The organism is Campylobacter sp. US33a (assembly GCF_004378855.1).
In the GTDB taxonomy this organism is placed as follows: Bacteria; Campylobacterota; Campylobacteria; order Campylobacterales; family Campylobacteraceae; genus Campylobacter_D.
Genome location: NZ_RYYL01000007.1, coordinates 49,398 through 158,352, shown reverse-complemented (window position 1 = coordinate 158,352; position 108,955 = coordinate 49,398). Strand labels below are relative to the sequence as shown.

At 30.9% G+C, this 108,955-nt stretch carries 114 protein-coding genes, 1 other RNA gene and 5 pseudogenes (1 of these 120 running past the window's edge); 55 read left to right on the top strand and 65 right to left on the bottom strand.

The window, feature by feature from the left end:
- Window positions 1-190: 190 nt before the first annotated feature.
- The 26 genes from ELQ16_RS07070 to rpsJ all read right to left on the bottom strand — a co-directional run bounded on the left by ELQ16_RS07070 (window position 191) and on the right by rpsJ (window position 17,306).
- The gene (locus ELQ16_RS07070; protein ID WP_134238844.1) at window positions 191-1,831 is read right to left on the bottom strand and encodes a methyl-accepting chemotaxis protein; all 1,641 of its coding nucleotides are present in this window, start codon (window positions 1,829-1,831) and stop codon (window positions 191-193) included.
- An 80-nt stretch (window positions 1,832-1,911) separates the two neighbouring features.
- Window positions 1,912-3,006, bottom strand: coding sequence for a DUF3298 and DUF4163 domain-containing protein (locus ELQ16_RS07065; protein WP_134238843.1), 1,095 nt, complete (start codon window positions 3,004-3,006; stop codon window positions 1,912-1,914).
- A 116-nt stretch (window positions 3,007-3,122) separates the two neighbouring features.
- Window positions 3,123-5,615, bottom strand: coding sequence for a PEP/pyruvate-binding domain-containing protein (locus tag ELQ16_RS07060; RefSeq protein WP_134238842.1), 2,493 nt, complete (start codon window positions 5,613-5,615; stop codon window positions 3,123-3,125).
- A complete protein-coding gene (locus tag ELQ16_RS07055; RefSeq protein ID WP_166739671.1) occupies window positions 5,590-6,432 on the bottom strand; it encodes a phosphatase PAP2 family protein in 843 nt (280 codons plus the stop codon). Before ELQ16_RS07055 ends, ELQ16_RS07060 begins: the two co-directional genes overlap by 26 nt.
- Complete coding sequence (locus tag ELQ16_RS07050; protein ID WP_134238840.1) at window positions 6,398-7,582, bottom strand: 1-acyl-sn-glycerol-3-phosphate acyltransferase; 1,185 nt, start codon at window positions 7,580-7,582, stop codon at window positions 6,398-6,400. Before ELQ16_RS07050 ends, ELQ16_RS07055 begins: the two co-directional genes overlap by 35 nt.
- 14 nt (window positions 7,583-7,596) lie before the next feature.
- The gene (gene secY / locus ELQ16_RS07045) at window positions 7,597-8,862 is read right to left on the bottom strand and encodes a preprotein translocase subunit SecY (RefSeq protein WP_134238839.1); all 1,266 of its coding nucleotides are present in this window, start codon (window positions 8,860-8,862) and stop codon (window positions 7,597-7,599) included.
- Window positions 8,862-9,254, bottom strand: coding sequence for a 50S ribosomal protein L15 (rplO, locus tag ELQ16_RS07040; RefSeq protein WP_134238838.1), 393 nt, complete (start codon window positions 9,252-9,254; stop codon window positions 8,862-8,864). The genes secY and rplO overlap by 1 nt, the downstream gene beginning before the upstream one ends.
- 3 nt (window positions 9,255-9,257) lie before the next feature.
- Window positions 9,258-9,701, bottom strand: coding sequence for a 30S ribosomal protein S5 (gene rpsE / locus ELQ16_RS07035; protein ID WP_134238837.1), 444 nt, complete (start codon window positions 9,699-9,701; stop codon window positions 9,258-9,260).
- Between the two features lie 17 nt (window positions 9,702-9,718).
- Window positions 9,719-10,075 carry a 50S ribosomal protein L18 gene (gene rplR, locus ELQ16_RS07030; protein ID WP_134238836.1) on the bottom strand — a complete coding sequence of 119 codons (357 nt, stop codon included), beginning with the start codon at window positions 10,073-10,075 and terminating at the stop codon, window positions 9,719-9,721.
- A gap of 9 nt (window positions 10,076-10,084) precedes the next feature.
- Window positions 10,085-10,621, bottom strand: a complete 537-nt coding sequence (gene rplF / locus ELQ16_RS07025; protein ID WP_134238835.1) for a 50S ribosomal protein L6 — start codon at window positions 10,619-10,621, stop codon at window positions 10,085-10,087.
- A gap of 76 nt (window positions 10,622-10,697) precedes the next feature.
- Window positions 10,698-11,093, bottom strand: a complete 396-nt coding sequence (gene rpsH, locus ELQ16_RS07020; protein ID WP_134238834.1) for a 30S ribosomal protein S8 — start codon at window positions 11,091-11,093, stop codon at window positions 10,698-10,700.
- Between the two features lie 9 nt (window positions 11,094-11,102).
- Entirely contained in the window at window positions 11,103-11,288 is a 186-nt protein-coding gene (locus tag ELQ16_RS07015) for a type Z 30S ribosomal protein S14 (protein ID WP_012660824.1), read from the bottom strand.
- Window position 11,289: 1 nt separating this feature from the next.
- On the bottom strand, window positions 11,290-11,832 hold the full coding sequence (rplE, locus tag ELQ16_RS07010) for a 50S ribosomal protein L5 (RefSeq protein WP_134238833.1): 543 nt from the start codon (window positions 11,830-11,832) through the stop codon (window positions 11,290-11,292).
- Window positions 11,833-11,835: 3 nt separating this feature from the next.
- Entirely contained in the window at window positions 11,836-12,069 is a 234-nt protein-coding gene (gene rplX / locus ELQ16_RS07005; protein WP_134238832.1) for a 50S ribosomal protein L24, read from the bottom strand.
- Entirely contained in the window at window positions 12,069-12,437 is a 369-nt protein-coding gene (rplN, locus tag ELQ16_RS07000; protein ID WP_134238831.1) for a 50S ribosomal protein L14, read from the bottom strand. Before rplN ends, rplX begins: the two co-directional genes overlap by 1 nt.
- Window positions 12,437-12,688 carry a 30S ribosomal protein S17 gene (gene rpsQ, locus ELQ16_RS06995; protein WP_134238830.1) on the bottom strand — a complete coding sequence of 84 codons (252 nt, stop codon included), beginning with the start codon at window positions 12,686-12,688 and terminating at the stop codon, window positions 12,437-12,439. Before rpsQ ends, rplN begins: the two co-directional genes overlap by 1 nt.
- A gap of 9 nt (window positions 12,689-12,697) precedes the next feature.
- Window positions 12,698-12,883 (bottom strand): 50S ribosomal protein L29, encoded by a 186-nt coding sequence (gene rpmC / locus ELQ16_RS06990; protein WP_134238829.1) that lies wholly within the window; start codon window positions 12,881-12,883, stop codon window positions 12,698-12,700.
- The gene (rplP, locus tag ELQ16_RS06985; protein ID WP_134238828.1) at window positions 12,870-13,295 is read right to left on the bottom strand and encodes a 50S ribosomal protein L16; all 426 of its coding nucleotides are present in this window, start codon (window positions 13,293-13,295) and stop codon (window positions 12,870-12,872) included. The genes rpmC and rplP overlap by 14 nt, the downstream gene beginning before the upstream one ends.
- 2 nt (window positions 13,296-13,297) lie before the next feature.
- Window positions 13,298-13,999, bottom strand: a complete 702-nt coding sequence (gene rpsC / locus ELQ16_RS06980; protein ID WP_134238827.1) for a 30S ribosomal protein S3 — start codon at window positions 13,997-13,999, stop codon at window positions 13,298-13,300.
- The gene (gene rplV, locus ELQ16_RS06975) at window positions 14,000-14,389 is read right to left on the bottom strand and encodes a 50S ribosomal protein L22 (RefSeq protein WP_134238826.1); all 390 of its coding nucleotides are present in this window, start codon (window positions 14,387-14,389) and stop codon (window positions 14,000-14,002) included.
- A gap of 10 nt (window positions 14,390-14,399) precedes the next feature.
- On the bottom strand, window positions 14,400-14,681 hold the full coding sequence (gene rpsS, locus ELQ16_RS06970; protein WP_002779444.1) for a 30S ribosomal protein S19: 282 nt from the start codon (window positions 14,679-14,681) through the stop codon (window positions 14,400-14,402).
- Between the two features lies 1 nt (window position 14,682).
- Window positions 14,683-15,513: a 50S ribosomal protein L2 gene (rplB, locus tag ELQ16_RS06965; RefSeq protein WP_134238825.1), complete on the bottom strand. Its 831-nt coding sequence runs from the start codon at window positions 15,511-15,513 to the stop codon at window positions 14,683-14,685.
- Window position 15,514: 1 nt separating this feature from the next.
- Complete coding sequence (locus ELQ16_RS06960) at window positions 15,515-15,796, bottom strand: 50S ribosomal protein L23 (RefSeq protein WP_087725871.1); 282 nt, start codon at window positions 15,794-15,796, stop codon at window positions 15,515-15,517.
- 2 nt (window positions 15,797-15,798) lie between these two features.
- Complete coding sequence (gene rplD / locus ELQ16_RS06955; RefSeq protein ID WP_134238824.1) at window positions 15,799-16,413, bottom strand: 50S ribosomal protein L4; 615 nt, start codon at window positions 16,411-16,413, stop codon at window positions 15,799-15,801.
- Window positions 16,410-16,985, bottom strand: a complete 576-nt coding sequence (gene rplC, locus ELQ16_RS06950; protein WP_134238823.1) for a 50S ribosomal protein L3 — start codon at window positions 16,983-16,985, stop codon at window positions 16,410-16,412. The genes rplD and rplC overlap by 4 nt, the downstream gene beginning before the upstream one ends.
- 9 nt (window positions 16,986-16,994) lie before the next feature.
- Window positions 16,995-17,306 carry a 30S ribosomal protein S10 gene (rpsJ, locus tag ELQ16_RS06945; protein WP_134238822.1) on the bottom strand — a complete coding sequence of 104 codons (312 nt, stop codon included), beginning with the start codon at window positions 17,304-17,306 and terminating at the stop codon, window positions 16,995-16,997.
- Between the two features lie 232 nt (window positions 17,307-17,538).
- On the opposite strand from rpsJ, the gene ELQ16_RS06940 reads away from it, so the two are divergent.
- The gene (locus ELQ16_RS06940; RefSeq protein WP_134238821.1) at window positions 17,539-17,964 is read left to right on the top strand and encodes a MerR family transcriptional regulator; all 426 of its coding nucleotides are present in this window, start codon (window positions 17,539-17,541) and stop codon (window positions 17,962-17,964) included.
- Between the two features lie 36 nt (window positions 17,965-18,000).
- On the opposite strand, the gene ELQ16_RS06935 is transcribed toward ELQ16_RS06940, so the two are convergent.
- The 5 genes from ELQ16_RS06935 to ELQ16_RS06915 all read right to left on the bottom strand — a co-directional run bounded on the left by ELQ16_RS06935 (window position 18,001) and on the right by ELQ16_RS06915 (window position 21,344).
- A complete protein-coding gene (locus ELQ16_RS06935; protein ID WP_134238820.1) occupies window positions 18,001-18,516 on the bottom strand; it encodes a DUF2165 family protein in 516 nt (171 codons plus the stop codon).
- A gap of 117 nt (window positions 18,517-18,633) precedes the next feature.
- Entirely contained in the window at window positions 18,634-19,659 is a 1,026-nt protein-coding gene (gene arsB, locus ELQ16_RS06930) for an ACR3 family arsenite efflux transporter (protein WP_134238819.1), read from the bottom strand.
- Window positions 19,653-20,075, bottom strand: a complete 423-nt coding sequence (locus ELQ16_RS06925) for an arsenate reductase ArsC (protein WP_134238818.1) — start codon at window positions 20,073-20,075, stop codon at window positions 19,653-19,655. The genes arsB and ELQ16_RS06925 overlap by 7 nt, the downstream gene beginning before the upstream one ends.
- Window positions 20,072-20,392 carry a metalloregulator ArsR/SmtB family transcription factor gene (locus tag ELQ16_RS06920; protein ID WP_134238817.1) on the bottom strand — a complete coding sequence of 107 codons (321 nt, stop codon included), beginning with the start codon at window positions 20,390-20,392 and terminating at the stop codon, window positions 20,072-20,074. The genes ELQ16_RS06925 and ELQ16_RS06920 overlap by 4 nt, the downstream gene beginning before the upstream one ends.
- A 10-nt stretch (window positions 20,393-20,402) precedes the next feature.
- Window positions 20,403-21,344, bottom strand: coding sequence for a permease (locus tag ELQ16_RS06915; protein WP_134238816.1), 942 nt, complete (start codon window positions 21,342-21,344; stop codon window positions 20,403-20,405).
- 154 nt (window positions 21,345-21,498) lie between these two features.
- Here ELQ16_RS06915 and ELQ16_RS06910 point away from each other — a divergent pair, with 154 nt between their 5' ends.
- From ELQ16_RS06910 to ELQ16_RS06875, 9 genes are all read left to right on the top strand, one after another.
- A complete protein-coding gene (locus tag ELQ16_RS06910) occupies window positions 21,499-22,692 on the top strand; it encodes an MFS transporter (protein ID WP_134238815.1) in 1,194 nt (397 codons plus the stop codon).
- Window positions 22,693-22,818: 126 nt separating this feature from the next.
- On the top strand, window positions 22,819-23,763 hold the full coding sequence (gene waaC, locus ELQ16_RS06905; protein WP_243832606.1) for a lipopolysaccharide heptosyltransferase I: 945 nt from the start codon (window positions 22,819-22,821) through the stop codon (window positions 23,761-23,763).
- A gap of 49 nt (window positions 23,764-23,812) precedes the next feature.
- The gene (locus ELQ16_RS06900; RefSeq protein WP_134238814.1) at window positions 23,813-24,829 is read left to right on the top strand and encodes an alpha/beta hydrolase; all 1,017 of its coding nucleotides are present in this window, start codon (window positions 23,813-23,815) and stop codon (window positions 24,827-24,829) included.
- 75 nt (window positions 24,830-24,904) lie between these two features.
- Window positions 24,905-25,324 (top strand): cupin domain-containing protein, encoded by a 420-nt coding sequence (locus tag ELQ16_RS06895; protein ID WP_134238850.1) that lies wholly within the window; start codon window positions 24,905-24,907, stop codon window positions 25,322-25,324.
- A 12-nt stretch (window positions 25,325-25,336) separates the two neighbouring features.
- A complete protein-coding gene (locus tag ELQ16_RS10030) occupies window positions 25,337-25,492 on the top strand; it encodes a hypothetical protein (protein WP_166739670.1) in 156 nt (51 codons plus the stop codon).
- Entirely contained in the window at window positions 25,458-26,222 is a 765-nt protein-coding gene (locus tag ELQ16_RS06890) for a carboxymuconolactone decarboxylase family protein (protein ID WP_134238813.1), read from the top strand. Before ELQ16_RS10030 ends, ELQ16_RS06890 begins: the two co-directional genes overlap by 35 nt.
- Window positions 26,223-26,290: 68 nt before the next feature.
- The gene (locus ELQ16_RS06885; protein WP_134238812.1) at window positions 26,291-28,933 is read left to right on the top strand and encodes an AAA domain-containing protein; all 2,643 of its coding nucleotides are present in this window, start codon (window positions 26,291-26,293) and stop codon (window positions 28,931-28,933) included.
- A 31-nt stretch (window positions 28,934-28,964) separates the two neighbouring features.
- Complete coding sequence (locus ELQ16_RS10495) at window positions 28,965-29,138, top strand: MerR family transcriptional regulator (RefSeq protein WP_347876282.1); 174 nt, start codon at window positions 28,965-28,967, stop codon at window positions 29,136-29,138.
- Window positions 29,139-29,267: 129 nt separating this feature from the next.
- A complete protein-coding gene (locus tag ELQ16_RS06875; protein WP_134238811.1) occupies window positions 29,268-29,618 on the top strand; it encodes a cyclophilin-like fold protein in 351 nt (116 codons plus the stop codon).
- Window positions 29,619-29,621: 3 nt separating this feature from the next.
- Here ELQ16_RS06875 and ELQ16_RS06870 read toward each other — a convergent pair whose 3' ends face one another.
- The 6 genes and pseudogenes from ELQ16_RS06870 to hsdR form a co-directional block, all read right to left on the bottom strand.
- Window positions 29,622-30,500 (bottom strand): aminoglycoside 6-adenylyltransferase, encoded by an 879-nt coding sequence (locus ELQ16_RS06870; protein ID WP_134238810.1) that lies wholly within the window; start codon window positions 30,498-30,500, stop codon window positions 29,622-29,624.
- 27 nt (window positions 30,501-30,527) lie between these two features.
- Window positions 30,528-32,018: a class I SAM-dependent DNA methyltransferase gene (locus ELQ16_RS06865; RefSeq protein ID WP_134238809.1), complete on the bottom strand. Its 1,491-nt coding sequence runs from the start codon at window positions 32,016-32,018 to the stop codon at window positions 30,528-30,530.
- Window positions 32,019-33,089 (bottom strand): Fic family protein, encoded by a 1,071-nt coding sequence (locus tag ELQ16_RS06860; RefSeq protein WP_134238808.1) that lies wholly within the window; start codon window positions 33,087-33,089, stop codon window positions 32,019-32,021.
- A 119-nt stretch (window positions 33,090-33,208) separates the two neighbouring features.
- Complete coding sequence (locus ELQ16_RS06855; protein WP_134238849.1) at window positions 33,209-34,447, bottom strand: restriction endonuclease subunit S; 1,239 nt, start codon at window positions 34,445-34,447, stop codon at window positions 33,209-33,211.
- Between the two features lie 4 nt (window positions 34,448-34,451).
- On the bottom strand, window positions 34,452-36,782 hold the full coding sequence (locus ELQ16_RS06850; protein WP_134238807.1) for an AAA family ATPase: 2,331 nt from the start codon (window positions 36,780-36,782) through the stop codon (window positions 34,452-34,454).
- A 3-nt stretch (window positions 36,783-36,785) separates the two neighbouring features.
- A pseudogene (gene hsdR / locus ELQ16_RS06845) lies at window positions 36,786-39,102 on the bottom strand (EcoAI/FtnUII family type I restriction enzme subunit R).
- Between the two features lie 133 nt (window positions 39,103-39,235).
- On the opposite strand from hsdR, the gene ELQ16_RS06840 reads away from it, so the two are divergent.
- Window positions 39,236-40,315, top strand: coding sequence for an NAD(P)-dependent alcohol dehydrogenase (locus ELQ16_RS06840; protein WP_134238806.1), 1,080 nt, complete (start codon window positions 39,236-39,238; stop codon window positions 40,313-40,315).
- A gap of 167 nt (window positions 40,316-40,482) precedes the next feature.
- Complete coding sequence (locus ELQ16_RS06835) at window positions 40,483-41,115, top strand: CatA-like O-acetyltransferase (protein ID WP_166739669.1); 633 nt, start codon at window positions 40,483-40,485, stop codon at window positions 41,113-41,115.
- Window positions 41,116-41,215: 100 nt separating this feature from the next.
- Here ELQ16_RS06835 and rrpA read toward each other — a convergent pair whose 3' ends face one another.
- Window positions 41,216-41,566, bottom strand: a complete 351-nt coding sequence (gene rrpA / locus ELQ16_RS06830; protein WP_134238804.1) for a MarR family transcription factor RrpA — start codon at window positions 41,564-41,566, stop codon at window positions 41,216-41,218.
- A 139-nt stretch (window positions 41,567-41,705) separates the two neighbouring features.
- Between rrpA and ELQ16_RS06825 the strand changes: the two genes are divergently transcribed.
- The 6 genes and pseudogenes from ELQ16_RS06825 to ELQ16_RS06800 all read left to right on the top strand — a co-directional run bounded on the left by ELQ16_RS06825 (window position 41,706) and on the right by ELQ16_RS06800 (window position 46,438).
- Entirely contained in the window at window positions 41,706-42,896 is a 1,191-nt protein-coding gene (locus tag ELQ16_RS06825) for an MFS transporter (RefSeq protein ID WP_134238803.1), read from the top strand.
- A gap of 7 nt (window positions 42,897-42,903) precedes the next feature.
- A complete protein-coding gene (gene aac(6') / locus ELQ16_RS06820) occupies window positions 42,904-43,338 on the top strand; it encodes an aminoglycoside 6'-N-acetyltransferase (RefSeq protein ID WP_134238802.1) in 435 nt (144 codons plus the stop codon).
- An 8-nt stretch (window positions 43,339-43,346) separates the two neighbouring features.
- A complete protein-coding gene (locus tag ELQ16_RS06815; RefSeq protein ID WP_134238801.1) occupies window positions 43,347-43,931 on the top strand; it encodes an NAD(P)H-dependent oxidoreductase in 585 nt (194 codons plus the stop codon).
- A gap of 83 nt (window positions 43,932-44,014) precedes the next feature.
- Entirely contained in the window at window positions 44,015-45,121 is a 1,107-nt protein-coding gene (locus ELQ16_RS06810) for a hypothetical protein (RefSeq protein WP_134238800.1), read from the top strand.
- Window positions 45,097-45,279: pseudogene (locus ELQ16_RS06805) on the top strand (NADPH quinone reductase MdaB); the annotation flags it as partial. The gene ELQ16_RS06810 and the pseudogene ELQ16_RS06805, both read left to right, overlap by 25 nt.
- A gap of 862 nt (window positions 45,280-46,141) precedes the next feature.
- Window positions 46,142-46,438, top strand: coding sequence for a hypothetical protein (locus ELQ16_RS06800; RefSeq protein ID WP_134238799.1), 297 nt, complete (start codon window positions 46,142-46,144; stop codon window positions 46,436-46,438).
- Between the two features lie 15 nt (window positions 46,439-46,453).
- On the opposite strand, the gene ELQ16_RS06795 is transcribed toward ELQ16_RS06800, so the two are convergent.
- The 3 genes from ELQ16_RS06795 to rsmA are packed head-to-tail and all read right to left on the bottom strand — an operon-like array spanning window position 46,454 to window position 50,013.
- A complete protein-coding gene (locus ELQ16_RS06795) occupies window positions 46,454-47,215 on the bottom strand; it encodes a pseudouridine synthase (protein ID WP_134238798.1) in 762 nt (253 codons plus the stop codon).
- 40 nt (window positions 47,216-47,255) lie between these two features.
- A complete protein-coding gene (locus ELQ16_RS06790; RefSeq protein ID WP_134238797.1) occupies window positions 47,256-49,244 on the bottom strand; it encodes a ribonuclease J in 1,989 nt (662 codons plus the stop codon).
- Window positions 49,216-50,013 (bottom strand): 16S rRNA (adenine(1518)-N(6)/adenine(1519)-N(6))-dimethyltransferase RsmA, encoded by a 798-nt coding sequence (rsmA, locus tag ELQ16_RS06785; protein WP_134238796.1) that lies wholly within the window; start codon window positions 50,011-50,013, stop codon window positions 49,216-49,218. The genes ELQ16_RS06790 and rsmA overlap by 29 nt, the downstream gene beginning before the upstream one ends.
- A gap of 90 nt (window positions 50,014-50,103) precedes the next feature.
- Between rsmA and ELQ16_RS06780 the strand changes: the two genes are divergently transcribed.
- The 3 genes from ELQ16_RS06780 (at window position 50,104) to ELQ16_RS06770 (ending at window position 52,832) form a co-directional block, all read left to right on the top strand.
- The gene (locus ELQ16_RS06780) at window positions 50,104-50,640 is read left to right on the top strand and encodes a purine-nucleoside phosphorylase (protein WP_134238795.1); all 537 of its coding nucleotides are present in this window, start codon (window positions 50,104-50,106) and stop codon (window positions 50,638-50,640) included.
- A gap of 13 nt (window positions 50,641-50,653) precedes the next feature.
- Entirely contained in the window at window positions 50,654-51,718 is a 1,065-nt protein-coding gene (rlmN, locus tag ELQ16_RS06775) for a 23S rRNA (adenine(2503)-C(2))-methyltransferase RlmN (RefSeq protein ID WP_134238794.1), read from the top strand.
- Window positions 51,719-51,812: 94 nt separating this feature from the next.
- Window positions 51,813-52,832, top strand: coding sequence for a radical SAM protein (locus ELQ16_RS06770; protein WP_134238793.1), 1,020 nt, complete (start codon window positions 51,813-51,815; stop codon window positions 52,830-52,832).
- On the opposite strand, the gene ELQ16_RS06765 is transcribed toward ELQ16_RS06770, so the two are convergent.
- Window positions 52,829-53,782 carry a glycosyltransferase family 9 protein gene (locus ELQ16_RS06765; protein WP_134238792.1) on the bottom strand — a complete coding sequence of 318 codons (954 nt, stop codon included), beginning with the start codon at window positions 53,780-53,782 and terminating at the stop codon, window positions 52,829-52,831. The two genes, ELQ16_RS06770 and ELQ16_RS06765, sit on opposite strands and share 4 nt — an antisense overlap.
- Before the next feature lie 196 nt (window positions 53,783-53,978).
- Here ELQ16_RS06765 and ELQ16_RS06760 point away from each other — a divergent pair, with 196 nt between their 5' ends.
- Entirely contained in the window at window positions 53,979-55,241 is a 1,263-nt protein-coding gene (locus ELQ16_RS06760) for an MFS transporter (RefSeq protein WP_134238791.1), read from the top strand.
- Here the strand turns inward: ELQ16_RS06760 and ELQ16_RS06755 are convergent.
- Window positions 55,238-56,131: an RluA family pseudouridine synthase gene (locus tag ELQ16_RS06755; RefSeq protein ID WP_134238790.1), complete on the bottom strand. Its 894-nt coding sequence runs from the start codon at window positions 56,129-56,131 to the stop codon at window positions 55,238-55,240. The two genes, ELQ16_RS06760 and ELQ16_RS06755, sit on opposite strands and share 4 nt — an antisense overlap.
- A gap of 90 nt (window positions 56,132-56,221) precedes the next feature.
- Here ELQ16_RS06755 and purB point away from each other — a divergent pair, with 90 nt between their 5' ends.
- The 10 genes from purB (at window position 56,222) to ELQ16_RS06705 (ending at window position 68,841) form a co-directional block, all read left to right on the top strand.
- A complete protein-coding gene (gene purB / locus ELQ16_RS06750) occupies window positions 56,222-57,550 on the top strand; it encodes an adenylosuccinate lyase (protein WP_134238789.1) in 1,329 nt (442 codons plus the stop codon).
- 15 nt (window positions 57,551-57,565) lie between these two features.
- Complete coding sequence (locus ELQ16_RS06745) at window positions 57,566-59,935, top strand: ribonucleoside-diphosphate reductase subunit alpha (RefSeq protein WP_134238788.1); 2,370 nt, start codon at window positions 57,566-57,568, stop codon at window positions 59,933-59,935.
- Between the two features lie 165 nt (window positions 59,936-60,100).
- On the top strand, window positions 60,101-60,904 hold the full coding sequence (locus ELQ16_RS06740) for an undecaprenyl-diphosphate phosphatase (RefSeq protein ID WP_134238787.1): 804 nt from the start codon (window positions 60,101-60,103) through the stop codon (window positions 60,902-60,904).
- A 128-nt stretch (window positions 60,905-61,032) separates the two neighbouring features.
- Window positions 61,033-62,841, top strand: a complete 1,809-nt coding sequence (gene thrS / locus ELQ16_RS06735; RefSeq protein WP_134238786.1) for a threonine--tRNA ligase — start codon at window positions 61,033-61,035, stop codon at window positions 62,839-62,841.
- On the top strand, window positions 62,838-63,353 hold the full coding sequence (infC, locus tag ELQ16_RS06730; RefSeq protein ID WP_134238785.1) for a translation initiation factor IF-3: 516 nt from the start codon (window positions 62,838-62,840) through the stop codon (window positions 63,351-63,353). Before thrS ends, infC begins: the two co-directional genes overlap by 4 nt.
- Before the next feature lie 6 nt (window positions 63,354-63,359).
- On the top strand, window positions 63,360-64,061 hold the full coding sequence (locus tag ELQ16_RS06725) for a hemerythrin family protein (protein WP_134238784.1): 702 nt from the start codon (window positions 63,360-63,362) through the stop codon (window positions 64,059-64,061).
- Window positions 64,054-65,913 (top strand): flagellar assembly protein A, encoded by a 1,860-nt coding sequence (locus tag ELQ16_RS06720; RefSeq protein ID WP_134238783.1) that lies wholly within the window; start codon window positions 64,054-64,056, stop codon window positions 65,911-65,913. Before ELQ16_RS06725 ends, ELQ16_RS06720 begins: the two co-directional genes overlap by 8 nt.
- A 51-nt stretch (window positions 65,914-65,964) precedes the next feature.
- Window positions 65,965-67,059, top strand: a complete 1,095-nt coding sequence (locus ELQ16_RS06715) for a DNA adenine methylase (RefSeq protein ID WP_134238782.1) — start codon at window positions 65,965-65,967, stop codon at window positions 67,057-67,059.
- Window positions 67,060-67,149: 90 nt separating this feature from the next.
- The gene (locus ELQ16_RS06710; RefSeq protein ID WP_134238781.1) at window positions 67,150-67,698 is read left to right on the top strand and encodes a hypothetical protein; all 549 of its coding nucleotides are present in this window, start codon (window positions 67,150-67,152) and stop codon (window positions 67,696-67,698) included.
- Between the two features lie 108 nt (window positions 67,699-67,806).
- Window positions 67,807-68,841, top strand: a complete 1,035-nt coding sequence (locus ELQ16_RS06705) for a DUF4143 domain-containing protein (protein WP_134238780.1) — start codon at window positions 67,807-67,809, stop codon at window positions 68,839-68,841.
- Here the strand turns inward: ELQ16_RS06705 and ELQ16_RS06700 are convergent.
- Genes ELQ16_RS06700 through coaE form a run of 3 tightly spaced genes read right to left on the bottom strand, consistent with a single transcriptional unit; the run spans window position 68,838 to window position 70,880 of the window.
- Complete coding sequence (locus tag ELQ16_RS06700; RefSeq protein WP_134238779.1) at window positions 68,838-69,554, bottom strand: glucosaminidase domain-containing protein; 717 nt, start codon at window positions 69,552-69,554, stop codon at window positions 68,838-68,840. The two genes, ELQ16_RS06705 and ELQ16_RS06700, sit on opposite strands and share 4 nt — an antisense overlap.
- Entirely contained in the window at window positions 69,529-70,278 is a 750-nt protein-coding gene (gene dapF, locus ELQ16_RS06695; protein ID WP_134238778.1) for a diaminopimelate epimerase, read from the bottom strand. Before dapF ends, ELQ16_RS06700 begins: the two co-directional genes overlap by 26 nt.
- Window positions 70,275-70,880, bottom strand: a complete 606-nt coding sequence (coaE, locus tag ELQ16_RS06690; RefSeq protein ID WP_134238777.1) for a dephospho-CoA kinase — start codon at window positions 70,878-70,880, stop codon at window positions 70,275-70,277. Before coaE ends, dapF begins: the two co-directional genes overlap by 4 nt.
- A 57-nt stretch (window positions 70,881-70,937) precedes the next feature.
- Between coaE and purM the strand changes: the two genes are divergently transcribed.
- The 4 genes from purM to ELQ16_RS06670 all read left to right on the top strand — a co-directional run bounded on the left by purM (window position 70,938) and on the right by ELQ16_RS06670 (window position 74,968).
- Window positions 70,938-71,927, top strand: coding sequence for a phosphoribosylformylglycinamidine cyclo-ligase (gene purM, locus ELQ16_RS06685; RefSeq protein ID WP_134238776.1), 990 nt, complete (start codon window positions 70,938-70,940; stop codon window positions 71,925-71,927).
- Window positions 71,924-72,667: a bifunctional 2-polyprenyl-6-hydroxyphenol methylase/3-demethylubiquinol 3-O-methyltransferase UbiG gene (locus ELQ16_RS06680; protein ID WP_208335079.1), complete on the top strand. Its 744-nt coding sequence runs from the start codon at window positions 71,924-71,926 to the stop codon at window positions 72,665-72,667. The genes purM and ELQ16_RS06680 overlap by 4 nt, the downstream gene beginning before the upstream one ends.
- A 909-nt stretch (window positions 72,668-73,576) precedes the next feature.
- Window positions 73,577-73,882: an accessory regulator AgrC gene (locus ELQ16_RS10565; RefSeq protein WP_407919969.1), complete on the top strand. Its 306-nt coding sequence runs from the start codon at window positions 73,577-73,579 to the stop codon at window positions 73,880-73,882.
- A 120-nt stretch (window positions 73,883-74,002) separates the two neighbouring features.
- Window positions 74,003-74,968, top strand: a complete 966-nt coding sequence (locus tag ELQ16_RS06670; protein WP_134238774.1) for a glycosyltransferase family 9 protein — start codon at window positions 74,003-74,005, stop codon at window positions 74,966-74,968.
- Between the two features lie 175 nt (window positions 74,969-75,143).
- Here the strand turns inward: ELQ16_RS06670 and ELQ16_RS10560 are convergent, their stop codons facing one another.
- Both ELQ16_RS10560 and ELQ16_RS10555 read right to left on the bottom strand, forming a co-directional pair.
- Window positions 75,144-75,584, bottom strand: a complete 441-nt coding sequence (locus ELQ16_RS10560; protein ID WP_407919968.1) for a methyl-accepting chemotaxis protein — start codon at window positions 75,582-75,584, stop codon at window positions 75,144-75,146.
- 735 nt (window positions 75,585-76,319) lie between these two features.
- Window positions 76,320-76,904 (bottom strand): annotated as a pseudogene (locus ELQ16_RS10555) (cache domain-containing protein); the annotation flags it as partial.
- Between the two features lie 399 nt (window positions 76,905-77,303).
- On the opposite strand from ELQ16_RS10555, the gene ELQ16_RS10025 reads away from it, so the two are divergent.
- The 3 genes and pseudogenes from ELQ16_RS10025 to ELQ16_RS10020 all read left to right on the top strand — a co-directional run bounded on the left by ELQ16_RS10025 (window position 77,304) and on the right by ELQ16_RS10020 (window position 78,024).
- Entirely contained in the window at window positions 77,304-77,480 is a 177-nt protein-coding gene (locus ELQ16_RS10025) for a hypothetical protein (RefSeq protein WP_166739668.1), read from the top strand.
- 43 nt (window positions 77,481-77,523) lie between these two features.
- A pseudogene (locus ELQ16_RS10420) lies at window positions 77,524-77,865 on the top strand (methyltransferase domain-containing protein); the annotation flags it as partial.
- A 12-nt stretch (window positions 77,866-77,877) separates the two neighbouring features.
- Window positions 77,878-78,024: a hypothetical protein gene (locus tag ELQ16_RS10020; RefSeq protein ID WP_166739667.1), complete on the top strand. Its 147-nt coding sequence runs from the start codon at window positions 77,878-77,880 to the stop codon at window positions 78,022-78,024.
- 218 nt (window positions 78,025-78,242) lie between these two features.
- Here ELQ16_RS10020 and ELQ16_RS10415 read toward each other — a convergent pair whose 3' ends face one another.
- The 8 genes from ELQ16_RS10415 to ELQ16_RS06620 form a co-directional block, all read right to left on the bottom strand.
- Entirely contained in the window at window positions 78,243-80,363 is a 2,121-nt protein-coding gene (locus ELQ16_RS10415) for a methyl-accepting chemotaxis protein (protein ID WP_134238771.1), read from the bottom strand.
- A 172-nt stretch (window positions 80,364-80,535) separates the two neighbouring features.
- Window positions 80,536-81,873: an amidophosphoribosyltransferase gene (gene purF / locus ELQ16_RS06650; protein WP_134238770.1), complete on the bottom strand. Its 1,338-nt coding sequence runs from the start codon at window positions 81,871-81,873 to the stop codon at window positions 80,536-80,538.
- Window position 81,874: 1 nt separating this feature from the next.
- Window positions 81,875-82,603, bottom strand: a complete 729-nt coding sequence (gene dapB / locus ELQ16_RS06645; protein WP_134238769.1) for a 4-hydroxy-tetrahydrodipicolinate reductase — start codon at window positions 82,601-82,603, stop codon at window positions 81,875-81,877.
- Between the two features lie 143 nt (window positions 82,604-82,746).
- Window positions 82,747-84,264, bottom strand: coding sequence for a disulfide bond formation protein B (locus tag ELQ16_RS06640; protein WP_134238768.1), 1,518 nt, complete (start codon window positions 84,262-84,264; stop codon window positions 82,747-82,749).
- 9 nt (window positions 84,265-84,273) lie between these two features.
- Window positions 84,274-84,441 (bottom strand): dihydroneopterin aldolase, encoded by a 168-nt coding sequence (locus ELQ16_RS06635; protein WP_134238767.1) that lies wholly within the window; start codon window positions 84,439-84,441, stop codon window positions 84,274-84,276.
- Window positions 84,442-84,524: 83 nt separating this feature from the next.
- Window positions 84,525-85,160, bottom strand: a complete 636-nt coding sequence (locus tag ELQ16_RS06630; protein ID WP_134238766.1) for a hypothetical protein — start codon at window positions 85,158-85,160, stop codon at window positions 84,525-84,527.
- A gap of 74 nt (window positions 85,161-85,234) precedes the next feature.
- Window positions 85,235-86,107 (bottom strand): homoserine O-succinyltransferase, encoded by an 873-nt coding sequence (gene metA / locus ELQ16_RS06625; RefSeq protein ID WP_134238765.1) that lies wholly within the window; start codon window positions 86,105-86,107, stop codon window positions 85,235-85,237.
- A 35-nt stretch (window positions 86,108-86,142) separates the two neighbouring features.
- Complete coding sequence (locus ELQ16_RS06620) at window positions 86,143-87,429, bottom strand: O-acetylhomoserine aminocarboxypropyltransferase/cysteine synthase family protein (RefSeq protein WP_134238764.1); 1,287 nt, start codon at window positions 87,427-87,429, stop codon at window positions 86,143-86,145.
- Between the two features lie 406 nt (window positions 87,430-87,835).
- On the opposite strand from ELQ16_RS06620, the gene ELQ16_RS06615 reads away from it, so the two are divergent.
- Entirely contained in the window at window positions 87,836-89,215 is a 1,380-nt protein-coding gene (locus ELQ16_RS06615) for a cation:dicarboxylate symporter family transporter (protein WP_134238763.1), read from the top strand.
- A gap of 9 nt (window positions 89,216-89,224) precedes the next feature.
- On the opposite strand, the gene ELQ16_RS06610 is transcribed toward ELQ16_RS06615, so the two are convergent.
- On the bottom strand, window positions 89,225-90,532 hold the full coding sequence (locus ELQ16_RS06610) for an SLC13 family permease (protein ID WP_134238762.1): 1,308 nt from the start codon (window positions 90,530-90,532) through the stop codon (window positions 89,225-89,227).
- Window positions 90,533-90,850: 318 nt separating this feature from the next.
- Here ELQ16_RS06610 and ELQ16_RS06605 point away from each other — a divergent pair, with 318 nt between their 5' ends.
- The 6 genes from ELQ16_RS06605 to ELQ16_RS06580 all read left to right on the top strand — a co-directional run bounded on the left by ELQ16_RS06605 (window position 90,851) and on the right by ELQ16_RS06580 (window position 93,975).
- A complete protein-coding gene (locus ELQ16_RS06605) occupies window positions 90,851-91,060 on the top strand; it encodes a hypothetical protein (RefSeq protein ID WP_134238761.1) in 210 nt (69 codons plus the stop codon).
- A gap of 145 nt (window positions 91,061-91,205) precedes the next feature.
- On the top strand, window positions 91,206-91,724 hold the full coding sequence (locus ELQ16_RS06600; RefSeq protein ID WP_134238760.1) for a hypothetical protein: 519 nt from the start codon (window positions 91,206-91,208) through the stop codon (window positions 91,722-91,724).
- 278 nt (window positions 91,725-92,002) lie between these two features.
- Complete coding sequence (locus tag ELQ16_RS06595; RefSeq protein ID WP_134238759.1) at window positions 92,003-92,803, top strand: hypothetical protein; 801 nt, start codon at window positions 92,003-92,005, stop codon at window positions 92,801-92,803.
- Complete coding sequence (locus ELQ16_RS06590) at window positions 92,745-93,080, top strand: hypothetical protein (protein WP_134238758.1); 336 nt, start codon at window positions 92,745-92,747, stop codon at window positions 93,078-93,080. Before ELQ16_RS06595 ends, ELQ16_RS06590 begins: the two co-directional genes overlap by 59 nt.
- 14 nt (window positions 93,081-93,094) lie before the next feature.
- Window positions 93,095-93,745, top strand: a complete 651-nt coding sequence (locus tag ELQ16_RS06585) for an autotransporter outer membrane beta-barrel domain-containing protein (RefSeq protein ID WP_134238757.1) — start codon at window positions 93,095-93,097, stop codon at window positions 93,743-93,745.
- A gap of 47 nt (window positions 93,746-93,792) precedes the next feature.
- Window positions 93,793-93,975 (top strand): hypothetical protein, encoded by a 183-nt coding sequence (locus ELQ16_RS06580; RefSeq protein WP_208335078.1) that lies wholly within the window; start codon window positions 93,793-93,795, stop codon window positions 93,973-93,975.
- A 70-nt stretch (window positions 93,976-94,045) separates the two neighbouring features.
- On the opposite strand, the gene ELQ16_RS06575 is transcribed toward ELQ16_RS06580, so the two are convergent.
- The 4 genes from ELQ16_RS06575 to ELQ16_RS06560 all read right to left on the bottom strand — a co-directional run bounded on the left by ELQ16_RS06575 (window position 94,046) and on the right by ELQ16_RS06560 (window position 99,247).
- Window positions 94,046-95,068: a type II asparaginase gene (locus ELQ16_RS06575; RefSeq protein WP_208335082.1), complete on the bottom strand. Its 1,023-nt coding sequence runs from the start codon at window positions 95,066-95,068 to the stop codon at window positions 94,046-94,048.
- A 158-nt stretch (window positions 95,069-95,226) separates the two neighbouring features.
- Complete coding sequence (locus ELQ16_RS06570; protein WP_208335077.1) at window positions 95,227-96,030, bottom strand: radical SAM protein; 804 nt, start codon at window positions 96,028-96,030, stop codon at window positions 95,227-95,229.
- Window positions 96,031-96,048: 18 nt separating this feature from the next.
- The gene (recJ, locus tag ELQ16_RS06565; protein ID WP_134238753.1) at window positions 96,049-97,623 is read right to left on the bottom strand and encodes a single-stranded-DNA-specific exonuclease RecJ; all 1,575 of its coding nucleotides are present in this window, start codon (window positions 97,621-97,623) and stop codon (window positions 96,049-96,051) included.
- Window positions 97,607-99,247 (bottom strand): CTP synthase, encoded by a 1,641-nt coding sequence (locus ELQ16_RS06560; protein WP_134238752.1) that lies wholly within the window; start codon window positions 99,245-99,247, stop codon window positions 97,607-97,609. Before ELQ16_RS06560 ends, recJ begins: the two co-directional genes overlap by 17 nt.
- Before the next feature lie 100 nt (window positions 99,248-99,347).
- On the opposite strand from ELQ16_RS06560, the gene thyX reads away from it, so the two are divergent.
- Complete coding sequence (gene thyX / locus ELQ16_RS06555; RefSeq protein ID WP_134238751.1) at window positions 99,348-99,968, top strand: FAD-dependent thymidylate synthase; 621 nt, start codon at window positions 99,348-99,350, stop codon at window positions 99,966-99,968.
- A gap of 24 nt (window positions 99,969-99,992) precedes the next feature.
- On the opposite strand, the gene ELQ16_RS06550 is transcribed toward thyX, so the two are convergent.
- Window positions 99,993-100,592: an NAD(P)/FAD-dependent oxidoreductase gene (locus ELQ16_RS06550; protein WP_134238750.1), complete on the bottom strand. Its 600-nt coding sequence runs from the start codon at window positions 100,590-100,592 to the stop codon at window positions 99,993-99,995.
- A gap of 115 nt (window positions 100,593-100,707) precedes the next feature.
- Here ELQ16_RS06550 and queF point away from each other — a divergent pair, with 115 nt between their 5' ends.
- From queF to ELQ16_RS06535, 3 genes and pseudogenes are all read left to right on the top strand, one after another.
- Complete coding sequence (queF, locus tag ELQ16_RS06545; protein ID WP_002834281.1) at window positions 100,708-101,091, top strand: preQ(1) synthase; 384 nt, start codon at window positions 100,708-100,710, stop codon at window positions 101,089-101,091.
- 15 nt (window positions 101,092-101,106) lie between these two features.
- Window positions 101,107-102,288, top strand: coding sequence for a metallophosphoesterase (locus tag ELQ16_RS06540; protein ID WP_134238749.1), 1,182 nt, complete (start codon window positions 101,107-101,109; stop codon window positions 102,286-102,288).
- 51 nt (window positions 102,289-102,339) lie between these two features.
- A pseudogene (locus tag ELQ16_RS06535) lies at window positions 102,340-103,563 on the top strand (HD domain-containing protein); the annotation flags it as partial.
- A gap of 12 nt (window positions 103,564-103,575) precedes the next feature.
- On the opposite strand, the gene ffs reads toward ELQ16_RS06535, so the two are convergent.
- Window positions 103,576-103,673, bottom strand: an RNA gene (gene ffs, locus ELQ16_RS06530) — signal recognition particle sRNA small type.
- A 57-nt stretch (window positions 103,674-103,730) separates the two neighbouring features.
- On the opposite strand from ffs, the gene ELQ16_RS06525 reads away from it, so the two are divergent.
- The gene (locus tag ELQ16_RS06525) at window positions 103,731-105,515 is read left to right on the top strand and encodes a Na/Pi cotransporter family protein (RefSeq protein WP_134238748.1); all 1,785 of its coding nucleotides are present in this window, start codon (window positions 103,731-103,733) and stop codon (window positions 105,513-105,515) included.
- Window positions 105,516-105,544: 29 nt separating this feature from the next.
- Here ELQ16_RS06525 and ELQ16_RS06520 read toward each other — a convergent pair whose 3' ends face one another.
- Entirely contained in the window at window positions 105,545-105,964 is a 420-nt protein-coding gene (locus ELQ16_RS06520; protein ID WP_134238747.1) for a PepSY-like domain-containing protein, read from the bottom strand.
- Window positions 105,965-106,146: 182 nt separating this feature from the next.
- On the opposite strand from ELQ16_RS06520, the gene exbB reads away from it, so the two are divergent.
- Genes exbB through ELQ16_RS06500 form a run of 4 tightly spaced genes read left to right on the top strand, consistent with a single transcriptional unit; the run spans window position 106,147 to window position 108,674 of the window.
- Complete coding sequence (gene exbB, locus ELQ16_RS06515; RefSeq protein WP_134238746.1) at window positions 106,147-106,578, top strand: TonB-system energizer ExbB; 432 nt, start codon at window positions 106,147-106,149, stop codon at window positions 106,576-106,578.
- Window positions 106,572-106,961, top strand: coding sequence for a TonB system transport protein ExbD (gene exbD, locus ELQ16_RS06510; protein WP_134238745.1), 390 nt, complete (start codon window positions 106,572-106,574; stop codon window positions 106,959-106,961). The genes exbB and exbD overlap by 7 nt, the downstream gene beginning before the upstream one ends.
- Window positions 106,958-107,623 (top strand): energy transducer TonB, encoded by a 666-nt coding sequence (locus ELQ16_RS06505; protein ID WP_134238744.1) that lies wholly within the window; start codon window positions 106,958-106,960, stop codon window positions 107,621-107,623. The genes exbD and ELQ16_RS06505 overlap by 4 nt, the downstream gene beginning before the upstream one ends.
- Before the next feature lie 31 nt (window positions 107,624-107,654).
- Window positions 107,655-108,674: an NADH:flavin oxidoreductase/NADH oxidase gene (locus tag ELQ16_RS06500; protein ID WP_134238743.1), complete on the top strand. Its 1,020-nt coding sequence runs from the start codon at window positions 107,655-107,657 to the stop codon at window positions 108,672-108,674.
- Window positions 108,675-108,679: 5 nt separating this feature from the next.
- Here the strand turns inward: ELQ16_RS06500 and ELQ16_RS10550 are convergent, their stop codons facing one another.
- Window positions 108,680-108,955, bottom strand: partial view of a WG repeat-containing protein gene (locus ELQ16_RS10550; RefSeq protein ID WP_134238742.1) — the end only. It continues 915 nt past the right edge of the window; the window shows 276 of its 1,191 coding nt (coding positions 916-1,191); the start codon falls outside the window, past its right edge — the gene reads right to left on this strand; its stop codon occupies window positions 108,680-108,682.

The following is a 108,955-nucleotide window of genomic DNA, read 5'->3' as shown; positions in this document are numbered from 1 at the left end:
ATAAAGAAATGATTAAAGAAATAATCAAAGAAATGATTTGAATTTTTGGTTGGGACTGAAAGATGGAAATTGAAATGGTTTATATCTATATTAAATTGATTTGTTTAACTTGTATATAGAAATAATAAATCTAGAATTTTTATACTAGATTTATTACAATATCTATGAAAAACTTAAAATTACCAAGTTTTTATAGTCTAAAAATTTCAATCTCTTTTTTCAAAGTATTAGAAATTACTTTAAGCTCATTCATTGCATCTTTATTTTGACTTACTTCTTTTTGGGTTTTTTCTGATATATCGGATACCAAAATAATTTTTTCTTCAATTTCATTCATAAGTTCTACTTGCTCTGCAATTTCTTTATTCACATCACGTGCTTTCAAAAGGCTATCATTGGCTTGTTTATAAATAAGCTCAACACTATCAAGCATTCCTTCACTTAAATTTTTTCCTTGAGCAATGAGCGGAATGGATTCTTCAATCATCTTTACAGTAGCTATGGTTTCTTCTTGAATTTTTTTATTAATGATTGCAATTTGATCTGTAGCACCTCCTGTTTTTTCAGCAAGTTTACGAATTTCATCCGCAACGACAGCAAAGCCCCTTCCTATATCACCAGCCCTTGCTGCTTCAATAGCTGCATTTAAAGCTAACAAATTTGTCTGATCTGTTATTTCACTAATCAAATCTGTACTTGTATCAATATTTTTTGTATGTTCGCGCAATAAAGCAATTTGCTCTGAAACTTGCGAAGAATTATTAGCTATATATTCCATCTGTGATGCTGTATCTTCTGCTGATTTTTTATTATTTTGACAAACTTCAGTGGTGTTTTTTGAATTCTGCTCTGTTTCTGAAGCATTTTGCGAAATATTTTTTGTTTTTTGACTGATTTCTCTAATTTTAAAAACAGATTCTTTGGAAGTTTGTCCTTGAAATAAAACTGATTTTTCTGTTTCATTAATACGCTCGGCTACCAAATCAGCTTTAGAATTTAACTCTTCTACTATTAGCATTACCTTATAAACAATACCACGAAGCTGCTCCTGCATCTTTGAAACCGCATAAAGAATACTTTGATTGTAATTTGTATGAATTTTTTGAGTTAAATTTCCATTAGCCACTTCCGTAATAATATCATTTACAACTCTTGGCTCTCCACCTACGGATTGTTTGATATAGCGCACAATGAAATAAGCAATAATTATAGAAAAAATTAAAGCTATAGTTATTATAACAATCATTGTGAATTCAAATGATCTGGTTTCATTTAGAGCAGATTCAGTAAGACGCTGATTTGCCAACTCTTCATAATCAATTAATTTATTCGTTTGAGCCAACCATAAAATAAACTGGTCTCTAGCCGAAGTTAGCAATAACTCTCTAGCAGATTCAATATCTTTTTGATTTACTATATAATCAATAATCTTTGCATAAGTTTGAGTTGTCAACAACTTTATTTTAGCGATATCCTCAACCATTATTTTTACTTCTTTACTCACATTGCCTTGAGCTAAAATTTCTGCCAACTTTTCTTCTGCAACAAAATAATCTTGCTCCAATTTTTTAATTTGATTTAAAGTATGCTCCAAATCTTTAGGATCTTTTATTAATATTATATCTCTTATTAAAATAGAACGGTCATGAATGCTACCACGATAATTAATAGCTTGACGCGAAACTAATGCATTCTCTCCTGTAGCCGTAGTTAAGGTATTATCCAAAAATTTGATTTTTATAATACTGAAAAAAGCCACTATCAACATAGCAACCATCAACAAAAGAAAACCCAAATATAATCTAGTTGAAATTCCGAATTTTAAATGCATTTTAAGCTCCAAAAAATAAATTTTTTGGTATTGTACTCCAATATATATTAACTCACACTACAATCATTAGAAAAAATCAATTATTTTTCAAACAAATATCTATAAACCGAATTTTCTTTTACAAAGGGTTTCAAAGAATCAAAATCCAAAACAACGCTGATGAATCCTTCAGCATAAGATGCGATTTCGTATGGCTGCCAAATGAATTTAATTCCTTTCTCATTCAAGTAAAATTCTGACGGTAGAGAAATATTTTTTCTGCTTTCACCGCCCCATTCTAAAAATCTTGCTGCATCCTCGCCTTTGTCATACTTTACTAAAGCTTGTAAAATCAAATCCAGCAAAGTAGGATCGCTTACATCTTTAAACAAATCCTCGCTTTTGTTGGACAAAATACTGCCATCTTTTAAAGAAAAACTCAAGGGGCTTATATTGACATTTCCATGCGCGCCACCAAAATATTGATAATTTGTGATTTTAAAACTTAAAATTTTGTCATCTAAATAATCCACCCCAAAATATCTAGCATATTCTGTATTAAAAGAAAGCTTATCCCATTCTTTAGCTCTTTGTTCATTATGCTTTTCTTGAATTTTTTGTTTTAAATGTTTAAAATCTTTAGCTCCTAAGGCTATAATATCGTTGATTTTTTCCCTTGCTTGTGTGTTTATTAAAGATTTTGGAATAAAAAACATCTCATCTTCCAATTTATAAGTAATCTCTCTTTGCCCAAACCGATCTTCAATGTTTTTCTTTTCTTTAAATTCTATTCTTACAAATTTTAGAGTATTAAGTCTATGTGTTGAAGGCAAAAAATTAACTTTTTTTTCATCAATTTTTGTTTCTAAAATAGGGAAGTGATTTTTATCAAATTTCACACTACCTGTGATTTTTTTTATTTCATTCTCTTCATTTAAAACAAAGCTGAGATTTTGCTCCCAAATTTGCCCCATAAAATACGAATCAGAATCTGAAAATTTAGCATTTATAGTGTAGTAATCTTTAGCGGTTTTTTGCATTTCTAAATACAATAAAAGCTTATCCTGTCCAATTTTACCTTCTAATAAATAAAATTCACCCTCTGGATCACTTTGCTTTGCATTCATATTCGCACCCAAAAAACCTATACAAACAAAAGGTAATAAAATTTTTAAAAAATAGCTAGAAAATCTCATTTAATATCCTAAATTTCAATATTTAAGCATTGTATCTTAAACTTATAAATACTATACAAACTCGGAAAAACTTTGTATTGATTTTAAAAAATAAACCGTTTTCTACTCATTTTAATTCAATCTAAAATATACACTTTTCCCTTATTGCCATCTATTTTAACTTGCATACCGTTTTTAAGAATTTGCATTGCATTTCTTATGCTCATTACTGCAGGAAGTTTCATCTCTCTTGCGGTAACCGCTCCATGCGATAAAGCTCCTCCGCTTTCTGTAATCACGCCTTTTGCGGAGTAAAAAAGTGGCGTCCAAGCTGGATTGGTTGTGCATGCAACCAAAATCGCATCTTTTGGAAAAGTAGCGAAATCATCTTTAGAATGCACTAAATAAACTTCTCCTATAGCAACTCCCATACTTCCTGCTACACCTTCTAAAACCTCGCTGTCGCCTTCAAGAACCTCATCTTCTTCACCCAAATTCCAAGCTGGGATTTTTTTAGAATTTTCAAGATACTGTACTTTTTCTTTTTCTATCTCTAAACGCACCATTTGGCTTGTTATTTTACCTTCTTTATAATCTAAAATTGTCTGCATATGAGTAAAAAACACATCTAAAGGATCTTTTATAATGCCTAGTTTTACAAAATACTCGCCTATAGCCTTAGTAGCTTTTCTCACTAAAATACTCAAACGCGTTGTTTCATAGTGCTCCAAATCATCTAAAAGCGTATAGGTTTTTACCAAATTTAAAAGCTCATCAAAGCCAAAATGCCACTGCTTTGGTAACAATGCAAAAAGCTCATTTTTGGTATTAAAATATAATTTTTTCTTGTGAAGTTTTTCATTTGCAAGCTTTTCAAAATCGCTATTTAATAAAAGCTTAATATTATCAAGAACTACACTAGGTGCTTCGCTCCAAGTAGGATGATAAGGATCAAAATCTATTTCTCTGTGTCCGTGATGAGCCAAAAAGCTCCAAAATTTCTGCCTTAAAACTTTATAATTAAACATTTTTTCTTCAAGCTCTTGCGAATTATATTTTTCAAATTCACTCTTTAAAAATGGATCTTTGACTATAAATTCTGCTAAAGTAAGTAAATCTTCATTTACTTGCGCCGTTTTACTCTCATCAAAACGCGTTAAAATATCAAAATAAAAGCCCGATTTTTCCCCTACTAATTTTTCTAAAAATGTTTTTAAAATCCTATAAAGTAAGCTTTGAGTTATGGATATAGCAATATTTGGACGAAAATATATTGTGCCAAGATTTACAACTTCATCTAAAAAATCAAAAGCCTGTTCATCATTTAACAACATTTTATTTTCTAAACTCCCTATCCCTTTTAAATAATCATCCAAATCTCTCATCCATTGCTTTGGTAAATCATAAATATGAGGATATTTTTGTAAAATTTGCTCTAATGCTGTATCTAAATTTTTAAAATCTATACCTAAATTTCCGCTTTGCATATAAAGCCAAACTGCATTTTGATTGCCATAGATATAATTGTTAAAACTTGCAAACCATTTGCCTTTAAAGCTCGGTAAATTCATCATTTCAAAAGAATATTCCAAAGAGATGTGAAAAGCTTTATCTACATAATCCCAAGTAAAAGGCGTGATCACATTTGGATAACGCTCTGCTGACTCATCGCGCGTCCATCTCTCTGCTAAAGTCGTGATTGCTCTTGCTTGAAGCAAATAAAGCTCATCTTTTTCTATGGCCCATTCTATATCTTGTGCAAAAGCATAATATTTTTCCACATCGCAATTTAACTTTGCAATTTGTTTTAGCTTTTCCTCGCTAAGACAAGGAATGTTTTGCTTTTCTTTGCTTATTTTTTCTTCTTTTGTGCCAAATTTATCTTGAATAATACAAAATTCTTTCGTGGCTATATGACTAGAACGCAAAGAAAAATCACTCTTTGAAACACAATACTCATCCACCTCAAATTCGCCATTTACCACACTTTCACCTAAACCATAATTTGCATTGATTAAAATTTCATCATTGCGGTTTTTGACAGGATTGATAGAAAAGCTAACTCCTGCAAAATCCGCATTTACCATTTTTTGCACCACAACAGCCATACAAGCTTCGTTTTGAAAAAAGTTTTTTTCTTCGCGGTATAAAATGGCACGACTTTGCCATAAAGAAGCAAAACAATGCTTGATATGTTTTAAAATTTCATCTCTGCCATAAATATTTAAAAAAGTATCGTGAGCTCCTGCAAAAGCTGCAGAATTTAAATCTTCCATTGTAGAAGAAGAACGCACACTAAAAGCCGTATTTTCATCAAATTCTTTTAAATTTTCATCAAATTCTTTTAAAAATTCCGAGCCAAAATCAAGCTCTAAAAAAGCCTCTCTTAAAATTTTGCTTTGTTTTTCTAATTTGTCTAAATCTTGATAATCAAAAATATAACCAAAATTTTCAATTAAATTTTTGATATTTTCGTCATTTTCTATGAATTTCCTATAAGCTTTTACACTAATGATAAAACCTTGAGGCACTTTAAAACCTGCTCTTGTAAGCTTAGCTAAATTTGCCCCCTTGCCTCCACAAAGCTCTAAATTTGTAGCTTTTTCATCGCTGAATTTTAAAATTTGCATTAAAAGTCCTTTTTGCAAGTTGATAAAAAAAGTATGCCAAAACAAAACCAACAACACAATCAATCAAATAATGATAACGCAAATAAATTGTAGAAAACCAAAGTAAAATACAAGGAATGAGCCAAAAATAAAAATGTTTTTTATTAAAATATTGCAAAAAAAGCAAAATAAATAAAGAAATTCCGCAATGCAAACTTGGAAAAACATCACTAAAATTACTAAAAGTTGGATAAGCTTTATCTAAAAAATCTCTAAAGAAAAACCCACTCAGTGAATTTTTAAATTCACTCGCATAATAAAAATAAGGCCCTATGGCTGGAACAAAAATATATCCTAAAAACCCAATGGCATAAAAGCTTAAGATTCCATTATAAAAGGCTTTTGAAATTTTTTCATCTGCGCAAAGATAAAAGACGAAATAAAATGCAAGTTGTACCATAAAAAGTAAATAAGCAATACTTAAAAGCTCTGTCAAATAAATATTAGAAAAATTTTCTAAAAATAAAGATAGATTTTTAATATCTCCCAAAATAAAAGCATCAATTAAAGCAAGATAAGAATCTTTTTTATCCATATTTATTAAAGGCGATATTTCTCTTAGCAAAGTAAAAATGCTATTCATAAAAAGCACATAAATACCAAATTTTAAACGATAGTTTTTAAGAAAGAAAAGTACAAAACTAATTACCAAATAACCCATAATGACTAAAGTATAAATGCTAAAAAATGCGTTGGAAATAAGCCTTATAAACATAATACCAAAAAAACAAAACCACAAAAATTCAAAAAGCTGAATTTTGGTTTTTAAAATACTCATTAATCTCTTCTTGCAAATCATCATAATCTCGCTTTAATTTGTTAAAAAATAAGGCATTAAGCAAAAAAATTCCATGCTTTTTAAAAGCCCCATAAAGATGAAAACCCCACAAACTAAAAATGCAACACAAAAAAGCTATAAGCGGAAAAAATAAAGCTAAAGCCATATAAAAAATCACAAAAGCACTTGTCCCTGATAAAATTTTATAAAGGCTTATGGTATGCTTTTCTTTAGAAAATTTTGCTGCTATAAAAGAACTTAGAAAAATAGGCAAATTAAACAAAAAAGTAGGTATTACAATAATTGCTGTTATGAAAAATACCCAAAGGCTGAGCAAAAAAGACTTAGGAAAAATGGCACAATTTTTATACAAAAAAGCTTTAGAGCTTTTGATTTCATAGGACTTCAATTTTTCTTGTAATTTTGAAATTTTAGAATTTTTCAATACTTTTAAATATAGTTCATCTTTATACAAAGAAGAAAAAATAGCTATCTTCTCACAATTTTCTTGTTCTTTTTCATCTTTAAATTCTATCAGTATATTTTCTAAAGCGGCGCTAATTTGAGTATATAAAATTTCCTTATCTTGAATATGATCAAATTTTAAATTCCTTCCTTTAACAATAAAAACTTTAGAACCCATTTGAGTAGGATCATCATAAAAGATACTTAAAGGCGTGATTTCTAAAGCATTTTTTTGCAACATTAAATACGCTATTTTAGAAGCTCCATTGGCAAATTTTAAATGCTTGGGGTTTAAAGCACTTGTGCCTTCTGGGAATATCCCTAAAGTACCGCCTCTTTGCATCAAATTTAAGCATTGTTTTAAGGCGCTAAAATTGTCATTTTCTTTTACTTTTAAACCTTGTTGCAACGCCCTTTCTTTATCTTTTTCTCTTGTAATTTCAATACCTTGAAAGAAGATTTTTCCTAAAAAACTGCGTCTTAAATTTCTGGCTAGTAAAAATTGAATTTTGGGGAAAATAAAAGCGTATAAAAAACCATCAATGGCGCCATTTCTATGTGATAAAATAGCCATTTGACCTAAATCATTATTTTTAGACAAATCTAAAAAAATAATTTTTCTAAAATAAGCAAAAACAAGCAAGAAAAGAAAAAATTTTAAAATTCCTTGCTTAAATTTTTGCATTGAATTGAAAGGTTCTATAAACCTACCGCGCTTAAGGTTTGATATTTACTCATATAAATTTGGGCTTCAATTTTTCTCATAGTATCAAGTGCCACTTGCACTACAATCAACACTGAAGTTCCGCCAAAATAAAATGGCACACCCATAAATTTCACTAAAACCCAAGGCAAAGTCGCCACAAGTCCTAAATAAATCGATCCAGATAGAGTCAAGCGCGAAGCAATTTCATTAAGATAATTTGCTGTGCCTTCTCCTGGACGAATTCCAGGGATAAAACCGCCTTGTTTTTTAAGATTTTCAGAAATATCTTTAGCATTAAACACAATAGAAGCATAAAAATATGCAAAGAAAATCACAAACAAGAAAGTTAAAATATGAAATAAATAACCATTTGGACTAAGATAGTCGTTGATGATTTTTAAATATTGATTATTACTAGCTTGTAAAATAGTAGCTGGAAACATTAAAATCGCACTTGCAAAAATTGGGGGAATAACTCCACTCAAATTTAGCTTAATAGGAATATAATTCATAATGCGTTTATTTTGATTTTGCATTACAACTTTGCGTGAGTAAGAAATAGGAATTCTTCTTTCACCAAGTTCTACATAAATAATCACCCCAATAGTGAGTAAGATAATCAATAAAATCGCAAAAGCTACTAAGAAATTCATCTCGCCTGAGTTGATAAGATCAACAGTTCCGCTAATTGCCGCAGGAATACCTGAAACAATACCCGCAAAAATAATCAAAGAAATACCATTACCCACACCTCTTTGTGTGATTTGCTCACCTATCCACATCAAAAGCATGGTTCCGCCAAGCATAGAAATAGCAGAAATGGCAATAAAAACATTCATATCTTCGATAACAATAGCACTACCGCCCGTTGATCCTGAAAGACTTTGAAGTCCAATGGCTACACCTATACTTTGCACTAAAGTTATAACTATAGTTGCATAACGAATGATTTGCATATATTTTTGCATACCGTCGCGTTCTTTTTTCATTTTGCCGATATTTGGGAAAGTTGCAGCGAGCAATTCCATGATGATAGAAGCAGTAATATAAGGCATAATGCCTAAAGCAATGATAGAAAATCTCTCAGCTGCACCACCACTAAACATATTAAACAAACCAAAAGCATTATTGCTCTGTTTGTTAAAAAAATCCGCAATAACTCCAGTATCCACACCGGGTACGCTTACATAAGCTAATACCCGATATGCCAACAAAAAGGCTAGAGTAATAAGGATTTTATTTACTAATGCCTTATTCATTATTTTGTTCCAGTAACGCTGATATTCTCGTCTTTGATTTTAGAAGCTAAATCTTTTGCGCTTACGCCAATTAGCTTGATTTTACTAACAGCCTTTGAAATTTTATGCACACTTTTTATGCTCTCAAGAGTAATTTCACTGAGTTCTTTTACGGCTGTAATTTTTTCAACATTAATCACATAAGGTTTCAAAATTTTTGAAGTAAAACCTACTTTTGGCAATCTTCTTTGAAGTGGTTGTTGTCCACCTTCAAAACCTCTTTTTTCATTATAACCTTTTCTTGCAGTTTGTCCTTTGCCACCTTTGGTAGAGGTTTTGCCCATACCACTACCTTGTCCGCGACCTATTCTTTTAGTTTTATGAGTTGATCCTGCTGCTTTTTGTAAATTCATTTTTTATCCTTTTAACATTGTTAAAGCTTTAATTGTAGCACGAACCACATTAGCGGAGTTATTTGATCCTAAAGACTTAGTCAAGATATCTTTAATACCTGCAAGCTCTACAATAGGACGAGTAGAACCACCCGCAATAACACCAGTACCTTCGCTAGCTGGTTTAAGTAAAATTCTACTTGCATTGTATTTTACTTCTACATCATGAGCAATAGTCGAACCTTTGGTTTTGACTTCAACGATATTTTTAAATGCATCATCAACTGCCTTACGAATAGCATCTGGAACTTCCTTAGCTTTGCCATAACCAACACCAACCAAACCTTTGCGGTTTCCAACAATAACCAAGGCAGTAAATCTAAATCTTCTACCACCTTTTACAACTTTAGTAACCCTGCCAATATCGACGATTACTTCTTCAAATTCTTCTTTATTATATTTTTCCATCGATTCTCCTCCGGGTTTTATAGCTTAATGCCATTTTCTCTTAAAGATTCAGCTAATGCTGCAATTACGCCATGATATACATAACCATTTCTATCAAAAATAGCTTGTTCGATTTTTTTAGCTTTTAAAGATTTTGCAAATTCAGCTGCAATTTTTTTAGCACCTTCTTTATTTGCCTTAATACCTAATTTACGACCATCTGCTGCTACTAAAGTTACAGCTTTGATATCATCAATTGCTTGAATATAAAGGGTTCTATTTGATTTAAATACAGAAATTCTTGGCAAAGTTTCACAACCTGAAATTTTTGCTCTGATTCTTTTTTTTCTTTTAATTCTTAAATTAATTTTTCTTTTTAATATATTCGCTCTCATATTTAACCCTTATTTCTTAGATGTTTTACCGGCTTTACGGATAATGCGTTCATCGGCATATTTAACACCTTTTCCTTTATATGGTTCAGGTGGTCTAAATTCACGAATTTGAGCAGCTACTTGACCTACAACTTGTTTATCGCTTCCTTTTACAACAATAGTATTCTTATCTACAGAAATTTCTATACCTTCTGGAATATCGTAGTTAATAGGATGTGAAAAACCAAGACTTAATTCTAAAACTTTACCTTTTAAAGCAGCCTTGTAGCCCACTCCATTAATTTCAAGAGTTTTTGAAAAACCTTGAGTTAAACCTACAACTATATTATAAGCTAAAGCTCTATAAGTTCCCCAATAAGCTCTACTTTGACGATCTTCACCTTTAGGAGCAAAGATAATATTGTTATCTTTAATCTCAACATTTACATTTGCTTTAATATCAAGTTCTTTTGCTAAATTACCTTTTTTAAATTTCAGCAAATTTCCTTCTAACTTTACTTCTACCCCATTTGGGATAGCAATTGGTTGTTTACCTATACGAGACATATTTTTCCTTTTTATTTGTCTAGGATATTTCTACTTTTTTCAAGAATGGATACCCAATGCCATAAAAAGCAGATTTTTACCAAATGGTGCATAAAATTTCGCCACCAACTCCAGCTTTATAAGCTTCATCGTTTGCTAAAACACCACGAGATGTGCTAACTACGATAGTACCATAACCATTTTTAAAACGCTTAATTTCATCTTTTCCTTTATAAACGCGACGACCAGGCTTAGAAACTCTTTTAATTTCATTAATTACACTATTACCTCTTTCATCGTATTTTAAAACAACATTGATGAATTTTTTCTTGTCTTCTTCAATTACATCAAAACTTTCAATATAACCTTTAGTTTGAAAAATTCCAACTAAAGCTTCTACAACTTTAGAATGTAAAAGCTTGGTGGTTTCAAGTCTTCTCATTCCCGCATTACGAATTCTTGTGAGTGAATCTGAAATTATATCATTTATCATTATTCATCCTTACCAACTTGCTTTCTTAAGACCTGGAATTAAGCCTTCATTTGCCATTTTTCTTAAACAAACTCTGCAAATTCCAAAATCTCTATAAACTGAATGTGGACGCCCACAAATTTGGCATCTAGTATATCCCCTCACGCTAAATTTAGGTTTACGCGCTGCTTTTGCAATCATTGATTTTTTAGCCATCTTATTTTCCTTTTGTAAATGGCACACCGATAAGTTCTAATAACTTTTGTGCCTCTTTATCATTTTGTGCTGTTGTAACAATAGAAATATTCATACCATGAGTGCGTAAAATTTTATCGTATTCTACTTCTGGGAACATTAATTGCTCATCAAGTCCGAAATTATAATTTCCGCGTCCATCAAAACCATCTCTACTTAAACCTCTAAAATCTTTCACACGAGGAAGAGCTATGGTAATGAGTTTATCAAGAAAAGCAAACATATTTTCTTTTCTTAAAGTTACCATTACTCCTACAGGAAAACCTTCACGAACCTTAAATCCTGCAACAGATTTTTTAGCTTTAGTAATTACTGCTTTTTGTCCCGCTATTAAAGAAATAGTATCAGCAACATTTTGTAATACTTTTTGATCTTTTGCAAGCTCACCTGCGCCCACACTAATAACTACTTTTTCAAGTGCAGGAACAAGCATAGGATTTTTAATATCAAATTCTTTAACCAAAGCAGCTTTGATTTGTGAATCATATTTTTCTTTTAATCTCATTGCTTACTCCTGAACTTTTGCCACATTGGAAATATCCATCGGCATTTCTTTATTTATAAAACCACCATTTGGGTTTTTATCACTAGGCTTAACTGCTTTTTTAGCAATTTTACATCCTTCAACTACTACTTTAAGAGTTTTTGGATATACAGCTAAAACCTTACCTGTTTTACCTTTGTCATCACCGGTGATAATCTTAACGCTATCACCTTTTTTAATTTTCAATTTAACCGCCATTATAATACCTCCGGTGCTAGTGAAACGATTTTCATAAAGCCACCATATCTAACTTCTCTGCCCACTGGTCCAAAGATACGAGTTCCGATAGGTTCTCTTTTAGCATCAAGAATAACCGCGGCATTCTCATCAAAACGAATCAAAGAACCATTATCTCTATGAATTTCTTTTTTAGTTCTAACAATAACTGCTTTTACTACTTGACCTTTTTTAACCTTACCGTTAGGTAAAGCTTTTTTTACAGATGCAACAATTACATCACCTACAGTAGCATATCTTCTTTTGCTACCTCCTAAAACCTTAATACACATTAATTCTTTTGCACCGCTGTTATCAGCTACTGCAAGTCTTGTAAAACTTTGAACCATTACTCAACTCCTGTCGCTAATACAGATTTTAAGCGAAATGATTTTCTTTTAGAAAGTGGTCTGCATTCTATCGCAACGATCACATCACCCACTTTAGCTTCATTTCTTTCATCATGGATTAGATATTTTTTAAAGCGTTTTACGATTTTTCTGTATCTTGGATGAACCACTTTTCTTTCTACTAATACGCTTACAGTTTTATCACCTGATTTTTGAACAATAACGCCCTGAATTTCTCTTTTAAATGTCATTTTTGATCCTTATTTTAAAGCGTTAATTGCTGTATTGATTCTAGCAATGTCTTTTTTTGCTTGACTAATCTCTTTTGGATTAGTTAGTTGCATAGTTTTTAGCTTTTGTTTTAAAGTAAACAAAAGCACCTTTTTTTCTTTTAACATTGTTGCAAGCTCAGCTGCTGTTTTATCTTTAATCTCAGTATATTTCATTTTGGCTCTCTCTTGTAACAAACTTAGTTTTAAATGGTAATTTATGCATTGCTAAAGTCAAAGCTTCTCTTGCCATTTCTTCGCTTACACCTGCCATTTCATAAATAATACGACCTGGTTTAATATTCATTACCCATTCTTCAACTCCACCTTTACCTTTACCCATACGAGTTTCTAAAGGCTTTTTGGTTAAAGGCTTATCAGGGAAAACTCTAATCCAAGTTTTACCTTGTCTTTTAACAAAACGAGTTAAAGCAATACGAGCTGCTTCAATTTGGCGTGAATTGATGCGTCCTGCTTCAGTTGCTTTTAACGCATAATCACCAAATGTAAATTCAGTTCCACGATTAGCATAACCTCTGTTACGCCCTTTCATCATCTTACGATATTTTGTTCTTTTTGGCATTAACATGATTATTTACTCCTTCTTGTGCGTCTTGGTTTTTTAGCAGGAGCCGCTTCTTCTGTTTTTTCAGGTTGAACACCTTTTTGTAAAACTTCACCTTTAAAGATCCAAACTTTCACACCGATGTTTCCATAAGTAGTTCTAGCTTCCGCAAAACCATAATCAATTCTTGCTCTTAAAGTATGAAGTGGTACACGACCTTCAAGATACCATTCAGTTCTAGCCATTTCAGCACCACCTAAACGACCAGAAACTGAAACTTTAATACCCTTAGCACCTGCTTTTTGTGCTCCTTGAATTACTTTTTTCATCGCTCTTCTAAAAGCAATTCTTTTTTCAAGTTGAGTCGCAACGCTTTCAGCAGCAAGTTGAGCTGAAGCACCTGCTTTTCTTTCTTCTTTAATATTGATATTTACATCTTTACCGATTAAATCTTGCAATTCTTTTCTTAAAATATCAACATCACTACCTTTTTTACCAATGATAATTCCTGGTCTTGCAGCAACAACGGTTACACGAAGTTTTTTTGCTGTTCTTTCAACCAAAATTTGACTGATTCCTGCATAGTAAAGTTTTCTTTTTAAGAAAGCTCTGATTTTATAATCTTCACCAATATTTTCCACTAAATTTGCTTTGGTTGGAAACCATCTTGATTCCCAATTTCTATTAATTCCTAGTCTTAGACCGATTGGATTTACTTTTTGTCCCATTTAGTTTTCCTTTTTTGCTGTTGCTTTTTTGGTGCTTGTCGCTTTAGCTGAAGTTTTTTTATCTGCTTTTGCTTCTACTTTGCTTACTTCTACCAAAATATGTGAAGTTGGTTTTCTAATACGACTTGCACTTCCTCTAGCACGCGGTCTAAATCTTTTTAACACTGCACCTGCATCTACGCGGCAACTTTTTACGATTACTTCATTTGCTTCAAAACCGCCATTTGCTACTGCACTTGAAATTGCATTGGCAATGTATTTAGCACCTTTATTTGGCATAAATTTTAAACTAGCCATCGCTAATTCTGCATTCATTCCTTGAACTTCTCTTGCAATTAATCTCGCTTTAGTTGGAGATAATCTTATGAATTTAATTAATGCTCTACTCATATCTTATCCCTTACTTACCAATTTTCTTTTGCACAGAGCCTTTGTGCCCTTTAAATGTGCGAGTTGGAGCAAATTCTCCAAGCTTATAGCCAATATGATTTTCAGTGATATAAACTGGAATAAAACTTTTGCCATTATGAACATTGAAAGTTAAACCTATCATATCAGGAATGATAGTGCTTCTACGAGACCAAGTTTTAATAGGTTTATTATCATTAGCCTTTTTAGCAGCGATGACTTTTTTCATTACATGATCATCAACAAAAGGACCTTTTTTTAGTGATCTAGCCATCTTACTTTCCTTTTCTTCTTGAAATTATTAGTTTATCACTAGCTTTTTTACGGCGAGTTTTCGCACCTTTGGTTGGTTTGCCCCATGGAGTTACTGGGTGACGACCTGAATTTTTCTTACCTTCACCACCACCGTGTGGGTGATCTACTGGGTTCATGGCAGAACCACGAGTTTGTGGACGAATTCCTCTATATCTATTTCTACCTGCTTTACCGATAGTCACATTTGCCCATTCTTCATTTCCAACTTCACCTATACTTGCCATACATTCGGCTAAAACCTGTCTCATTTCACCACTTGCAAGTCTTAAGATAACATATTTATCTTCTTTACCCATAAGTTGTGCATAAGCACCTGCTGAACGGATCATTTGACCGCCTTTACCTGGTTTTAACTCAACATTATGAACTATAGTTCCCACTGGAATGTTTTTAAGCTTCATTGCATTACCCGGCTTAATATCAAGTCCACTTTCAGCTGCTGCAACGATATCACCAACACCAAGTCCGCGTGGTTGAAGAATATATCTTTTTTCTCCATCTTTATAAGAAATCAAAGCAATTCTACAATTTCTATATGGATCATACTCAATCGCCTCTACTTTACCTTCAATGCCAAATTTGCGGCGTTTAAAATCGATAATTCTATAAAGTTTTTTAGCACCTGCTTCTTTATGACGACTTGTAATTCTTCCATAACTATTGCGACCCGCATGAGCTGGAAGTTTAATAAGTAGCGAACGAACACTTGGTTTTGCTGTAATATCTTCAGAACTTAAACCTGTGATATATCTTCTACTTGGAGTATATGGTTTATAAGTTTTAATTGCCATTTTAAGCCTCCGTATTTTCTAAGCTAACACCTTCTGGTAGCTTAACATAGAATTTTTTATAGTCATTTCTTTGACCTAAACGACCCCTAAAGCGTTTTACTTTTCCATCCATTCTTAAGGAATTGATGCTTTGCGGAGTTACACCAAAATATTCTTTTAAAACCGCTTTTAAACCTGTTTTAGTCATTTTTGGTGAAGTTTGAATAACTACGACACCTTGCTCTTGCAAATTCAAACTTTTTTCTGTATAAAGTATTGTTTTAATATCAGTAATATCTGCCATAATTATCCCTCTTTTGTAATAGATTCTAATGCTGATTTTTCAATAATCACAGCATTAAATACAGATACTAAATAAGCATTAACTTCACTTATATCAACCACATAGCAATTTGCTAAATTTCTGTAAGCTAGAAGTGTTTTTTCATCTAGTAAATCTTTAACAATTAACGCATCTTTTACACCAAGCTTTTTAATTACAGCGTTTGCGTCTTTTGTTTTACCACTTTCAATCGTTAAATTTTCAACTGCAAAAAGCATACTATTATTTGCTTTATCCATTAAAGCTCTTTCAAGCGCTAATCTTTTTTGCTTTTTATTTACTTTTTGAAAATAATTACGATTATTTTTAGGTCCAAATGCCACAGCACCGCCAACCCAAACATTTGTTCTGGTTGATCCCGCTCTTGCGCCGCCACGACCTTTTTGTCTCCAAGGCTTTTTACCGCCACCACTTACATCACTTCTACCTTTTGTATGAGCTGTATTTGCTCTAAGACTTGCAAGATAAGATTTTACATAAAGGTAAAGATTGTGTGAATTTACCTCTGCATAACTTGCAGGAAGTTCAAGTTCGCTTGTTTTTTCAAATTTATCATTTAAAACCGTTACTTTACTCATTTTGCAATCCTTATTCTACCCATAGCACCGTTATATCCTGGCACTGCACCTTTTACAACTAAAATTTTATTTTCAGCATCATAAGATACAACTTCGTTTTTTACAGTTACAGTTGTATTTCCGTAATGTCCTGCCATTTTCATACCTGGTTGAACGCGACCTGGCCATTCTCTATTACCAATAGAACCATGGCGTCTGTGAAATCTTGAACCATGACTTGCAGGACCACCAGCAAAATTATGTCTTTTCATAACCCCGCTATAACCTCTACCTTTAGAATTAAAGCTTACTTTTAGAATTTTTGCTTCACTTAAAGGATTTACATCAATATCGCCTGCTTCATTATTTGCTACTTCTAAAGTCGCAAATTTGTTAAATTCTGCAGAAAGATTGTATTTTTTTTGCTGACCTACAATACATTTATTTTTATTTTTACCTTTTGAATAGGCTACAATAGCTTTACCATTTACCACTTCACAAACTTTTGTATCAACGAGTTTTAATAAAGTCACTGGGATACTTGGATTGCTTATAGTTCTACTCATTCCAATTTTTTCTACAATATATTCCATGTTTTATCCTTATTTTCCCATTGCTCTTACTTCAACGCTTACTTCTGGCGCTAAATCAAGCTTGGTTAAAGAATCAACTGTGTCTGGAGTTGCCGCTACAATATCAAGCATACGCGCATGAATTCTCATCTCAAATTGTTCACGAGAATCTTTATTAATGTGTGGAGATTTTAACACTGTATAGCGTTTGATTTTAGTAGGCATTGGCACTGGACCTCTGATATCCGCACCTGTTCTTTTGACAGCTTCTACAATTGCTGCAACTGTTCTATCTAGTACTCGATGGTCATAAGCTTTAAGCTTAAGCCTAATTCTTTCCATAATTTTTCCTTTATAAAGAACTTGTTAGCTAAAACTAACTAAAAATAAAAATGAGAGTATAGTAAATTCGTGTTTTGATTGTCAAGAGAATTTGGCAAAATATTTATTTTTTTTCCTTATAAAAAGGATAAAAAATAAAATTTTAATGCTTAAATTTGTTAAATTAATTTTTTTAGATTTAAATGAAAATTACTATTGATATTTTATAATACCAAATTTAAAAGGAGTAAAAATGGCTTATACGATAAAAGATGTAGAAAAAGAAACAAAAATAAGCTCACATACGCTAAGATTTTGGGCTAAAAAAGGCTTGTTTCCCTTTGTCCAAAAAGATGAAAATGGAATTAAATATTTTGCAAAAAGCGATATAGAATGGGCAAAATGGATAGAATGGCTTAGAATTTCGGGCATGAGTTGTGAGCAAATAAAACACTATATAATGCTTTGTCCTTTGGGCATAAAAACCGCCAAAGAAAGACAAGATATGCTAAAAAGGGCAAAAAAAGAACTACAAATTCAAATCAAAACTCTAAAAGAAAGCGAAAAAGTCTTAAGCAAAAAAATCAAAATTTATGAAGATATGTTAAAAAATGAAATAGATGGTTTTAATCCGCAAAGTAAAGATTATACACCTTGTGATAAATTTTGCAAAGCTTAAAAAGCTAAAAGTATAAAATACTTTTAGCAAATAAAATCAATCATCATTTTTTAAGCTAATATAAATTAAAGCTATAAACATATAAGTTACTAATCTTGTAGCATCTGGTAAGCCATTCCAAGTCTTGCTCATCCACATTCCAAACCACTCAGCAGCCACTACTTGAAAAGCAAAAAACCAAAGAATACAACAACAAGTTAAAGCTACAATTCCCCATTTTTTAGCTTCATGAAACACTTTAGCATCAAGCTTTCTTGCCTTAAACATATCCCAAGCACCCTTTAAAGCAGTCAGCGTGATAAAAGTCTCAAAACAAATGATGCCTATATAGCCAATATGATGGATAATTGGCGAAGTAATAGCTCTATAAACGATAGCCTCACCTAAATAATCAGGTTTAGTATCCATACTCATGACATGAGAAACAAATTGGAAATTAGAATTATAATCTGTCACATTTCCAAACACGACAATACCACCCAAAGAAGCCACAGTAAGCAAGATGATGATTTTAGATAATCTTAAAAAATACGCTGTAGAATAACACTGCATAATTTCTCCTAAAAATGATTTAAAACTTAGTATTTTATCATTTATAAAATAAATTATTTATTATTTTTTTATAAATAATAAATAATTCTATAATTTAACAATAATATATTATATAAATTAAAATCTTGAAATTTCTTTCTTCATCAAAGCCCATTTCACAAGTAAAATAAGCACAGGCACTTCTACTAAAGGCCCTATAATACTTGCAAAAGCTTGCTCTGAATTGAGTCCAAAAGTAGCAATGCAAACAATGATAGCTAATTCAAAATTATTCCCACTTGCACTAAAGCATAAAGAACAAGTTTTAGAATAAGGAATTTTATTTTTCTTAGAAATAAACCAAGTTATAAAAAACATAATAACAAAATACATTACCAAAACAAAGGCGATTTTCAAAGCTTCCAAAGGCAACTCAAACACTTTATCGCCTTTTAAAGAACACATAATTATGATGGTTAAAAGCAAAGTTATAAGTGTTATGGGACTGATTTTTGGCAAAAAAGTATTTTCATACCATTGTTTGTTTTTGTATTTTAAAAGTAAAAATCTCGTTATAAAGCCCATTAAAAAAGGAATTCCTAAATAAATCAAAACATTTTCACTAATCATAGAAAAATTAATATTTAAATTAGTCGCTAAATTTTTATCAAAAAGGCTTGGTAAAAAGTCTAAATAAACATAAGCCAAAGCAGAAAAAAAGAAAATTTGAAAAATACTATTCATCGCCACTAAAGCACTAGTGTATTCCATATCGCCTTTTGCTAAATCACTCCACACAACCACCATTGCAATGCATCTTGCTAAGCCTATGATAACAACTCCTTGCATATACAAAGGCTCATCTTTTAAAAAAATAAAAGCTAAAATAAACATAAGCAAAGGTCCAACAAGCCAATTTAAAACCATAGAAAGTAAAATAATCTTTTTAGAATCAAACACCTTTGAAAGCTTTGTATAATCAACTTTTGCCAAAGGTGGATACATCATCAAAATAAGACAAAGGCTTAACAATACATTTATTTCTTTATATGCAAATAAATTCCAAAATAAAGCAATATCAGGAAAAATAACACCCAAAATAAGTCCCGAAAAAATAGCTAAAAATATCCAAAGCGTAAGAAATCTATCGATAAAACCTAGCATGCAAAACCTTTAAGAGAATTTGTCTTAATAGTCCACAAAAGAGCTGTTAGTTTAGAATCTAAAATTTGAATTATTTTCTTAAATTCATTATCACAGCTTCCGCTTGGATCGCTTAATTTAAAATCAAAATAATATCTTGATTTTAAATTTGGACAAGCCACGCCACACCCCATACTTACGACTATATCTAAATCTTTTGGCAAAGAATTTATCAATTTTGGATAATGTTTTTTCATATTAATTTGATAAATTTCATACATGAGTTTAATGGCTTGCGGATTAATACCTTTAGAAATATCACTTCCTGCGGAAAATACTTCGATATCTATTCCCATATTTTTAGCTTTATATCTAGCTAGCGCTTCTGCCATTTGAGAGCGACAACTATTATGTACGCAGATAAATGCTATCTTCATTCTTTATCCTCATACTTACATATTTTTTCCAAAATAGCATTTTTAATATCTAAATTTTTAATATTTTCAAAAAGATCTAAATGAAGTTTTAAAAGCTCATCGCTAATACCATAATAAGCCCAAGTTCCCTTGCGTTTAACATATAAAAATCCTGCATCTTTTAAAATTTTTAAATGCCTTGAAAGTCTTGATTGACCCATATTTAAAAGTTCTTGTAGATTGCACACGCAAAGTTCTTTATGCTTTAAAAGATGATATAAAATAAGCACTCTGCTTTCATCATTTACCGCTGAAATAATGGTTAAAAATTTTTGCATAAAAACTCCTTTATATAAAACTGATTAAAATTCCAAAAGATATGGCTACGCTTAAAATAATAGCTACAAATAACAATAAAAATTTCATCTTAAACATTTGTTTGAGTAAAATAAGCTCCGGCAAAGAACACCCCGCTCCCGCGATTAAAAAACTCATAATCACTCCTTGAGAAATTCCCATTTGCAAGAGCACCAAACCTATGGGAATGATGGTTTCTACTCTTAAATAAAGCAAAACTCCAAAGAATGCCGCCAAAATAATACTTAAAATTTCATTACCACTTAAATATTTTTGTAAAATTTCTTGCGGTATAAAATCATGGATGAAAGCCCCTATAAGCACTGCAATAGTAATATAAGGCAATAATTTTTTATAAGATTTTAAACTTTCTTTGAAAAGCATTTTAAAATCTATTTTTTGCTTATCGCTTTTTTGGGCATTGGCGCAACAAGTTTTTGGTTTAAAAACAATATTGCTTGGATTTTTGATATTTTGAGTAAAAATAGCTGGTTTTGAATTTTTCGTAATTTTTAAAAAACTTTCTTCTTTAAATTTAGAAAAGACAAAAGAAATGATAAAAATCAAAACAACTAAAAAAACCACATAAATCAAACTAAGTTTTAATCCAAAAGTAACAAAAAGCATAGTAAAAATAATAGGATTAATGAGTGGTGAAGTAAAAAGATAAGCCAAACACACACTAAGCTTTACCCTAGCTTCTAAAAACGCTTTTAAAAGCGGTATTGTAGAACAAGAACAAAAAGGCGTTAAAGCGCCTAAAAATATGGCTTTAAAATAGCTTGAAATTTTATCACTACCTAGTTGCTTTTTAAAAATTCCTTCATATTTTTGATTGATAATGAAAATTAAAAAAGAAATCCCCACAAAAAGCACAGAAAGTTCAACAAATAAATACAAAAATTCTTTAAAAGTATCCAAAAATACTTGCATTATTTTTCCTTAAAAATATTTTTTGTGGGAGCATAACATAAATTTATTAATATATCAATATATCTTTATATATTAATTTTGTAATTTTTTACTCTTGACTTAGAGCTACTCTCATCTTTTATAATTGCAAAAATTTTTTAGTTGAGAGGAAAAAATGCAAAATTTATATCAAGAAAAATTAAAATCTTTTTCTAGCGAAAAAATTATTTTTGTGCTTTGTCTAGGCGTATTTGGAATTTTAAGCACAGAACTTGGTATGATGGGGATCATTCCTATTGTTTCGCAAAATTTTAGCGTAAGCATTTCAGATGCTGGGTGGAGTGTGAGTGTTTTTGCATTAGTAATTACCTTTTGTGCTCCTATTGTTCCACTACTTTGTGCGAATTTTAATCCTAAAAAACTTATGCTTATTTGTCTTTTAATATTTGTTTTAAGCTCCTTAATTGGTGCTTTTGTGAGTGAGTTTTGGCAACTTTTAATTTTTAGAGCTATTCCTGCATTTTTTCATCCTATTTATATAGCCTTAGCTTTAAGTATGGCTGCAAATTTAGCCCTAGATAAAAAAGATATTCCAAAAAATGTAGGCAAAATTTTTGCCGCTGTGAGTGCGGGTATGGTTTTAGGAGTGCCACTGACTAGCTATTTAGGTGGAAAATTTGGCTTTGAAATTTCAATGCTATTGTTTGTGTTTTTAAATTTTTTATCTTTTATCGCCACTTTATTTTTAGTACCAAATTTAAAAAAAGAAAATAAAGTTAAAATAGGCAAACAATTACTCATTTTAAGGTATCCACTTTTATGGATAAGTGTGCTTTGTGTTGTTTATATTAATGCTGGAATTTGGGGATTTTATTCTTATTTTTCAGATTTTTTATTAAGTATTGCAAAAATAGATTTTGAAATAATTAGCATTATACTTGCCCTTTATGGTTTTGCAAATATCATAGGTAATAATCTTGCACCAAAATTACTTATAAAAAATGTCAATTTAAATTTGATTTTTACGCTTTTATTGATGATAGCGTTTTATGTGTTGATTTTTAATTTTTATTCCAAAAATGCTATTTTGATGCTTCTAGCTTTTATTTTAGGCGTTTTAGGTGGAGTGATGAATAATGGAACTCATTTTTTAATAAGCCATCCTTTCCCTAAAGCCAAAGATTTTACCAATGGGCTTTTTATAAGCGTTGCAAATATAGGTCTTAGCATTGGGACTGCTATTTGTGGGCTTGTGATTTCTTTGAGCGATACGCGTTTTATTGCGATTAGTTCTATTGTATTATTGAGTGTTGGGATATTAATGATTTTCTTAAGAGGCAAAATTCAAAGTATGAAATTAAGATTTTAATAAATTTTGTTAAAATTAGCAAAATCAAAACGAAAGGAAAAAAATGAGAATAGCTATCATTAGACTTTCAGCTTTTGGCGATGTGGTGATATCTTCAAAGCTTTTAGCAGGTCTTAAAACACTTAATTGGGGGGGGGGCAAACGCAAAATTGTCAAGTAGAATTTTTCATCGATGAAAGATTTAAAGGCATCATAGAAAACTCCCCTTTTATAGACGAAATCCACTCTTTAAATTTCAAAAAACTACTTAAAAGTCCCAAAGGTATCATGCAAATTAGAGCGTATTGTAAAAATTGTGCTAAATTTGATGTGGTTGTTGATATGCAAGGGCTTTTAAAATCCGCACTTATAGGGAAATTTTTACAAAGTGATAATTTTGTAGGTTTTTCTTATAAAAGCGCTAGAGAAAGCTTAGCAAGTTTGTTTTATACACATAAAGTAAAAATCGCTTATGATGAAAATATCTTAAAAAGAAATTATGCGGTTTTGTATGATTTTTTTAGTGAAAAACCTAAATTTAGCGAAATAATCAAAGCAAAAACTTTAGGCATAGATGAAGAAAAAATTCCAACAAATTTAAAAGAAATAAAAGAAGAAAAAAGTTTAAAAATACTTTTTGTCTTAGAAGCGTCCATAAAACAAAAAATGTATCCTGCGGAAAAATACGCAAAATTAGTTAGTATGATAAAGCAAAAAATTTGCGTTTATGTTGTTTTTAATGATTATGAAAATATAGCTGATGAGTTTTTAAAGCTTTTAGAAAGCAAAAAAATCAAAGCCCTTAAACTTCCAAGACTTAATTTCAATGAACTTAAATTCACGCTTAGCAATATGGACTTAGTTGTAGGTCCTGACACTGGTGTAACACACCTTGCTTGGGCACTAAATTCTAAAACCATTACTTTATATGGAAATTCAAATAAAAGTAGCGGAAAAAATATGAGAAATACAAAACTAGAAAGGGTTTTACTTGGAAATAATTATGTGGTTTCTAAGAGTGATGATTTTGAAATAAATTGCATAGAACCAAATGAAATTTTAGAAAAAATTCGAAATTTACTCTTGACTTAGAGCTACTCTCATCTTTTATAATTGCAAAAATTTTTTAAAAGGAGATTTTATGATGAGCAAATTTCTTAAAATTTTTGTGATTTTACTTTTTGGAGGTGTGAGTATGCTAGAGGCAAATACTTGGGACAAGGTTTTTTCTAAAAGTGATAAAGTGAGTGTGCAAAAAGTTAGCTTTAAAAATCGCTATGGCATTACTTTGGTTGGGGATTTATATATCCCAAAAAACGCAGATTCTAAAAAGCTTGGTGCTATTGCTATTAGTGGTCCTTTTGGTGCGGTAAAAGAGCAAGCTTCAGGCTTTTATGCGCAAACTTTAGCCGAATTTGGCTTTATCACTCTAGCTTTCGATCCTTCTTTTACGGGCGAAAGTAGCGGGGAACCAAGAAATGCGGCAAGTCCTGATATTAATACAGAAGATTTTAGCGCGGCAATTGATTTTCTAAGCAATCACGAAAAAGTGGATCCTAATAAAATAGGCGTTTTAGGCATTTGTGGTTTTGGCGGTTTTGCACTAAATGTAGGCTCTATGGATACAAGGATAAAAGCCATTGTAACTTCTACAATGTATGATATGAGTAGAGTTAATGCCTATGGATATAATGATAGCTTAGACAAACAAGCAAGATACGAGCTAAAGAAAAAACTAAATGAAATTCGCACACAAGATTTTAAAAATGGCACTTTTAACATGTCAACTCCATTACCGGATAAACTTAGTGGAAATGAACCAAAATTTGTAAAAGAATATTGGGAATACTACAAAACCAAAAGAGGTTTTCATAAAAGATCGATTAATTCAAATGGTGCATGGAATATCACCTCATCGCTTGGCTTTATCAACGCTCCTATTCTTAAATTTAGCGATGAAATAAATTCAGCGGTGCTTCTTATTCACGGAGAAAACGCACATAGTAGGTATTTTAGCGAAGATGCTTTTAAAAATCTAAAAGGCGATAATAAAGAGCTTTTTATCGTAAAAAATGCCAATCATGTGGATTTATATGATAATGCGAAGAAAATCCCTTTTAGCAAAATTGCGCAATTTTTTAAAACGAATTTAAAATAAAGCAAAAGAATGAAAAAGATTTTATGTTTATTAATGCTTAGCGGGGCTTTTGCCCTTGCTAGTGAAGGAGAAAATATGCAAATAGTAGAAAAAGCAGGAACTCACGGAAGCTTTAAAGGAGATGCTAAAATCTTTAGCGGAGAAGTTAAAGTAGAAATGATGTTTAAGGCAAACGAATGGAGAAATTTTAGCGGTGGCTTGGTAGAATTTAGTAAAGGTGCTAGAAGTGCGTGGCATACTCACCCTAAAGGACAAACCTTGATCGTAACAGAAGGCGAAATCATCACAAAAGCAGAAGGACAAAAAGCGATAATTGCTAAAAAAGGCGATGTGATAAGCTGTCCTGTGGGAGTGAAGCATTTTCACGGAGCAAGCGATACAAGCGCTGGAGCACACATAGCCCTAACAAGTGAAATAAATGGTAAAAATGTAGAGTGGCTTGAACTTGTAAGCGATGAAGAGTATGAAAAAGCCCTAAAAGAAGCAAGAAATTAAAGGATTTTTGCAATGAAACGCAGAAGTTTTTTAAATCTAAGCATAAAAACTTTTATATTTTTAAGTGCAATGTCAAGCACTCTTTTTTCGCAAACTTTAAAAACAACTCAAAATCAAATTAAGGAAAAAAACTATGCAATTAAAACAAAAGGCAAAAGAAATTTATGAAGAGCTTTTGGGTGGAGCAAAAAAGGATCCGCTTTTTGCAAGTGATAAGGAGTTTTTTACTAATCACATTAATTTTACTTTTGGTGAAAGCTTTGCAAAGGCAAATTTACCTAAAGAAAAGTATTTTTTAATCACACTTGCTTCTACTTTGGCAGCGGGTGGAAAAATGGAGTTTAAAACTTTACTTAAAGGAGCGATAAATCACGATATAAGCCCCATTGCTATAAAAGAAGTGATTTATCAAGCTACGTCTTATGTAGGCTTTATTAAGGTGCGTGATTTTTTAAATATTTGCAATGAAGTATTTAAAAAATTAGGGATTAAAATGCCTTTAGCACCGCAAGGCACAACCACAGAAGAAAATCGCAAAGAAAAAGGTAGAGAAATGCAAAATGCGATCTTTGGCAAAGAAAATATCGCTAAAATGATAGAATCTACACCAAAAGATAAAGCCTTTATGAATGATTTTTTAAGTGCAAATTGTTTTGGAGACTACTACACACGCACAGGACTTGATCTAAAAACAAGAGAGCTTTTAACACTTGTGTATCTTATCTCACTTGGCGGAGCAGAAATCCAAGTAAAAGCTCATATGCAAGGCAATCTTAATATGGGACAAAGCAGAGAAGATTTGCTAAATATCATCGCTGCACTTACACCTTATATTGGCTATCCAAGGGCTTTAAATGCGATAAGTATATTAGATGAAATTTTATTGAAAAAGGTATAGTTTTTAAGATGAATTGCCATATGAAAAAATGTTATAATTTTCATTTAACTAAGAAATGAGGATATAACATGGATGTGAAAAAATTTCTAATTCTTATTAAAGAAAAAGACAAAACACATGAAGTTACCTCATTTCAAAAACAAGATAATACAATATTGATTACTTTTAATGAATCAGAAAAAGTTTATAGTTATAGTTTAAATAATTGTGAAATTTTTGACAAGCCAAAATTATTATCTACACATCATGTTAATGATGCGATAGTGTGCAATGCTGAACTTATTATACAATTTGGAAAATATGTTAAAGTATTTTTTAATGATGGAAGTAACGAATTGTTTCTTGCCAATAAAGATAAAGAGATGTCAAATAAAGCTGATATTTTTGGTTATTGCCAACGCATTGCACAAAAAATCATAATGCCGGAAAACGACACTTCCTTGCTTGAACGCCACTATAGAAAAATTAAAAATATTAAAAAAGATTCTGCGCTATACGCGTATTTGACAAAGCAAAATAATGGCATATCTAATAAAAATGATTACCTCTTATTTCCATTTGGCACTAATCAATCTCAATACACTGCCCTTCAAAATGCACTAAATTCTCAAATTAGTATAATAGAAGGACCTCCTGGCACCGGCAAAACACAAACCATTTTAAATATTATTGCCAATCTTATTGTGCAAAGTAAAAGTATTGCTGTGGTTTCTAATAACAATGCAGCAACACAAAATGTTTTTGAAAAATTACAAAATTATGAGCTTGATTATTTGTGCGCCACATTGGGCAATAAAGACAATAAAGAATCTTTTATAAACAATCAACCAAAAATACCCAAACACCTTAATACTACAGAAGAAAACAACACTCTTTTGTGCCATATAAAAAGCCTTAATTCTAACATTCAAGAAATATTTTTCTTGCAAAATAAAAAAGCCAAAGAAAAAGAGCTTTTGGATGATTTTAAAACACAAGCTAAGCACGCTAATTTTACGCATGCCAAAACTCTTCCAAAGCTTTCAAATACATTAGCTCTAAAACTTTTAAAAATAAAAATCGCAATTGAAGAAGTGCCAAATATTTCTTTCTTTCACAAACTAAAACTTGTGTTTTTAGAGCGATTGGCTAATTTTAGCTTTTTTAAAAATACAAAAGAGAGCATTTTGCAAACTTTAGAATCTTACTTTTATACTAATTCAATTCATGAGTTAGAAAAAAGCATTGATTTATGCACAAAAAAGCTTGTCAATTTAAACGCTAAAAAGACAATAAAAGACTTACAAGATTATTCTATGAAATTTTTTAAAAATGTTTTAGCCTTACAATACAAAAAAGAGAGAAAAATTTTTACTTTTGAAGATCTATATGCAAATAGTGCTGATTTTTTGCAAACATATCCTATTGTTTTTAGCACGACACATTCTATTGTAAATTCATTGAATATGAAGAATGCTTTATTTGATTACATCATTATGGACGAAAGCTCACAGGTAGATATACTCACGGGCATATTGGCTTTAAGTATTGCTAAAAATGCTGTTATTGTCGGTGATAAAAAGCAGCTCTCTTGCATTGTTGATACTAATATCATAGAAGAGGTAGAAAAACTCAATAAAGAATTTAAAATTGAAGAAGCTTATAATTATCTTACCCATAGCTTTTTGGATTCAATAACAAAAACCCTAAGTAATGCTCCAAGAGTTTTACTGAAAGAGCATTATCGTTGTCACCCAAAAATTATTGGATTTTGTAATAAAAAATTCTATAACGATGAATTACTTATCTTTTCTGAAGATAAAAACCAAAAAGATGCCATAAAAGCAATACTTACGCCTAAAGGCAATCATGCACGAGACCATTACAATCTAAGGGAAATTGAAGTTATTACAAAAGAGCTTATCCCTGCACTACGCCACAAAGCTTCTTCTAAAGATATAGGTATTATAACGCCTTATGTGAGACAAAAAGAAGAATTAGAGCGACATCTTGACAAAGATAGTAAGGATATACAAGTAGATACAGTGCATAAATATCAAGGCAGAGAAAAAGAATGCGTTATTATTAGCCTTGTTGATAATCAACTTAGTAATTTTGTAGATGACCCCAAAATGCTCAATGTCTCAATCACGAGGGCAAAGAATTTTTTGTATCTTGTAGCTAATAGCGAGATTCTCAATACACAAAGCAATGTGGCTGATTTTATGCGTTATATCCAATATAATAATTTTGAAGTTACTCAAAGTAGTATAAATTCAATTTTTGATTTGCTTTATAATGCCAACAAAGAAGCAAGGGAAGCCTACCTAAAAAACAAAAAGAGAATTTCTATATATGATTCTGAAAATCTTGCTTATCATGCAATTTTAGAAGTTTTAAAAGATTATCCAAGTTTAAAAGTTGCTACTCATGTCCGACTTGGATTGCTTATCAAAGATACCTCATCTTTAAATGAACAAGAGCAAAACTATCTTAGCTCTGCGCTTACGCATGTTGATTTTGTTATTTATCATACAATGAATAAAGAATTTTTACTTGCTATAGAAGTAGATGGCTATGCTTTTCATAATAAAAAAAGCAAGCAATATCAAAGAGATATAATAAAAAATAATATTTGCAAAAAGTGCAATATATCTTTGCTGCGATTGTATACCATTGGTAGCAGCGAAAAAGAACAAATCAAAAATGAGCTAGATAAACAGTGGCAATAATAATCTATAAAAGAGCAATACAGCTTACACAATTATAGAAGTAGAAAGAAAAACCGGTATCCCTAGCAAGACAATAAGATTTTGGGCAGATAAGGGCGTGTTTCCTTATGTAGAGAAAGATAAAATGGCATGCAGTATTTTAGTGAAAAATATTTGCAATGGGTGCTTTGGGTGGATTGTTGCCACCAAATTGTATAAGCATTAAGGATATTAAGAGCATGCATATCTTTTCCCAAAAGGGCTTGAAACCGTGCCTAGACGCAAGAAGCTTTTAGAAAAAAATATAAAAAAATACAAGAAGATTAAAGAATCTGTAAATCGCTTAGGAGCAGACATGCAAATAAAATTACTTTTTAATGATAAGGAATTGCTTGTAAATTTAGATGAAAATAAAGCTTCAAGAGAGTTTTATAACTCTCTTCCTATGGAGCTAGAATTTAGCGATTTTGCAAGGAAGGAAAAGATTGCACATTTGTCTAAAGCGCTAAATGCAAAAGGAAGCAGTGCGTATAAGCCTCAAATTGGGGATTTGTTTTATTATGTGCCTTGGGGAAATATAGGAATCTTCTATGAACTTCAAAATGCAAGCGATGATTTGGTATTTTTAGGTAAAGTGCAAGGGAATTTGGAAGCTTTAAAAGCACAAAATGGTGATTTTAAAGTAAAAATAGAAAAAAATAATTAATTTTTACAATTTTCTTAAAATCTTGCAGTATTTTTTCGCAAGTTTTTGGTAAGGAAAAAGCTTAAAATCACTCTTTTTTGCTACAAATTTGGCATTTTTGTGAAATAAAATTTCAAGCTTTTTTCTTGCTTTTTTGATTTGTTTTAGCGAAGCAGTGTTAAAAGAATTTAAGATAAAATTTGTTTCTTTTTGCTGTAAAAAATTTAAAATATCAGTATTTTCTTTACCCAGCCAAATTTCAAAACTAAATTTAAATCCTACTTTAAAACTAAGCATATCAAAAAGCGTTTGACGCATAGAATTTAACAAAGAATTTGCTAAGATAAATTGCTTTCTTAAAAGTGCCTTTTCTAAATTTACAAAAGTCCAATAAAACTCATTAGCTACTTCATCAATTTCCTTTTTTGTCGGCTTTTTTATGCAAAAAGCATTATCATTTTGTATTTTTTTAAATCTTTTATCTTTATCCACAAGTACTTTGCTTAAAGGCTCAAATTTATAGTAATTTTTCAATGCTTTTAAAGGGATAAATTTAAAATCTATCCTTACTCCACTTTCAAAAATCACCAAAAAACTCACCCAATCTTTTGGCAAACCGCCCTTATAAAAGTCAAAGCCCTCCGGTGCTTGATAAAACAAAACTTTTCCAAATTCTTTGACAAATTTAGGTAATTTCGCTTTTTTGATCGCTTCGTTATTATTTAAATTTAAAAATTTTCTCAAATGCTTAGTTTTTAGAAAAAACGAAATATCATAGTCTTGATATTTATCCTTTTTTGCTCTTTTATTAACCCTTGATCCCTCAAGCGTAGCAAGACGAATTTGCTCACACGAAAGGGCAAAATTTTTGATTTTTCTTAGAATTTTTTCTTGATTTTGCATAGGTTTTCCTTTGTAAAGTTTTATGTTTTAAACAATGCTTTGTATTTTTTGCAAAAGCTCGTTGGCTTTTTCTTGATTTTCTTTTAAAGTGCTTAGAATTTCTTCTACTTCACGCAAGGTTTTTTCTTCTTTTAAATTTGGATTTTTAGCACTTAGATCGTAGTTTCTTTCTTCAAGTTCTTTTATACTGACTAGGTAAGAATGAGAAGTGATTTTTCTTTCTTTGTAGCATTTTAAAAATTCCTCAAAATGCGCGTATTCCAAAGGCTTGTTTTTGGTGAGTTTAAAAGGCGGTATAAGCTCATAATAGTACACATTCTCATCACTTTCACCGCAAATACTTCTTTTTCCTTTTGAGAAAAAAAGCACATTGGTTTTTACTGCACTATAAGGTAAAAATACCCCACTTGGCAAGCTTAAAACGCATTCAAGATTAAAATTTTCTAGCAAATCTTTTTTCACGCTTACAAAGGCATTAGAGTTTTGAAAAAGCACGCCTTCAGGCACGATGATAGCACATCTACCATTATTTTTTAAAGATTTTAAGATATGTTGTAAAAATAAAAGCTCGGTAGCGTTCGATTTTATAGGAAAGTTGTTTTGAATTTGTTCTTTTTCCTTGCCTCCAAAGGGTGGATTTGCCAAAATCACTTCGTATTTTTCATTTTCTGTAATATCTGTGATTTTTTTATTTAGAGTGTTTGTTTTGATGATATTTGGAGATTTTACCTCGTGTAAGATCATATTCATCACACCCATTGCATAGCTTAGCGGAGTTTTTTCCTTGCCAAATAATGCATCATTTTGTAAAAATTCAAGCTCTTCCACACTTAAATTTGCTTTTTTGTTTTTAGTCCTATCTTCATACAAGATATGCAAAAAGCTTTCTACTAAAAACCCACAACTCCCACACGCAGGATCATAAATCCTTTCTTTTGCCTTAGGATCTATCACTTCTACCATAGCTCTTATTAATGGGCGTGGTGTGTAAAACTCCCCACTATTTCCCCCATCACTTCCCATATCTTTTAAAAGTTTTTCATAAACTTCACCCAAAGCAAATACATCGCTTTCTTTGCTAAAACTAAGCTCATCGACTAAATTTATAACCTCTCTTAAAGTATGACCATTGGCTATGCGATTGTCTATAAACTCAAAGATTCCGCCTATTTTATACTCTATGCTTTTGAAATTTTCATTATCTTTAAAACTTTTTAGATAAGGAAAAAGCTCGTTATTGACAAAGCTAAGCAAATCACTCCCACTTAAAGCATTTTTCACATCAAGCTTACCTTCGCTTGTTTTGGGAGCTGCCCACACTTTCCAGCTGAATTTTTCTTCCAAAATGCTTTTATATGCTTTTGCATTTAAGATAGCTTCTAGCTTTAATTCTTCTTCATAATCATCTAAAAATTTCAAAAAAAGCACCCAACTAATCTGCTCACTATAATGCATAGCGCCACTTATACCATCATCGCGTCTTAGTATGTCTGTGATTTTATCGATTTTATTTTGCATTTAAAAAATTCCTTTTCTAAAAAGTCTTAAAAGTTCTATATTAATATAATAATTATTTCTACCCATTTTAATGCACTCTAGTACCCCTAAATTTTCACAAATTTTAAGATATTTTGAAGCACTTTGCCTAGAAATATCTAATTTTTTTATCAAAAAATCTATCTTTGTATAAGGATGAGAAAATAAAAGCTCTACAAAGTCTTTACTATAAAAATTTGTTTTATTTTGCAAAATTTCGCTTACATTTAGCATCATTTTTTCTATTATGAGAATAGTTTTTATCGTTTTTATAGCAGTTTGTTCTACGCCTTTTAGTATGTATTCTATCCATTCCAAAATAGCCCCTTCATCACGCACTTTTTGTAAAAGTCTATAATATTCCCCTTTATTTTTTACAATATAAGCACTTAAATACAAGATAGGCAAATCAAGCAAGCCTTTATAAACTAAATAAAGTATATTGATAATCCTACCCGTTCTACCATTGCCATCATAAAATGGATGAATACTTTCAAATTGATAATGAATAATTGCCATTTTTACTAAAAAATCAAGCTCATCCAAACTATCATCATTAATGTATCGCTCTAAATTTACCATAAGCTCTTTTATATCGCTAGGATTTTGTGGGGGAATGTGCTTGATTTCTCCTGTGATAGGGTTTTTAAGCATAGTTCCACTTTGTTGTCTAAAGCCAGCATTGTTTCTTTCTAGTCTTTTTTGAATTTCTAAAATATGTGCGTTTCTTAATAATTGCTCTTTTTTTAAAAGCTCATACCCCTTTTTTAAAGCACTTTCATAGTCTTTTACTTCTTTTGCCGCTCTTGTAAGTTTACTTTCATCGATTTGAGATAAAAAAAGTTCATCGTGAGTGGTAATAATATTTTCTATCTCGCTAGAATCTTTTGCTTCTTGCAAGATTAAAGCATTGATTAAAATGTTTGGATTAGGTATGCTTTTACTAAACCCATTTAACTCCGATAATTTTCTTGAAGCTTTGATGATAAGACTGTAAATATTTGCATTTAACTCTATATTTAGAGGTAGTTTTGGTGGTATGAATTCTTTCATGATTTTTCCATATGTTAAAATTTCTAAAAATTTTTAACATTATAAAAAAATATGTTAAAAAAATCAAAAATTTTTAACATATCTAGCTAATGTGTTAAAATTTCTAAAATTTTTTAACATTATAAATTTCCTTTAAAAGCTTTATCTAGTAATGAATTTTTAAGCTCTTGCAAGTCTTTTATCTGTGCTTGATAGTTTTGCTTTAAATTTTTTATATTTAAAGAAAGCTCATCTAAATGCGAAGCGATTTGCTCTTGCTCTTGTAAAGGCGGTAGGGGGATTTGAATTTGTTTTAATCTTGTAATTGCCAATTTTGGTTGAGCAACTATTTTTGTAGAAGTTTGTATTTGTGTTTTAAATACATTTGATAATGTAAAAAAATACATAAATTTATTGGAAATATTGTTTTGAATATATTCTAGCTTTACAGCATTTTCTGTTAGAATAGCTCCGTTTAATTCTTTGGGGATAATACCGCTTTTTCCAATAGTCCCAGCAATGCTAATATATAGATTATCATCATAAATTTTATAATTTTTTAGAATATTATAAGTATTTTCATTGATAAATTTAATATTTTGTAAATTTATAGTGCCATTATCCTGAAAATCAGCAACTCTTATATAGGCAAATTTTGTATTATTATCTAATAAATTTTCACCTTTGGGAAGTCTTTTACCTCCTTTGACATTTGCAATTTCCCCTAAGCTTTTCCATTCCCAACCTTGTGGGAGTTGGTAGTTTTCTTTAGTATTGTCTTTTAAAGGATTGAAAGCTTTTTGCAAGGTACTTTGCATTAACTCGTCTAAATTTAGCAAATCTTGCTCTAAGATTTTTATACTCTCATCTATCTTTGCAAAACTCTCATCTAAAATTCCCACTATCCTTTCTTGCTCTTTTATGTCTTTTGGATAAATAATTTCGAGTTTAGAAAATTCAGTCTTATTTAAAATAGCTAAAGTTGTTTGGGGTGCTTTTGAAAATAATATAGACTGAAATTTAGAAGATATGCAATAATAATAAATATACTCGGCAATTATATTTTTGTGAGGGATAATTGCGTTTATTTGTTGATTACAACTCCCAATAACTCTAGTTAGTGCTACTTTACCCAAAGAACCTATACAAACTACAAGGATTGTTTTAGGCGGAAGCTGTCTGGCTTTATCAAAGCCTAATTTTGATAGATTATCCCCAGCATTTTCTAAAAAATACCCTTGCTCAAAATCACTTGGCTTAAAAAATGGATAATCTTTTCCATAAAAATCTAAATTACTTTTACTAGGAGTTGAACCTGTAACAATTTCACTTATTTCACCAAGCTTTTTTACTTCCCAACCCTGCGGTAAATTTGTCATTTTGTTATTTTGCATTATTATTTTCTTCTATATCAAGGCTTTTTAATAATGCCTCAAATTGTTCTTTGTCTTTACTTTTAATATTTTCAATAATAATATTAGCAACTGTACGTATTTCTAATAAATCTAAAGGCATTTTAGCTCTTTCAATATTTTCTAAATGAGATATTTCATTAATAACTCTATTGATTAAGATAGCGTTCTCTTCTCCAAAAAAATTATAATATTTTGTCATTGGATTATCATTATTTGGATATTTAAAATACATATAAGTATCTAAAAATTTTCTAATATTATTTGCTAGACTATAATATGAATCTATAGTAATATTTGTGTTGTTATGGTTTTTAAAAATTTGCTCAAATAGATAATTAAATTCAGTTACATACTTACGAATATAATTAGGTAAATTTTTAATATTACTATTATTTGTTTTTTCTATCAAATACATAAAACTTTTTTTATCATTTTTATCATATCCTGTTAAACTTTTTAGATATTTTAAAAAATCCAAATTATGAGTAGATATAAAAAGTTGAGAATATTTATTATCTTTAATCTTTTTTGCAATTTTAGCTTCTATTAAAGAGAAGATAAAAAATATATGATTGTTATCTAGGCTAGATATAGGGTCATCTATCCATATTATAGGATTTTTATCTTTAGTTTTTGCATCTTCCAAACTTGCCACAAAATAGCAAAAGGCTACCAAACTACACTCACCCTCGCTTAAATTCTTAGCTTGTTTGCCATTTCTTAAAATCTCAAATTCTCCATTTAATTGTCCTTTGTCATCTTTTTTTGCTTTTAATTCCAATAGATTGTGTCCAAAATATGATTTTAAATATTTGTTTATATTGCTTGTAGAAGTTTCAAAATTACTAAGTTTTGCCTTATATTTTCCTATTCTACTTTCTAAAAGATCTATTTTGTTATTTTGTGTTTTAATACTTTCCTCCAAAGTATTTATATTTTTTTGCAGAATTTCAATTTCATCTTGTAAGGTAAAATAATCTATATTTTTGAGAAACTTTGCTACTTCATTTAATCTTAATCTTTCTCTTGCCTCATTTTGATTTGTTAATAAATTTTTTGTGTATTCATTATTTTCTTTACATAAATTTTCAATTTGATTTAATCTTGATAATACCTCATCTGAAAAATCATTTATGTTTTCTAATTTCATAGAAGTAAAAACATCTTTTTGCTTTTGTTTTAATTTTTCTTCTATTTTTAACAGTTCTTTATTGTAGTTATCAATACTTGTTTCTAGGTGTTCTTTTGCAACAATAAAACTATCTTTATAATTAGAATAAAAATCTTCATATTTAACATCTTGTAATAAATTTTTTAATTCTAGTTTATAACTTTTAAAGCCATCTAATAATTCTTTTAATTCTTTTTCAATTTGTTCTTTTTCCCCACTATCATCTTTTATATTATTTTCAATCCAAGCTATTCTTTCTAGTGTTAAGGGATTATTACAAAATTTACATTGCTGTTTAGATGAATGCTCCTTGTGAAATTCCAAACCCTCTTCTAGCCATTTTCTCAATTCGCTTGTTAAATTTTCTTTAATGATAACTTCTTTTTCAAGAATCCCTAATGAGCGTTTTAAAATATTTTGAAAATTATCCTTGTTAAAAGTATTTTTGAAATTTATATTTTGTTTTTCTTTATCTTCTAATGTTTTTATAAATCGATTTTGTGCTTCGTCATTAAGAAAATAAGTGTCTATATTGTTTTTAATTTTGTTTAAATCGTTTTCTAAATGTTTTTTATTATATTCATTACCTTGCTTTATCAAGTTTGAACTACGTTTTATAACCTTAGCTTTATTTGTAAAATTTTCATTTAAAGTTTTTATCTTATCTTGTTGTGTTTTAGAAATCTTTTTTTGATTATTTTGTATGTTTTCTAATTTCTCAAGTCTTTTTTCTAAAATCTCTTCTCTCTTTTCAATTATTTCTTTTATATTTTTTTGCTCCTCCCCTATGCTTTTAAAACCTTTTATATTTCCTTTTTTATCATATAAATAATTTAAATTTTCCTTTACAAAATCACTATTATAAACCCTAATATCTAGATTAGAATTTATAACATCATTTTGGGTTAAAAAATTACCATCTTCTAATTTTATTTTAAAATTTCCATCCAAAAAATCTTCATTATATTTTTTAAGCTCAAAACTTCTAGCTATCCTTGAAAGTGTAGTTTTACCTGAATAATTTCTACCATAAAAAATATTAATTGTTTTAAATTCTTCAAGATTATTATCCCATTTAAAATTTTCATAAGAGCCAAAATTTATTTCATCAAATTTTAAGATTTTCATTTTTCACCTCGCATAAATCTCCCTTTGTAAATCACTCACACTTTGTATTAAATTCTCTACTCCGCCAAATTCACTGACTATTTCTTTTACATTGCCTAAAGAGCTAAGCTCTATCAAAGGGGTTAAGCCTTCATCAAATTCTTGTATGCCGTATTGTTGATATCTACCGAGTAAAAATTCTATGAATTTCAGAGCTTTTTCTTTTTGGAAGCGTTTTAAAAATTCACCCCTTTCTACTTGCAAAACGCGTTCTTGTCTTGTTTTGATCTTGGCATTAAAACTCAAATGCGCCAAAACATCATATATATCACAATCCTTTTTATCAAAAATTTCACCCAAATCTTTCAAGGCATTTTCATCCACTCCATCTTTTTCAAGGGTTTTTAAGAAATTTAGCCTAGTTTCTTGCTTGCTCCAAATTTCACGAAGTTTTACTTCATCGTCGTAGTATTCTGCTAGCTTGCCTATCAAAAATTCTAAAAATTCTTTAGTACTAAGCGGTTTGCCACTACTTCCTAGATAGCTTGTATTTATGTCAAGCACTTTTACTTTTGTGCCTTTTAAATGCACGATGATTACTTTTTTGCTTTCTATTTCTTTTGTTTTATCTGATTCTTTTTTATTTTGCTTGCCCCAAATTTCGCTTTTATCTTCTTTATCTTCATCTTTGATTTGCTCGCCATCCCATTTTGGATCATAAAATAGTCTTGTTACACCCATAAAATCTATGATGGTAAAAAAGTCTTTTCCTTCATACACTCTAGTGCCTCGCCCTATGATTTGTTTAAATTCTATGATAGAGCCTATATTTGCTAAAAGCACTATGTTGCGTACATTTCTAGCATCTACGCCTGTGGTTAGCATTTTAGAGCTTGTAAGGATTACAGGATAGCTTTTATCGTTATCTTGAAATTGTTTTAAATACTCAAGTCCTATCTTACCCTCATCGCTTGTAACCCTTACACAATAATCATCTCTTTTAATACTTTTAAATTTATCAATAGCCCTTTTTATATCGCTTGCATGAGCTTGATTGGCACAAAAGATGATGGTTTTATCCATAGGATCTATAAGTTTTAAAATTTCTTTAGCTAGAAAATCATTATATTGAGGTATATGGATATTTCTTTCAAATTCACCCATTTTATAAAAGCCTTTTTCTAACTCTCCTTCTATGATATCATCAGGATTGTACACATAGCCTTCGCTAAGTGTGGTGGTGATGCGTTTTATTTTATAAGGGGTTAAAAAGCCATCTTCTATACCCTCTTTTAGACTATACTCATACGCACTTTCACCAAAATACCTGTAAGTGTCTACATTATCACTCTTTTTAGGTGTGGCAGTAAGTCCTAAATGAGTAGCTGATGAAAAGTGTTCTAGCACACACCCAGCTTCCTTCTTCATTTGCCCCGCCTCTGTGACACTCATCGATAATAACAAGATCAAAAAAATCTTTTGGATATTGTAAGTAAAACTTACTCTCTTGCTCTTCTTGGGTATTTTCTTGATCTTTAGAATTTGCAGCCAGACTTTGATAAATTCCAAAGAAAACATTTGCGTTGGTGATGATTTTTCCATCATTTTTTCTAATCTCTTCTGCGCTGATTATTTTACAATCGCTTTCTACTGCGTTAAATTCTCCCAAAGCCTGATCTCTTAAGCTCACTCTATTGCATAAAAACAATATCTTTGGTTTTTGATCTTTGTTTTCTTTATTCCATCTTGCTTCAAGCAAGCGATAGCACAAAACAAAAGCTATGGTTGTTTTACCTGTGCCAGTAGCAAGGGTAAGTAAAATTCTATTTTTATTATTGATTAAAGCTTCTATGACTTTATCAACTGCGATCTTTTGATAATATCTTAGTTTTTTTTGAGGTATATATAGTTCTCTTTGAGTTAAAAGTTTGTATTGCCATTCTTTTAAATTCCCATAAATTCTTGCAAAAAGTTCGCTAGGGCTTGGAAAATTTTCTATATACTCGCCCCTTGAAACCCTTAAATCATACTCATAAATTTTATCGCCATTAGTGCTATAAACAAAAGGCACATTTAAAGTTTTAGCGTATTCTATACCTTGAGATAAGCCATCTAAAACATCTTTGCTTTGTTTTTTGACTTCTATGATGGCAAGATTGTTATTTTGAAATTTAAGCAAATAATCTGCAAATTTTCTTTCGCCTCTTTTATTTCCTATAAGCTTACGCCCATCGGTAAAATAATAATTTCTTATGATATTTTCTTCTTTCCAAGAACTAGCATAAAGCTTTGCATCTATAAGCTTAACCCTTGTATCATCTTCTGAATATAAATCTTGCATTTTTACCTCAAATAAAATAAATAGTTAATATTATAGCATTTATACTAAAATTTCTAAAAATTTAAACTTTCCTCTTGACTTATAGCTACTCTAATGCTTTATAATTATAAAAATCAAAAACAAGGAGAGAAAAATGGATTCTAAAATCTTTTTAGAAAATGGTCGCATTAAAAGTAAAGGCTATGCCATGCTTAGTAAAGATGCGAAATTTACACCTTTTGAATTCACTCGTCATGCCATAGGCGATAATGATATTTTGATTAAAATTTTATACGCAGGGATTTGTCATAGCGATATACACACTGCAAGAAGCGAATGGGGAGAAGCTACTTATCCTTGTGTGCCAGGGCATGAGATAGCCGGTGAAGTCATCGCTGTAGGTAAAAATGTAAGCAAATTTAAAGTGGGCGATTACGCTGGGGTTGGATGCATGGTAAATTCGTGCGGAGAATGTGAAGCGTGCAAAAAATCACAAGAGCAATTTTGCGAAAAAGGACAAACCATCTATACTTACAATAGTTGCGATATTTTTCATGGCAACGAAAACACTTATGGAGGCTACTCAAATAACATAGTCGTAAGCGAGAAATTCGCTGTTTGTGTGCCAAAAGATGCACCGATGGAAAAAGTTGCACCCCTACTTTGTGCAGGCATTACGACTTATTCGCCGCTTAAATTTTCAAACATTAAAGAAGGCTCAAGTGTCGCAGTGGCAGGTTTTGGCGGACTTGGAATGATGGCGGTTAAATACGCTGTGAAAATGGGTGCAAAAGTAAGTGTTTTTGCTAGAAATGAAAACAAAAAAGCCGATGCTTTGGCTATGAGAGTTAGTTCTTTTTACACAAGCACAGACAAAAACGCCGTAAAAGAACGCTTTGATCTTATCATCTCAACAATTCCAACTCCTTATGATCCAAGTGCTTATATGGATTTGCTTAAATTTGGCGGTGAAATGGCAATAGTAGGCTTACCACCTCACGAAGTTGCTCCAAGTATTAGCGTAACAACCTTTGTGCATAAAGCAGGTAAAAAAGTCTATGGTTCGCTAATTGGCGGGATCGCAGAGACTCAAGAAATGCTTGATTTTTCACTTAAAAATCAAATTTATCCAGAAACTGAACTCATCACCTCAAAAGACATCGATAAAGCTTATGAAAACTTGACTTCAGGAAAAGCAAAATTCCGCTATGTGATCGATATGAGAGATGAGTAAATTTAGGGCTCTTAAGGAGCCTTGAATTCATTTACCTTATACGATAATTAAAGCTATTACAAAATAATTTAATACAAACTTGCATTGATGTCACTTTCATATCTAAAAAATGTTTGGCGGATATGCTATTTATACATCTTTATATAAATTTATATGAAAGGCATTTTGTGAAAGATTATGATTTTATCCCTATTGATTTTGAATCTTATTTAAGAGCGGAGCATTTTAGGTTTTTTAGTGCAAATCCTTGTGGCTTTTCGCTAAGTGTGGAACTTGAAGTGCAAAATTTACTAAATCAAAAGCAAAAGGGATATAGCTTTTTTAATCTTATTCTTTATTGTATTTCTAGGAGTGTGAATGAGATAGTAGAGTTTAGAATTGATTGTAAAGATGGGGTTTTAGGCTATTATGAAATCTCTCACCCAAGCTATACTATTTTTCATAAAAATAGCGAGACTTTTAGCTCTCTTTGGAGTGAGTATGATGAAGATTTTAAAAAATTTAATGAAAATTTTTTAAATGATAAAGCGGAGTTTGGTGAGAATCTAAGCTATCAAGCAAAGATACATCAACTTCCAAACATCTTTTTTGTCTCTTCGCTTCCTTGGATTGATTTTAAGGATTTTAATTTGCAAATTGATAGAAGCAAGTTTTATGCACCTATCTTTACACTTTCTAAAATAAAAGATTCTAAAATTTTGCTAAATATTAATGTCAATCACGCTATTTGCGATGGTTATCATGTATCAAAGTTTATAGAAACTTTGCAAGAGGGTATTAATGCTTTAGAAGTTGCTTGATAATTTTAAAAGCGACAAAGAAAGAGGTTGAATACTAAGGCCTGACTACTTTTGGAGGCACAATTTAAGAGAGCTTAGTAAATCACAAAAATGCTATAGTTTATTCTTTGATAGTATTGCCACTTTTATACTCTTCACCCCAATTACACATCGCTTCTAAAATAGGAATAAAGCTTTTTCCTTTAGGTGATAGGCTATATTCTACCTTTGGTGGGATTTGTGGATATTCTTTACGGATAATAAGCCCATCATTCTCTAGCCCACGCAAGACATTGGTTAAGGTTTTAAATGATATGGGAGAGAGGATTCTATTTAGCTCATTATAACGCACAATGCTTTCTTTGTAAAGGCAATAAAGCACACTCATTTTGTATTTACCTGCAATAAGCGATAGTGTGTAGTGAAACCCACATTCTTGATAATTACAACTTGAATTTTTGGTATTTTGCATATTTTCCTCCAATCGTTTAAATATGTTTAGTATTTATACTTTACTTTTAGATAGTATCTAGCTTTATTTTGCGTATTGACATTATAGCTTGCATAAATTAAAATTGCGAGTTTAATTTTTCGAAAAAAGGTTTTTTTTAATGCAACAATCAAGTATAACTATAAACAATACTTATCAAATCAAGATCTTAATCACACTTTGTCTAGGTGTGTTTGGGCTTATCAGTATGGAGCTTGGGGTGATGGGGATCATACCGCTTATATCGGAGAAATTTGGCGTGAGCGTCAGCGATGCGGGGTGGAGCGTGAGTATATTTGCACTTATTGTAATGTGTTGTGCACCTATTGCACCTATGCTTTGTGCGAATTTTAATCCTAAAAAACTTATGCTTTTTTGTTTGGCTATTTTTTCTCTTAGCTCTTTGGCAAGTATGTTTGTAAATGATTTTTGGTTACATTTGATTTTAAGAGCTATCCCCGCTTTTTTTCATCCTATTTATCTAGCACTTGCTTTTAGCACAACTGCAAATTTAGCAGATGATAAAAGCAAAGTGCCTCATATAGTTGCAAAGATTTTTATGGCTATTAGTGCGGGGTTGGTTCTTGGTGTACCACTGAGTAGCTATTTTGGTGGGAATTTTAGCTTTGAAATGGCGATGGCTTTTTATGTGGCGATCAATTCTTTAGCGTTTTTTATTACTTTGTTTTTTATGCCTAATTTTAAAAAGACAAGTAGGATAAAGGTAGGAAAACAGCTTTTAAGTCTAAGATATGCGCTTTTGTGGGTTTCTATGCTTGCTGTTTTTTGTATTTCGACGGGGTATTTGGGTTTTTATTCTTATTATTCTGAATTTTTGTTTAGTGTAAGTAAAATGAGCTTCACAAATATTAGTTTAGCGCTTTTTATTTATGGCTTTGCAAGTATTATCGGCAATAATATCGCAGGTAAAACTTTAGTCAATCATTCAAATCAAACGCTTATATTTACTTCTATGGCGATGATTTTGATATATGCTTTGATTTTTGCAAATGCAGTGCAATTTGCAATCATGCTTACATTGAGCTTGGTTTTGGGAATTTTAAATGGAGTTATGAATAATGCAATGCATTATATCATTACTTTTCCTTTCCCTAGGGCAAAAGATTTTACCAACGGGCTTTTTATAAGCGTTTCAAATATTTCTATCAGTGTGGGTGCTACTCTTTGTGGTTTAGTCATTTCTATAAAAGAAACTAAATATATTGCGATAAGTTCTATTATCATGGTGGGTTTAGGGCTTATTTTGGTATTGGTTAGGATGAAATTAGAAGATAAAAGGTTGAAAATTTAGGTTTATTATGGTAAAAAAAGCTAACAAAAATGATAACGAAACAATAGCAAATTTAGCCCTTTTGCTTTGGCCAAATCATAATTTAAAAGATTTGGAGCAAGAATTTTTAGAAATTTTAGAAGATAAAAAATCTGTTATTTTTCTAAAATATATGGGTATAGAGGCAATAGGCTTTGCCTATGTGAGTTTAAGAAATGATTATGTAGAGGGATCTTCTAGCTCTCCTGTAGGATATTTAGAAGGGATTTTTATAAAAGAAGAATTTCGCAAACGCGGTTTTGCTAAAGAATTATTAGAGTTTTGCGAAAAATGGGCAAAAAAGCAAGGTGCAAAGGAATTCGCAAGTGATTGTGAATTAGAAAACCAAAAAAGTCTTAGTTTTCACAAAGCTTTGGGCTTTAGTGAGGCAAATAGAATTGTTTGTTTTATCAAAAAATTATAGGAGAAAAGATGAAAAATATACTTTTATTAAATGGAGCTAAAAGTTTTGGGCATTCTGGTGGGAAGCTAAATGATACCTTACACGAAGTGGCAAAAGAAAGTCTTTTAAGTTTAGGATTAAATGTTGATGAAACGCATATTGATAAAGGCTATGACATAGAAAAAGAAGTCGCAAAAATCTTAAATTCCGATGCAATCATCTATCAAATGCCCAGCTGGTGGATGGGTGAGCCTTGGATAGTGAAAAAATACATTGATGAGGTATTTACTGCAGGACATGGAAAACTTTATGCAAATGATGGCAGAAGTAGAGAAGATACAAGTAAAAAATACGGCAGCGGTGGGCTTATAAGAGATAAAAAATATATGTTTTCTCTTACTTGGAATGCACCGCTTGAAGCATTTAATAAAAAGGATCAATTTTTCGAAGGTGTGGGCGTAGATGGAGTGTATTTACATCTACACAAGGCAAATCAATTTTTGGGGATGAGTGCATTACCAACTTTTATCTGCAATGATGTGATTAAAAATCCACAAGTACAAGATTATATCAAAGATTATAAAGAACATTTATTAAAAGTATTTCAAATCTAAAGGGCAATTAACCACCTTTTTGGAAAAATATTTTAAAATCAATTTAGAGGATGCTATAATCTATATTTTCACAAGGAGAAAAAGTGCCAGATAATACACAAAAGTATATTAAATTCATAAAGATGGCAGCGTTAAGTAGTATAGGGCTTTATTTGTTGGCCTTTTTTGTAGGTATTACATGGGGTTTTATTTTTGGTGTGCTTTTCTTGGCATCTGTAGCAAGTTTTTTATTCGCTATTTATGGGGTTGCAAAGCATTCGAGTGCAAAGGATTTATTGGTTAATTTTTTTATCATTGCTTGTATTGTTATTGTTTTTGTAACCTTTTTTATTATGGAGCTTGGTTTAGCAGACATAAAGTATTTTGCTCCCCATACCATTATGTTGTTATTTATGTTTGCTTGTGCGATTTTTATACCATTTAAAAATCTGCATTATGAGCTTGCAAGAGTAAGCTCTCAAAAAACTTTTATCTATGCTTTTTGGTATTATCCTATAGCGATTTTTCTTTTGATAGCTTTTTCATTCTTTGCAAGAATTCGTTATGAGATTATGTATAGATTAGAATTTGTAGCATTATCTTTACTATTTATAAGTGCGATTTTTTATATCGTTGCTTGGAGTAAGGTAAAAGAGCTTTCTTATGAGCTTAAAGAGATAAAAGAGTATCAAACCTATAAAGGCAATTTGGCTTTTGTAAAAATACTTTTTGCTTTAGTTGGGATCTTGTTTGTGTGTAATGCCTTACCTATATTTAGATATTACTTGGGGATTTTTGTCTTTCCAATAGAGATTGCTGGGCTTATAGCTTGTGTTTTATTTGCTAAAAATACTAAAAAATGGCTTTTGGTATTGTATTGGATACTTTCATTTTTACCTCCAATTCTTATTGCTTATTATGGATTGCATTTTGAGTGGTTTTCTGTGTTAGCCAATATTGCTACAATCTTGTTTTTTCTACATCTTAGCAAAATTACTCAAGTAGAGCCTTTTAAGATTATTGCATATATTTATGCAGGTTTGTTGTTTATTAACATAGTATTAGCTATTATGTTATGGGATATTAAGCCCGTGCTTTCAAGTCCTATAGCGTTTGAACTCGCAATATTACGAGAATTACTTGTTGGTGTATTATTTATACTTGGGACTTTGATGATGAAAAAAGACAAAATGAGTTTTTTGAAGATGTAGGCGTAGATGGAGTATATTTACATCTACACAAGGCAAATCAATTTTTGGGGATGAGTGCATTACCAACTTTTATCTGCAATGATGTGATTAAAAATCTACAAGTGGAAAAGTATATCAAAGATTATAAAGAACATTTATTAAAAGTGTTTGGAAATTAAGGAAAATTCAAGGGCTTTAAACCCTTGAAAATCTTTTATTTTTTTTGATTTAGACACCGCTTAAAGATTTAAAAAAGCATTTTTTCTTATACAATCATCTTTTATAAAATTTTTAAAAGATAAATGGATGAATGAAGAAAATATAAATGAATTTGAAAATTTTAAGCAACAATTTTTTCTGATAATGGATTTTTTAAAGTAATATTTAGTAGTGATAAGCACTAGTAGTATTTTTATAAGTTTTGCTTTAGGAACTTTGATTTTAACCCAATATTTTCTTTTTACTATTAATTTTATCCCTGATTTTAGTAAAGATTTGATCATTTCTAATATTTTTTTAGTTTCTTGGATGGGATTTATATTTATTTCATTTTTTGTTATTTTATGTTATGCCCTTATTCCTTTTTAAGGAAATTTTTAAAAATATTTACAATATCAAAACTTGGAAAAATGTATGTTTCGTATTTTTACCTATGGTATCATCTAGTATTGGGACTTTTTTAATTATTTATTTTGTGGATGATATTACTAGTTTCTTTCCAAATTTAAAATCTTTCATACGCATTATAGCTATTTTTTGCCTATTATCATTGCTACATTATTTTTATTCGGTATAAAGAAATTTTTTATAAAAGATTTTATTTTCAGCATGGTGCTATTTTTTCTAAATTTATGTCTTTTGTTTGTTAGTTTTTGCTTTATTATTGTGTTTTTTAAAATAGAAGATTTCTACATTTCTATAATTGCATGTATTATTTATTATGTAGCTCTTTGTATAATTTATTATTTTATTTTTAAAAAATATAATTTTTTAAAAATTTTACTAACTAGTAGCATACTCATTTTTATATTAATGTTTATCATGCTGAATCCTTATATTGTTAGAATAAGCAAAATAGGCAATTACAACCAAAGTTTTATGTTTTATAATAAAACCGAAGTTAAAGAATTACTAGACTTTAATCATATTCCTATTTTTAAAGAAAACAATGCAACTTTGATTGTAAAAGATTTGCATATACTTTCAAATATTGGAGAAAGTTATTTGATTAAAAACGGTGAAAACAATACCTTTTCTTTGGATAAAAAAAGTGTTTTTAGTCTTTTAAACAACAAAGATTTAAACGAAACAATTTCAAATTTAAGTAAGAAAAACTAAAATGATTTTAAAAATTTAATACCTTATTTCATTCATTTTTAAAAAATCTCTTAATTTTTCATATTCTCCATTTTCCAAATAGCGGTATTTTCCTGCTTTTAGCATTCCAAGATCTAAAGCCCCAAAAGCCACACGTTTTAAGTCCATCACTTCTAAATCAAAATGCCCAAAAAAGCGTCTAAGTTCTCTGTTTTTACCTTCATTTATAATAACTCTAAGTTTAGTATATCCACCACTTGAGCCAAAAATTTCAAAGTCTATAAAAGGAGCAAAACTCATAGAAGTAATTTTTGTTTTCGCATGCGCACCTTTTTTTTCATTTTTAATTTCAAGTCCATTTTGCATAGCTTCTATAACTTGCTTTGTTACTATGCCTTTAACTTTTAAATAATATTCTCTTTCTAAGTCGCTATTCATCAAAGCATGTGCGATCACAGGAGAATCAGTTAGTAAAAGCAAACCTTCACTAGCAAAATCAAGCCTACCAACACTTAGCCAAGTACTAAATTGTCTTGGCAAAGTATCATAGATGGTTTTTCTTCCACGATCATCTTTTTTACTAACAATTTCACCTTTTTGTTTATGATAAATAATCACACTAAATTGAGTTCTTTTTTGAATTCTTTTACCCTTGATAAAAACTTTATCATCAAATTTTACTTCATCACTTAGAAGAGCTATTTTATTATTTATTTTAACTAAGCCTTGTTTAATCAGCTCATCCGCTTCACGACGAGAATAACGAGTATTATGTGATATGAATTTATTGATTCTCATTTGACTTCCTAAAAATTTAAGGCGAAAAATCGCCTTATTTTTACATCACAAAAATAGTTGGAACTATGGTTGGATATTTTTTGATTTTTCTAAAAATATGTTTTCTTAGCACTTGGCGAATTTGATTTTCTAAAAATTTTGGATCATTAAGCACTTCATCTTTAACATTGATGAAAAATTGTCCCAAAACTTCTGCCATTTCTTTAGAAAATGCGTGATCTTGTTTATCCGCTACAAGACCATAGCTAAATACTCTTGGCTTGTTGATGAGTGTTTTTGTTGTTTTATCAAGCTGTGCGATGATGACAACTATACCACTATCGGCTAATTTTTGACGATCGATTACCACATCATCAGCGATTTGTTTGTTGATTTGATTATCCACAAAAACTTTGCCGGTTTTAACAGTTTTAACGCGTTTTACATATTTTTGACAAAGCTCGACTTGATCGCCATCGCTCATAAGATAAATATTCCTTTCAGGAATTCCACATTTTATAGCGGTTTCTTTATGTTTGTTAATGTGATTGTATTCTCCATGCACTGGTAAGAAAAATTTAGGCTTAACCAAAGTCAGCATTAATTTTTGCTCTTCTATACTCGCATGACCGCTTACATGAATTTCACTAAATTCTTGATACGCTACTTTAGCGCCCGCTTTTAAAAGATAATCAAGCACCGCAGAAACGCTTGCCTCATTACCTGGGATAGCTTTGGCTGAAATGATGATTTGATCTGTAGGTTTAATTTTTATGAATTTATGCTCATCGGTTGCCATTCTATAAAGCGCACTCATCGTTTCGCCTTGACTTCCTGTGGTAACGATTAAAACTTCATTATCTTTATACTTGCTAACCTCATCTGCATCAATGAAAATCTTTCTATCGAGCTTTATATATCCTAGCTCCATAGTCGTATAAAGATTTCTTTCCATGGAACGACCGATCACGCAAACCTTTCTACCATATTTTAAACCATAAGTAATAGCTTGATAAACGCGGTGTATATTAGAGCTAAAAGTACTCATTATCACTCTACCTTTGGTTTTGGCAAAAATTTGATCAAAAGTAGGCCCTACGGAGCTTTCGCTTTTAGTATAGCCTTCTTTGTAAGAATTGGTACTGTCGCTTAAAAGACACAAAACCCCTTCTTCGCCATAATGTGCTAAACGCCCTAAATCAGTCGGATAGCCATCGATTGGAGTTTGATCTATCTTAAAATCTCCTGTGTGTATGATAGTCCCTGCTTTAGTTTTAATAGCAAGTGCAGAAGCATCTATAATAGAGTGCGTGATATGGATCCATTCTATATCAAATTCTCCTATCTCATAAACCTTGCGTTTTTCTACTGGACGAAACCATTTGCGTTCTGCTTTTAAGCCGTGTTCTTCAAATTTGTTTGAAATCATACCTAGTGCTAAAGGCGTAGCATAAATAGGGAATTGAAATTCTTTGAAAAAATACGGCACCGCACCAATATGATCTTCATGTGCGTGAGTGATGATGATACCACGAATTTTATCTTTGATTTTTCTCACATAATCAAAATCAGGGATAATAATATCCACCCCATGCATAGTCCCATCTGGGAAACTCATACCAATATCAATAATTACTGCATCGTTATTTGTCTCAAATACGCTGATATTTCCGCCAATTTCTCCTAAGCCACCTAGTGGAGTAATGCGGATTTTATGCTCGCTAGAATTGTTATATTTTAAAGGGTGCAAGCGGTTTTCATGTGAAACACGATTTGCTTCTATACACTGTGCAAGTGCAATTTGCCAGTCTTCATTGCCAGTAAGCTTTGAAGGAAGATTGCGATTTTTTTTCTTTTTCTTTTCACTTTTTTGGGATACTTCTGCATTTTCTTGTGCGGAATTGTCAATATTTTCTTGCTTTCCATTATTATTTATTGAATTAGAAAGTTTTTTTCTTCTATTTTTATACTTATATTTCTTGTTATTTTTAGAATTCGCGTTTGGATTTTGTTCTTGCGATTCAATATTTACATTCTCTTCCATATTCATAATAATCCTTTAATTTTTCATAAATTTTAAGGTATGAATCAACGCAAAGTTCATGTGGTCTGACATTGTCTTTTAAATCAAGATCTTTGAGAAGTTTTAAAATTATACTTTTGTGTTGTTTTAAATTACTAATTAGTTGTTTTCTAGGAGCTTTAAAACAATCTCGTAATAAAATTTTAAATCCATTTAAATTACAAAAATCCTTAAATTCGCCCTTTTTGTTTAGATACATCACCGAAGACATCACCTTTGGTGGTGGATTAAAACAAGAAGGCTCAACATCGAAAAGTATTTTTCTTTCGCAAATCATTGCGCTTAAAACCCCAAGAGCTGAAAAATCGCTATCTCCGCTATTAGCACAAAATTTTAAAGCCATTTCTTTTTGTACCATTACTATAAGCCCTTGACAATTTTCATCTTCTAAAGCTTGTAATATCAAATGGCTTGCAACATAATAAGGCAAATTTGCAACCAAAAAATACTTATTTTCATCAAAACATACAAGCTCGCTTGCATCTTGATGAAGCAAATTTAATTTTCCACATTCAAGTTCTTTTTGAAATTTCTTTTGTAAAATAGGTATAAGATCATCATCAATCTCATAAGCTTTTACCTTTGAAATTTTTAAAAGTTCTTGCGTTAAATCACCTAAGCCAGGCCCAATCTCTACAATATTTTTTGTATCTTTGGGTATGGCTTGAGTGATTTTTATTAAAACACTTTTGTTGTTTAAAAAATTTTGTCCATATTGTTTCTTTGCCTTAATCATCGGATTTTATTGTAGCAAAAAAATCTTAATTTTAAGTCTTTTTAGCTAAAATTCTCATTTTTAAACCAAAAAAATGCAGGATGTAACAAAATGATAGTTTGTGCAGGTGGAAATGAAAATTTTTATTTTGCAAAAGCCATAGGTATAGGGCTTGTAGAAGCGGCTTGTAATTTAACTAAAATTTGTCAAAATCAAAAGCCTTCAAATATAGTATTTATAGGGACTTGTGGGCTTTATGATAGGGGTGAAATTTTAGAAATTTACAAAAGCTCTCATACTTTTAATATAGAATTTTCAAAAATTTCAAGTGCTTTTTACACACCTGCAAAAGATGAAATTTATATAGAAAATAAAAATGTTTCTCGTGAAACAATCAAAATCAATTCATCAAATTATATCTGTCAAAACAAAAATGCAGCCAAAGAATTCGCAAAACTTGGATTGTTTGCTGAAAATATGGAAGCCTTTGCTGTGTTAAGTGTGGCTAAAAATTTTGGAATTGACGCAGAGTGTATTTTGTGTGCTACAAATTTTTGTGATGAAAACGCACATCAAGATTTTATAAAAAATCATCAAAAAGCCAAAGAAAAATTAGAATTTTATTTAAAAGAAAATAATTATATTTAAAAAAGGAAATTTTTTGAAAGAACTCATTAATATTTTAGATTTTTTGCCCCAAGAATTAGAAGAAAAAATTAAACCAATGTTTCGCGTGAAACAAATTTATCAATGGATATACCAAAAATACGCAAGCAATTTTTCTAATATGTCAAGTTTGCCTAAGGATTTGCGTTTAGAGCTTGCACAAATTTATCATTTTGCACCCCTTAAATGCGTTAAAAATGAGCAAAGTAAAGATGGAAGCATAAAGTATCTTTTTGAACTTGTCGATGGTTTAAGAGTAGAAAGTGTGCTTTTGCCGATGAAAGAAGAAAAATTCGATGAGGAAGGCAAAAGAATTTCGCACACAAGATATACTATTTGCGTTTCATCTCAAGTTGGCTGTAAAAGTGGTTGTAGTTTTTGCCTTACTGCTAAAGGAGGATTAAAAAGAAATTTAAGCGCTGGAGAAATAGTCGGACAAATTTTGTGGATCAAAAAACAAAATAATATCCCTTACGAACGCCGTGTAAATATAGTTTATATGGGTATGGGCGAACCGTTAGATAATCTTAAAAATGTCTCAAAAGCAGTAAAAATCTTGGCGCAAAATGATGGACTTGCTATAAGCCCACGCAGACAAACCATAAGCACAAGTGGCTTGGCTAAACAAATCAAAGAACTAGGGCAGATGAATTTGGGCGTTTTACTTGCTATTTCACTGCATGCAGTAAATGATGAGCTAAGAAGCGAATTAATGCCAATCAATAAAGCCTATAATATCGCTGCGATTATGGAAGCAGTGCACGAATTTCCTATAGATCAAAGAAAAAGAGTGATGTTTGAATACCTTTTAATCGATGGTATTAATGATAAAATAGAACATGCAAAAGAATTAGTCAAACTTTTAAATGGTATAAAAGCAAAGGTAAATTTAATACTTTTTAATCCACACGAAGGCAGTTTATACAAGCGTCCTAGTCTTGAAAATGCGATTAAATTCCAAGATTTGCTAAGTGCTAAAGGTGTAACTTGCACCATAAGAGAAAGCAAAGGGCTTGATATATCAGCAGCTTGTGGGCAGCTTAAAGAAAGGGCAAAATGACTTTTTTAGATATTGCAGAAATTATTTTTATAAGTGCGGTTGTTTTGGTGGGAATTGGTGGTATAATTTATGTTTTAAAAAATGAGGATAAAAAATGATAGATACGACAAAATTACTTGAAAATAAACTTTTTCAAGAAAGATATATCAAAGCAAATATTGCTTGGTATTTTTCTTATCTAAATGGAAAAAGAGGACTTTCTAGAATTTACAAAGTCCCTTACGCAGCCTTAATGAAAAAGTTTTTCTTGCAAAAATATTTCGAAAAACGCGTTAAAAATGGAATTATCGACATACCTTATCTTGAGCTTGTTTTAACCACAAAATGCACTATGCGTTGTCAGTCGTGCAATAATTTAATGCAGTACTTCTCCCCAAGCAATCAATACTCTTGCACGCTTGAGGGCATTAAAAAATCCCTTGAGCTTTTACTTTCTAAGGTAGATAGCATAGCAAGGGTTAGGATTATAGGTGGTGAGCCTTTGTTATTTAAAGACTTACCACAACTTGTGGATTATTTAGATTTACAAAAAAAGATTTTAACCTTTGATATTTTAACCAATGCTACTATTGATTTTAAAGATGAATTAGTGCAAAGATTTAAAAAATCTAAAAAAGTGAGAAAGATAAGTATTTCAGATTATAGACAAGCCCCAAATTTAAAAATTCCACTAAAACAAGAAAGCATACTCAAAAAACTTAAAGAAAATAAAATCGCATTTTCTTATAATACAACCGATCATTGGTATGATACTGAAAAAATTTACAAAAGAGGACGTAGCAAAGAAGAGATTATCAAAAATTATCATCATTGCAAAATGCCTTGCGTAAGCTTAATGACAAGTGAAGGAGAAAATCTAAAAGGCAAAGAACTAGCCCCAAATGGAGCAATTTTTGTATGTCCAATTTCAAGCTCTCTAACAAGGCTTAAAGGCTTAGATGAATTTGCGGGTGATTTTTTAAATTTAGATGACGATAAAGAAAGATTTTTTGAATTTTATACCCAAGATTTTTACAAAGCCTGTGATTATTGTAGAGATTTTAGCAAACCTTATAAAAAAATCCCAATAGCTATACAAACTAACAAGGTTTTAAAACTAGAAAAAGAAGACTAGAGATATTTTTCTAGTTTTCTTGTGATATCTACGATAAGTTCTCGTTTTTCATCTTCACTTAACTCATCTTTAGATTTTTTTATAAAAACATAATCATTATTATAGGTAGGCCAAAATATCTCATCTTTTGGCGGATAAAGCGCTATACTAGAAATCTTCAAATTTGTAGCGATATGTATGAGACCCGTGCTTGGGCTTATCACGCAAATTGATCTTGAAATTAGCTCTGCTAAGTTTAAAATATCATCATTATTTTTAAAAATCACAATTTCTTTGAGTAAATTTTTATCATATCCTAAAAGTTTATCCATAAAATCATCATGAACTAGATCATAAGTAGGCACAATAATGCTGATTTTTGGATAATTTTGCTTGATATTTTTGGCTAATTTCAAAAAAGAAATTGTGTCTAAGGTAGAATTTGAAGTGATACTGAAAGGATTGAGTATTATAAAATCTTTAATTTTGCTTTGATTTAAAAAATTTGTGATTAGATTTTTATGTGTTAAATTGCTTTGAATTTGTGTTTTAAACTCTAAATTTTTGATTTTTTCATCAAAAATCTTAGTATTTATTTTTCTAGCATAAAAAAGCAATCTATCCCTTTCTGTTCTTTTTTTATAAAGGCGAGTGATGAGTTTTATCCAAATTGTTCTACATTTTATAGAAAAAAAGCTTCTGATTTTTAATCTAGTAATGATCTTTTTGGCATTGCTTTTGATAAATTGTTTAATTAAAAAAGTATTGGCTTTATAAGAAAGAATATAATCTAAATTGTGTTGATTGATTTTTGCTATATTATCTTTGCTTGTAGGATTTTTTAAAATTTCAATTGTGTCGATAAAAGTTAAATTTTTTAAGAGACTAAAAGTATTATTTTTTGCAAAGACAATGATTTTTGCGTTATATATGTGTTTGATTGCGTAAAGCATATCTAAGCTTGCTATCATATCGCCTAGGGCATCTGGGCAATAATAACCTATTCTAAGCCTATACCCCCCCTGTTTGGTAATTTTCGCATAGTTTTTCCTTATAAATTTTTAAAACTAATATTGTATCATAGATTTAATTTTATCAAAAATTATAAAACATTAATTTTTATTCTACTAGAATATAACATTCTAAAACAATACAAAAGCGATACACATGAGAAAAAAACAATACAAATTTCATATAAATGACACAAAATTAGATAAAAAAATGGTTGAACTTACAGAACGGGGCGGCTTTAAAATAGCCCTTTTTTCTATGGCAGCCATGACGGTTTTAGGAAGTGTGGTGATAGCCTCGGCTCTACCTGCTATCAATAAACATTTTGAAGAAATACTGCAAAATCAAAGTGGAATAATAGCTAATTTTACTTTGGAACATTTAGATATTTTAACGCGTTTGGTGTTAACCATACCGGCGATTTTTGTTGTGATTTTATCGCCTATTGCTGGCTTACTTATGGATAAATTTGGTAAATTAAAATTCATTTTTCCTGCGATGGTTATTTGGACTTTGGCTGGAATTTCTGGATTTTTTCTCAATGATATTTATGCCATACTTATTTCTAGATCGATTTTTGGGATGGCTACAGCTTTTATTATGACAGGTGCTTCGGCTTTGCTTGGGGATTATTATAGTAGAGGAGGATTTAACCGAAGAGAAAATGCACTTTCTTGGCAAGGGTTTTATTGTGCTGTGGGTGGGGCGATTTTTATCTCCATAGCTGGTTATGTTTCAAGTTATTCTTGGCGTTATCCTTTTTTAGTTTATTTACTTGGAATTTTAATCACACTTTTGGCATTTTTTTATCTTTTTGAACCAAGGAAATTTAAATTTTACAATCACACAAAAGTAGAAGCAAAAACGAATTATTGGCAATTTTTACCTATATATTTTATAGGTTTTTTCATTATGGTTGTATATTATATATCGCCTACACAATTGCCTTATTATATAGAAAATCATCTAGGACTTGATCCAAAATACATAGGAATTTCTATGTCAATTTCTGCATTTTGCTATGGTATTTTTTCTCTAAGTTATAAAAGTATTGTCAAAAGGATTAATATTAAAACTATTTATATCTTAACGCTTTTAATTGTGGCAAGTGCTTTTTTACTTTTGTATTTTATCCATGATTTTTTAGCCGTTTTGATGGCTTTAGCTTTACTTGGAATGGGTGGCGGGATAATGCTTGTAAATAATTCGGCCTATCTTTTTTCAATCTGTCCTGAAAATGCTAGGGCAAGGGCTTATGGCATTTTAGCGAGTTGTATGTTTTTAGGGCAATTTTTAAGCCCTATTATTTCTCAACCTATCGTTAGACAAATAGGACTTATTAATGCCTTTTTGGTCTGGGCTGTGATGATTTATTTTGTTGGTATGATTTTTTTATTTATGAAAACAAAATCAAATTAATCAAAAAATTCTTTTTTTATATCTGCGTTTGATTTTATCTCAAATTTTTCATTTTTATGAATAAATCTTAAGCAATTTGAATGCAAGCATAAGCGTTTAGCACCGCTTATTTGTATGCGTTCTTTTTTACTCATTTTTTCATCTAAAATTCTTTCAATTTTATCTTTTTCTAAGCCATAAAGCGGATCGCCTAAAATTTTATGTTTCACATGAAACAAATGAAGTCTGATTTGATGTTGTCTTCCTGTGAGTGGTTTGCAAAGCAAAAGCGTAGCATTTAAATCAGGGTGAAATTCTAAAATTTCAAATTCAGTGATTGCTTTTTTGCCATCTTCGCAAATTTGCATTCTTGTTTTGATGTCATCATAATTTTTCACTAAATCCATAGCCTTATCTACGATAAAATTTTCTTTTACACACCCTTCGACTAAAGCTAAATATTCTTTTTGAATTTGTTTTTTTTCAAACATAGTTTTAAACTCAATTTGTGATTTTTTATGTTTAGCTACGAGTAAAAGTCCGCTTGTTTCTTTATCGAGTCTATGAGCTACACAGGCTTCTTTTCCCCATAAATGCCAAATTTCATCACAAAGACTATAAACACAATTTCTTCCATTAGGATGTGTAAGCACTCCGCTTGGTTTTTCAATGACAGCAAAATCTTCATTTTCGAAAACAATATCTACTCCTTTGGGATTGTTTTCATAAACGATTAATTCCACTAAACCGTTTAAAATTTTGTTTTTTTCTTCTACCAATTTTCCATCACAAAACAATCTTTTTTTGTCAATGAGTTTTTGTGCTTCACTCATAGAAATTTTTAAGTTTTCCATAAGTACACAAAACGCCTTTTTTCCATTGTTTGAGAGTTTCTTTTTTATATAAGCCAACTTTAACCTTTTTTTAACCAAAGTATAAAATTTTTTTAGCTAAAATCTCATTTCTTTTTTTAAAAATTATAGCTAAAAAGGTTTTAAAAAATGGTTGAAAGATATAGCAGAGAAATCATGGCTAAAAAATGGGATATGCAAGCAAAATACGATGCGTGGCTTAAAGTCGAACTTGCCGCCGTAAAAGCTTGGAATAAGCTAGGTCTTATTAACGATAGTGATTGTGAAAAAATTCTAAAAAATGCTAAATTTGATATAGCTAGAATTGATGAAATAGAAAAAACAACCAAACACGATGTTATTGCTTTTCTTACAAGCGTGAGTGAGAGCTTGGGAGAAGAGAGTCGTTTTGTACATTATGCAATGACTAGTTCTGATTGTATCGATACTGCCGTAGCCTTACAGATAAAAGAAAGTTTAGAGCTTATTTTAGAAGATATAGAAAAGCTTTTAGAAGCGATAAAAAAACGCGCTATGGAGCATAAAAATACCTTAATGGTAGGAAGAAGTCATGGAATTCATGGTGAGCCTATAACTTTTGGACTTGTGATGGGTATTTGGTATGATGAAATACTACACGCAAAAGAGCTTTTAAAACATGCAAAAGAAGTGATAAGTTATGGAAAAATAAGTGGTGCTATGGGAAATTTTGCTCACGCACCTTTAGAATTTGAAGAAGAAGTATGTAAAAATTTAAATCTTAAACCTGCACCGATTTCAAATCAAGTTATTCAAAGAGATCGTTACGCGCAAGTCATTTCAGCCATTGCGATTTTAGCTTCATCTTGTGAGCAAATTGCAGTTGCAATAAGACATTTTCAAAGAACTGAAGTTTATGAGACTGAGGAGTATTTTAGTGCAGGTCAAAAGGGAAGTTCTGCTATGCCACATAAAAGAAATCCGGTTTTAAGTGAAAATATCACGGGACTTTGTAGGGTATTAAGATCTTTCGTAACTCCAGCTTTAGAAAATGTAGCTTTATGGCATGAAAGAGATATAAGCCATTCTAGTGTTGAGAGATTTATACTGCCTGATGCTTTTATAACAGCTGATTTTATGCTTGCAAGACTTACTAATTTAATTGAAAATCTTTTAATCTATCCTGAAAATATGATGAAAAATTTAAATCTCACCGGTGGACTTGTGTTTTCACAACGCGTTTTGTTAGAGCTTCCATTTAAAGGAATTAGTCGTGAAGAAGCTTATAAAATCGTGCAAAGAAATGCGATGAAAGTATGGAGCGATCTGCAAAATGGAAAAGCGGCGATAAATGAGAAAAATGAGAGTTTATTTTTGCTTGCGTTATTAGATGATGAAGATTTAAGAAAAAGTTTAAGCGAAGAAGATATTAGAAAGTGCTTTGATTATGATTATTACACAAAAAATGTTGATGCAATTTTTGCAAGAACTTTTAAATAAGCTAGGAGCGTTAAGATGAAGGTATTAAAAAGAAATGGTCGCACTGAAGAATTAGATGTTTCTAAAATCAAAAAATGCACTAGCGAAGCCGTTGTGGGGTTAAGTGGGGTAAATTTAAGTGAGCTTGAACTTGATGCAAAAATTCAATTTAGAGACGGAATTACAACAGAAGAAATACAAAAAACTTTAATTAAAACTGCTGTGGATAAGATAGATATTGATTGTCCTAATTGGACTTTTGTTGCCGCAAGATTATTTCTTTATGATTTGTATAAAAAAGTCAATGGTATGAATCGTTATAATCATTTAAGAGAGTATTTTGAAAAAGGCGAAAAAGAAGGTCGAATTTTACTCGGTCTTAAAGAAAAATACGACTTAGATGATTTAAATGACTATATAAAGCCTGAAAGAGACTTGCAATTTAATTATCTAGGTATAAAAACCTTATATGATAGATACTTAATCAAAGATAGTAAAGGCATACCAATAGAGCTTCCGCAGCATATGTTTATGGCTATTGCAATGTTTTTGGCACAAAACGAACTTGATTGTCAAACTTGGGCGAAAAAATTCTATGATCTTATTTCAAAATTTGAACTTATGCTTGCAACTCCTACCCTATCAAATGCAAGAACAACGCGTCATCAACTTAGTTCTTGTTATATAGGAAGCACTCCTGATAATATCGAAGGTATTTTTGACTCTTACAAAGAAATGGCATTGCTTTCTAAATTTGGTGGTGGTATAGGCTGGGATTGGTCTAAAGTACGCGCTATGGGTGGAAGCATAGATGGGCACAAAAATGCCGCAGGTGGGATAATACCATTTCTAAAAATCACAAATGATATTGCAGTAGCAGTAGATCAGTTAGGTACCAGAAAAGGGGCAATTGCGGTTTATATAGAACCATGGCATATGGATATTAATGATTTTCTTGATTTACGCAAAAATTCAGGTGAAGAAAGAAGGAGGACGCATGAGCTTTTTCCAGCTTTATGGATCAATGATTTATTTATGAAAAGAGTTAGGGCAAATGATAAATGGACTCTTTTTGATCCTGCTGATACAGCTGATTTGTGTGATTTATATGGGGAAGCTTTTGAAAAACGATATGAAGAATACGAAAAAGATGAAAATATAGTTAAAGAAATCGTTGATGCAAAAGAACTTTGGAAGAAAGTTTTATTAAATTATTTTGAATCAGGTATGCCATTTTTATGTTTTAAAGATAATGCAAACAAAGCCAACCCAAATTCTCATGCAGGACTCATTAGAAGCTCAAATTTATGTACAGAAATCTTTCAAAATACAGAACCGAATTATTATCAAATTAAAGTTGTATTTGAAGATAAAACTGAGTTGCATTTAAATGAAATGGAAGAAATTATCATTGATGGAGGATATAAAAAACTTGCCAAAAAGATTTCTACCTTAGATAGTATTAACAGTAAAAAAGTTTATATAGTTGAAAAATATAAAAATGATGGCAAAACCGCAGTTTGCAACCTTGCTAGCATTAATTTAAGCAAAATCAACACCAAAGAAGATATCCAAAGAGTTGTACCAATTGCCATTCGTATGCTTGATAATGTCATTGATTTAAATTTTTATCCCCATGTCAAAGTTAAAGATACGAATTTAAAATCAAGAAGTATAGGACTTGGCATTATGGGCGAAGCACAAATGCTTGCAGAAGCCAAAATTCACTGGGGAAGCGATGAGCATTTACATAAAATCGATGAAATTATGGAATTTATCAGCTTTGAAGCCATACAAGCTAGTTCAAATTTAGCTTTAGAAAAAGGCTCTTATCCTGATTTTGAAGGTTCAAATTGGAGTAAGGGCATAGTACCTATAGACTTAGCAAATGAAAATGCCAAAAAGCTCACTCTTAGAGAAGGACTTTTTGATCAAAGTGAGTGTGATTGGGCAAGACTTAGAGAAAAAATTCAAAAAGATGGTATGAGAAATGGCTATTTAATGGCTATTGCACCAACTTCTTCTATTTCTATTTTAGTAGGGACAACCCAAACGATTGAACCTGTTTATAAACGCAAATGGTTTGAGCAAAATTTAAGCGGTATGATACCTGTTGTAGTGCCAAACTTAAGCCTTGATACTTGGCAGTATTACACCCCAGCTTATGAGCTTGATCAAAAAATCTTAGTTAAAGCCGCAGCAGTGCGTGGGAAATGGATTGATCAAGGACAATCGATGAATATTTTCATCTCGCTTGACAAGGCCACAGGTGGATACTTAAATGAAATTTATCAACTTGCTTGGGAGCTTGGATTAAAATCAACTTATTACCTAAGAAGTGAAAGTCCTGATAGTGAAAAAGTAAATGTAGCTGATCGCAGTATAGAGTGCGAAGGTTGTCAATAAACATCAAGAAAATAAAGTTATTCTTTATTTTCTTTTTATGAATAAAACTCATCCACAACCCCAAACAACTCCTTTTTTAAGCTAAAAGTAAATTTTTCTTTCTCATACTTTGATTTGGTTTAAAAAAAATATGTAGAATTCTTATTTTAATATTTAAGGAACATTATGGAAATTTTACATGCGTTAATACTCGGAATAATCGAAGGTTTAACTGAATTTTTGCCCGTTTCCTCAACCGGACATATGATTTTAGGCGCAACGGTTTTAGGGCTTAATATTGATGATTTTTTAAGAAATTTTGTCATCATCATTCAACTCGGATCTATTTTAGCAGTGCTTTTTGTCTTTTGGCGCAAACTTTTTCAAGGAATTGACATTTGGCTTAAATTAGCAGTTGGATTTATCCCTGCTGGCATCATAGGTCTTATAGCCTATAAATTTTTAAAAGAACTTTTCAATGGATATACCGTTGCCACTATGCTCATTTTAGGTGGTATTGTTTTTATTGCTATAGAACTTAAACACAGAAAAAAAGATTATAATATCCATTCTTTAGATAAAATAAGCTATTTGCAAGCTTTTTTAATAGGCACAATGCAAGCTTTAGCCATCATACCAGGCACTTCAAGAAGCGGAGCAAGTATCATTGGAGGACTCTTGCTTGGGCTTGATAGGAAAGTGGCTGCTGAATTTAGTTTTTTGCTAGCCATTCCGACAATGATAGCTGCAACCGCTTATAGCATTTATAAAGAACCTATTTTATTAAGTGATACTAGTTCTTTATTGCCTTTAAGCATAGGTTTTATAACAGCTTTTGTTGTAGCGGTTTTTGTCATTAAATTCTTTTTAAAATTCATTTCAAAATTTGATTTTATTCCTTTTGGAATTTATAGAATTATCTTAGGAATCTTATTTTTCTATCTTTATTTTTCAGGCACTTTAGATGTGGGAAGTGAATTTAAAATGTAAATAAAAAGAAATTTTTAAGATTTGTTAAAAATTTCTTAAATTTAAAATTAATTTAAGCCCCACAAAGTTAAAATTAGAACTCTATAAACACTCACAAAGTCCGTGAGCAATTTAAGGTAAAAACTAATATGGAAAAAGAAATCATTGCATATCTAGATAATGAAAAAATAGTTGATTCTCAAAGTAAGAATTCTGCAAATTTAAAAGAAATTTACTTTGACAATTCCAAGCACAGTTTAGAAGTTATTAGGCATTCTTGTGCGCATTTGATGGCACAAGCGATTAAAAGTTTATATCCGGAGGCGAAATTTTTCGTAGGCCCTGTGATAGAAGATGGCTTTTATTATGATTTTCGTGTGAATTCAAAAATCGGCGAAGAAGATCTAGTAAAAATTGAAAAAAAGATGAAAGAATTTGCCGAAGCTAAACAGACAATAGAAAAATACGAAATCACAAAAAGCGAAGCAATAGCTAAATTTAAAGATGATGATTTAAAACAAGAAGTCTTATTACGAATTCCTGATGGAAAAGTTAGCATTTATAAGCAAGGTGAATTTGAAGATTTATGCCGTGGCCCTCATGTACCGAATACCAAGTTTTTACGCAATTTCGCACTCACTCGCGTAGCGGGAGCTTATCTTGGTGGCGATGAAAAAAGAGAAATGCTCACACGCATTTATGGCACAGCTTTTGCGGATAAAGAGAGCTTAAAAGAACATTTAAGAATTATAGAAGAAGCCAAAAAACGCGATCATAGAAAGCTAGGAACCGAGCTTAAGCTTTTTACTTTTGATGATGAAATAGGTGGCGGACTTCCTATTTGGCTAAGCAATGGTGCAAGACTTAGATCAAAACTTGAACAAATGCTTTATAAAATCCATCGTTTGCGTGGCTATGAGCCTGTGCGTGGGCCAGAGCTTTTAAAAGCTGATGCATGGAAGATTAGCGGACATTATGCAAACTATAAAGAAAATATGTATTTTACGCAAATTGATGAACAAGAATACGGCATTAAGCCGATGAACTGCGTGGGACATATTAAAATTTATCAAAGTGATGTGAGAAGCTATCGTGATTTGCCTTTGAAATTCTTTGAATACGGCGTGGTACATAGACACGAAAAGAGTGGTGTTTTACACGGACTTTTTAGAGTAAGAGAATTTACTCAAGATGATGCGCATATCTTTTGTATGCCAAGTCAAATCAAAGAACAAGTGCTTGAAATTTTAGCCTTTGTGGATAATTTAATGAAATTATTTGACTTTAGTTATGAAATGGAAATTTCAACTAAACCCGCTAAAGCTATAGGTGATGATGAAATTTGGGACAGCGCCACAAAAGCTTTAAAAGAAGCGCTTGATGAACAAGGTTTAAAATATGGCATCGATGAAGGTGGTGGAGCTTTTTATGGGCCAAAAATTGACATTAAAATTACTGACGCACTAAAGAGAAAATGGCAATGTGGTACCATACAAGTGGATTTTAATCTCCCAGAACGCTTTAAATTAGAATACACAGATAGTAATAACGAGAAAAAACAACCTGTAATGCTTCATCGTGCTATTTTGGGATCTTTTGAAAGATTTATAGGCATTTTAACTGAACATTGTGCAGGAGAATTTCCATTTTTCATCGCGCCAACAGCAGTGGGGATTGTGCCTATTGGTGAAGCACATTTAGCCTATGCTAAAGAAATTCAAAGAGAACTTTTGAATTTGGGTGTAGATAGCGAGGTGTATGAAAAAAATGAAAGCTTAAACAAAAAGATTCGCACTGCTGAAAAGCAAAAATTGCCTATGATTTTAGTTTTGGGTGATGAAGAGGTAGCAAAACGCGGAGTTGCTTTAAGAGATAGAAGGGCTAAGGAACAAAAAAATCTTAGTTTAGATGAATTTATTAATTTAGTCAAGGAGAAAATGAGTGAGGTACATTTTTGAGTAAAGAAAAAGAAGTATTGCTCAACGAAGAGATTAGAGCGGACGAAATCAGATGTATAGGTGATGATGGCAAGGTTTATGGTATCATCAGTAGTGACGAAGGCTTAGAGATTGCAAATCGCTTAGGACTTGATCTTGTTATGATAGCTCCTGATGCCAAACCACCGGTTTGTAAGATAATGGATTTTGGAAAATTCCGCTATCAACAAGAGAAAAAACAAAAAGAAGCTAAGAAAAAACAAAAAGTAATTGATATAAAAGAGATTAAACTTTCTGTAAAAATCGCACAAAATGATATTAATTACAAGGTAAAACATGCTTTAGAATTTTTAGAACAAGGAAAGCATGTGAGATTTCGTGTATTTTTAAAAGGGCGTGAGATGGCAAGCCCTGAAGCGGGTGTAGCTTTGCTTGAAAAAATTTGGACTATGATAGAAAATGAAGCTAATCGCGACAAAGAGCCAAATTTTGAAGGCCGTTATGTCAATATGCTCGTAACTCCAAAAAGATAAAGCTAGATGGATAATAAACAAATATTATTTGAATGGAGCAAAGAATTTAGCGTTAAAAATATGCAAATTGACGCTCAACATAAAAAGATATTTGATATCGCAAACGAAGCTTGGTTGATTGCAAAAGACATACCAACGCAACCAAGTTCAAAAGAACAACAAAAGCTTAAGCAAATTATTTTGCACTTACTTGATTACATTAACACACATTTTAAAGAAGAAGAAATTTTTATGCAAAACATAAATTTTCCTTTACTAAAAGAACATAAACAATCTCATAGAGAGCTTATAGAAAAGGTTAAAAACATACTTAAAAATATCAGCGACACTCAAATTTTATCCAAAGAACTTGCACTATTAACCAAAAAATGGATTTTAAAGCATATTATTGGTGAAGATATGCTCATCAAGCACTATGCTGAAACCGCTTTAGATATTAAAGAAATTCATTATAGTTTAGAACAATATAACAAAATTTTAGCGATGAATAAAGATATTGAAAAAGAAAGCCAATATAGCTATGTCTGCTCGTGTATGTTAAAAACTCATAAAATTTGTCAAACCCTACATGAGTATTTATTAAAGGAAAATAGTTTTATTAGGTGCAAAGTTTGCAAACAACCTTTAGTTTATCTTGAAAATAAAGATTTAAATGAAAAGGCTTTAAAAAATTTCAAACTCAAATTTTTTGGAACAAGCAATGTTTAATTTTAAAGCCAGATATGCAAATTCACAAATTATAGAATCAGAAGATCCTTATATTTTATTACAAAAACAAACAAATAAAAATTTTAGAATTTTAGATTTTAAAACCATCTGCACAAGCAATGAAGATGAAATTCAAGAGTACTCAAGTGATGAATTATCAATTTTTAATGATGATAATTTCTTTGTCAATAAAATCAAAAAGATTGAACAAAAATTCATTATAGAACTTTTCCCAAAAGAACAACTTGCATTAAATTTCAAAACCGTACTTAGCTCAAATGAAAATTCTAGCTCTATAAAAATACTATTCGAAGGCGAAAATTTCCTACGATTTTATGATAATTTCAAAGAAGATTTAATCCAAGAAGTCTTCAAAAATATGCTTAAAGAACACTATTTAATAGGTATTAGACTTAAAAAAGAATTTTTTAATGACATTGATACAATCATTGCTCAATTAAAAAATAATACCACCTCCAAAAAAGCTATATTTAGCGTAGCGAATGGAGTTGAGCCCAAACAAGGAAAAGCGGATGAAATTATTTTTTACAAAAGCATTGAAAATGTAAAAAATTTAAACGAAGGGAAAATTTCTTACGATCAAAAATCCTATGCTAAGCCTATAGAAAAAAATGAATTGCTTTTTGAATACATTAAACCCATAGAAGGCAAAATAGGAAGAAATTTAAAAGGTAAAATTTTAAAGCCAAAACCTTTACAAAATAATGGAAATACATTAAAAATTGATAAAAATATTATTACCAAAGACACAAGGGAAAAAATTTCTTATTATGCAAGTTCTTATGGTTATTTAAAAAAAATAGGTTCTAATTATTCTATTATTGATGAGTTGATTTTGTATAATGTCAGCCTTAAAAATACAGGCTCTATAAAATCAAATACTCTCGAAGAAATTAGTGTCGAAATCACAAATAATAACTATTTAGATGAAAGCATCAAGGCCGGTGTAAAAGTCGAAGCCTATAATGTAAAAATAGCAGGAAATGTTGATATAGCTAGCGTAAAATCAGAATTTTTGTCTATAGGTGGAAAAACACATTCTAAATCAAAGCTATATGCTAAAAATGCTTATATTAATACGCATAAAGGTTATTTAGAGGCTGATATTGCTTTTATTGATAATTTAGAAAATGGAACCGTAATTGCCAATACTGTTATTATTAACACTTGCATGGGTGCAACCATTAAAGCAGATAAAATTTATGTTAAAAATGCTCTAAGCTATAATTGCATTCATCCAAAAAAATTTCTATTAGTAGATAATATTAATGGCGATATGAATGAATTTAGCGTAAGTCCTAACCATGTCGTTACTGCTAATAATGAATTTTATGAGGATATGGTACTTGCCAAAGAATTGCATAATAAAATTTCTCATATTAACGCCCAAATGAAAGAATCTTACGACTTTATCTTCAAAAACCAAAACAAAGTGCATTATTTTAAAAATATCAATTCAAACAACCCCACTCATCTTAAACTTATACAGAACTATGAAAATTCCCTTGTAAGATATAAAAAACTATTCGAAAATTATCAAGAATTAGTATGCTTTGCCTATGTATTGGACACAAAACTTGACGAAATTTATGGAGTAGCTTTTAATGCAAAAATTATGATTTATAATAATGAAGGAAATGATAATTTGATTAAATTTAAAGTCATACATCCAAGATCAATAGAACTTCGCTATATTTTGAAAAAAAATGACCCTTTCAAGCTTTTTCATCTCAAACGCAATGATAAAAACCCAACCATTCACAAAGAAGAAAATTTCCCTGATGAATTTATCAAATGGACTCAGACAAACAAAGAAAATTATTTTAATTGATTGAAATTATTCATTTATTAGTTCAAAAAGATCGATTCAAGTGGAGCTTATATGCAAGAAAATACTAAATTTTTAAAAGAACAAATCATCACTTATCTTGGAAATAAACGCACTTTATTGCATTTTTTAAAACAAGGTTTTGATTTTGCCAAAACAGAGCTTAATAAAGAAAAATTCAGTTTTTGCGATGTTTTTAGCGGTTCGGGTATAGTTTCGCGTTTTGCAAAAGCGCACTGTGATTTTTTAGTTGCAAATGACTTAGAGCTTTATTCTAAAATCATCAATGAATGCTATCTTAGCAACAAAAATTCCTCACTCATTAAAGATTTAAAACATTATCATAAAAAACTTTTAAGCGATTTAGAGCTAGAAAAAGGCTTTATTAGCAAACTTTATGCTCCAAAAGATGAAAATAATATCAAAAAAAATGAACGCGTTTTTTACACCCTAAAAAATGCAATGTTTTTGGACACAATCAGACAAAAAATCGAGCAAGAAATTCCTCAAAATTTAAAGCATTTTTTTATAGCCCCACTCATTTATGAAGCAAGCGTGCATTCAAATACTAGCGGTGTGTTTAAAGGCTTTTACAAAGGAAAAAATGGAATCGGTAAATTTGGCGGAGAAGCACAAAATGCCTTAAAGCGTATTAAAGGAGAAATGAGTTTATCTCTGCCTATTTTTTCAAATTTTTGCTGTGATTTTGAAGTCACACAAAAAGATGCAAACGATTTAGCTAAGGAATTAGATAAAATCGATGTGGCATACTTAGATCCCCCATATAACCAGCATCCTTATAGTTCTAATTATTTTATGTTAAATTTAATAGCAAGTTACCAAAAGCCAAAAGAAATTTCAAAAATTTCTGGAATTCCAAAAAATTGGAATCGTAGCGACTTTAATAAAGCAAAAAAAGCTGAAGATGCTTTATTTGAACTCATTTTTAATCTCAAAGCAAAAGTTATTTTACTCTCTTATAATTGTGAAGGTTTTATCAAAAAAGAAAAGTTCTTAAAACGACTTGAAAAACTTGGAAAATGTAATATTATTGAACAAAAATACAATACTTTCAAAGCAAGTAGAAACCTAAGAAATCGTAGCCTTTATGTCAATGAGCAACTTTATATTTTATTAAAAAATATTTAAAATTATTTTGATTTTTGTTATCATAGGACTTTATTTTTACTTCACTTTCATATTTTATGATTACGACCTATTTTTCATTAAGGAGTCACAATGATAAACAAAAACAAACTTTTTAGGCAAATTCACATTTATGTGAGTTTATTTTTCTTGCCTTTAGCACTTTTGTATGCCATATCCGGTATTGCTTATATATTGGGCGCGGATCAAGATACAGGTGCAGACATAAAAAGCTATACACTCAAAACTCTTCCAGAACAAGGCAAAGAGCAAGATTTTGTACTCAATTTCTTAAAAGAAAATGGTTTAAAAATTCCTTCCAACACAAACTTAAAAATGAATGCAAAAAGCAAAGAATTAACCATGGGTGCATCGCATTATAGCGTAAGCTTATCTATAGAAAAATCTACACTTACAACAAAAACAAGAAGTATATTGGGCGATATGATAATGCTTCATAAAAATAAAGGCGAGTGGTATTTCTCTATCTTAGGAATAGGTTTTGGAATAGCCTTAATGCTTTTATATCTTTCGGGATTAATCATCACGCTTTTTGCTATTAAAAAAGATCGTGATAAGCAAATAGCAGTATTGGTTTGCGGTATTGCTATCACTTTAATTCTTGGATATTTAAGCTTATAATAACGGTAGAGCGAAAGCTTTACCTAATTTATAATTTCTATGTAATTTATAAATTTTCATTTTAATAAAAATTTAATGCTATAATTGTCCTTTATAAAAGGATAAAAAATGAAAATACTCCAATTTTTTTATGAAAATCATCCCAAATTTGAAGCAAGCAATGAAAGAAAAACACAGATTACAAAAACAAATATTATCATCAAAGGCCCAAAACACTGCGGTAAGAAAAAATTAATTTTTAATTTTTTATCTTCTTTTAAAAACAATGAAGTTTTATTTTTAAACACAAATGATATACGCTTTGAAAAAAATAGTTTGTTGAATTTAGAAGCTTTTTTACAAACACACCCACAGATTAAAATTCTTTGCATTTGTGATTTAGATTTCGTGCCTAAATTTGACAAAATAAACATTCCTATTATATTAAGCACAAATAAGAAAAATTTGTATATTGAAGGATTTGAAGAACTAGAACTTGATTATTTTGATTTTGAAGAATTTATAAGTATCAATAAAAACCTTCCTATAAATCATTTGGTTGGACTTTTTTTGCAAATAGGACGATCAAAATTTAGTGAAAATAATGAGCTATTAAAGCAAGATTTTTCCTTACTTGAGCTTGAAATTCTTAAATACCTTGCATTAAATCTTGGGCAACAAATTAGCATCTCTCAAATTTTTTTAGAGCTTAAAACAAAAATCAAAACTTCAAAAGATAGCGTTTATCAAAGCATTAAAAATTTAGAAAATACTTTTATTATCAAAAATCTAAATCATGATGAAAAAAGACTACAAAAAATTTATTTTAGAGATTTTGCAATGAAAAATGCCCTATGTATACAAAAAGATTTTAACGCCTTGTTTGAAAATTTAATTTTTAGCGAATTATTTAAATTTAAAAAAGATTTTTTTTATAATAAATTTTTTAATTTTTATAATAAAGAAACACAAACTGCTTATATTTCAAGTCCTACTTTAGACATTGATCTCATTAAAATTAAAGCCAAGAAAATTTTACCAAAGGCTCTAGAACTTCATATCTTTCACATTTTTTTTATCACTCTTTCCAATGAAGATAGCTTTTTTGATCAAGGGATAAAATTTGAAATTCTGCCCTTTGACAAATGGGCTTTAGGCTTTTAATTATAGTCGTATTTTTCTAAATTATGTTTTTTGATGATTTTAGTAATAACTTCTATGTAATGTTTGCCCGTTTCTGAATACTTATCTAAAGTTTGTATGGCACTAATTCCATCAATCATTTTACCTTGCTTTGCAAATTCTTCTCTAGCCTTTCTAAAATCAGCATAAGCAGCGTGACGATTCAAATTTAAAACATAAGAATCCACGCTTTCTTGTAAAGTATCAAAAATGCGAATTTTGTGAGTCTTTCCTTCTAATCTAGCATTTGGAGTCAAACCTTTTTCACTCCAAGTCCATTCTCCAAAAAGATTATTAGCCTCTCTTGCAAAGCGACTAGTACCTGTACCACTTTCTACTAAAGCTTGCGCTATGCCCATAGATTTTGGAATTACGCCGATGCGCTTTTGATAATCTTCTAAATCAAAAATTTTCTCTACACGATACTTATTTTTAATCTCAATAAGTCTTGAAAACTGCACTGGATTTAAATCCCTAAAACCACTTTTTGCACCCTCTTTTAAAAAGGACTCTACAAATTCTAATTCTTTTTGAAGTTTCCCAAAAGAAATATCGAACATTTGATTCATTTTTTCAAAAAAGACTTGTTGCTTTTCCTTGATATTTAATTGATAGTAATTTTCCCCAAAACCATTTTTTTCTATGCTAAAAAGCATCAAAGGAAACAAACTAAGAAAAATTATAATTTGCCTCAAAACAGTATCTCACCTTTCCTTTAAAAAATAATTCTTCATTTTCAAATTTAAAACCCACTTCCTCGCCACTTTTTGGAAAAATTTTTACTTCATTTTTAACTAATTTATTTAAAAAAGCAAGATAAAAACAAGCTCCCATTCCGGTGCCACATGCTTGTGTTTCGTCCTCTACTCCTCTTTCAAAAGTGCGAACTTTTAAAGTGTTTTCATCAATAATTTGTGCAAAATTCACATTTGCATTATACTTTTCTCTCATTTTTTTACAAAGTCTAAGATCGAAATCATCTAAATTTTCGCAAAAATGTACTAAATGTGGAACCCCAGTATCGCAAATTTGCCAAGTTTTTCCAAATTCATCAAAAGCATTTTCCACATTCTTTACCTCACCCAAAGAAACTTCGACAATATTGTTATTTACTTCCGCTTTTATGATGCCAGCACCGGTTAAAAAAGCCATTTTATTTTGTATTTTATTGATATGGTGTGCAAAATGCGCCGCAGCCCTTGAGCCATTGCCGCACATTGAGGCTCTTGAGCCGTCATTATTATAAAATTCCCATTCAAAATCGTATTTTTCATGCGGTAAGATTGCAATAAAACCATCTGCTCCTATGCCTTTATAGCGGTTGCAAAGCTCTTTAGCTAAAGCGCTTCTGTCTTTTTTTTCATCAGCATTTGTTATGATAAAATCATTACCACTTGCACAATATTTATAAAATTTCACGCTTTTCCTTTGGAAATATTTTCTATTACTCTAACACATTCTTGCCTAAAATCAGCATAAGAAAGGGTATTTTTAATGACTATATCCGCTTTTTTAAATTTTTCTTCAATATCCATTTGAGAATCAAGTCTTAATTTTGCAGCTTCTAAGCTTAAATTATCCCTTTGCATTATCCTTTTTAAACTAAGTTCTTTTGGAGCATAAATCAAAATCACTTTACCAAGATTATCATAAGCACCACTTTCAAAAAAAAGCGGAATTTCAACAAAAAAAGGCTTGTTTTCTCTATCCAAAATTTGCATTTGTTCTAGAATTTTTGCCCTTATTTTTGGATGAGTGAAATTTTCTAAAGTTTTTTTAGCTTCTTTATTTGAAAAAATAATTTCTCCAAGAATTTTTCTGTCTATTTTCCCATCTTTTTTTAATAAATTCAGTGTGCTAAATTGAGAAAAAATTTGTGCGAGCTCTAAAGCGTTTTCATCCAAAATTTGATGTGCAATCGCATCCGCACTAAGGCTTTTAAAGCCTAAAGAATTGGCTATTTGTATAAAAGTACTTTTGCCACAAGCAATGGAAGCTGTTACAAAATAGGCATTTTTCATAATTTAACCTTTAGATATTTTAGATAAAATACCTTTTTAATTCTTAAAGGAAAATAAATGAAAATTTCATATGAAGATGCTGGAGTAAGTATAGACAATGGCAATGCCTTTGTAGAGGCAATAAAACCTTTAGTAAAAGAAACTTTTAATGATAGTGTTGTAGGAGGGATTGGCTCTTTTGCAGGTGCTTTTAGAATGCCAAGTGGCTTTAAAAATCCTGTAATTTTAGGTGCAACTGATGGCGTTGGCACTAAACTTCGCTTAGCTATTGATGCAAAAAAATACGACACCATAGGGCAAGATTTGGTTGCAATGTGTGTTAATGATTTAATTTGTAATTTTGCTACGCCTTTGTTTTTTTTGGATTATTATGCTACGGCTAAACTTGAAGTAGAAGTAGCAAAAGCCGTTGTGGCAGGTATTGCTAATGGATGTAAAATGGCAAATTGTGCTTTAATTGGCGGAGAGACTGCTGAAATGCCTGGAATGTATGCAAAAGATGATTTTGATTTAGCCGGTTTTGCAGTGGGAGTGGCAGAAGAAGATGAAATCGATAGAAGTAAATTTGTAAAAAATGGCGATATTTTGCTAGCACTTCCTAGCTCTGGACTTCATTCAAATGGCTATTCTTTAGCTAGAAAAGTGCTTTTTGAAAGCTTAAAACTTAAATTTGATGATAAGATAGAAGGTAAAAATTTAATCGATGTTTTATTAGAGCCTACAAGGATTTATGTGCGTGATTTTCTTGCTTTAAAGCCTTATATATCAGCCTTAGCACACATTACTGGCGGAGGTTTGGTGGAAAATTTACCACGCGTTTTACCTCGCGGAATGGGTGCAATCATACGCAAACATCATCTAAAAACTCCGGAAATTTTTTACCATATAAGCGAAGCAGTAGAAGAAAGCGAAATGTATAGAAGTTTTAATATGGGAGTTGGTTTGGTTTTAGTCGTTGATCCTTCTAGTGTAAGCAAAGTTTTAGAAAATTCAGACGCGTTTATCATCGGTGAAATCACGATTAATGAAGGCGTTGTTTTAGAGTGAGAGCAAATTATTATGATTTTTTATGTACGAAAATGTATGAAATTTTGCATGCAAAAGCCCCTAAGGATGAATTAGATTTTTATCTTTCTTATGCAAAAAAGGAAGAAAAAATTTTAGAGTTAATGTGTGGAAGTGGGCGGTTTTTATTGCCCTTTGTGGAGCAAGGTTTTGATATTAGCGGAGTGGATAATTCTGCTAGTATGTTAGAAAAACTCAAAGAAAAAACCCCTAATGCAAAAATCACAAAATGTGATATTTTAGATTTTAAAAGCGATGAGAGTTTTGATTATATTTTTATTAGTTCAGGTTCTTTATGCTTGATTACTGATATAAATGAGTGCAAAAGGCTTTTAAGAAATTTAAAATCTTTTTTGAAAAAAGGTGGAAAATTAGTCTTTGCACTTGATACTATTATGACTAGATACAAAGATGATAATGATTATAAAATAAGTGTTAAAGTCAAAACAGAACAAAATTTTGATCTCATTTTAAAGAATAAAAATCATTATGATGAATTTTCTAAAACACAATTTTCGCCTTCTATTTATGAATTATATGATAAAGATAAGCTTTTGCAAAGTGAAAAGATGGACTTTAAAATTCATCTTTATGATTTAAAAGAAATTAAAAATATTTTAAAAGAACTTGAATTTGAGCGTTTTTTTATTTATTCTTCTTTTGATAAAAAAATTGCTAAAGATGATAAAAGCGAAATGTTTTTGTGTGAATGTATTAAGTAAAGGATAAAAATGCAAAGCTTAAATGAAATTTTACTTCAAAAAAAGATAAAAGAAATTCGCTTCAAAGCCATAGCGAGTATTGTTTGTGGCTTTTTAAGTATCATTCCTTATCTTGGAGTTTTATTTGCTCTTGCAAGTTGGATTTTATTTTTTATTGTGCTTTATGATTTAAAAATTTATGGTGGCACTAAGAATTTATTTAAAAATTTGTTTATCGTTGCAGGAATTGGATTTTTTGGAATTCTTATTAATGTAAGTGTTTTATTTGCAATTCTAAAGCCTAGAATCGATATTTTTGGTGGACTTTATTTTAATGAAGATAATGCATTTTTGGCCATAGGCACTTTTTGCGTGCTTTTTTATATTACTTTGGCTTTAATTTTTCCTTTTTTTAAAGCCTTTTATTATGAAATTGCAAGAGTAACGAAGCAAAAGTATTTTATTAATGCTTTTTGGGCTTATTTTATAGGAATTTGTACTTTACCTTTATTTGGTTTGGGTGCTATAGGAGTGTTAATAGGCTATATTTTAAAGCTTGTAGCATGGATAAAATTTAAAGAATTTGACGAGCAAGAAATTGTAAATTTAGAAGAAAGATTGGCTAAAGAACAAAAAAAGGTTTTCGATTTAAAATGGATTAAAATCACAATGGCTTCATTTATAATTTTAAATTTGCTTGTTCTAGTATTTATAATTTTTCAATATTTTATATCTTTTGTTGGCCTTGATTATAACGCAGAGCTTTATATAAGAAGAACTTTATTTTATATAGCAACAATTTTAGCTTTGCTTAGCGTGTTTTTGTTTTGTAAAAAGTTAAAAACTTACAAACTTTTTATTTATTTTCTCATATGGCAAGGCTTAAGTGTTTTTTGTGACTATATTCTTTTTACTCCTCCTTCTATTATAATGTCTAAAACTGCACATGGAAGTTTGATAATAGTATTAAACCTATGCTGTATTATCCTCGCCTTTTTATTCTTTAAAACTTTAGTTCAAATTACAAAAGAAAAGCTTTTCTATCTTGTTTTTATATTTTTTACTTGCAATGGATTTGTAGCAATATGTTATACATCCTTGCTTATAACGCTTAATCATCTTGTATTTGAAAAATTATTCTTAGTAGGTATAATACTTTTTCAAGTTGCTTATTTCATTTCATTTTTAATTTTTTGGCTTAAATTAAAAGGACAAAAAAGTGTTAAAATTTGTTAAGATAGCAAAAGCGAAATTTATACAAATAAATAAAGGTAAAAATGCGAAATTTAAATGAAATTTTAGGGGGGGGGCAATCGTCTTTGTGTAGGATATTATTGCCCACATTCTATAGGAGATATGGTTGCAAGCTTAGATATGCTTTATGCGATCAAAACTATTTTTAAAGCAAAACTTGTTGTATTTGGTGCAAAAAATACTCAAAAATTATTACAAAATTTTGACTTTATAGATAATTTTGAACTCATTTCTTCATCTGCAAAAGAAAATTATCCCCAAATTATAAAACAAATCAATGCTCATCATTGCGATTATTTGATAGCTTTTCATTCTAAAAGTTTTTTGATCAAATTTTTACTTCAAAGCAATGCCAAACGCATTATAATTCGTCTTAAATGGTTGAGTTTTTTAAACTTTAGGTGTATTACAATTAATGATAGTTTTATTAAGAAATTTTTTAAAGATAAAACCATAAGAGCAAAAATGCTTTATTATGCAAGAAAAATAAATCCAAAACTTTATGATAAAAAAATCAATACTTTAACATTTAATAATCAAATTCCAATTCCATTAAAAAATAAAAATATAATTAAAGAATTTCTAATGAGCCATAATTTAAAAGAAAAAGATTTTCTCATTATCAATCCCTTTGCTATCACTACGCCTTATAATTTAAGCATAAATTGCTATATAAAATTAATTTGTAAAGCTAGTTTAAAATACAAAATAGTTATCCCAACCTTTGAAGCAGTGCATCAAAATTTCATTGATAATCTAAATTCTTTTAAAAATGCAGATAAAAATCAAATTTATATTTTTAAAAATGATGATGATATTCTAAATTTACTTGCTTTGCTTTATTTTTCAAAATGCTTGATAAGTCCTAGCACAGGAACTATTCACCTAGCTTCTAATATTAAAATTCCAAGCATAGGTTTATATCTTTATAAAGATGATTTATACTGGAAAACTTTTAATCAAAATTATGTTTTCATCTCTAAAAAGCAAAGTGATTTAAGTAAAAGCGAAAGCGAGGAAATCATAGAAGAAGTTTTAAAAAGATTGGATGAGTTGATGAGTGATTAAATAGAAATTTCATAATATTTTGCAAATTGCTTAAAAAATATCTCATAAAATTGCTATTGCACACAGATGATTAAAAAGAAGAAAATATAGGAAAACCTATGGAATTTTATTTAAAAAATAAAAAAGAATTTAAAAAATTTGAAGTAAAGAAGGAAATTAATCCTTCTTTTTTATTTTAAAATTTCTTTTTCTTTGCATCCTCTAAAATATTATTTGCAATCGTACTAACACTATTAGAAATAATAGAAGAATCATTAGCAATCTTTACATTTTCTTGAGTAACATTTTCTATGTGAGCAACTGCATCATTAATTTGAGTAATGCCTATGGTTTGTTCTTTAATACTTTCTGCCATATCATTAATTGATTGAACAAGTAAATTTGCATTTGCTTCTATTTCACTTAAAGATTTTTGAGTTCTCTCTGCTAGTTTTCTAACCTCATCGGCCACAACCGCAAAACCTCTTCCGTGTTCTCCAGCTCTTGCGGCTTCTATAGCAGCATTTAATGCTAAAAGATTAATTTGATCAGCTATATCTCCAATAATACTTGTAACATTTTTAATTTCTTCACTTTGAGTAATAACATCACTTGTTTTTTGTGACACATTTTGCATTGAAGAAGTAATTTCTTCTAAAGCAGCAGCTGTTTCTTCTAAAGATGCGGCTTGAACATTTGAACTTTTATTTAAATCCCCAACCGCTTGTTGAAGTTTTTCAGACTCACTAGAAAGTAAATGAGCAAATTCTAAAGAAGCTTTTAGCATTTTGCGGATTTCATCGCCAAGTATATTAGTTACAATCTCAACTCTACCTTGAGCATTATCAATGCTTGTGGTAAAATCTAAATTTGTATAAGAATCAAATACCTTATTAAGAGCTGGTAAATCCTTGCATACAGCAGAACAAATAAGATCTAGCAACTCATTAACTGAATTTCTAAGTTGATTTAATTGAGGATTTGAACCTGTTGGAGTAATTCTTTTTGTTGGATCACCTGACTTAGTAATTTCAATAACCTCAAGAGCATTTTTTACTAATTCTTCATCTTGTTTTAAATTACTTTCTGTTTTTTCTATATTATTATTAATAGCCTTAGCTATCACACCAAATTCATCATTACTCGATATATTAAGCAATTTTGGATTCTCTTTGGTTTCATGATTCAAATAATTAAAGAAGTGCAATAAAACATCTTTAATTTTTTCTAAGGGACTAATGAGTTTTTTAATAAAGAAAAATAATATAATCAAACCAATCAAAAGTAAAGTTATCGATATACTTGTAGCATATAAGAAATTATCTCTGATGCCACCAACATAATCTTTCTTTGCTACAGAAGCTACTATAGTCCAGCCAAAAGGAAATTGTTTGTAATAACCTATTCTTTCATATCCTGTCATATCAATATATTCAAAACTACCTTTTTGTGAAGTTTGAAGAAGTTTTTGAAGTTGAATTTCTTGTGGATACAATTCTTTATGCGCAACAACCTTAGGATCTGCATGAGAAATAATTCTACCCGTAGTATCGGTGATATATACATCCAAGCTAGGAAGTTGTCTTCTTTTGAAATTTACAAATCTTTCCTGAAAACCTTCAATAAAAATATCAAAACCCAAAACTCCAATAAATTGTCCATTTTTTATCAAAGGATAAGTGATAGTGGCAACACTTTTTCCAGCATTCGCTCCAGAATTTGATTCATAAACAGGGGTAACTATACTTTTTAAGCTTTGTTTGGTTTGTTTATACCAATCTCTTTGTCTAAAATCAGTAGCAGTACGATCCCAGTTATTAGAAAGCTCTTTGCGTTGTCCTTCATCTTGTATAATAATATCTCCATTTTCATAAGCAATAAACATTGTTGGATATTTAATAAGATTTTGAGTTGTAAGAAGAATTTGTCTTTGAGCAATAATATTTTGATGATCCATAGCTAAAATTTCTTTTGCAATGGCTTCTAAATGCTGTTGAGCTTCAATATTCATAGAAATATTTACAGTTGTATATGAGGCATCCAAAACCCCTCTTTGTATACTTCCATATAGATTCATAACTTCATTTGAAGTGGATTTATAATTAAAGGTACTTAATACACCTATAATTACAACAAAAACGATTACAATAAGTAAAATCAACTTACTTTTTACACTTCTTTGTTTCATAATATTTCTCCTCGATTATTTCATACAAAAACCAAAAACAATTATATTACATTTTTATAAATTAAAATATTAAGTAATAAATTTTTTCATATAAAAATAAATATAAAACCTTAAAAATTTTAAAGATTGTTTTTATTAAAATAGATTAAATAGGAAAAAAGAAACAAAATGCAGTGGGATGCAACTCAATATTTAAAATTTGAACAAGAACGCAATGTGGCAGTTTTTGATTTGATTAATAAATTTGAAAATCAAAGCAATATTAATAATATTTTGGATTTAGGCTGTAGTCCTGCAAATAGCACTCAAATTTTACAAAATTCTTTTAAAATGCTCAAATTTTAGGCATTGATAATTCTTTGGATATGCTTGAAAAAGCAAGAATCTTAAAAATTATGATTTTGCTAAGTTTGATATTAACTACGAACTTTTAAATATACAGACTAAATTTGATCCTATATTTGCTAATGCGAGTATCCATTGGATAGAAAATCAAAACAAGCTTTTCAAAGAACTTTCAGAGCTTTTAAATAAAAATGGTATTTTTGCAGCACAACTTCCTTTGATCAAAAATTCGATTTTTCATCAAAATTTAGAAACACTTACACAAAAATATGGCTTAAATTCTAGGATATTTTATGCTTTAGAGCCTTATGAGTATTATGATATTTTACAAAATTATTTTAAAGAAGTTGAAATTTGGCAAAGCACTTATTATCATATTTTATAGAATTTCGATGAAGTGATTAAGTGGTATAAAGGCTCTGGACTTCGTCCATATTTAGAAAAACAAAGAATTAAAAGTAAAACTTGCACCTTTTTTCCACCACAAAAAGATAATAATGTGCTTTTGTCTATGCCAAGATTGTTTTTTGTAGCTAAGATATGATTTAGTTTGTGTTTTCAAATTTATCCAAATACTTAATTTGCCAAAAGATCATCAAATATAATACCGTCAATTTTAGTTTTTCATCAAGCTTAGGTGAAAAAGCTGTAGTTTTCATCGCAAAAATGCTAAAATAAAGTAAAAATGGGATTTTAAACTAGAATTTTTAAATATTGAGAAATATCAAAGAATAAAGGAACAGAGCTCCTTTATTCTTAAAATCAGATTTTTTTAGTTTTTGCATCCTCTAAAATATTATTTGCAATCGTACTAACACTATTAGAAATAATAGAAGAATCATTAGCAATCTTTACATTTTCTTGAGTAACATTTTCTATGTGAGCAACTGCATCATTAATTTGAGTAATGCCTATGGTTTGTTCTTTAATACTTTCTGCCATATCATTAATTGATTGAACAAGTAAATTTGCACTTGCTTCTATTTCACTTAAAGATTTTTGAGTTCTCTCTGCTAGTTTTCTAACCTCATCGGCCACAACTGCAAAACCTCTTCCGTGTTCTCCAGCTCTTGCGGCTTCTATAGCAGCATTTAATGCTAAAAGATTAATTTGATCAGCTATATCTCCAATAATACTTGTAACATTTTTAATTTCTTCACTTTGAGTAATAACATCACTTGTTTTTTGTGACACATTTTGCATTGAAGAAGTAATTTCTTCTAAAGCAGCAGCTGTTTCTTCTAAAGATGCGGCTTGAGAACTAGAGCTTTGATTTAATGTTTCTACGGCTTTTTGAAGTTTTTCAGACTCAACAGATAAAAGATTTGCAAAATTTAGAGATGCTTGAAGCATTTTGCGGATTTCGCTACCTAAAATATTTGTTGTGACCTCTACATTCCCTTTAGCATTTTTTACCTCTGTGCTAAAGTCAAGTGCTTTATAAGACTCAAAAACTCTATGAATTTCATTTGTATCAGATCCAATTTTATGTTCAAAAACACTAAGCATTTCATTGAGTACTTTTTTAAGTTCCATAAGTTGCGGGTTGCTAGGTTCTGCTGTAATTCTCGCAGTTAAATCCCCTCTCTCTACAATACGAACAGTATCTACTGACTCTTTTACAGCTTGATTATCTTTCTCAAAACCAGACTGAGTTCGTTGAATGTTTTCATTAATCATTTGTCCCATTGAACCCAATTCATCATTAGCTCTAATTTTTATAGGTTTAACTTCTACCTTTTCGTGATTTAAAAAACGGAAGAAAGTTTGCAGAGAATGTAATACAATAGGAAGTCTATTGCCTACAATAACCTTAACAAAATAATAAACAACTACGCCAACAATAATCAAAAATACAACAGCTGCAAGTAAAATAAGTTGCTGTAATTTATATAGCGGAGCTAATACTGATTCTTTAGGTGCGGTAACTAAAACACTCCATTTGCTTGAATTTCCATAAGTAGCAAATGAAGCAACGCTGGCATAGCCAGGTACGCCTGCTATAGTAGTGTAATTATCAAAAATTTCATCTTTTTGCCCTTTGATAGCTTCTAATACAGGTTTTATACTTGGTGTATTATTTAACTCTCCCATATTCTTTAGGATATATGAAGAGTCTTTATGAATAGCAACTATTGCTTCATCGGTTAATAAAACTCTTAAATCCCCTTCATAAAGATCTAATTTCTTATCAAGAAAAACTTCGGAAATTTTTGTAAGATCTATAGTATAACCAAAGATACCTACATACTTACCGTGTTTAGTAAAAACCGGAAAGCCAACATTGATACCCAAAAATTCTTTACCGTTAAAATTCATTTTCACAGGAGCACCAAAATATACAGTTGAATGGTCATTGTACTTGGCTTTTTCCTCGATTTCTTTTACAACTTTGTAATTTTTAAAATTGTCATTAAATTGTACCGATACTATACCACTATATGCACCTGTAGCTTCATCGGCAAACATTATACCAAAACTTCCACTTGGACTTTTATATTTCTTATCCATGGATTCTGCGCCTGATAAAACAGAAGGATCAGTAAGATATAAAAAAGTATAAGTAGAATACTCTGCGGTACTGTCAAAAGTATTTTTCATTATAGTTTCAACAGTTCTTAAATCCAAAGAATCTTCTTCCTCTAAAAGTTTATTTAGAGTGTTTCCAACTCCTTGAGTTAAAACAACTGTTTCATTAAAAGCCGCACTTATATAATTAACATATCGTTTGGATGCTACTGAAATTACGCTTTTAGCTTCTCTTTCCATATTTGAAGCAACTTGAGAAGTTACAATCATAACAAAGGCTATAATCCCTATGAAAACAACTGCAACAACAGATAAAACTAACTTTGAACCAATGTTTAAAGATTTAAAAAACATTACTTTGTCCTTATTTAAAAATTTTTATATACAGATAAAAAATATATTCTAAAATATAAAAACTTAAAATGGGTATAAAATTTACATTAAGCTGATGAAACAAAAATTTTAACAAATAGCATTAAAATAAAATTGATTAATTATACAATTATTGTATAAAAATATTAAAAAATCATTTGATAAAATAATCCCCATTAAAACTAATTAAAGAATACTCCCTTTCATCTCCAATACTTTGTGTAAGTTCTTCTATACTTAAAAAACTTAGCGTATCAGCTTCCACATACTCACGCACCTCTTCAGCATTTTTATTTGCACTAATAAGTTCTTCAAAAGTAGGCGTATCAATACCATAGATATCTGGAAATTTAATTTCAGGGCATGCAATAGCTAAATGAATTTTACTTGCCCCTGCAGCACGAAGCAAAGAGATGATTTTTTTAGAAGTTGTTCCACGCACCAAGCTATCATCCACAACAACAATTTCTTTACCTTCTAAAACCTTATGCATAGGATTAAGCTTTAATTTTACTTTTAAATTTCTGAGTTCTTGAGTGGGCTCAATGAAAGTTCTTCCTACATAGTGATTTCTAACTATCGCCATTTCAAGTGGAATTTTTAAATACTGTGAAAAGCCAATTGCAGCACTCACTCCACTATCTGGCACAGGCACAACAAAATCAGCCTTATGTATGAATTTTTTCGCCAAAGCTTCGCCCATTTTTTTGCGTATTTCATACACACTTTTGCCTTCGATAATGCTATCAGGTCTAGCAAAATAAATGTATTCAAAAGCACAAATTCTAGGTTCTTGTTTAAAAAGCTCTATGCTTTCAAATTTATCATTTCCTTGTGTAAAAATAAGCATTTCTCCAGGCTTTACATCACGTATAAACTCAGCTTCTATCAAATCAAAAGCACAAGTTTCACTCGCAACTATATATCCACCATCTTTTAAACGCCCTAAAGATAAAGGACGAACCCCATAAGGATCTCTAGCCACATAAAGCTTATCTTTACTTGCTAGGATAAAACAATACGCTCCTATGCTCTCTTTCAAACTTTCAATAAATCTATCTTTCAAGCTTTCTTTTTTGCTTCTTGCGATTAAATGGATAACATTTTCTGTATCCATATTGGTTTGAAAAATTGCTCCATCTTGAATGAGTTTTTTTCTTATTTCTTCTTTATTAACTAAATTTCCATTATGCACTAAAGCAATATCGCCTAAAACACAATTTGCCGCCACAGGTTGAGCATCATTTAAACTTGAATTTCCTGCTGTAGAATAACGATTATGGCCTATAGCAATTTCACCTTCAAGGGTTTTTAAATTATCAGGGTTGAAAATTTGGCTCACTTCGCCTTTGGCTTTAATGGTTTTAATGTTTTTACCATTACTTACACTAATTCCACTTGCTTCTTGTCCGCGGTGCTGCATAGCAAAAAGAGCGTAATACGCATAAGTGCTTGCATTTTTTGAGTTAATAATTCCTACAACTGCACACATTTTAAATTCCTAAAAAATCATTAATTGAATAAAATTTCGGCTCCTGCTTATTAAGCCAAATCGCAATTTTTATTGCACCTTTAGCAAAAGTGGCTCTTGAAGTTGCAGTGTGATTTAATTCCAAAAACTCACCATCTTCATAAAAGCCTACAGTGTGGCATCCTACTATATCACCACCCCTTAAACTCATCACTGCAATTTCATCTTTTTTTCTCTCTCCTATAATGCCATCTCTTCCACTTATCCTTACTTTTTCCAAATCCAAATTCCTAGCCTTTGCAACGCTTGTAGCCAAAGTCATTGCCGTTCCACTTGGCGCATCTTTTTTATGACGATGGTGCATTTCTAAAATTTCTATATCAAAATTTTTAAGCATAGCACTTGCCTTGCTTGCAAGATAATTTAAAACCGCAACTCCCAAAGACATATTGGTCGCATAAAAAACAGGCATCACTTCACTCGCACTTTGCATTAAACTCATGGTTTTTTCATCAAGTCCCGTTGTGCCAATCACTAAAGGTTTCGGCATTGTTCTTGCATAATTTAAAAGCTCATGTGTACCACTTGAAGATGAAAAATCAATAATCACATCGCTTTTTTCAAAAAGCTCCTCTAAATTTCCCCCTTTATCAAAAAGCACAGTTGCTTTTGCTTCGCTTTCGTTTTTTAAACATTCTTCAATTTGCTTTCCCATACGCCCATTGGCACCGTAAATTCCTATATTTATCATTAGTTCCCTCTATTGTAAAAATTAAAATTCTAACATTTGTTTTTTTATTTTATGATAAAAATTTAAAACTTTAAAATATTTATTTTATGAAGAAATTTAACAATACCGAGAATCAAAAATCCTAGAAAATCTAGGATTTTTAATCAGTCCAAAACATAAAGTTTATTTTCATTATTTTGATAAGAAAGTATATTAATTTTTCCATCTTTAAAGAAAATACTTCTTGCATTAGTGATAGAACTTGGGAAAGCTATGGTTTTTACTACCGCTTCTTTAGCTATATCAATCACTGCAATTACATTGTGATTTTTACTTAATGCATAAATTTTACCATCTTTATAAGTCATAGAAGTTACATAAAGATCACCCAAAGTTTTACCTTCTTTTAAGTCCGCTTTTGGAGTAAATTCCGCTGAAAGAACGCGGTCTTTTAGAGAAACTTTAGAGATTACAAAAGTTTTCGCATCTTTATTATTTGGCACGGTTGCAAGATAAAGATAATTATCATCTGTAGTCATACTTGCTACATGGTTAAATTTGGCTCTAACAGTATCAAGTCTTCCACGACCCAAGTCTTTTCCTTGACCTTCAAATTTACCATTTCCTTTTATAAAATCTGCATATTGTAAAGCTTCATCGGCATTTGGATTTTTTGCAAATCTTAAGAAAGATTTATTTGATCCCATAAGAATGAATTTATCTCCCATATAAGGGATAATACCTATAATTGGATCAATAGTTGCTGAAAAATAAGGATCAAGCACAAAGCTTTCTTTTACCTTAAATTCATCATTTAAAAATACCACATCCCATTTTGAACTCGCTACAAATTCATCATTGATATAATCAAGCGTATTGATAGCTTTATCAAAATTAATGGTTTGCTCACTAACAATTTCTAGCTCATCATTAATTTTTGCAAATGGAGCATTGTTTATATCATTATCAAAACTAATGCCTAATTTTTCACTTGCAGGCGCAAAAGCATAATCAGGAGCTTTAACATCGCGTTTTCCTAAGAAAGAAATTTCTTGCCAGCTTTTACTCCAACCCGCATCTGACCAAATGATATATTTTGGATTTAAGCTAAATCTTACCGGATCGCCTTGTCCGCTATAAGGAGGAATACCTGTACTTACAAAAGCTTGAAAAACATTTGAAGCTACAATGAAAGCAACAATAACCATGGCAGATAAACTCAATTTATTAAATTTTCTAAATTTTTCTCCATTTAATTCTTTATCAAAGCAAGCAAATTTAGGAGCAAAAGCAAAAATTACGCCTAAAAGTAATATTACAGCCCAAAATACTACTTCAGCCCAGAAATAAGTATGAAGCCCAAAAACCGCCATACCAAAACCTTGATCTAAGTCCCTATGTGCATGAGAGCTTATGTGATTAAAAGACTGCCACAAACCAAAAGCAGTAGCGATTAGTAAAAACGCTAAAAATTTACCTTTTAAACCATAGCGAACAATAAACAGAGCAGCCACACCTATAAAAATCATAGATTCTCTTTGTCCCCAACAAGAAGTACAAGGACTATCGCCCATCATATAACCAAAAACTAAATTTGCAATTCCAACAGGCAACAAAATAATCAAAAGTCCTGCCATACACATTAAAAAATAAAAAATTCTAGTTTTATTAACATCACACATAGTCTATCCTTATAAATTCATTAAACCTAAAATTGCACCCGATTTTCGACCCAAATAATCAAAAACCATAATACACCAAGCAATTACTATCAAAGAAAAAGCAAATTTTTCTTTTTCAGGTTTTGCTATCATAAGAATAATAGCGATTAAGATTAATAAAAGCTCTAAAAATTCCATTTTTTCCTCCTTTTTTAAAGGCGTAAGTGTAACTAAAAAACTATAATTTAAGCTTAAGGATTTCTAAATCATAAATCAGAATTTTATAAAGTTCCACCGCCAACAAAATATCTTTCAACATCATTAAGTAGTTTTTCACATATTTTAGAATCTGTGTTTTTTTCAACGATAAGATTGATATAAGTTTTTGTATCCCTAAAACTTCCGGCAGATTTGACATTATCTCTTTCAAGTTTTTGACCTTCTTTGGTGTATTTGATATTAATATTAAATTTAAATACCGAAGTGGCCTCTCCTAAATTTGTTTCAACCACAACATTCATTTGAGATGCTTTAGACAGAGTTGCTTGGGTTTTTGAGATGATTTCTTTAAATCTTTGATAAAGTCTAATAAGATCACGAATAAATCGATCTTCGAAGTTTTCATAGGCAATTTTTAACTTGGTTTTAATCTCCTCACTGCTGCCTTTTTCCGGTGCAACAAAAACCATGTAAAAACCATTTTTTATATCAACTTTATCGCTTTTTGCATCTCTTCCACCAGACATAACTTTAACATAAATGGCATTATCAAGATAAATTCTATCAATCATAGGACCATAAATTTCATACTCTCTGCGTCTAATTATAACTTCTCTTGCTATAACATTAAGCTTTACATTTGCCTCATGTATGATAGGCTCCATTTCCTTTTTAATCTCAAGCATTTCTTTTAGCATAATCTTTCCTTGACTAAAATCTTAAACATTATAACAATTCATTTCTTAAATTTATTTACCAAAAATTCAAAATCTTACAAGACATAGGGTGTGCTTTGATAAACATCGTAATTAAGCCAATTTTGAAAAATTGTATTAGCACAAGAACGCCATTTAAAAACAATTTCTCCTTTAGTATCATAATAATTTTTTGGTTTTTGTTTCTTTCCATCTCGTTTAAATTCAAAATCCAAAGTATCTTTGCTGTATTCAGGATGCCCTAAAATGAAAATATCTTTTTTATCCCTTGCTATGCCCACGCCAACTTCATCACTTCTAAGCAAAATTTTTAAATCTTTACAAGATTTAATTTGTTTCTCATCCATTATAGAATGCCTAGAATGCGGAAATTCTACTCTTTCATCTAAATTTGTTAAAATTAAATCCTTATCCACAATATTATGTTCAAAAACACCAAAACATTTTTGTTTCAAAGGCTTTTTTTCTATACCATAAAAATAATAAAGCCCACTCATTGCACCCCAGCAAAGATACATTGTGCTTGTTACATTGTACTTTAGAAAATTAAAAATTTCCACCAATTCATCCCAATACTTCACCTCTTCAAAGCTCATCTGTTCCACAGGAGCACCCGTTACGATGGCCCCATCAAATCTTCTAGTTTTAATTTTGTCTAAACCTAGATAAAATTTTTCAAGATGAGATAAAGGGGTATTCTTACCCACATAACTTTGGGTTGAAATAAAAGTGATATTAATTTGCAAAGGCGAATTTGCCAGCAAAGATAAAAGTTGATTTTCGGTTTGAATTTTTGTTGGCATCAAATTTAAAATCAAAATTTCTAAAGGTCTGATATCTTGCGAATTTGCTCTTTGTGTGTCCATCACAAAAATACTGTTTTTAAGTACTTCAAAAGCAGGCATTTCTTTTGGAATGATTAATGGCATCGTAACTCCTTTTATAAAAAATTGATTTGTTAAATTTAACTCTCAATGGCTTGTTTTAAATCGCTAATAAGATCTTTTGCATCTTCAAGACCTATGCTTAGGCGAATGGTTGATTTTGTGATACCTGCGGCTTTTAATTCCTCTTCGTTAAGCTGAGAATGCGTAGTACTAGCAGGGTGGATAAGCAAAGATTTAGAATCGCCCAAATTAGCGACAATTTTAAAAATTTTTGTGCTATTGCAAATTTTTTTAGCATGTTCGAAATCTCTTGCTTCAAAGCTTAAAAGCCCACTAGCATAAGAATTTGTAAAATATTTTTTAAGCAAAGAATGATAAATATTTGTTTCTAAAGCGGGATAACTCACGCTTTTAACCTCACTGTGCGAATTTAAAAATTGAGCGATTTCTAAGGCATTTTGGCTGTGTTTAATGATCCTTAAATTCAAAGTTTCAAGTCCTTGTAAAATTAGCCATGCATTTTGTGGAGACAAGGTCGCACCGATATTTCTTAGCCATTCAGTAAGAATGCGTATGCTAAAATTTGGCAAGTTTAAATTCGCATAAATTAAACCATGATAGCTAGGATCTGGTGTGTTAAAAGCGGGATATCTTGGATTATTTTTAAGCAAAGCATTTAAATTTTTTCTCTCAATCACCACACCACCTAAAGCATTGCCTTGGCCGTTAATGTATTTGCTTAAACTATGGACAATCACATCAACTCCAAATTCAAAAGGTTTATGCAAAAATGGAGTTGCGACTGTATTATCACAAATAGTAATGATATTGTATTTTTTAGCAATGGCAACAATTTTTTCCACATCAGCAACAGCAATCTGCGGATTTGAAAGGCTTTCAAAAAATATAGCTTTGGTGTTTTGATCTATTTTTTCCTCTAGCGTGTTTAAATTATCAATATCAAATTCTCTCGCTTCAATGCCAAAACGCTTAAGTGTATATTGTATCAAAGTTTGAGAGCCTCCATAAATTTTATTTGAATACAAAATATTATCCCCATTTTGCGCACAATTAACCAAAGAATAAAATACCGCAGCTGTTCCACTTGCCGTACAAACCCCAAATTCTCCACCTTCAACCGCAGCTAGACGATTTTGCAAAATATCGACAGTAGGACTACTGACTCTTGCATAAATATTGCCTAATTCTTGCAAAGAAAATCTTGCCGCGGCCTGCTCGGAGCTTTCAAAACTAAAAGCTGTGTTTTGATAAATAGGCACGCTAATAGTTCTTTGAGTATCAAACTCGTATCCTGCGTGCAATGCTAAAGTATTTTGTGAGTAATTTTGTGTATGATTTGACATTATTTTTCCTTCTATGAAAATTAATACAGCTTGAGGCTTAAGCCCAACAAAAGACGAAAACAGTTATCAAAATGTGATAGAAATAAATGTAGAATCAAGCGCACAAGGCGCACATCATAGAAGATAGATTAGAAACGAAGCAAACAATAGTTTTTAAAATTGATAAACTCATTTTTTCTCCTTTTCTAAAATTAAACTTAAATCAGATTATACTTGTGTAAATATTAATTTAATCTTAAAAAATAAAGAAAAATTCAGGCATTATTTTTCGTGTGAAAATTTGAAAAACAAATCATACTTTTTTTATCTTAATTAAACAAAGTTATGATATTATCCTAATTTTTAAGCTTAAAGAAAATATTTGAAATATTTTTTGCTTAATTTATAGTTTCTTGAAAGGACTTTTATGAATGAATCATTCTTCGGACATTTTTTAATGATTTCTAAGCCCCAAACTTTAGTCGTTTTAGCTATTATTTTTGTTATCTTTTATTTTCTTAAAAAAATGAGAGATTATAAAATAAATTTTTCATTAAGAATGCTTATAGCTCTTATTATAGGTATTGGTCTTGGTTTTATTTTACAATTTTTAGCTGATTTTCCGCAAAAAAACACAGATATCATTTGGTATAATGAAGTCAAACATTGGCTTTCATTTTTTAGTGCTGTGTTTGTAGCCTTTATCAAAATGCTTGTGATTCCACTGGTAAGTGTGTGTATTGTGAAGGTTATTATAGAAATTGATAAAAATATTAAAATTTCATCTCTGCTTAGCATTAGTCTTTTTTGGATACTTTTTAGCACCGCCATTGCTGCAGCTTTGGGAGTTGCTTTGGCTTTTTATTTTGATTTAGGAAGTGCTTTTACTCACAGTGAAAATACAAGCAAAATCAGAGAAATTCAAAGCTTTTCAAGCATTATTTTAGGATTAATCCCTAGCAATATCATTACTGCAATGAATAAAGAAAATATCATTGCCATCGTGATTTTTGCTTTTTTTATCGGAATTTGCGCGAAAAAAATTTCCAAAAAAGAAGAATACGAACAAGTATTTAAAAGCTTTGAGAATTTTATCCTAGCTTTTTATGGTTTGATGATGAGTATGACAGCCATTGTTATACGCTTTATGCCTTATGCGGTAGTTTGTATGATGAGTAATGTTTTACTAAGTAATGGCTTTGAAGCGATTAAAACAGCAGGAATTTTCATCATACTCATTTATACAGCAATGTTGATCATGTTTGGGGTGCATTTTTTACTTCTTCTTTCACAAGGTTTAAACCCTATAATTTACGCACGAAAAGCCTTTAGCGTTTGGCTTTTTGCCTTTAGCTCAAGATCTTCTTTAGGCACTTTGCCTTTAACGGTTTCAACCTTGCAAAATAAATTCGGCGTAAATTCCGCAGTTGCGAATTTTGTCGCTTCTATAGGTACTACAACAGGACTTAATGGTTGTGCGGGGTATTTTCCTGCTATGGCTGCTGTATTTGTGGCTTTAGGGCTTGGAGTGGAAATTGATCTTAGTTTTGCCTTGATGGTTGTACTAGTAGCGATTTTAGGCTCTTTGGGAATTGCCGGAGTGCCTGGAAGTGCCACTATGGCTGCTTCTATTATGCTAAGTGGGATTGGTTTTGGGGATCATTTTGTGATGCTAAGTCTTATTTTAGCTATCGACCCTATCATTGATATGGCACGCACCGCAAGCAATGTTTCAGGAGCTATGACTTCAGCCCTTTGCACTGCTAAAAATTTAAAAACCTTAGATATGAGTATTTATAAGTCTTAAATTTAAGACTTATAAAAACAGCGCAATCAATGAGCCCACAAAGAGTAAAGAACCATTGTAAAAAATAAAAGTAGGAATACAAGTATCCTTAATATGATCGTGGTTATTATCAGCATTTAAACCCACACTAACACCTAAAGTGGTTTCGCTTGCTGGGCTTCCTGCATCTCCTAAAGCTCCTGCAACGCCTAAAATAAAAATGATTAAAGCTGGATTAAAACCAAGTTGTAAGCAAATAGGGCAAAAAAGTGTTGCAATGATAGGAATTGTCCCAAAAGAAGTTCCTATACCCATAGTAATGATAAGACCTATAATAAGCATAAAAAAAATAGCTAAAAATTTAGAATACTCCATCCAAGGCACAACAGAGCTTACCAAAACATCCATAGCTTTGCTTTGATTTAAAACCTCACCATAACCCGCAGCCACAAGCATTACAAAGGCTATAAAGCCCATCATTTTAATGCCATCATCAAAAACAAAATTAACTTTTTTATACTCGACTCCACCCAAAATTACCATTAGCAAAAAGCCCAAAAGTCCTGAAAGTGGTAAATTTAAAGTGATGATTTGACACACTAAGGTTAAAACAAGCCCAGCTAAAACAGCCCATTCTTTGCGCGTCATAGCCAGTTTATCAAAATCCATATTTGCAATTTGTGTTTCTTTGTATTCTCTTGGTTTTCTATAAAAAACAAAAACCGCCAAAAAAAGCCCCACAAGCATACAAATAACAGCAAAATACATGGTATTAGTAACATCTTTAAGCTCAACTAAAACGCCATTTTTTACCAAATTTTCAACAAGTAAATTTTGAAAAATCAAACCATAACCCAAAGGTAAAATCATATAAGGCGTTGTAAGCCCAAAAGTCAAAGCGCAAGCTACAGCTCTACGATCGATTTTAAGCTTGTTAAACAAAGCAAGCAAAGGTGGAATTAAAATCGGCACAAAAGCCACATGGATAGGCACTAAATTCTGAGAAAAACAAGAAAGTAAAGCCAAAGATAAAATAAGTAAATATTTTTTATGTGAAATGAGATGACTTACAAGCTTGATTAAATAAGCAGTTAAATGCGTTTTTGAAATCGCAGCAGCTATTGCACCAAGTAAGATATAACTTAAGGCTGTTTTTAAATTCCCCTTCATACCCTCAATCAAAACATCCATAGTATGAAGCATGGTAAAATCAGACAAAAATCCAGCAACTAAAGCTGCAACCAAAAGGCTTAAAAGCACATTAAAACGGAACAAGCAAAGTAAAGTCATCACCACAACACTAATGATGATGGGATTAGTTAGTAAAGTCATTTGCATCCTTTAAAATTCAAAAATTTTAATTTTAAAAAAAACTTGATTAAATGGGGCTAAAATAAATAAAATTTGTGTTTTGCATTGATTAAAATTAACATTTGAACTTACTGCTTGCTATGTTATGAAAAGATAAAGTGGATGCTGGGCCACCTTTTTGTTATATTAAACCCCTCGTCATGTTGAGCATAGCGAAACATCTCTACCCATTTGTTTTATCAATTTTGTGTATTATTAAATATTTTGATAAAATCACGATTTTAAAAATTTTCAAAGAAAGCTTAATTATGGATACAAATATAAACAAAATCACGGGGGGGGGTATTGAGAAATTTTACCTTTATCGCCAGCTCATTAATACTTGCTCAAAGTCTTTATTCGCAAAGCGAAATTGAAATAGAAAGAAAATTTTTAGATCAAAACACTTCACAAAATCTTAACACCAAAAACAAACAAAGCTTAAATGAAAATACAAAAAATCCTTTTATAAAAAAACACAGAAAAAAATTCAAAAGAAGTAATATTTACAAATGAAACCGCTTTAATTGATTTAAATATTGCTACACAAAATTATGCATCTAAGTTTACCAATGCTGTCGGCATATATACACCAAACCAAAAAGAAATAGATGGGCAAAAAGTTACTGTAAATTTTACACAAGATAAGAAAGTAAATGTGATGCGTGCTGCATCAGCAGATGCTGGGGAAAATTTTGAAGTAAATGATGCTGTATTAACTAACAATGTTCTTGAAATTAATCTAGCAGATAACACGACAATTGAAGTTGCAGCAGATGAGTTTTCTTTATACAACTATGGTGGAGAGATCTCTGCGGCTAGTTCCACATCAGGTGTAATAGATAACAATACCGTTATAATCAAAGGAAATTTAAAGAATATTAACAATATTGGAAGTGCTGGTGTGCTAAAAACAGGATTAATAACTGGAGGATCATCTAATGTAGGAGCAGATGCTCAAAAGGAAACCTCGCTCAGTGGAAATAGTGTTTTAATTGACAATGCTGTTATTCAAAAATCAGATACTGCATATAGTTTTGGAATCTTTGGTGCGTATACTTATTTAGGTATCCAAAATAATGACAAGGACTATGTATCAAAGTTAAATGATAACAAGGTTATCATAAACAATTCTGCAATAGACGCAGATGTATCGGTGCAGCATATTCATGGTCTGTAGCCAATACAGGAGAAAAAGGTCATTATGGGTCAAAAAATAACCTTTTTACAATAAACAACAGCATAGTAAACTTCAAATATGAAGGTTTTGGTGCAAACTATGGTTTATATGGTGGTCAAGATTCTGGTAATAAAAGCATATCTCAAAATAATAATGTTGCGGTAAATAATTCAACTTTAAATATTGAGATGGATTCAACCGCATTTTAAGTATACTCAGTAAGATATGGAAATGCATCTTATAATAATAGTGTAAACATTAGTAACTCTACAATAAATGTGAGTGATACTGATGGTAATGCAAACTCTACATTTGCAATTGGTGGTAGCAGAAGTAGAGTGGAATCAAACAATAATAGTGTAAATATTATTGGTTCAAAGATTATTGGTGATTCTGCTTTATTTGGCGCCTTTATGGCTGTAAATATTGATACTTCAATTTACTCATATGAAGAACCTCAAGGCTCTCAGCCAAATGTAAAAGGAGCATCTAATAATTCTTTTATTGTAAGAGACTCCGAGATCTCTGGCGGATCAATAATGGCGGTAAGATATTCTCATAACGAAGCAAATGCCGGTGATCTTTCTAATGCTCCCTACGAGCACAATAGCGTTGAAATTTCAAATTCTAAATTTGATGGCACAGATATATTCGGTGTAAGGATATGCACTTATAGCGCAAGTGATGATAGTTTTACGGGCTATGAAGGCTATGGTCAGTATAACACCGTAACCATAGGCGAAAATGTCACAAAAACAGATGGAAGTATTTTAGATCTTAATAATCTTTATGAGGGCTTTGCTAAGGATATGTCTAAAGCTTATCTTGGCAACACTCTAAATCCACATTCTTTGGTAAAAACCAAAAATTTTGGTGGTTTTCAGAATTTAAATTTTTTCATCAACGATAATATACTTGATGATTTAAAAAATGGCCAAGCCTTTATAAGTATAACAGGCGAAAATTCCACGAAGCTTCACAGCAATGTAAATAATAGCGAATTTGGCAATGCAAAAGAGAGTGCAAATACCAATATCACTCTTCTATGTAAATATAAAAGAAGGTTTAGAGAGTTTTAGTGGGCAAGATTTGATTTTAATTTCCAATGAAAAAGGCATTAGTAGCCCTGATGGAAAGAATTTCACTCAAGAGCAACTTGACTCTTTAAAAGAACAAGGCAGTGTGAGAAATTTAAGATCTTTTTATAGCTTAGAAACTCTAAATTCAAGCGACTATGAAATCATGGTAAAAGACACGGATCAAGATGGTATTGATGAAGAATTGGTGATTAATATCCCAAATGGTGAATTCCAGACATTGACACAGATGTTAATCCTCAAACCAAAAGCTTTTTAGAAAGCACTTTATCTATGTATACAACCTTAATCCATAGTGATGATTTAATCACTTCCACAATACAAGCAGATGAAAAACATTTCAGACTTGATTCGGATACAAGATTCTTTGCCAATACTAAAGGAAGTTTTATCAAATACAACACAGGTTCTTATATAGATATTAATACCTTATCGTCTGTATTTGGTTATGTAAAAGAACTTGAAAAATGGAATTTGGAAAATTCTTTATTCATAGAAACAGGTTTTAGCGAATACACAAGTTTTAATGATACTTATTTAGGCTCTGTGTTTAGCAATGGCAAGCATAGGTATTTAGGCTTGGGTTATTTTGCAAAGAAAAATGATTTATTTAATCAAGAAGGTTTATACACTCAAGGTTATTTTAAAACAGGTGTTATTAAAAACGAATTTAGCGTAAATACTAGCATTTACAATCTTGACTTAGATCTTAGCTCTGCGTATTTTGGGACAAGTTTGGGACTTGGTTATATTAAAGAGTTAAAAGAAAATATTTTAGTGGATCTTTATGTGAGATATTTTTATGATTATATACAAGGCGGAGAGGTTAATACTAGCGATAATGCTAAATTTGATTATAATGCTTTAAATACTCATAGAATTCAAAGCGGATTAAGACTTTCTTGGACGCTTATCCTTTCATAGGTTTAGCTTATGAAAATGTCTTAAGTGCCAAGGCTAAGGGAAGCATTATGGATTTTAATACACAAAATTATTTTAATATTGCAGAGCCTGATTTACAAGGAGATTCTTTGATTTCAGAATTAGGCTTTAAATATTTAATGCAAAATTTAGAATTATACTCCGCTTTAAAAGCTTATACAGGCAAAAGAGAAGGGGTGAGTATCAAGCTTAGAGGTTTTTGGAAATTTTAGGGGTTTAATATAGAGATTCTTCGCGTTGCTCAGAATGATGAAATAAAGGGGCTATATAAACCCCTCTTTTTTAATATTTCAAAAAATATTCTTGAATTTTTTTAGCATCATTTGTTTTGGTGAGTGCTAACATTAAAAGAATTCTAGCTTTTTGTGGATTTAAGTCCTCAGCTGAAATAAAACCAAGCTTTTGATCTGTTTCACTCACTGCCACACGACCTGCTACTACACGAGAACTCACAGCAACGCTAAGTCCTTGCTTTAAAAGCTCTTTTAAAACATTTTTTTGATCTTCATGTATGCTTCCTGCACCACTTCCAGCCACTACTATGCCTTTGGTTCCATTTTCGAACAAAGCTTTAGCAGCCACGCCATTGCCATCATTTGAATAAGTATAAAGAATATCAACTTTTGGTAATTTATCTAATTTACTTACATCAAAAGGAGTGTTTTTAGTGTGAACTTTGGCTACATTGTTATAGAAAAAGACTTTACCATCTACAATATAACCCAAATCTCCAAAATCAGGTGAAGAAAAAGCATCAACATTTAAACTATGAGTTTTAACAACACCTCTTGCACTTAAAATTTTATCATTCATAGCAACCATAACGCCTTTGCCTTTTGCATTTTTATCTGCCGCTAGAGCAACTGCATTATAAAGATTTTTAGGGCCATCTGCGCTCATAGCAGTTGAAGGACGCATTGCACCCACTAAAACCACAGGTTTATCGCTTTTAACGGTTAAATTTAGAAAATACGCAGTCTCTTCCATAGTATCAGTACCGTGAGTGATCACCACTCCATCAACCCCACTTGCAAAAAGCTTGTTAATCTCTTTTGCGAGTTTGAGCTGAATTTCATCACGCATATTGGAACTATCGATATTTGCGATTTGTTGTCCGCTAATATCAGCTAGATCTTTAATTTGTGGCACTGCTTTGATTAAAACATCAACGCCCACTACTCCTGCTGTATATCCAGTCGTTGCAACCGCACTATCAATCGATCCTGCAATTGTCCCACCTGTTGCTAAAATAGCCACTTTTGGCTTAGCCTCTGCCATGCTCGCTCCTACAAACAAAAACACCATTATACAAAGCAATAATTTCTTCATATAATACTCCTTTTTTCAAATTTGTTTCGCAATGAAACCTAAAAACATTATACTCCAAAAATTCTCCTTAAATTCATTAAAATAATTGATAAAAAAATCAGTGTGAAGTATGGTAAATTAGTAGTTTTTTTGTCCTAAATTAAATATTCATTAATGCTTTTTTCAGATCTTTTCCACTTGCCAATACTCTTCCAATTTTTAACATCACAATACGTACAAAAAGGGATTGGCTTGGCCAAAAATTCCAAAATTTCCTCATAATTTTTTGCCTTATAAATATCGATACAATCCTCATCACTTGGCATTAAAGTAGTTTTAAATTTAGCATTAAAATGCTCAATATTAGCGCAAATATTACAAGTATAGATTTTACCCTCTTTTAACTGCACACAAAAATTCGACATAAAACACCGAGTAAAGCTTTCATAGATATCATTTTGTTTTTCTAAATTCAAAACAAATTTCATAGAATTTTTTTCTATTTTGGCATTATTGTAAAATTTCAAAGTTACTTTATATCGCTTACAAAGCTCATCAACCCTTTGCCAATCAATCTCGATGGGATATTTTGTGGGATGAAGTTCTATATTTAGCTTAGAACAAGTTTGAAAAAAACTCTCATCTTGCTTTGGCAATAAAATACCATTAGTAATCAACCAAATATGAGAATGGGTAAAATTTTCTCTAAGCAAAGCAAAATATTTTAAAACATCAGGATTTAACAAAGGCTCACCGCCTAGCAAATGAAAGCGCTCTATGTTGCCTTTTGTTAAAACTTTTAATCTTTTGATATCTTGCTCAAATTCTTTTAAATCATAATAAGCTTCTTTTGCAAGCTGTGAAAAATGCGAACAAGAAAAACAGTGTAAGTTACAATGCTCAGCCAAGTGAATTTCAAGCACTTTTAGAAATTTTTGCGGGGTCGTTTTTTTAAGCACAAAATCTTGCTTTGACATCTACAAAATTTCTCTGACAATAAGCTGCGGTGTAATGAGACCATGAAATTCATTCTTAGAAATACTGCTAACCAAAGTGATCTTATCGCCAATATTAGGTTCTTTATCAAAATTAAAAAACAAAGCCTCTAAAGTTTTGTTATTTTTTGTTAAAATCAGCTTTAAATGCTTTTCTTCCTTACCCAAAAATCTTTTATTTTTTACACATAAATTACTTAGCATAAAAAATGGTCTTGGGTTTTTATGACCAAAAGGCTCGAAGGATTCTAAAATCTCAAGCATTTCAAAATCAATTTCATTTGGATCCAACTCGCCTAAAATTTCATCAGGATCTAAAAATTCACTCTCTTCTAAAAGGGCGCATTCATTAAAAACTATATCCTTAAAAGCAGACAAAGAATTTGCATCCAAACTAAGCCCTGCAGCACCTTTGTGTCCACCGTAATTTCCAACAACTTCTGCAGCTTTTTCAATCAAGGCTAAGATATTAATCCTACCCACGCTTCTAGCACTTCCTTTGAGTCTATTTTCTTCATTTTGTGAAAAAACAAAAGAAGGTTTATTAAAATGTTTTGCCAAACGACTTGCAACTATACCCAAAACTCCTTCGTGCCAATTTTGCCCAGCTACAATAATGCACGCATCTTCGTCTTTAATCTGCAATAAACTTTCTTCAAAAAGCTGCTTTTCCTCATCTTTGCGGTTATTATTAAAAGCGATGATTTGTTCTAGATACTCCACTGCTTTTTTGTAATCTTTAGTGTGCAAAAATTCATAAGAAAGCATAGCATCGTCCATTCTTCCTGCACTGTTAATCAAAGGAGCAATTAAAAAACTAATATTATCCACTTCAAATTTATCTTTTTGATAATAATACTTTATGGCTTTAAAAGCAGCACGGTTTGATTTATTAATACTTTCTATACCTCTTCTAACTAAAGCCCTATTTAAATCTCTAAGCTCCATCATATCAGCAATAATTGCTATGGCTAAAAGCTCGATAAATTTACACATATCGTATTTTAACTTACACACTTCTTTTAACGCTGCGATTAAATACCAAGCCACTTGCGCTCCACAAATTTCAATATCTGGAAATTCACAATCTTTTTGCTTAGGGTTAATGATCGCAAAGGCATCAGGTAAAATATCTTGAGGCATATGATGATCTGTGATGATAAGATCGATATTTTTTTGCTTGCAAAGCTCGGCCGCTTTATGCGCTGCTATGCCATTATCCACAGTAATGATTAAATCTACATCAAGCTCATTAATAATTTCTTCATTAAGCCCATAGCCATCTTTGAAACGATTAGGAATTCTTACTACATAATCAAAACCTATATCATCAAAAAATTCAGCCATAATCACGCAAGAAATGATGCCATCAACATCATAATCGCCCACTATGGCGATTTTTTGATCTTTTTCTATAGCTTCTTTAATACGATTTGCCGCCTTGTAGGTATCTTTTAAACAACAAGGTAAAGGTAGATCACAAAGCTTTACATGAAGATCGTTTTCAAATCTTAATTTTAAGATCTTTTTAATATCATTTTTACTTAGCATGTTCATGATCAAGTGCTGCTTTAATAAAATTTAAAATTACAGGATTGACATGAATTAATCTTGATGTAAATTCAGGATGAAATTGCACCGCTAAGAAAAAAGGATGATTTTTTAGCTCAATAACCTCGATAAGTCCTTGACTTTCTCCACTTACAATAAGTCCCTTTTCTTCAAAAGCATTTTTATATTTTGGATTGGCTTCATAACGATGACGATGGCGTTCTTTGACAAACTTTTTACCTTCATAAACCTTACTTAAAAGAGTGTCTTTTTTGATTTTGCATTCATAAGCACCCAAACGCATTGTTCCACCCAAAGGACTGGTTTGAGTTCTGATTTGCTTTTGTCCACTAGCATCCATAAATTCATCGATTAAATACACAATAGGATTTTCACACTTAGGATCAAATTCGTTAGAATTAGCATCTTTTAGCTTTAAAACATTTCTTGCAAATTCTATCAAGGCCAGTTGCATACCAAGACAAATTCCTAAAAATGGAATCTTATTTTCTCTGGCATAATTAATAGCCTTGATCTTGCCTTCCACTCCACGATAGCCAAATCCACCAGCAACTAAAATTCCGCTCACATCTTTTAAATTTTCTTCTATATCTGAATTTTCAAGCTTTTCGCTATCTATCCATTTTAAATTCACTCTCGTATCCAAAGCCGCACCTGCGTGGATAATGGCTTCAGTAAGACTCTTATAGCTTTCTTTTAAATCCACATATTTGCCTACAAAAGCGATTTTAACCTCATCATTAGGTGCGATCACTCTTTTAACCAAAGAATCCCAAATTTCCATATTTGGTTTTAAATCTTTAAGTTCAAGAGAATTTGCAATGGCGCTTAAAATATCTTGTTTGAGAAAATTAAGTGGAATTTGATAAATGCTTTGTGCATCAACACTTTCTATCACGCAATTTTTCTCTACTCCACATGAAATTGCTATTTTATCTTTTAAATCTCTATCAAGTGCTTTTTCGCTACGACAAATAATCATATCAGGGCTAATACCTATGCGTCTTAATTCTCCCACACTGTGCTGGGTTGGCTTGGTTTTAAGCTCTCCTGCGGCTTTGATGAAAGGCACTAGAGTTAAATGGATATTCATCGCATTGTTTTTGCCCATTTCAAGTTTTAAAGCCCTGATTGCTTCTAAAAATGGCAAACCCTCAATATCTCCAACCGTTCCACCAATCTCTACTATAAGTATATCTTTACCAACGCTCGCTTTTTTAATGCGATCTTTTATTTCATCGACTATATGAGGTATAACTTGTATGGTTTTTCCAAGATAATCTCCTCTTCTTTCTTTTTCAATCACGCTTTGATAAACGCGTCCTGTGGTGAAATTATTATCTTGCGATAAATTTTCATCTAAAAATCTCTCATAATGTCCTAAATCAAGATCAGTTTCTGCCCCATCATCAGTCACAAAAACTTCGCCATGTTCAAAAGGACTCATAGTGCCTGGATCGACATTGATATAAGGATCGGCTTTTAATATACTAACTTTTAAGCCTGAATTTTTTAAAATCGTAGCAATAGAAGCTGCTGCAATTCCTTTACCCAAAGAGCTTAGCACTCCACCAGTTACGAAAATGTATTTTGTTTGCTTTAATTTCATAAAAATGCCTTAAATTTTTTTCGAAATTATAGCCAATATAAAATTTTATTTTTATAAACATTGGTGTAAAATTTCGATTATTTTTGCAAGGAAAAATTAAATGAAAATCACACTATTAAACCACACTCCACTTTCTGTATGCTCACACGCGACAAGAACTTGTTGGCAAAGTTTTGATAAAGGCGATTGCGGCGGAGAAAAAGACAAAGAATTAATTGACCGTGTTGGGAATAAATTCAAACACGCTTCAACCTTAGAACATCTAAATTATACTTTTTATATACAAGGAATTTCAAGAGCTTGCTTACAAGAAGTAGCAAGACACCGCCATACAAGTCCAAGTGTAAAAAGCACAAGATATACTTTAAAAGAATTACGCAATGAAAGCGAATTTAGAGAAAATGACTTTGAAAATGCCAAAAGGTATTTAGTTTTAACCGGAAATGAAAAAGTAGATAATGCAAGCATTAAAGCCTTAGAAAATTTACGCCTTATTTTACAAGATAGCATAAGTTTAGATATAGCAAAATACTGCTTACCAGAAAGCTATAAAACAGAACTCACACTAACAATTAATGCCAGAAGTTTGCAAAATTTCATTTCTCTAAGAAGTTCAAAATCAGCCCTTTGGGAGATTAGAAATTTAGCCAATGCTTTATTTAATGTTTTACCGCAAGATCATCAGTTTATTTTTGAGCATTGTTTGTATAAAGGAGAATAAAGCAAGATTTGCTCTTGCTTTAATTTAAGATCTTGTGCTTGGAGTATCATGATACACGCTTAGCGTGCCTTTTATATCACTTAAAATCGCACAAGCAGCTTCATTAGCACTTCCCATAGCGCAAGCAACCATAGTTGTCACGCCAGAAACAAGCCCTGCAGCATAAATTCCCTCTTTAACCATTTGTCTTTCGCCACATCTTAAGCAAATTTTATTTGGTTTTGGCATTAAAGTATGAGGTATAACAAAATTTTCAAGCCCTTTAATATTACATTGACTCGCACCCGTTGCAACGATGATATAATCTGACTTCACACCCAAACCTTGCTCATCGGTTATGGTAAAATCTCCTTTTTCTCCACTGATGCTTACCACAGTTGAGTCTATATACTTAACCTCTAGCATAGAAGCGATTTGCTCTTTGATATGCGCATAAATTTCGCTTGCTTGAGCGCCTTTTGGGAAAAATGGCACATTATAAATTGCAGCCGCTTTCAAATCAGCCTTACCATCATCAAAAATAGTGATATCAAAATCAAGCTCATTATTTTTAGCCGAAGCAAAAAATAAAGCCGCACTAAGTCCTGCGATACTGCCGCCTATGATTGTAATTGATTTTTTCATATGAAACCTTTTTAAAAATTTTGTATATTCTATGAGAATATATTTTAAAAAAGTTTGATTAAAAAAAATATTATATAATTTCGCTTTTTAATGTTTCAAATAGTAAAGGAAAATAATGCGTTACGGTGAAAAAGAAATCAAAGAATTTGATGTAGAAAATATGGAAATTTGGCCAAATGATGCGAAAAATGACTATATCATTAAAATCACTTTGCCTGAATTTATGTGTTGTTGTCCGCGTTCTGGTTATCCTGATTTTGCAACAATTTATCTTGAGTATATGCCTGATAAATTTGTGGTTGAGCTTAAGGCGATAAAACTTTATATCAATACTTTTATGTACAGAAATGTTTCGCATGAAGCAAGTATCAATGAAATTTATAATACTTTAAAAGATAAATTAAAACCAAAATGGATAAAAGTCGTAGGGGATTTTAACCCACGCGGAAATGTACATACAGTGATAGAATGCCGTAGTGATATGGTTGTGCCAAAATAAATTCAAGGCTACAATTTGCGAATTTTACTAATACTACGCGGAAATTACCACGCCGGACAAGAAGAATTTGTGCATCATAATCATCTTAAAAATTTCACTTTAGATATTAATGATTTGCGTTCTTTAACCGGCTGTGCTAATCCCTTGCCTAATCATCAAAAAAGCCTTAATTATAAGTACGATAATGAGCTTTATAAGCTTATGTTAGATTTTTTACAAATGCGTATGAAAAGAGGGGAATTCTGCGTTATTAATGCTTACAATGAACACCTAAAAACTTATAAAGATTTAGCAAATTTATATCGCTATAAAATGTTTGTGATTGAATTTAATGCCAATTTAGAGCAATGCATGGCAAACAATCTCAAACAAGCCTCATCTACTGGCTATCTTACCCCTTTTTATTTGCTTGAAAATACGGCCAATTCTTTAAAGAAAATACCTAAAAAATATGAAGTATTAAGTCCAAATAATTGGCAACAAATTCTTTATGAAATGCCAAATTTAAGCGCTTATAAAAAAATTCATCACATAGGGGATATTCAAGGTTGCTATAGTGTGCTTAAAAAATACCTTAAGTCTATGAAAGATGATGAGTATTATATATTTTTGGGTGATTATATCAATAGAGGCATAGAAAATGGCAAAGTTTTAAAATTCTTACTTAAAATTTGTGAGAAAGAAAATGTTTGCTTGCTTGAAGGAAATCACGAAAGACATTTGATAAAATGGGCAAATGGCGAAGTAAGCACTTCCAAAGAGTTCAATGAAAATACCCTAAAAGATTTTTACAAAGAAAAATTAAACCCAAAAGATGCAAAAAAGCTCTATCCTTTTTTTAAAGAATGTCTTTTTTACAAATATGGCAGAAAAAAAATTCTTTGCTCGCACGCGGGTTTAAATTTTGCTCCCAAGAAATATCAAGACTTAAGTTTTGTTTCTAGTTATCATCTTATTAACGGTATAGATGGCTACGAGGATTCTCAAGCTATTGCGGAAGAATTCTGTAAAAATAGTGCGGAAAATGTTTTTGAAGTTTTTGGTCATAGAAATAAAGCAAAACTTCCTATGCAAATTGCTTCGCGTGTGTTTTTGTGCGAAGGCAAAGTCGATGCTGGGGGATATTTGCGCGTATTAACTCTTAATAAAGATGGTTTTAAATGCATTGAAGTAAAAAATGAAGTTTATAGAAAATAGTTTAACTTAAATTTATGCTACAATTTTCCTTTAATTTAATTAAGGAAAAAAATGATAAATATAAAATTAATAGAACATATTTTTAAAGCCGCATCAATCAGCCGTTGGAATGATTATCCAAGAATGGCAAATTTAGTCGAGCTTGACAAACAAGCACATAAATTCATCATTGCTTATTTTATCGCTAAAATGGAAAAAGATATCAATATGCGTGTGATTATCGAAGGGGGAATTTTTGAATTTTTAAGTCGCGTTGTTGTTACCGATATCCGTCCTGATGTGTATCATGAAATCGTGCGTCAAAAGAAAAATGAAGTCAATTCTTGGGTTTTAAGTAAAATTGAACCTATGATAGAAAATATCGATGAAGGCAAGTTTTTAAAGCGTTTTGAAGAGTATTTAAAAAGCAATTCTTACGCAAAAGAAAGACTTATTTTAAAAGCTGCATCGTATTTTGCTACAAGATGGGAATTTAACATAGTTTATCAAACCTCAGCTTTTTTAAATAACATTGATGAAATCAAAAATAAAGTCGAAGAAGAGCTTGAAGATTATTACGAATTAATAGGTGCTAGAAAAATCGCACTTAATCAAAAAATCGCTAAAATCATCGATCTAAGCGGCAGACTTCGCTTTCAAAAGCGTTGGGCGCAAACTCCAAGAATTCCAGAAACTGCAGTTTTAGGACATATGCTTGTGGTTGCGATTTTGGGCTATTTTCATTCTTTGAAAATCAAAGCTTGTGATAAAAGATTGGAAAATAATTTTTATTGTGCTTTATTCCATGATTTACCAGAGTCTTTAACAAGAGACATTATAAGTCCAGTAAAATATGGCATTGAAGGACTTCACGACATAATCAGTGATTATGAAATGAAACTCATAAACGATAGAATTTTACCTTTTGTGCCTGAAAATTTGCGTGATGAATTTTCTTATATTTTGGGCATTAGAGAAGGTAGAAACGATGAAGCTAATTTTGTAAAAAATGAATTTGAAAATCGCACTTATAAAAATGGCAAAATAGAGCTTTGTAGTGGAAGTTTGAGTTCTTTTAATGAAAATGAATTTGGGGCGATTGATGGCAAGGCTTTAAAATACTGCGATAAAATCGCAGCATTTATAGAAGCAGGGCTTAGCATTAGTTATGGCGTAAAATCAAAAGAGCTTGAAAGCGGCTTTAAAGATATGTTAAATTTCTTTAAACAAAATAAAACGATTGACGGAGTAAATTATTTTGCAATCTGCGAAGAGTTGATAAAATATTTTGATATAAAATTACAAAACCCTTTCCCAGATGACTGCGGCACACACTAAAATTAAGTGCTCTGCTGTGTTCCCACCCTGAAGCGATGCCTAAAAATAGCATTGCACAGGTCTGAGAAAAGGCAAATAAAATAATACCCAAAAAATCTTAAATTTTATTAAGAAGGTGCAAATAAATGATAAAACAATCGCAAAGTCCACTTTTATTTAGAATAAGCTTAAGTATTATCTTAGCTCTAATTTTACTTTTTATTCTTATTAAAAATATCAACTTTTTAACTCTTTGCACCGGAATTTGCATTTTTTTATTTGCCATGATGCTTTTGCAAGAAAGTTTTAAAATACTTTCTGGAAGTTTTTTGGATATTTTTGTAAGCAAAATGACAGATAAAAATTACAAATCTTTCCTTTTTGGACTAACTTTAAGCACTTTAGTGCAATCAAGCGGCCTTGTAAGCATCATTGCCATTTCATTTTTAAGTGCTAAACTCATCACACTAGCAGCAGGCATAGCGATGATTTATGGGGTTAATTTATCAACTGCAGGAAGTGCTTGGATAGTTGGATATTTGGGTGTTAAAAGCCAAATATCTCTTTTTGCTATGCCTTTAATTGTCTTTGGAGTGATTTTTTTCTTAAATAAGCATAAAAAAATCAAAGGCTTTGGTTTATTTTTACTCTCGCTAGGATTTTTATTTTTGGGAATTTCTTATATGAAAGAAGGGTTTGGAAATTTCAAAGATAGCATAGATATTTCAAAATACCAAATGCAAGGCTTTCTAGGCTTAATCACTTATGTTTTTATAGGACTTATAATTACAGTCATCACCCAATCTTCCCACGCTACGCTAACTTTAGCCATAACCGCACTAAGCGTAGGACAAATTTCTTATGAAAACTCCATTGCACTAGCAATTGGCGCAAATGTAGGTAGCACGATGATGACAATTATTGGCTCATTAAATTCGAATATAGAAGGCAAAAAACTCACTGTTACACATGTGCTTTTTAATCTTATCGCTGCTGTTTTATCCATTATTTTTATCAAATACTACCTAGAATTTACAGATATTTTGTCTTTATGGCTTGGAATATTAGAAAATGACTATGTTTTAAAACTTGCCGTTTTTACAACAATTTTTAATGTCATAGGGGTTGTTTTACTCTACCCTTTCATCTCGCAAATGTGTGCTTTTTTAAATTATATTGTTAAAGAAAATCCTAAAAAAAGCTCTGGCGATAAAACCAAATATCTTAATAATAGCGCTTTAGAATTTAGCGACAGTGCCTTGGAGGTTTTGTATTTAGAGTCCAAGCATTTATTAAATAATGCTTTTAGCATTGTCGCAAAAATGATCAGCTTAGAACCGGCAGACATTTATAGTAAAGATGAAGTTAAGGCTATTATAGAGCAAAGAAATAAGCCCCTAGAAGAGTCTTTTGAAACGCTTTATCATAATCGTTTTAAAAATATTTACTCTGAAATTATCGACTTTGCAGTCAGAGCCACCAACGAAGGCGAGAATTCAAAACATACTACCCAATTTATGGATATTAGAAGAGCGAATTTATTTATGGCAACAGCAGTAAAAGATGCGAAAGATCTACAAGAAAACATACTCAAATTTGCATTTTCAAACAATGAAATCATCAAAAATGAATATTCGCATTTAAGACGCAATCTTTTAAGAATGCTAAGACTTTTAAAGGATATGATAGAAAGCTCTGACATTGATCATTTAAATCAAATCAATAGTGATTTAGAACTCAATGTCAAAAAATATGATGCCATTTCTTCGCATTCTTTAGACAGTCTTATCCGCTATAAAAGAATTACAGACTCTATGGCTACATCAATTATGAATGATACGGCTCTTGCAAGAAGTATAGCTAAAGATTTAATGCATGCAAGTAAAATTTTAACGCGGTTTAAAAATAAAAATTTTGAAAAAAATACATAAAAACGAGTATCCAAAACTGGATACTACGATTAATCATCAAATTGTTGGCCCAAAACATTGCCATTAAAATCAGTATAAACTTCCATCATATTATTAAATTTAAATTTATACCCATTGATTTTTTTATCAACTTCAAAAATTTGTGCATTAGGTTGAGCAGCTTGAGCTTTGCTTACAACTGCAGCAGGTAAGAAATTAGTTGGTATAGCTTTGTATTTTCCATCAACATCTTTCCACTCTCCAGTGATAATAAAGTCAATTTCAGTTCCATCACTTAAAGTCACATCATAAGAATCGAGATCTTTTTTAACTAGACCAATTTGTGTACCTTTAAAATAAGTACTGATAAAACTTTTTGCATTTTGTGGTAATTGATCCACACCTACTATCATATCTGCTGACATAACGCTTGCACAAAACAATCCTGCTAAAGCTAATTTAATTTTCATTTTTTCTCCTTTAATAAATTATCGAGTGAAATAGTATTTAACAAATGTGAAGTGAAAGTGAAATAAAAATTAAATTCAATTTCCAAAAATAAATCTAAATTTCCGCAACATATAATATTTTGATAATTAATATTAATTTTAGTTTTTATCAAATATAATACGAAAAAATTGAAAGGCAAAATTTGGAATTTTTAAAAGAATATATTGATTGTATTATATTTATTATACTTGGATTGATGGCTTTTATTGCTCTTTGGTGTATTATAGAAAGAATATTATTTTTAAGAAAAATTAAAATAGATGATTTTCAAAATCAAGAAGAATTAGACAATGTTTTAAGTGAAAATTTAACCACACTTTATATCATTTACTCAAATGCTCCTTATGTGGGATTATTAGGCACAGTAATAGGCATTATGATTACTTTTTATGATATGGGTATAAACGGAAATATCGATGTAAAATCCATAGTTATAGGCTTATCCTTAGCCTTAAAAGCAACTGCACTAGGCTTAGTCGTAGCCATACCAAGCTTAATGGCCTATAATGCATTATTAAGAAAAATCAACCTTTTAAGCTCAAATTTCAAAGTCAAAAAAGAAAAACAATGCTAAAACTACCAAAAAATGAGGGTTTAAATATCATTCCTTTCATTGATATTGTTTTGGTTTTACTGGCTATTGTTTTAAGCATTTCAACTTTTATTGCACACGGTCAAATTAAAATCAACCTACCCAAAACCAACTCAGCGCTAACGCTTTCTGAAAAGCAAGATAAATTTCTTATTGTCATTGATGAAAACAATGTTTTTTACGCTCAAGATAAAATAACAAATTTTGAAGATCTTAAAACTCAAATCAACACCCTAAGCAAAGACACGCTCATAGAACTTAAAAGCGACAAAAATGCTAAATTTGAAAGCTTCATACAAGTCATTGATATATTAAAAAGCAAAAACCACGAAAATTTTCAGATTATCACGGAGCAACAACGATGAAAAACTATTTTAACCACAAATATCAAGCATTTTATCTGACCTTTATATGCTTTACGCCTTTGTTTTTGCTTTTCATTATCGCGCCAAATTGGCTAAAAGTAGAGTTAAAAAGCGAAAGTCAATTCACCTTAGCAATAAAACAATTTGCTATGCAAAGCTCCAGCGCAGCACCTTTAGCACAAGAAGAAACAAAAAAGATCAAAAAACGCGTCGAAGAAAATCATCAAGCAAAAGCCGATAAAAAAATTCAAAAAGAAAATCCAAATAAAAAAACAATAACTCAAAGCCTTCAAAAAAGCGAGCAAACCCAACCACTCCAAGCAATGCAAAACGCACAATCAAGCCCAAATCAAGCCCTGCAAACTGAAATCATAAGCTTTGGTCAAAGCGACAATCCGCTCTTAAAAGCCATAAAAAAAGCCATTGATAATGCAAGAATTTATCCTCGTCAGGCACAAAGAATGAGAATGCAAGGAGAGGTTTTGCTTGAATTTTTATGGAATACTAACTCCACTCTTGAAGAGATTAAAATCATCAAAAGCTCAGGCCATCAAATTTTAGACAAAAATGCCATTGAAACCATCCACCTAGCGTCCTCAAATTTCCCAAAACACCACAAAAATATCAGACTACAAATCCCCATTGCCTATCATTTAAGATAACTTAGTTATAATCAAAACAAAAAGGATTTTTATGTCTTTACTGCTAAGCCCTTTGAAAATCGCAAATTTTACAGTCAAAAACCGTATCGTAATGCCCCCTATGGACACTTACCAAGCTCAAGATGGTATGCCAAATGTTTTTCATCTAAATCATTATGGCGCTAGAGCTATGGGCGGAGTTGGACTTATCATCGTTGAAGCAAATGCCATTTGTGCTGAAGGTAAAATTTCAGATCAAGACTTGGGAATTTACAGCGATGAGCATATCACAAAGCATAAAAGCATCACTGATATATGCCATCATTTTGGTGCAAAAATTGCTTTGCAGCTTAATCACAGCGGTAGAAAAAATGGTTGTAAAAACGCCACACAGCTTGCACCTAGCGATATAAAATACAGTGATAATTTTGCAAATTTAAAGGTTTTGGACAAAAAAGATATAGAAAAAATTTGCCAAGATTTTTGCGAAGCGGCTAAAAGAGCGAAGTTGGCAAACTACGACGCAGTTGAAATTCACGCAGCGCATGGCTATCTTATCTCATCTTTTTTATCCCCACTTTCTAATCAAAGAACTGATGAGTTTGGTGGAAGTTTTGAAAACAGAATTCGCCTTTTATGCGATATAGTAAAAGGCATCAAAGAGCGAGTTGATATTCCTATTTTTGTGCGAATTTCTGCAAGCGAGTGGGAAGAGAAGGGCTGGGACTTAGAACAGAGTAAAAAACTCGCTCTTGTGCTTGAAAATTTAGGAATTTATATGCTTGATATCTCAGCGGGTGGAAATATCAACAAACCATCCTTAGTGCCTAATGTCGCACCTTTGTATCAAGCAAATTACGCAAAAGAATTAAAACGCATTCTTAAAATTCCCGTCTCTTGCGTGGGACTCATCACAAGCGCTAGCGAAGGTGAAGCCTTGCTTTTAGGCGAGGTTTGTGATTTGGTTTGCTATGGCAGAGAGCTACTTAGAAATCCAAATTTTGCTTACCAAGCGGCCAAAATTTTAGGCGAGAAAGATAAAATTCACCCAAGTTATATAAGGGCTTATTGATCCACTTAGCCTAACCTTTCAATCTCATCAAATTTAGGTTCAATGACAAAATTTCCACTTTTGTCTATAAAACCATATTTGCCATTTATTTTTACCCTAGCAAGACCTTCGCTGAAACTCCACAGAACCCAATCAAATTTAGGTTCAATGACAAAATTTCCATTTTTGTCTATAAAACCATATTTGCCATTTATTTTTACTGCAGCAAGACCTTCGCTGAAACTCCACAGAACCCAATCAAATTTAGGTTCAATGACAAAATTTCCATTTTTGTCTATAAA

What these genes read in the sequence shown, in the direction of transcription:
- metA (WP_134238765.1), bottom strand. Translation starts at nt 86,107, where the DNA reads ATGCCATTAATCATTCCAAAAGAAATGCCTGCTTTTGAAGTACTTAAA.
- ELQ16_RS10560 (WP_407919968.1), bottom strand. Translation starts at nt 75,584, where the DNA reads ATGCAAAATGTGTCACAAAAAACAAGTGATGTTATTACTCAAAGTGAA.
- rplN (WP_134238831.1), bottom strand. Translation starts at nt 12,437, where the DNA reads ATGGTTCAAAGTTTTACAAGACTTGCAGTAGCTGATAACAGCGGTGCA.
- purB (WP_134238789.1), top strand. Translation starts at nt 56,222, where the DNA reads ATGGTTGAAAGATATAGCAGAGAAATCATGGCTAAAAAATGGGATATG.
- ELQ16_RS06635 (WP_134238767.1), bottom strand. Translation starts at nt 84,441, where the DNA reads ATGGAATTTTTAGAGCTTTTATTAATCTTAATCGCTATTATTCTTATG.
- rpsJ (WP_134238822.1), bottom strand. Translation starts at nt 17,306, where the DNA reads ATGGAAAGAATTAGGCTTAAGCTTAAAGCTTATGACCATCGAGTACTA.
- ELQ16_RS06610 (WP_134238762.1), bottom strand. Translation starts at nt 90,532, where the DNA reads ATGCAAATGACTTTACTAACTAATCCCATCATCATTAGTGTTGTGGTG.
- ELQ16_RS06870 (WP_134238810.1), bottom strand. Translation starts at nt 30,500, where the DNA reads ATGCAAAATCAAGAAAAAATTCTAAGAAAAATCAAAAATTTTGCCCTT.
- ELQ16_RS06620 (WP_134238764.1), bottom strand. Translation starts at nt 87,429, where the DNA reads ATGTCAAATCATACACAAAATTACTCACAAAATACTTTAGCATTGCAC.
- ELQ16_RS07055 (WP_166739671.1), bottom strand. Translation starts at nt 6,432, where the DNA reads ATGAGTATTTTAAAAACCAAAATTCAGCTTTTTGAATTTTTGTGGTTT.
- ELQ16_RS06865 (WP_134238809.1), bottom strand. Translation starts at nt 32,018, where the DNA reads ATGCAAAATAAAATCGATAAAATCACAGACATACTAAGACGCGATGAT.
- ELQ16_RS06790 (WP_134238797.1), bottom strand. Translation starts at nt 49,244, where the DNA reads ATGAATATGGAAGAGAATGTAAATATTGAATCGCAAGAACAAAATCCA.
- coaE (WP_134238777.1), bottom strand. Translation starts at nt 70,880, where the DNA reads ATGAAAAATGCCTATTTTGTAACAGCTTCCATTGCTTGTGGCAAAAGT.
- thyX (WP_134238751.1), top strand. Translation starts at nt 99,348, where the DNA reads ATGAAAATCACACTATTAAACCACACTCCACTTTCTGTATGCTCACAC.
- recJ (WP_134238753.1), bottom strand. Translation starts at nt 97,623, where the DNA reads ATGAACATGCTAAGTAAAAATGATATTAAAAAGATCTTAAAATTAAGA.
- ELQ16_RS06920 (WP_134238817.1), bottom strand. Translation starts at nt 20,392, where the DNA reads ATGCAAAAATTTTTAACCATTATTTCAGCGGTAAATGATGAAAGCAGA.
- rplB (WP_134238825.1), bottom strand. Translation starts at nt 15,513, where the DNA reads ATGGCAATTAAAACTTATAAACCATATACTCCAAGTAGAAGATATATC.
- rpsC (WP_134238827.1), bottom strand. Translation starts at nt 13,999, where the DNA reads ATGGGACAAAAAGTAAATCCAATCGGTCTAAGACTAGGAATTAATAGA.
- rpsE (WP_134238837.1), bottom strand. Translation starts at nt 9,701, where the DNA reads ATGGAAAAATATAATAAAGAAGAATTTGAAGAAGTAATCGTCGATATT.
- ELQ16_RS10030 (WP_166739670.1), top strand. Translation starts at nt 25,337, where the DNA reads ATGAAACGCAGAAGTTTTTTAAATCTAAGCATAAAAACTTTTATATTT.
- ELQ16_RS06885 (WP_134238812.1), top strand. Translation starts at nt 26,291, where the DNA reads ATGGATGTGAAAAAATTTCTAATTCTTATTAAAGAAAAAGACAAAACA.
- rplV (WP_134238826.1), bottom strand. Translation starts at nt 14,389, where the DNA reads ATGAGTAGAGCATTAATTAAATTCATAAGATTATCTCCAACTAAAGCG.
- ELQ16_RS06720 (WP_134238783.1), top strand. Translation starts at nt 64,054, where the DNA reads ATGTTTAATTTTAAAGCCAGATATGCAAATTCACAAATTATAGAATCA.
- ELQ16_RS06840 (WP_134238806.1), top strand. Translation starts at nt 39,236, where the DNA reads ATGGATTCTAAAATCTTTTTAGAAAATGGTCGCATTAAAAGTAAAGGC.
- rpsH (WP_134238834.1), bottom strand. Translation starts at nt 11,093, where the DNA reads ATGATAAATGATATAATTTCAGATTCACTCACAAGAATTCGTAATGCG.
- ELQ16_RS06915 (WP_134238816.1), bottom strand. Translation starts at nt 21,344, where the DNA reads ATGCAAGTATTTTTGGATACTTTTAAAGAATTTTTGTATTTATTTGTT.
- rplE (WP_134238833.1), bottom strand. Translation starts at nt 11,832, where the DNA reads ATGAGATTAAAAGAAAAATATGATTCACAAATCAAAGCTGCTTTGGTT.
- ELQ16_RS06585 (WP_134238757.1), top strand. Translation starts at nt 93,095, where the DNA reads ATGTATACAACCTTAATCCATAGTGATGATTTAATCACTTCCACAATA.
- ELQ16_RS06760 (WP_134238791.1), top strand. Translation starts at nt 53,979, where the DNA reads ATGAGAAAAAAACAATACAAATTTCATATAAATGACACAAAATTAGAT.
- ELQ16_RS06520 (WP_134238747.1), bottom strand. Translation starts at nt 105,964, where the DNA reads ATGAAAATTAAATTAGCTTTAGCAGGATTGTTTTGTGCAAGCGTTATG.
- rplD (WP_134238824.1), bottom strand. Translation starts at nt 16,413, where the DNA reads ATGAGTAAAGTAACGGTTTTAAATGATAAATTTGAAAAAACAAGCGAA.
- ELQ16_RS07050 (WP_134238840.1), bottom strand. Translation starts at nt 7,582, where the DNA reads ATGCAAAAATTTAAGCAAGGAATTTTAAAATTTTTTCTTTTCTTGCTT.
- ELQ16_RS06795 (WP_134238798.1), bottom strand. Translation starts at nt 47,215, where the DNA reads ATGAGAATCAATAAATTCATATCACATAATACTCGTTATTCTCGTCGT.
- ELQ16_RS06525 (WP_134238748.1), top strand. Translation starts at nt 103,731, where the DNA reads ATGATAAAACAATCGCAAAGTCCACTTTTATTTAGAATAAGCTTAAGT.
- rrpA (WP_134238804.1), bottom strand. Translation starts at nt 41,566, where the DNA reads ATGCAAAATACCAAAAATTCAAGTTGTAATTATCAAGAATGTGGGTTT.
- rplP (WP_134238828.1), bottom strand. Translation starts at nt 13,295, where the DNA reads ATGTTAATGCCAAAAAGAACAAAATATCGTAAGATGATGAAAGGGCGT.
- ELQ16_RS06860 (WP_134238808.1), bottom strand. Translation starts at nt 33,089, where the DNA reads ATGAAAGAATTCATACCACCAAAACTACCTCTAAATATAGAGTTAAAT.
- queF (WP_002834281.1), top strand. Translation starts at nt 100,708, where the DNA reads ATGCGTTACGGTGAAAAAGAAATCAAAGAATTTGATGTAGAAAATATG.
- ELQ16_RS06770 (WP_134238793.1), top strand. Translation starts at nt 51,813, where the DNA reads ATGATAGATACGACAAAATTACTTGAAAATAAACTTTTTCAAGAAAGA.
- ELQ16_RS07065 (WP_134238843.1), bottom strand. Translation starts at nt 3,006, where the DNA reads ATGAGATTTTCTAGCTATTTTTTAAAAATTTTATTACCTTTTGTTTGT.
- ELQ16_RS06725 (WP_134238784.1), top strand. Translation starts at nt 63,360, where the DNA reads ATGGATAATAAACAAATATTATTTGAATGGAGCAAAGAATTTAGCGTT.
- ELQ16_RS06875 (WP_134238811.1), top strand. Translation starts at nt 29,268, where the DNA reads ATGCAAATAAAATTACTTTTTAATGATAAGGAATTGCTTGTAAATTTA.
- ELQ16_RS06900 (WP_134238814.1), top strand. Translation starts at nt 23,813, where the DNA reads ATGATGAGCAAATTTCTTAAAATTTTTGTGATTTTACTTTTTGGAGGT.
- ELQ16_RS06560 (WP_134238752.1), bottom strand. Translation starts at nt 99,247, where the DNA reads ATGAAATTAAAGCAAACAAAATACATTTTCGTAACTGGTGGAGTGCTA.
- ELQ16_RS06960 (WP_087725871.1), bottom strand. Translation starts at nt 15,796, where the DNA reads ATGGCAGATATTACTGATATTAAAACAATACTTTATACAGAAAAAAGT.
- ELQ16_RS06910 (WP_134238815.1), top strand. Translation starts at nt 21,499, where the DNA reads ATGCAAAATTTATATCAAGAAAAATTAAAATCTTTTTCTAGCGAAAAA.
- ELQ16_RS06630 (WP_134238766.1), bottom strand. Translation starts at nt 85,160, where the DNA reads ATGCTAAAAGAAATGCTTGAGATTAAAAAGGAAATGGAGCCTATCATA.
- purF (WP_134238770.1), bottom strand. Translation starts at nt 81,873, where the DNA reads ATGTGTGCAGTTGTAGGAATTATTAACTCAAAAAATGCAAGCACTTAT.
- arsB (WP_134238819.1), bottom strand. Translation starts at nt 19,659, where the DNA reads ATGCTAGGTTTTATCGATAGATTTCTTACGCTTTGGATATTTTTAGCT.
- ELQ16_RS07060 (WP_134238842.1), bottom strand. Translation starts at nt 5,615, where the DNA reads ATGCAAATTTTAAAATTCAGCGATGAAAAAGCTACAAATTTAGAGCTT.
- ELQ16_RS06935 (WP_134238820.1), bottom strand. Translation starts at nt 18,516, where the DNA reads ATGCAGTGTTATTCTACAGCGTATTTTTTAAGATTATCTAAAATCATC.
- ELQ16_RS07070 (WP_134238844.1), bottom strand. Translation starts at nt 1,831, where the DNA reads ATGCATTTAAAATTCGGAATTTCAACTAGATTATATTTGGGTTTTCTT.
- ELQ16_RS06825 (WP_134238803.1), top strand. Translation starts at nt 41,706, where the DNA reads ATGCAACAATCAAGTATAACTATAAACAATACTTATCAAATCAAGATC.
- rpmC (WP_134238829.1), bottom strand. Translation starts at nt 12,883, where the DNA reads ATGAAATATACTGAGATTAAAGATAAAACAGCAGCTGAGCTTGCAACA.
- ELQ16_RS06800 (WP_134238799.1), top strand. Translation starts at nt 46,142, where the DNA reads ATGCTGAATCCTTATATTGTTAGAATAAGCAAAATAGGCAATTACAAC.
- secY (WP_134238839.1), bottom strand. Translation starts at nt 8,862, where the DNA reads ATGAATAAGGCATTAGTAAATAAAATCCTTATTACTCTAGCCTTTTTG.
- rplX (WP_134238832.1), bottom strand. Translation starts at nt 12,069, where the DNA reads ATGGCGGTTAAATTGAAAATTAAAAAAGGTGATAGCGTTAAGATTATC.
- ELQ16_RS06745 (WP_134238788.1), top strand. Translation starts at nt 57,566, where the DNA reads ATGAAGGTATTAAAAAGAAATGGTCGCACTGAAGAATTAGATGTTTCT.
- ELQ16_RS10025 (WP_166739668.1), top strand. Translation starts at nt 77,304, where the DNA reads ATGCAGTGGGATGCAACTCAATATTTAAAATTTGAACAAGAACGCAAT.
- thrS (WP_134238786.1), top strand. Translation starts at nt 61,033, where the DNA reads ATGGAAAAAGAAATCATTGCATATCTAGATAATGAAAAAATAGTTGAT.
- dapB (WP_134238769.1), bottom strand. Translation starts at nt 82,603, where the DNA reads ATGATAAATATAGGAATTTACGGTGCCAATGGGCGTATGGGAAAGCAA.
- rsmA (WP_134238796.1), bottom strand. Translation starts at nt 50,013, where the DNA reads ATGATTAAGGCAAAGAAACAATATGGACAAAATTTTTTAAACAACAAA.
- ELQ16_RS10415 (WP_134238771.1), bottom strand. Translation starts at nt 80,363, where the DNA reads ATGTTTTTTAAATCTTTAAACATTGGTTCAAAGTTAGTTTTATCTGTT.
- ELQ16_RS06715 (WP_134238782.1), top strand. Translation starts at nt 65,965, where the DNA reads ATGCAAGAAAATACTAAATTTTTAAAAGAACAAATCATCACTTATCTT.
- rplR (WP_134238836.1), bottom strand. Translation starts at nt 10,075, where the DNA reads ATGAGAGCGAATATATTAAAAAGAAAAATTAATTTAAGAATTAAAAGA.
- ELQ16_RS06670 (WP_134238774.1), top strand. Translation starts at nt 74,003, where the DNA reads ATGGTTGCAAGCTTAGATATGCTTTATGCGATCAAAACTATTTTTAAA.
- ELQ16_RS06710 (WP_134238781.1), top strand. Translation starts at nt 67,150, where the DNA reads ATGATAAACAAAAACAAACTTTTTAGGCAAATTCACATTTATGTGAGT.
- ELQ16_RS06940 (WP_134238821.1), top strand. Translation starts at nt 17,539, where the DNA reads ATGGCTTATACGATAAAAGATGTAGAAAAAGAAACAAAAATAAGCTCA.
- ELQ16_RS06925 (WP_134238818.1), bottom strand. Translation starts at nt 20,075, where the DNA reads ATGAAGATAGCATTTATCTGCGTACATAATAGTTGTCGCTCTCAAATG.
- ELQ16_RS06705 (WP_134238780.1), top strand. Translation starts at nt 67,807, where the DNA reads ATGAAAATACTCCAATTTTTTTATGAAAATCATCCCAAATTTGAAGCA.
- ELQ16_RS06580 (WP_208335078.1), top strand. Translation starts at nt 93,793, where the DNA reads ATGGATTTTAATACACAAAATTATTTTAATATTGCAGAGCCTGATTTA.
- rplF (WP_134238835.1), bottom strand. Translation starts at nt 10,621, where the DNA reads ATGTCTCGTATAGGTAAACAACCAATTGCTATCCCAAATGGGGTAGAA.
- ELQ16_RS06855 (WP_134238849.1), bottom strand. Translation starts at nt 34,447, where the DNA reads ATGACAAATTTACCGCAGGGTTGGGAAGTAAAAAAGCTTGGTGAAATA.
- ELQ16_RS06765 (WP_134238792.1), bottom strand. Translation starts at nt 53,782, where the DNA reads ATGATAGCAAGCTTAGATATGCTTTACGCAATCAAACACATATATAAC.
- ELQ16_RS06780 (WP_134238795.1), top strand. Translation starts at nt 50,104, where the DNA reads ATGATAGTTTGTGCAGGTGGAAATGAAAATTTTTATTTTGCAAAAGCC.
- ELQ16_RS06550 (WP_134238750.1), bottom strand. Translation starts at nt 100,592, where the DNA reads ATGAAAAAATCAATTACAATCATAGGCGGCAGTATCGCAGGACTTAGT.
- ELQ16_RS06890 (WP_134238813.1), top strand. Translation starts at nt 25,458, where the DNA reads ATGCAATTAAAACAAAAGGCAAAAGAAATTTATGAAGAGCTTTTGGGT.
- ELQ16_RS06615 (WP_134238763.1), top strand. Translation starts at nt 87,836, where the DNA reads ATGAATGAATCATTCTTCGGACATTTTTTAATGATTTCTAAGCCCCAA.
- ELQ16_RS06500 (WP_134238743.1), top strand. Translation starts at nt 107,655, where the DNA reads ATGTCTTTACTGCTAAGCCCTTTGAAAATCGCAAATTTTACAGTCAAA.
- ELQ16_RS06505 (WP_134238744.1), top strand. Translation starts at nt 106,958, where the DNA reads ATGAAAAACTATTTTAACCACAAATATCAAGCATTTTATCTGACCTTT.
- rplC (WP_134238823.1), bottom strand. Translation starts at nt 16,985, where the DNA reads ATGGAATATATTGTAGAAAAAATTGGAATGAGTAGAACTATAAGCAAT.
- ELQ16_RS10565 (WP_407919969.1), top strand. Translation starts at nt 73,577, where the DNA reads ATGTCTAAAACTGCACATGGAAGTTTGATAATAGTATTAAACCTATGC.
- rpsS (WP_002779444.1), bottom strand. Translation starts at nt 14,681, where the DNA reads ATGGCTAGATCACTAAAAAAAGGTCCTTTTGTTGATGATCATGTAATG.
- rpsQ (WP_134238830.1), bottom strand. Translation starts at nt 12,688, where the DNA reads ATGACATTTAAAAGAGAAATTCAGGGCGTTATTGTTCAAAAATCAGGT.
- ELQ16_RS06600 (WP_134238760.1), top strand. Translation starts at nt 91,206, where the DNA reads ATGCGTGCTGCATCAGCAGATGCTGGGGAAAATTTTGAAGTAAATGAT.
- ELQ16_RS06575 (WP_208335082.1), bottom strand. Translation starts at nt 95,068, where the DNA reads ATGGTGTTTTTGTTTGTAGGAGCGAGCATGGCAGAGGCTAAGCCAAAA.
- ELQ16_RS06815 (WP_134238801.1), top strand. Translation starts at nt 43,347, where the DNA reads ATGAAAAATATACTTTTATTAAATGGAGCTAAAAGTTTTGGGCATTCT.
- ELQ16_RS06850 (WP_134238807.1), bottom strand. Translation starts at nt 36,782, where the DNA reads ATGAAAATCTTAAAATTTGATGAAATAAATTTTGGCTCTTATGAAAAT.
- ELQ16_RS06640 (WP_134238768.1), bottom strand. Translation starts at nt 84,264, where the DNA reads ATGTGTGATGTTAATAAAACTAGAATTTTTTATTTTTTAATGTGTATG.
- ELQ16_RS06740 (WP_134238787.1), top strand. Translation starts at nt 60,101, where the DNA reads ATGGAAATTTTACATGCGTTAATACTCGGAATAATCGAAGGTTTAACT.
- ELQ16_RS07015 (WP_012660824.1), bottom strand. Translation starts at nt 11,288, where the DNA reads ATGGCTAAAAAATCAATGATTGCAAAAGCAGCGCGTAAACCTAAATTT.
- ELQ16_RS06895 (WP_134238850.1), top strand. Translation starts at nt 24,905, where the DNA reads ATGCAAATAGTAGAAAAAGCAGGAACTCACGGAAGCTTTAAAGGAGAT.
- purM (WP_134238776.1), top strand. Translation starts at nt 70,938, where the DNA reads ATGAAAATTTCATATGAAGATGCTGGAGTAAGTATAGACAATGGCAAT.
- exbD (WP_134238745.1), top strand. Translation starts at nt 106,572, where the DNA reads ATGCTAAAACTACCAAAAAATGAGGGTTTAAATATCATTCCTTTCATT.
- rplO (WP_134238838.1), bottom strand. Translation starts at nt 9,254, where the DNA reads ATGAATTTACAAAAAGCAGCAGGATCAACTCATAAAACTAAAAGAATA.